Below are 92,392 nucleotides of genomic sequence, written 5' to 3' on the forward strand. Positions count from 1 at the left end.
GGGGCTCAGTCCAGCAATCGTTCCGGGTTGGCGTCCAGCTTGGCCAGGGCATCGCGCGTGGCGCGCAGCGTGAGCCCTTCCTCGTCCTGGGCCACCAGCAAGCCAGCCTGCAGGTACGCCGCCAGGCGGCGCAACTGGATCAGGTAACTGCTGCCATCCACCGCAGCAAACAGGTGCAACTGCTTGCGCTGGCTTTGCCAGGCGTACTGCACCTGGGCCGATGCGCCGTTGTGGTCCAGTGTGTACCAGGTGCCTGGCTGCAGATCCTGCGCCCAGGCCACCATGGCATCGTCCACCGGAGCACCGTTGTCAGCAATCACGTGGATGGACGAGGCGTCGATGCCCAGCATCATCTCGATGTTGTCCGCATTGAGCGGCATGTCACCCAGCGTGGCGTCACTGATGAAGTCTTCGAGGTTGGCCAGGCGTTTGGCCATGGCATCGATGTGCGCCTGGGGAATAGACGCCGTCTTGGACAAAAAGGCGTCGGCCAGGGTGTCTGTCAACACTTTGACCTGCGCATCCTGCGCCGCGCCGTTCACGCCCAGCAGGGTCAGCCCTTGGCGCAGGCGTTGCAGCAGCGCGGGCAGGTTCTGGATGACCTGGGCCCGGTCGCTGCGATTGGGTTTGGCGCTGGCGGCCCAGACGAGATCTGCTGCCGTGCGCTTGAAGGTCACGGTGTCGGCATGTTGAGGGCCATCCCGCACGGCCGACAGCGCCAGCACCTCGGCCCAGGTCTTGAACAGGAACTCGCGGATCTCGTCGCGCACCGGCATGTCGCGCAACATGGTGCGCAGCTCGATGGTGTACTGGATCGCCAGCGTTTCCCGTTGCTCGACCTGCTGGGCGACGCTCACCAGGCGCGAAGTGACCTGCTTTTCGGTCAGGAACTTGGCCAGGAATTTCTCGAACTCGTCATAAACGAGCTGAAAGACGCGGCGTCCGGTCTCTGGGTACTGCTCAATCACCTGCACCACACGGCGAATCTCGGCTTCCAACGCGCTGCCATTGATGCTGGTCGCGTCAAAACCGAGTACGCAGGCACCCATGCGGTCGATCAGCTTGCGGGCGGGATGGTCGAGATTGCTGAAAAATTCGGGCTCAGCCAAGGCCACACGCAGTACCGGCACCTGCAGCCGGGCAAACCACACCCGCACGGCGGGCGGTATCCGATCCTCTGCGAGGATGCTCTGGAACATCAATGCCACCACCTCGATGATGGCCTTCTCGCCCGAGGTGGTCGCTTTCTTCTTGAGTTCGGTGGAGCGCTCCCGCACGGCGCCCACCAACTGGACCACGGCTGCAGGGCTGTAGTCCTCCATCAGCGTGGCCACGCCGCTGTAGTAGGTGTCCGCATGCACGCGGTGCGCCGTGAGTGCATGGGCCAGCGCGGCCGAAGCGGGGGGCGCATTCACCATGTCAAAGCCGGTGGCGGGCTGCGTGAGCAGCCGCCGCAACTGCCCCATCACACCCTGCGCACGCTGGCGTGCCCGGGCGAGCGGCGTCATGCCCGTGGCAAAGGCCGTGGGCATTCCGTGTTGTGGCCGGGGGTAGCCGCCATGTCCGGGGGGCGGCATCTGTGTGCCCGGTGGCCCCATCGGCCGAGCCCCAGCGGGCATACCGGGAGGCTGCTGCACTCCTCCGCGCGCGGCCATCATGGCCTGGCGGGTCTGCGCCAGGGCCTGCGAAGCCAGGCCCCCGGAACCCGAATCGCCCCCGCCACTGCCCGTGGCGGTGCCCCCCTGCGTGCGGCGCACCTTGGATTTGAGATCGACCTGCGGCGTGATGCCCTGCTCTACGTAGAACACGTTGACCGCCTGGTAGTGCTTCTGAAGCAGGTTGGCCAGCTCGCGCTGCAGGGGGTCCACCACGGTTTGCAGGTCCGTGCGGGGTAGACCTGCCTCCACCCATTGTTCCACCAGCAACAGGCATACCGTGTCGGGTCGCAGGATGTCGCTACTGTCCAGCTCCTGCCCCTCCAGCGACTGGGTGCGCTGGCGCAAGGTGTCGAACTGATGGCTGACCTGCTCGTTCACCGTCAACGCCATGCGCGAGGCGAGGATCTTGTTCTCGACCACATCGTCACTGAGCAGCTCGAACTGACTGAGCCCACCACCACCAGCCGCCAGCTGGCCACGTGTAGAGCTGACGTGGGGAGCCAGCGCCTCTTGCCAGGCCTTGCCGGCGCGCTCCGTCCATGCGGAATGTTTTTGCTGGTACTGCAGCCACGCATCCCGGCGCGACTGCATCTCGCGGGCTGTGCCCGTCTGGTTCATCAACGCGGTGAGGAAGTCCTGGACGGTCTTGTCAAGGTCCACCAACCCTCCACAGATCCCCTCTACAAACCGCTGGCGCGCCTGGCGGGCCAGGCGGCGTTGCGGAACAGAAGGGGGCGTGGTGTGCATGAACAGATATTAGCGGGTCAGACGGTAGCTCCGGCATGGGGATCGTTGGGATCCCCCTCCTTTTTGGCGGGCTTGACGAGGTCCTCGCGCTTGACGCCCAGCCACATGGCAATAGCCGCCGCCACGAACACCGAGGAGTAGATACCGAACAGGATACCGATGGTCAGCGCCAATGCAAAGTAGTGCAAGCTCGGGCCGCCAAAGAAGAACATCGACAGCACCATCGCCTCGGTGGAGGCGTGGGTGATGATGGTTCGACTCATCGTGCTGGTGATGGCGTGGTCGATCACCTCGTGCGTGGTCATCTTGCGGTACTTGCGGAAGGCCTCGCGGATCCGGTCGAAGATCACGACCGATTCGTTCACCGAGTAACCCAACACGGCGAGCACGCCAGCGAGCACCGACAGCGAGAACTCCCACTGGAAGAACGCAAAGAAGCCCAGGATGATCACCACGTCGTGCAGGTTGGCAATGATTGCAGCGACGCCGAATTTCCACTCAAAGCGGAAGGCCAGGTAGATCACGATGCCCACGACCACCATGGCCAGCGCCATCAGGCCGCCGTGCACGAGTTCCTCGCCCACCTGCGGACCTACAAATTCGGTGCGACGCAAGGTCACTGCGGGGTCTGCAGCCTTCAAGGCGCCCAGCACCTGCTCGCTCTGCTGTGCGGACGTCACGCCCTTTTGCACGGGCAGGCGAATCATCACGTCACGCGAGGTGCCGAAATTCTGCACCTGCACGTCGGGGTAGCCCAGTGCGGCCACGGTGTCGCGGACCTTGGCCAGTTCGGCGGGCTGGCTGTAGGCCACTTCCATCACGGTGCCGCCCGTGAACTCCACCGACAGGTGCAGCCCACGCGTAAGCAGGAAGAACACCGCCAGAGCGAAAGTGATGAAGGAGATCGCGTTGAAGACCAACGCGTGCTTCATGAAAGGGATGTCTTTGCGGATACGGAAGAATTCCATGGTCTTCCTCCTTTAGTTCGTCTTGGCCACAGCACTATCGGACTCAGGCTTCCACACCTGACCGATGGCCACGCTCTTGAGCTTCTTCTTGCGGCCGTACCACAGGTTCACCAGGCCACGCGAGAAGAACACGGCCGAGAACATGCTGGTCAGGATGCCGATGCAGTGCACCACAGCAAAGCCACGCACCGGGCCGGAGCCAAACGCCAGCAGCGCCAAGCCCGCGATCAAGGTGGTGACGTTCGAGTCCAGGATGGTGGCCCAGGCACGCTCATACCCCGCGTGGATGGCCGCCTGGGGCGACACACCCTCGCGCAGCTCTTCGCGGATGCGCTCGTTGATCAGCACGTTGGAGTCAATCGCCACCCCCAGCGCCAGCGCCATGGCAGCAATGCCGGGCAGCGTGAGCGTGGCCTGCAGCATGGACAAAATGGCCAGCAGCAGCAGCACGTTCACCGCCAGCGAGACGGTGGAGAAAATGCCGAACAGTGCGTAGTAGATGCACATGAACACCGCAATGGCCACCATGCCCCACACCACGCTGTGGATACCGCGCTCGATGTTGTCGGCGCCCAGGCTGGGGCCGATGGTGTATTCCTCGATGATTTCCATGGGCGCGGCCAGCGAGCCAGCGCGCAGCAGCAGGGCGGTGTCGTTGGCCTCGGCCGTGGTCATGCGGCCCGAGATCTGCACGCGGCCGCCACCGATTTCGGAACGGATGACAGGGGCCGTGACGACCTCGCCCTTGCCCTTTTCAAACAGCACGATGGCCATGCGCTTGCCCACGTTCTCGCGCGTGATGTCCTTGAAGATGCGGGAGCCCTTGGCGTCCAGCGTGAGGTTGACAGTGGGTTCCTGTGTCTGGCCGTCAAAGCCAGGCTGCGCATCGGTCAGGTTTTCGCCGGTCAGGATGACCTGCTTCTTGACGATGACGGGCTGGCCGTTGCGTTCCAGGTAGCGCTCGGAGCCGAACGGCACGGGGCCGCGGCCTGTCTCTGCCGAACGGGCTTCGGTGCCCTCGTCCACCATGCGCACTTCCAGCGTGGCAGTGCGGCCCAGGATGTCCTTGGCTTTGGCGGTGTCCTGCACGCCGGGCAGCTGCACCACGATGCGGTCCAGACCCTGCTGCTGGATCACGGGCTCGGCCACGCCCAGCTCGTTGATCCGGTTGTGCAGCGTGACCATGTTCTGCTTGAGCGCCTGCTCCTGCACGCGGCGTGTGGCTTCGGGCTTGATCGAAGCGCGCAGCTTGAACTCAGTGCCTTCTGGCGTGGTGGTGACCTGGAGATCGGCGAACTGGTCGGCGATCAGGTTGCGCGCGGCCGTGGCCGTGGCTTCATCGCGCACCTTGATGTCGATGGACTGGCCGTCGCGGCTGATGCCGCCATGGCGGATGTTCTTGTCGCGCAGTGCCGTGCGGATGTCACCCGCATAGGACTCGGACTTCTTGGTCAGCGCCGCCTGCATGTCTACCTGCAGCATGAAGTGCACGCCACCGCGCAGGTCCAGCCCCAGGTACATCGGATTGGCGTGCAGGGCTTTGAGCCACAGCGGCGAACGCGACACGAGGTTGAGGGCCACGATGTAGGAAGGGTCGTTGGCGTCAGGCACCAGCGCCTTCTGGATGGCGTCCTTGGCCTTGAGCTGGGTGTCGGGCGTGTCGAAACGCGCGCGCACCGAGTTGCCCTCCAGCGCCACAAAATCAGGTGTCACACCGGCGGCCTTGAGGGCTTCTTCCACCCGCTGCTGCACGGCGGTATCCACCTTGATGGTGGCCTTAGCCGACGACACCTGCACTGCAGGCGCCTCGCCAAAGAAATTGGGCAGGGTGTACAAGGCCCCCACCAGCAGCACGATCACCAGGATCGCGTACTTCCAGACCGGATAACGGTTCATGATCGCGCTCTCACCTCAGTTGTGCAGGCGCCCTACGCGCCAGCGCCCCCTGACACCGCGCCCGGACGGGCCGGGGCGCGCAGCGCCTCAGGGGGATGTTCATGGATTACTTGACGGAGCCCTTGGGCAGCACCTGCACCACAGCGCTGCGCTGCATTTGCACTTCCACGCCACTGGCGATCTCGATGTGCAGAAACCCTTCGGACAGGCGCGTCACCTTGCCCACGATGCCACCGGCGGTAGCCACTTCATCGCCCTTGGCGATGGCGTCGATCATGGCGCGGTGTTCTTTCTGGCGCTTCATCTGGGGGCGGATCATGACGAAGTACAGCACCACAAACATGAGCACCAGGGGCAGCATGCCGGTCAGAGAGGACATGATGTCACCGCCGCCAGCGGCTGCGGCAGGTGCGGTTTGGGCGAAAGCGGAAGAAATAAACACGGACTGGACTCCACAACGGATGGTCAAAATTCACACAACCCGCCCACACCACGCGCCAAAGCGCCTGCGGGGGCAGAACAGGGCATTGTATGCGGCGCCTTGAGCGCCGCCCAAGGGGGAAGACCCAAGCGCGCAGCGGGTGTTTGCCACCTGCGGGCCCCACAAGGGCCTGCCAGCGGAAATACAGGCCAAAAACGGGTGATGCGCTAGGGATTCATGCCTCGATAGCTACACTATTAATAGCAAAAGCCCGCACAGAGGCGGGCTTTTGTGGGAGACACTGACGGCAGAAGGACCTATCAGGCGACCTGACGCTGGACCGGGGCGCCCGTGCGCCACTGGGCCATCAGGCCGTCCCACTTGGGACGCGCCGCCTTCAGGTGCCGTTCCTTCACGTGGCCGTAACCACGGATCTCTTCGGGAATGCGGGCAATTTCCACCGCCAAGGCCAGGTTGTCAGCGTTCAGGCGGGCCAGCAGCTCGTCGACGCAGGCGCGGTATTCGACGATCAGTGCACGCTCCATGCGGCGCTCCTCGGTCTTGCCGAAGATGTCCAGTGCCGTGCCGCGCAGGCCTTTCATCTTGGCCAGCACGCCGAAGGCGCTGCGCATCCAAGGGCCAAACGGCTGCTTCACCAGCTCACCCTTGTCGTTCTTCTTGGCGGTCAGGGGCGGTGCCAGGTGGTGCACCAGCTTGTAATCGCCTTCGAACATGTTCGCGATCTTGTCCGTGAAGGCCTTGTCGGTGTGCAGGCGCGCCACTTCGTACTCGTCCTTGTAGGCCATTAGCTTGAACAGGTAGCGGGCCACCGCCTCAGACAGGCGGGTGCCGCTGCCCAGTTTTGCTTCCGCCGCCTTCACTTTCTCGACGAAGGCCTGGTACTCGGAAGCGTAAGCGGCGTTCTGATAACCCGTCAGGAACTCCACGCGCTTGGCCACCATCTCGGCCAGCGACGGCTTCTTGACGAACTGGATCACTTGCGCGGCCTGGAACAGCGCCTGCACCGCCGCCAGGTCGTGCGCGCAGCGGCGGCCCCATTCAAACGCTGCCTTGTTGTTGTCCACCTGCACGCCGTTCAATTCCATGGCGCGCATCAGCGATGCGTAGGTGAGTGGCACGCGGCCCTTTTGCCAGGCGTAGCCCAGCATCAGCGGGTTGGTGTAGATGCTGTCGCCCAGCAGCTGGGTGGCCACTTGCTCGGCGTCAAAGCTGCCCACACCTGCCGCGCCCACGGCGGTGGCAATGGCGGCGTCGCAGTTGCCACCCGGGAACTGCCAATCCGGGTTGTTCACAAACGCCGCCGTGGGCGTACTGTGGGTGTTGAGCGCCACAAAGGTGCGGCCGGGCTGCATGACAGCCAGGGTGTACTTGTGCGCGGCCACGATGGAGTCGCAACCGATCACCAGGTCGGCCTTGGCGGTATCAACCTTGGTGGTGTAGATGGCGTCGGGGCGATTGGCGATCTGGATGTGGCTCCAGGTAGCTCCGCCCTTTTGCGCTAGGCCGCCGGCGTCCTGCGTGATCACGCCCTTGCCGTCCAGATGCGCGGCCATGCCCAGCAGCGAGCCGATGGTGATCACGCCCGTGCCGCCCACGCCACCCACTACGATGCCCCAGGCCGTTTCGGCCACGGGCAGCACAGGCTCAGGAATGGAGGGCAGCGCCGACAGGTCGCCCTTCTTCTCCTTCTTGGGCTTCTTGAGCTGGCCACCTTCCACCGTCACAAAGCTCGGGCAGAAGCCGTTGACGCAGGAGTAGTCCTTGTTGCAGGTGCTCTGATTGATGCGGCGCTTGCGGCCGAACTCGGTCTCCACGGGCTCCACGCTCAGGCAGTTCGACTTCGTCGAGCAGTCGCCGCAGCCCTCGCACACCAGGTCGTTGATGACCACGGTCTTGTCAGGGGTGGCCAGCTTGCCGCGCTTGCGACGGCGGCGCTTTTCGGTGGCGCAGGTCTGGTCGTAAATGATGGCCGTGCAGCCCTTGATCTCGCGGAACTGGCGCTGGATGGTGTCCAGCTCGTCGCGGTGGTGCACCGTCACGCCATCGGCCAGGGCCACACCGTCGTATTTGTGCGGCTCGTCCGTCACGATCACGAGCTTGGCCACACCTTCGGCCTTGAGGCTGTTCATGATCTGCAGCACCGAGTGGCCCTCGGGCCGCTCGCCCACCTGCTGGCCGCCGGTCATGGCCACGGCATCGTTGTAGAGCACCTTGTAGGTGATGTTCACACCCGCCGCAATGCTTTGGCGAATGGCCAGCAGTCCGCTGTGGAAGTAGGTGCCGTCGCCCAGGTTGGCAAAGATGTGCGCGTCCGTGGTGAAGGGCTGCTGGCCCACCCAGGTCACGCCCTCGCCGCCCATTTGCGTGAAGGTGCTGGTGCGGCGGTCGGGCATCCAGTTGACCATGTAGTGGCAGCCAATGCCGGCGACGGCGCGGGAGCCTTCGGGCACGCGGGTGCTGGTGTTGTGCGGGCAGCCGCTGCAGAACCACGGAGCGCGTTCGCCCGTGTCCACCTTCAGCTCCGTCATGGCGCGTTCGCTGGCCTCGATGATGGCAAGGCGTGCCTCCATGCGGGCCACGATGTCAGAGGGCACCCCCAGCTTCTTGAGGCGCTTGGCAATTGCCTTGGCGATGATGGCGGGCGTGAGGTCGGCCTTGGCGCGCAGCAGCCAGTTCTGGCTGGGGTTGGGCATACTCCATTCGCCGCCGGTGGCGTCGCCCTCGGGCTCGTCGAACTTGCCCAGCACGTTGGGACGCACATCGGGGCGCCAGTTGTACAGCTCCTCCTTGAGCTGGTATTCGATGACCTGGCGCTTTTCTTCCACCACCAGAATCTCTTGCAGGCCCTGGGCAAAGTCACGCGTGATGGTGGCTTCGAGCGGCCACACCACGTTGACCTTGTGTACGCGGATGCCGAGCTGGCGGCAAGTATCGTCGTCGAGCCCCAGGTCCACCAGTGCCTGGCGCGTGTCGTTGTAGGCCTTGCCGCTGGCGATGATGCCGAAGCGGTCTTGTTTGCCTTCGATGACGTTGTAGTTGAGCTTGTTGGCGCGGATGTACGCCAGGGCCGCGTACCACTTGTAATCCATGAGGCGCGCCTCCTGCTCCAACGGCGCATCAGGCCAGCGGATGTGCAGGCCGCCGGGCGGCATCACGAAGTCCTCGGGCATCACGATCTTCACTCGGTCCGGGTCGACGTTGATGCTGCTGGACGACTCCACCACCTCCTGGATGGTCTTCATGCCCGACCACACACCCGAGAAGCGGCTCATTGCAAAGGCGTGCAGGCCCATGTCCAGAATCTCTTGCACGCTGCTCGGGAAGAACACCGGCGTGCCGCAGGCCTTGAAGATGTGGTCGCTCTGGTGCGCGGCCGTGCTGCTCTTGCTGATGTGGTCGTCGCCCGCAATCGCGATCACGCCGCCGTGCTTGGCGGTGCCCGCCATGTTGGCGTGCTTGAACACGTCCGAGCAGCGGTCCACGCCCGGGCCCTTGCCATACCAGATGCCGAAGACGCCATCGAACTTTTTGCTTTGCGGGTATAGGTCCAGCTGCTGCGTGCCCCACACGGCCGTGGCGCCCAGTTCTTCGTTCACACCGGGCTGAAAGACGATGTTGTTGGCCGCCAGGTGCTTCTTGGCGGCCCACAGCGCCTGGTCGTACGTGCCCAGGGGCGAGCCCCGGTAGCCACTGATGAAGCCCGCCGTATTGAGCCCCGCCGCCGCATCGCGCTGGCGCTGCAGCATGGGCAGGCGCACGAGGGCCTGCACGCCGCTCATGAAGGCGCGGCCCTCGCCCAAGGTGTATTTGTCATCCAGAGTGACCGTCTCTAGCGCTTTGCGGATGGACTCGGGCAGGGGGGCGTTCATGGCTATGTCTCCAATGGCTTTTGTGGGTCCGCGCCTTGTGGGCACGCTGGGGCAGCACCATGCGGCCCGTTTAGGGCCACGGCACTAATGTGCAGGTAAGTGTATGTCTGCGCCGCTGATATGTCTTTGCGTTCTGTGCCGTGTTTAGGCTATTCTGAGAAAGGATCTTTCTCTTTTCGACCACTTTGTGAACACTCTTGACAAATTCGATATCGCCATCCTCAACGAGCTGCAGGCTGACGCCCGACTGACAAATGCCGAGCTGGCCCAGCGGGTAGGCCTGTCGGCCGCACCCTGCTGGCGCCGCGTGCGGGCGCTGGAGGAGCAAGGCTTCATCAAGGGCTACCGCGCAGAGATCGACCGGCACAAGATCGGCCTCGGGGTACTGGCCTTCGTGCGGCTGGATGCGGACCGCAGCACGGGCAACCTCACGCGCAAGATGGAGGAAGCCATCCGACAGATTCCGGAAGTGGTGTCGTGCCACTACATCAGCGGCACCGGCACCTTCGAGCTGCAGGTGGTGGCGCGGGATCTGGACAGCTTCTCGCAGTTTGCGCGTGACGTGCTGCTGAACCTGCCCAACGTGAAAGACATGCACACCAGCTTCTCGCTGGGTGAGGTGAAGGCCAGCGGGGCGCTGCCGCTGACACACCTCACACGCACACGGGCTTGAAGGCGCGCCGCCCTGGCTCTGCTGGCTCCAAAAGGCAGGGCAGATTGGGGCCACGCCTCATTTCATGAGCGCCTCAGCGCGGCCACAGCGCCCAAAGGCGCAAGTTCTGCTTGAGCCGGCCCGCAATGTCACCCGCCTCTGGCCCCCAACCCGTGAAATAGTCCGCGCGCACTGCACCGAGGATGGCGCTGCCCGTGTCCTGTGCGAGCACCAGGCGGTTGAGCTGCACCTGCGGGCCGGACGAAGCCAGCCACACGGGTGTGCCGTAGGGAATGCTCTGCCGGTCCACTGCAATCGATCGGCCCGGCGTCAGGGGCACGCCCTGCGCACCACGCGGGCCAAACCCGGCGTCCAGCGGGCTCAAAGGCTCTTCGCGGAAGAACACATAGCGCGGGTTGCTCCACAACAGCTCATTGGTGCGCTGGGGGTTCGCGGCCACCCAGGCGCGGATGCCCGGCCAGGTCGCATCGCGCGTCAGGCCCTGGTCCAGCAGCCAGCGGCCCACGCTCTGGTAGGGCTGGTCATTGGTGCCTGCGTAGGCCACCCGCACCAGCGAGACCGAGCCATCCGGCTCGGTGATGCGCAGACGGCCTGACCCCTGGATGTGCAACACCATGGACTCGATGGGATCACGCAGCCACGCAATGGCCCGACCCGCGAGCGCGGCCTGGGCCTCCGGCAGGGTGTCAATCTGCTGGCGGGTGTACCAGGGCTTGCGCGCCCCGAGGCTGGCGGGTACCCGATAGATTGGCACTGTGAAACCATTGCCGGGCTGGCGTGCCGCGTCCATCATGGGTTCATAGTAGGCCGTCAGCAGGCCATCGGCGTTGCCGTCAGTGGCCTCGACGCGGTAGGGCTGCAAGCGTGCGATGAGCCAGGCACGCTGCTCATCGGCCGTGGCAATGCTCAGCTGCCGTACCTCGCTGCACAGCGCAGTGAAGGGCGGCTGGGGCCGCTCGCAGCTCTTGATCCACGCGTTCCAGGCTTCGTGCAGCGCGTCTTCGGTAAAGCCCGGCAGCTCGGCCCAGCGCACGGGAATCCAGCGGCTTTTGGGCTGCGCCATGGGCGATGGCAGCGGGCCGGTGTCGCCCGGCAGCACCACCGCACTGGGCGGCAGCGGCGCAGGAGTGCCCCCAGGGCGTGCGGGGACTGGGGCAGGGGGCGTGGAGCAGGCGGCCAGCGTTCCTACAATCAGCGCGGTCAACGCAACGCGCAGGAGTGTCAATTTCATGGGGCTGATTTTGCTTGAAGCGCTGCTGGCGCTGGTGGTACTGGTGGCTATCGTGTGGTGGACCATGTTCTCGGGCCGCAAGGGAGGAGAACTGAAGGCCCCACCGCCCGCCGACAGCGACAAGCATCCGCCATCGCCTTGAACGGGCAGTGAGTTGCGCCCCAGGGACGGCCCTGTCCTACAACCGATGGGCCAGCGCGCCGATGGCACCGCTTCATCGCGGGCCCCACGATGGCGTGAGCTGGGTGATGCCACTGCATGGGACGCGATAACGCTCCGACAGCGCGGCGGGTGCAAGGCCCGCCCACCCAGCGCCACCGCTTTTCAAGGAGCACACACATGCGCACACACATTCAAATTCTCGGCGCTGCCGCCGCCATCGTTCTGGTCACCGGATGCGCCAGCATGGATGACACCCAGCGCCGTACAGCCACCGGAGCTGGCATTGGGGCGCTGGCAGGCGCGGTCATCGGCTCCGCGACCGGCGGCAGCGCCGGGACCGGCGCCGTGGTGGGGGCCGGTGTCGGGGCACTGGGCACCTACATCTGGTCGCAAAACATGGAGCGCCAGAAGCGCGAGATGGAACAAGCCACCCAGGGCACCGGTATCGCCGTGACCCAAACGGCTGACAACCAGCTCAAGCTCAATATCCCCAGCGACATCTCGTTTGCCGTAGGCCGCTCGGACATCCAGCCCAACTTCGCGCCGGTCCTGGACCAGTTTGCCGCAGGCCTGCGCAACAACCCGAACACTGACGTACGCATCGTGGGGCACACCGACAGCACAGGCAGCGATGCCACCAACAACCCCCTGTCGATGGACCGCGCCGCAAGCACCCGCAGCTACCTGACAGCGCGCGGTGTGGATGGCCGCCGCATCGTGATCGAAGGCATGGGCGAGCGTTACCCCATCGCTACCAACGATACCGCCGAGGGCCGTGCGCGCAACCGGCGGGTCGAGATTTTTGTGGGCGAACGACCGCGGGGCTGATCGCCCGGACTGCGAACTCCCCGCCAGAAGGTGGGCTCAGTTACCCGTGCGCAGCAGGTTGGCCAACTCCACAGCGGACTTGACCTGCATCTTGTCGAACACCCGTGAGCGGTGAACCTCGACCGTGCGCACGCTGATGTCGAGCTGGTCAGCGATGAGCTTGTTGGGAAGACCGGCCACCACCAGGTCCATCACATCACGCTCCCGCTCGGTCAGTTCGCTCAGCCGCACCTGCAAGTCACTGCGTTCGCGCACCTGGGCCAGCCGCTCGGCCGATTGGGCGAGTGCCTGCTCGATGCGGTCCACCAGCGCGTTGTCGGAAAACGGCTTCTCGCAAAAATCAAAGGCCCCCCGCTTGACGGTGTCCACGGCGGTGGGCACGTCCGCATGGCCAGTGAGAAAGATCACCGGCATGGTGGCCAGGTCGCCCCGCGCGGCCAACACGTCAAACAGTGCCAGCCCGCTCATGCCAGGCATACGCACATCCAGCAGCAGGCAACAGGGCTGGCGTTGGGGGGGGCGCTTTTGCAGCATGGCATCGAAGGCTTCGGCCGAATCAAAGGACTCGCTGGGCAGCCTGCGCGAGCGCAGCAGCCAGGCCAGCGCCTCGCGCACGCTGGCGTCATCGTCCACGATGTACACGGTGGCGTTGGTGATGGGCTCCATAGATCAGTTCAGTTGTCCATTGCAATGTCAGTCACGCGCAGACGATGAAAGCGCCAAAGCCCCAGCGCTGGCCGCCGTAACTGCCTCAGGGGGTGGTTCCATTGTTCACGGGCAGCGTGAAGGTGAATACCGTACCACGGGGCTCATTCGGCGCAAATCCGAGAAAACCGCCGTGTTGTTCGATGACGGTGCGGCACATGCTCAACCCCAAGCCCATGCCCTCCGGGCGGGTGGTGAAAAACGGGGTGAACAGTTTTTCTGCGACCTCGGGGGGAATCCCGGTTCCCACATCGGTCACAGCAAATTCAATCCAGCCGTTATGCGGGTTGGAGGCAGCACGCCGCACCCGGATATCCAGCACGCGATTGCGCACGCCGGGATCATCCATCGCCTGCATGGCATTGCGCGCCAGGTTCAGCAACACCTGCTCCACCATCGTACGGTCACACAGCGCGGGCGCCAGGCTCTGCTCCACCGATGTGTTGACGCGCACACCCAGTTTGCGGGCCTGCAGGCTCACCAGCGGCAGGATGGCATCGAGCAATTGCTGCGCATGCACTGCCTCACGGGCTTGGTCGCGGCGCCGGACGAAGTCGTGAACACTTTTGATCACTCGGCCCGCTCGCTCGGCCTGGCGGGCAATCTGGCGCATGGCCATGCGCACATCCTCCAGCGCGTCGGGCTCGGGGACAGACGCACTGGCGGGAGTGGCATGTTCCAGCAGGTTGATGGAACCATTGGCGTAGCTGGAGATGGCGGCCAGCGGCTGGTTGAGTTCATGGCTGAGCAACGAAGCCATCTCGCCCACCGTGGCCAGCCGCGCAGTGGCCTGCAGCCGCTCCTGCGAGGCGCGGGACAGCTCCTCCACCCGGCGCTGTTCGCTGATGTCCAGGAACGCGCTCATCCAGCCGGTGTGCTGGCCTTGGGCATTGATGAGCGGGGCCTCGATGATCAGTACGGGAAACCGCGTGCCGTCCTTGCGCATGAACTCGGACTCAAACCCCTCGCGCGGCGGCATGGTGCCGGCAAAACGGATGGCCTGGCGCTGGCGGTATTCCTCCACACGCTCGGGGGGCCAATAGGGTGCCGACATGCTCAGGCCCAGCAGCTCCTGCGGGCTGAAGCCCACCATCTCGCAGAAGGCCGGGTTGACGTAGGTGATGCGCCCCTCCAGGTCGCGCGCGCGAAGCCCGGTCACCAGCGAGTCCTCCATCGCCTTGCGAAAGGCCAGCGCATCGGCCAGGTCACGCTCGGCACGCAGGCGGCGGCGGTTGTCGCGCACCAGCACTACCATCACCGTCACCAGCGCAATCGACATGGCCGTGACCAGGGCCGTCAACACATTGGGGAACAGGCTGGGTGCACTGTGCCAGCTGTCCATGCGCAGCACCAATGTACTGCCTGGCAAGTCCAGCAGATGCTGCGCCGAGAACATGCGCGACCCCCGTCGCGCCGCTCCCAGCACCGCCAGCCGGGTGCCGTCGGCCTCTGTGAAGGAGGCTTCCTGGCTGCGCGTGAGGTTGTGCCCCACCAGATTGGCCAGGATGTCCTGCAGCGCATACGTCGCGACCAGATACCCCATGGTGCGTCCGCTGGCAGACAACGGAACACACAGCTCCATCATCTCCGAGCCCAGGCCGTCACCATGGGGCTGAAAGTAGCTGCTGGAATACGCTGGCCCCCCCAGGCGACGCGCGTTGGCACAGGCGATAGTGAGGTCCGACTGGCCACTGTCGCGCAGCCGCATGTCCCAGGCCACCGGGCGGTAGGGTGACTGCACGTGGGTGCGCATGCGCAGATTCGCATCGCGCAGCTCAATGCGCACGAGCTCGCGCCGGTTACGCAGCAGGTCAGACGCCTCGACCTCCCAGGCCAGATGGCTCGGGTTGTCGCTGGGGAGTGCCTGCAGGCTTTGCAGGTTGTGCGTCAGCGCGGTGCGGATGTCCGAGACTGCATCGGCGGTGTCCCGCTCCAGACGGGTCTGCACCTGGCTGGCTTCATAGCGCCCGGCAAGCCACACCATGGTGGCAAGCATGGACACCACGAGCAGTACCAGCGCCGTCCATAACGACCAGCGACGCCAGGCTCCGCGCCAGCGCTGCAGCAGGGTGCGTTTGACGGGCGTTGGCTTCACAGGACGCGGTGGGTCAATGCTGGCAGCTGAGCGCGCACGGCACTCAGGCGCTGCGCGTCCAGCTCGCCGGCTACCACGCCAGCGCCTTGATCGCGCTGCGCGATGATGCTGCCCCAGGGGTCCACCAGCATGCTGTGGCCCCAGGTGTGGCGGCCGTTGGCGTGCACACCGCCTTGGGCAGGGGCGAGTACATAGGCCAGGTTTTCCACCGCGCGGGCACGCAGCAACACTTCCCAGTGCGCCTGACCCGTGGTGTGCGTGAAGGCGCTGGGCACCAGCAGCAGGTCCGCACCTGCGCGGGCATGCGCGCGGTACAACTCCGGAAAGCGCAGGTCGTAACACACGGACAACCCCACCCGCCAGCGCTGACCGCTGCGCGCTTGCAGATCAAACTGCACCGGGGTGTCACCGGCGTCGATGACACGGCCTTCGTCGTAATGTTCAGCGCCGTTGCTGAAGCGAAAGAGATGGATCTTGTCGTAGCGCGCCACACAGGCACCCGTCGGGTCGAAGACCAGCGTCGTGTTGCGCACACGGTCCGGCGTACCCGTGGCCATCGGCAGCGTGCCGCCCACGATCCACATCTCAAGCGCGCGGGCGATATCGGCCAGAAACTGCTGGATCACGCCGGAACCAGCGGTCTCGCGCAAGGCGAGCTTGTCAGTGTCCTTGTGCCCCATCAGGCAAAAATACTCCGGCAGCACCGCCAACTCAGCGCCGCCCTGCGCAGCCTGTTCCAGCAGCTGGCGCGCAACGCGCAGGTTATCGTCCAGCGCGATGCCAGACACCATCTGGATGGCGGCGACTTTCATGAAGGTTCTCCAGTCTTGGGGGGTGGGTTGGCCCGGGGCGTCGCCTCGGTGGCAGGGCTCGATTCGCGCCCGCGGCGGGCCACGCGCACCACCCGCGGGTCGGCCCAGGTGCCGTCGATGCGGAATTCCTGCGTGGCAGCCTCGATGAGCGGACCGCGCAAAAACACCTGTGCCAAAAAGCTGCCCAGGCCAATCACCGGGTTGATGGCCGTGGCCACAAGCGACGCCGTCATGGCGTTGATCTCTGGCACCACCACCACACGCAGGTCCTGCGTCTCCTGGTCGATGTTGGCGCTGCCTTCCATCAGTACGGCCGCATTGACGCCCTTCATCTGCAGGTTGTTGGTGGTGGCCACACCGCGCTCGATGCGTACATCACCGCGCACAAAATCAAACGCAAAACCTTCACTGAACACATCGCGAAAATCCAGTGTCAAGCGGCGCGGCAATGATTGCAGACTGAGCACGCCCAGCAGCTTGGCCAGACCAGGATCAGCCTTCAGAAACTGGCCGGATTCGACATTCAGGTTGATCTGCCCGGTCATGCTGCGGTAATCGGGGCTGAAGGGAGCGCCAATCCAGCCCACCTGCCCTTCCATGCGGCCCTTGCCGCGCCGCACCACGTTGGCCATGCCCAGGCGGGCCAGCAGATCGCCCGAGTCGCGGATATCGAGCTTGAAGCTGAGCACGGTGCGCCGCTCGGCCGAACGGGGGCCTGCAGAGGCCGCATTGAGCACCGCCCAGTTGCCGTTGGCAGTGAAAGCTGCTTCGGGCGCCGTGATATTGAACTTGGACAGGCGCCATTCGCGCTGCACCCCCTCGCCGCCCCGGTTCTGGGCCTCCATCTCCACCCGTCCCAGCCGCTTGCCACGCAGCTCGAAATCCTCCACGACGATGTCCAGCGCAGGCAGGTTGCCCGGTTGCTCGTTGAGCAGTTCTTCGACCTGGGTCACGTCGCTTTGCGGCATGTTCACACGCGACAGCCGGGCAAACAAACGGCCGTTGCTGAAGTCGGGCGATCCGGGCTGGCGGTACTCCAGGTAGCCATTGAGTTCGGTGGCATCGAGGTTGGCACGCCAGGTGGAGCCGTCGCGCAGCGCACCTGCCACCACGTTGTGCAGCGTGCGGCCTTGCAACGTGAGCTCGCGCGCGCGCAGCGCCAGGGTGGTGGGCAGATAGTCCTGTGCCACGGCCTGCCCGGCAGGCGTGGTCGCCACTGCGGCACCCCGGGGGGCGGGCTCGGCGGCAGTGGCCCGGGTGAGCACCTCATCCCAGGCGTCCACATCCAGCTTGCCCTGGTTGATGTTGGCAGCCACGCCTTGCGCAGGCATCGGGGCGGACTCGCCGTTGCTCAGACCCACACCGATGGCGCCGCGCAGCACGCGCGGCTGGGGGCCGCTCAGGTCGCGCAGGTAGGTGGCGAAGCCAAGTGATCCCAGGTCCAGCACGATCTGATCCCGCAACGGGGGGGCACTGCTCCCGTTGCCGTTGCTGCTCGCCAAGCCCACCAGTGATTCGCGCGCCACCTGGTTGTCAAAGCGCAGGGGCAGGCTGCTGTCCGCCGTCTTGCCCAGCGGGGGCGGCAAGGCCAAGGCCAGGCCCTGCAGGCTGGTGTTGACCTGCAGCTCGGGCACCCCGCGGCGAAACGACAGGGCCAGCGTGTACGGTGCGCTGCCGGTGGCACGCCGCGCCAGTTGCGACAACATGCCCAGCTGCGGGGTTTGCTGCAGACCTTCGGCCGTGGCGGTGCCCTGCGCGCGGATCTGCACCGCCGACTCGGTGGCCGGGGCATTGGCCGCCAGCGCACGCATGCCGCCTTCCAGCCGCACGGGGCCGCCCAGCGCCTGGGCCTGCACATTGGACAGCGAAAACCCGGTCTCGCTGAACTGCACGGCGCCCCGAACGCGGGTGAGCGCCGGGGTGTCGGGGGTGATGCGCAGCTCATTGCCAGCCAACGTGACGCTGCCCTGCACCTTGGATTTGTTGATGTCGCTGATGGGCAAGCTCAGTCGCAACTGAAAGTCGGCATTGCCCGTGCCGCTGGCCTGCTCCAGTGCATTGCCCGTCATACGGCCCAGCGGTGATGTGGTCATGAGCGTGAGCAGCTCTGCCAGCGGGCCGCGTGCATCGGCGCTCACGCCCACCACGGTGTGCGCCAGGTCTGGAATGCGGGCATCGACCTTGGACAGCCGCAGGCCCTTGCTGCCTGCAAAGCCGCCGCTGGCGCCGCGCACCTGCATGGACGAACGCTCAAAAATCAGCTCGCCGCCGAGGTCAGTCAACGCAGGCCAGGGCAGGGTGCCTGCAGGCTGCAGCGCAGTAGGAACGTAGGCATAGGTCACGTCCTTGACGCGCGCCGCAATGCGGAATTCGCCCTGCTTGGGATCATTGAAGGGCAGGTCGTGCAGATCGCCCTTGACGCGGAACTGCACATTGCTGGCGCTGCCGGCGACCACCGCGTCGCGCACATAGTGACGCGAATCGGCAGGAATGGACAGGGGCAGGTAGCGGTGCACCCGGGTGCCGTCGGCACGGTGCAGCGTGCCGGTGAGGTCCAGCACCCCCGGAAAGCGCGACCGGTGGGGCGCCTTGGATGCGTCGCTGGTGTGCCAGGTGGCACGGGCATCGCCCTGCGCATCGGCGTTGGCGAACTGCACATCATTGGCCTGCACGGCAATACGGCTGCCATCCAGCTGCCAGCGCACGTCGGCACTGAGCCGGTCCAGCGGCAGGACGGGTTCCTCGAACACCCCTGGCAGCACCAGCGCACCTGACGCCATGGTCAGTGCCGCCTTGCCCCCTGCCTGGTTCATGTCGATGTCCACATTGGCGCCACGCAGACCCAGGTGGGCGGGGGCCGAGCCATCCGTGGCACCCGCCAGTGCCAGCCCCTGGATACGCCCCTTGACCTGGTACTGCTGCAACGCATCCAGAGGTCCCTTCCAGGTGGCCTGGATCTCTTCCACCAGCCCTTGGGGCGTGTAAGAGCGCAAGGCGTCGTGGGCGACCGTCCCCAGCGGAAGGCGGCTGGCCACCTGCGCCAGGGCCGCCAGGTCCAGCCGGTCAGCCCGCAACTCGCCTTGCGCCGGGGCCTTGCCGTTGGCATCGGTGTGCACCAGCCGCAAGTTGCCGCCGGGCCAGGTCAGACCGTCATCGGTCTGGAACTGCAGCGCCTGCGTCGAGAACTCAAAGCCGCCGGTGAGCCTCCGCCCCCCCAGCCGGCCCTGGATGGAAGGAAGAACCAGCGGGCGCAGATCGGCGGCCAGCGTGGTGTTCACATCGGCCAGCGCCAGGTCGGCCGTGCCCCCCACCACTTGGCCGCTGCGCACATCTGCCCAGACCCGCAACGCGCCCCGGCCCTGGGCCACCTCGATGCCCACATCGGCGTGGTGCCGCAGATGCGACACATCGACCCGCGTGAAGTGCGCAAACACCTGACCGTTCCAGTGCTTCCAGTTGCCATCGCGGGCGCGCAGCAGCGGCGCGCGAAACAAACCCACCAGGCTGAAACGGTCCCCCCATTCCGGCGGCGGCGTGGCATCCACCCGGAGGATGTGGCGCCAGTTGCCGTTGCGCAAAACCAGGTCCACCTTTTCCAGCGCCAGCTCGGGGGCGCCGCGCTGCTCATCGGTCCAACGCACCGTGCCGTCCTTGATGTAGACCTCGCCCTGCGAGAACAACCAGTCGGCCGCCGCGCTGCTGTCGCCCTGGTTCTGGGCAAACTCCAGCCCCGCCACATAGATGCGTCCGTCACTCGCCCGGCGCACATCCAGGTCGGGGCCTTCGATGTAAAGCTGCTCGAACCCCCACTGCAGCAACGAACGGGGTGACAGCGCCACCACCACCCGGGGCAGGCGCAACGCAGTGCGGCCCGAGGCATCCAGCAGCGCGACATCAGACAGCTCGATGGACGGGATCAGCCCCTCGGTGCGGGCCACGATGGCGCCGATCTGCACGGGAACCCCCAATACCCGTGCGGCCTGCGCCTGCAACTGTGGGCGGAAATCACCGATTCGCGGCACAATCCAGCCATGAAGAGCCCCCCATGCGATGGTCAGCAACAGCCAGAAGGCGAGCAACAAGCCCAGCGACCACCGTGCAAAACCTGCGACTATTTTCAGCAGGCGTGAGGGGTGCGAGGTGGGATCGATCATGGTGAGATGGAAAGTGGCAGGAATTATGACCCGCAGCCCTGGCGTGGGTTCACTCGTGACCCGAGTGCCCAGTGAGCTTTTGTATGCCGTCGGGCCCGCAGACCAGCACCCCGCTTACCGTCCAACATCCGGCTGTGGCTGCCATGCATCCTTCTCTGTCTGACCCCCGCTGCCACCAGCCCCTGCCCGAGGGCCCTCTGGCCGAGCATTCCCGCTTCTACCAGCGCCTGCACCGCCGCTACGCCAACGACCTGCCCCTGCTGCCCCCGGGCGTCCCGGTGTTGGCGACCATGGAGCAGGCCTACGACGCTCTGTGCGCGCGTGGCTGCGACACCGGGACCGCGCTGCGGGTGCTGCGCCAGCTGGTCATGGAGCGGCTGATCCAGCTGGACTGCGAAGCGCAGACACCGCTGGCCGACATCACCCGGGCCGTGACCGAACTGGCCGAGCTGGCCCTGGACCGCGCCTGCCAGCAGGCCCGCCGCGAGCTAGACGAACGCCATGGCGCACCGCGCGGCCCACAGGGCCAGCCCGTGCAGCTGTGGATCATTGGCATGGGCAAACTGGGCGCCCGGGAGCTCAATGTCTCGAGCGACATCGACCTCATCTATGTGTATGAGCACGATGGCGAAACCGCCGGCATGCCCGATGGCCGTGGCCGCATCTCCAACCACGAATACTTTGCGCGCGCCGTCAAGGCCATCTACAGCCTGGTGGGCGACACCACCGAGCATGGCTTTGTCTTCCGGGTGGACCTGGCCCTGCGGCCCAACGGCAACTCGGGCCCCGCATCGGTGTCCCTGGCCGCGCTGGAGGAATACCTGCAGGTGCAGGGCCGCGAATGGGAGCGTTTTGCCTGGCTCAAAAGCCGCGTGGTGGCCCCCCGCGAGTGCATCGGCCGCCCCGAGGTGCAAGCCCTGCGCGGCGTGGTGCTGCCGTTTGTGTTTCGCCGTTACCTGGACTACAGCGTGTTCGATGCGCTGCGCTCGCTGCACAGCCAGATCCGGGACCATGCGTCCAAACGCAGCGCCGGGCACCCCGAGCGTGCCAACGACGTCAAGCTCTCGCGCGGCGGCATCCGCGAGATCGAATTCACCGTACAGCTGCTGCAGGTGGTGCGCGGCGGGCAGTTCCCCGAGCTGCGCCGCCGCCCCACGCTCGATGCGCTGCAGCGCCTGGCCCATGCGGGCCTGATGCCGCAGGAAACCGCCGACGCGCTGGCCCGGGCCTATGTGTTCCTGCGACGTGTGGAGCACCGCATCCAGTACCTGGACGACCAGCAGACCCACGTGCTGCCCACACGCGACGATGACCTGGCCTGGATCGCCAGCACCCTGGGCTACAAGGACTGCTGCGCCTTCCTGCACGAGCTGGACGCACACCGCGAGCTGGTTGCCCAGGAGTTCGACACCCTGCTGGGTGGCAACGGCAAAAAACAATGCAGTGGCGGTGGCTGTGGTGGCCCCCGGGCGGCGGCACCGCCGCCTCCAGAGCTGGAAGGCCTGCTGGAGCAACTGCCACCGGGCTTTCGCGAGCGTGTGGCTGAGTGGCGCAACCACCCACGCGTGGCCGGACTCCGTGACGAGGCGCGGGCCCGCCTGTTCCGCCTGGTGCAGCGCACGGCCCAGTGGCTCAAGGAAGGACGCGTCACCGAAGAGGCCACCGTGCGCCTGGCCAACTGGCTGGAGCCGCTGCTGCGGCGCGAAAGCTACCTGGCGCTGCTGCTGGAGCGGCCCTCGGTGCACGAGCAGCTGCTGCACCTGCTGGGCGCAGCCAAGTGGCCCGCGCGTTACCTGCTGCAGCACCCCGGTGTGATCGACGAGCTGGTGGGCGATGCACTGTTGTCCGAACGTTTTGTGGTGGCCGACTTTGAACGCGAGCTGGGCATGCGCCTGGCGTCGCTGCGCTCTACCGGCGAGGACGACGACGAAACCCTGCTCAACCTGCTGCGCCGTGCGCAACATGCCGAAACCTTCCGCACCCTGGCGCGCGATGTGGAGCGCCGCATCACCGTCGAGCAGGTGGCCGACGACCTGAGCGCGCTGGCCGACAGCGTGCTGCGCATCACCAGCCAGTGGTGCTGGAGCCGCCTCAAGAACCGCCACCGCGACGAGCCCCAGTTCGCCATCATTGGCTACGGCAAGTTGGGCGGCAAGGAGCTGGGCTACGGCAGCGATCTGGACATCGTCTTTGTATTTGATGACGATGACGAACGCGCCCCCGAGGTGTACGCGGCCTTTGTGCGCAAGCTCATCAACTGGCTCACCGTCAAGACGGGCGAGGGCGACCTGTATGAGATCGACACGGCCCTGCGGCCCAACGGCAACTCGGGCCTGCTGGTGACGAGCTTCGAGGCCTACGCCAACTACCAGCAGCAACGCGGCAGCAACACCGCCTGGACCTGGGAGCATCAGGCCATGACACGTGCGCGGTTCGTGATGGGCAGCGAGGCCTTGCGCGAGCGCTTTGACGCTGTGCGCGAGGCCGTCATCACCTCTGCCCGCGACCCGCTGGCGTTGAGGGGCGAGATCGTGACCATGCGCGAGCGGGTGCGCTCAGCCCACCCCACGCCCGCCGGTCGCTTCGACGTGAAGCACAGCCCGGGCGGCATGGTGGACGCCGAATTTGCCGTGCAGTACCTGGTGCTCTCGCAGTCTGCCGCCCACCCCGAATTGCGTGGCAACCTGGGCAACATTGCACTGCTGCAGCGGGCCGAGCAAGTGGGCCTGCTGCCCCCAGGCGTGGGCCACGCAGCCGCCGACGCCTACCGCGAACTGCGCCGGGTACAGCACGTGGCGCGGCTGGACGAGGCGCCCACCCAGGTCACGCCACCCGCACTGCAGGCCGAACGCGATGCCGTGCTGGCGCTGTGGTCGGCGGTCTTCGGCTCCGCCGCCCCATCGGCCTGATCGGCCGGGCGCACTGCGCAAGGGAAGGCCGACTTCTGGAGGGGTCGCCTTTCCCCTCCCCGCCATATATTGGGAGGGTGCAAAACCTCCATCCCATCTGCCCGTCCCTCGCTGCAACCAACAGGTCATCCCTGGCAGAAACACGGCCGAAACACCCGCGATATTTTTTGAAACAAAAATTTAATCAATCGTTTGATTAAATAGTGCTGTAATCCGGCTCCATGCCAGATTCAGCCCCCAAGCCCCCCCGGTCTTCCATGCCCCCCCCACCGCCCACGGAAGGCGCACAGGCCCGCGCGCGGCTGCTACACGCCGCCTTGCGCCTCTTTGCCGAAAACGGCTTTGCCAAGGCGTCCATCCGCGACATTGCCCAGGTGGCGGGTGTCAACCCGGCCTCCATCAGCTACTACTTTGGCGACAAGAACGGGCTGTACCGCGCGGCGTTCACCGAACCCATGGGCAGCCCCATCGCCGTGGATGCCTGGCCGGACACCTTGCCTGCGTTCATCGAGCTGCTGATCCAGAGCTTCATGCAGCCCCTGCACGAAGGTGATCTGGTCGAGCTGTGCATGCGCCTGCACTTTCGCGAAATGCTGGACCCCACCGGGCTGTGGCAGCAGGAGCTGGAGTGCGAGATCAAGCCCGCCCACGCCGCGCTCGTCGGCCTGCTGTGCAAGGAGTTCGGCCTGAAAACTGCCGATGACGATGTGCACCGCCTGGCCATGGCCATCACCGCCCTGGCGCTGCAGTACTACGTGGGCCGCGACGTGGTGCAGGCGGTGCGCCCCGGCCTCACCGCCACGCCGCGGGGGCTGGCCGCCACCACATCGCGGCTGGTGGACTTTGCCCAGTTCATGGTGGACGGGGAACGCCGGCGCCGCGCTACGGCCCGAGCGGCCGCCCCCGCCAAAAAAACCTCCTCTCCCCGTACCCCAGAGTGACTTGCACATGCGACTGATCTCACACAAACCCCTGTGGCTGGCGCTGGTCCTGCCACTGGTGGCCTGCTCCACCACCGCACCACCTGCGCAGGTATCGGCACCCGCACCTGCGGCCTGGAACGCACCCCTGCCGCACCAGGGCTCCCTCACGGGCATGGCCCGCTGGTGGACCCAGCTGCAAGACCCGCTGCTGGTCGAGCTGATCGACGCCGCCCAGGCCGTGAGCCCGGGCATCGCGCAGGCCCAGTCGCGCATTGCGCAGGCCCGCGCCACGCAGGTGGGCAGCCGGGCGGCGTTGCTGCCTTCACTCGACGCACAGGCCAGCGCCAGCCGGGGCTTCAATGACCAGCTGGCGCGCGTGGCGACCACCTCGCAGGCGGGGCTGCAGGCCAGCTGGGAGCTGGACCTGTTTGGCGCCAACCGCGCCGCCAAAACCGCTGCCGATGAGCGGCTGGCCGGCGCGCAGGCCCTGTGGCACGAGGCGCGCGTGAGCGTGGCAGCCGAGGTGGCGCAGCAGACCAGCAGCATCCGCACCTGCCTGGCCCAGCAACAGGTGGCCGAGCGCGATGCGCAGTCCCGTAGCGAAACGTCCCGCCTGTCGCAGCTGAGTGAACGTGCGGGCTTTACTGCGCCCGCCACGGCCGCACTGGCACGCGCCAGCGCCGCCGAGGCCCAGGCCCGCGCCTCACAGCAACGCATGCAATGCGATGTAGAGGTCAAGGCCCTGGTGGCGCTCACCGGCCGGGAAGAACCCACGCTGCGCGCCCGGCTGGCCCAGCCGGTGGCTGCGGCCCCGGACGCTTTGTTCACCATTGACGCACTGCCCGCCCAGGTGCTGACCCAGCGCCCCGACGTGTACAACGCCGAGCGCGAAGTGGCTGCCGCCAGTGCGGACGTCGCCAGCGCCCAGGCCCAGCGCTACCCACGTCTGACCCTCAGCGGCAGTGTGGGTGCGGCCCAGGTGCGCACGGGGGGCGTGACCACCGACCTGAACACCTGGACCATCGGCCCGCTGGCGCTCAGCGTGCCGATCTTTGACGGGGGCCGCCGCGCCGCGCAGACCGATGCGGCGCAGGCCCGCTACGACGAGGCCGCGTCGCAGTACCGCGCCAAGGTGCGCCAGGCCGTGAGCGAGGTCGAGCAAGCCCTGGTGCGCCTGCAAAGCACGGCCGAGCGCAGTGCCAGCGCGCGCACTGCCGCCGAGGGCTACCGCGCATCGTTCGACGCGACCGAGGCGCGCTGGCGTGGTGGCCTGGCCAGTCTGGTGGAGCTGGAAGATGCCCGGCGCACAGCACTGGCCGCCGAGAACGCGCTGGTCGCGCTGCAGCACGAACGCCAGACCGCCTGGATTGCGCTGTACCGCGCCGCCGGTGGTGGATGGAAGCTATGAGACACCCCCCTGAGGCGCTTTGCGCCTCGGTGCGTCCGCCGGAGGCGGCCGCTCTTCACCGCCGTCCAAGCCTGCGCAGGCAGGCTCGGAGCCGCGGCGCTCAGCCCCCGCTCTCGCATTGCTGCGCAATCCGGGCAGGGGGACGCAGCCCTCGCTGCGGGGCGGCCCTTGCTGGGCTGCCCTCGTCTGCGCATCGCCAGTTTCGAGCGCAGTGGGCCACGCCCAACACCATGCACAGCTGATATGAACTCCCCAGGACAGATGCACATGCAACACTCCTCTTTCTCCTTCAAGTTTTCCCCCACCGCCTTCGCCGTGATCGCCGCCTGCGTTCTGGCCACGGGCGGTGCGCTGGTTTTCTCGGGCGCATCGCGTGCCGCCGATGAACCCAAGGCGGGCCAGCCCCGGCCTGCGCTCACCGTCAGCACGGCGCAGCCGCAGCGCATGCCAGTGCCGCTGCGCCTGGCGGCCAACGGCAACATCGCCGCGTGGCAAGAGGCGAGCATTGGGGCCGAGAGCAACGGCCTGCGCCTGACCGAGGTGCGTGTGAACGTGGGCGATGTGGTCAAGGCCGGGCAGGTGCTGGCCACCTTCTCGGCCGACACGGTGCTGGCCGATGTGGCCCAGAGCCGCGCCAGCCTGCTCGAAGCCCAGGCCAATGCGGCCGAGGCCGCCGCCAATGCCGACCGCGCCCGCTCGTTGCAAGCCACGGGCGCACTCAGCCAGCAGCAGATCCAGCAGTTCACCACGGCTGAGCAAACCGCCCAGGCCCGCGTGGAAGCGTCCAAGGCCGCGCTGAACGCGCAGCAGCTGCGCCTCAAATACACGCAGGTGGTGGCGCCTGACAGCGGCGTGATCTCGGCCCGCACGGCCACCGTGGGCGCGGTGGTGGGTGCCGGCACGGAGCTGTTCCGCATGGTGCGCAAGGGCCGGCTGGAGTGGCGCGCCGAGGTCACGTCCACCGAGCTGCGGCGCATCCAGCCCGGGGCCAAGGTCAGCGTTACGGCTGCCAGCGGCGCCGCGGCCGAGGGCACCGTGCGCATGGTCGCGCCCACGGTGGACCCGCAAACGCGCAATGCGCTGGTCTACGTGGACCTGCCCGCCAACACCGACTTCCGCGCCGGGATGTTTGCGCGGGGCGAGTTCGCACTGGGCAGCAGCGACGCACTCACCGTGCCACAAGAGGCGCTGGTGGTGCGCGACGGGTTCTCGTACGTGTTTGTGGTGGGCGGAGACCAGCGCGTGCAGATGCGCAAGGTCCAGACCGGCCGCCGCGTGGCCGACCGGGTCGAGGTGCTGTCGGGCCTGGACGCTGGAGCCTCCGTCGCCGTGCGCGGTGCGGGCTTTTTGAACGATGGCGACCTGGTGCGCGTGGCGGCCCCTGCGGCGGCGCCAGCGGTTGGCAAGCAGTCCTCCAGCCAGCATTTCATGCAAAAAGTGCCTGTAGCGCTAGTGGATCATGCGCAAACAGCTATCAATTGAGGAGCATTCCAGATGAATGTATCCACCTGGTCCATCAAGAACCCCATCCAGGCGCTGATGCTGTTTGTGCTGCTGACCTTCGGCGGCCTGCTGTCCTTCAACGCCATGAAGGTGCAGAACTTTCCCGACATCGACCTGCCCACGATCTCCGTGACCGTGGCGCTGCCGGGCGCCTCGCCCGCGCAGCTGGAGAACGACGTGGCGCGCAAGATCGAGAACAGCATCGCCACGCTGCAGGGGCTCAAGCACATCTACACCAAGGTGCAGGACGGCGGCGCCACCATCACCGCCGAGTTCCGGCTGGAAAAGCCCACGCAGGAGGCGCTGGACGACGTGCGCTCCGCCGTGGCCCGTGTGCGCGGCGACCTGCCGGGCGACGTGCGTGACCCTATCGTGACCAAGATGGACCTGGCCGCGCAGCCCGTGCTAGCCTTCACCATCGCGTCGGCCCGCATGGACGACGAGGCGCTGTCCTGGTTTGTGGACGACGCTGTGGCCAAGAAGCTGCTCACCGTGCGCGGCGTGGGCGCCGTCAACCGCGTGGGCGGTGTGCAGCGTGAGGTGCATGTGTTGCTGGACCCGGTCAAGCTGCAGGCGTTGAACGCCACGGCGGCCGATGTCTCGCGCCAGCTGCGGCTGGTGCAGACGGAGAGTGCAGGCGGCCGCACCGACCTGGGTGGCAGCGAACAGCCCGTGCGCACGCTGGCCACGGTGCAGTCGGCGCAGGAGCTCGCAGGGCTCACGCTGGCGCTGTCCGACGGCCGCCATGTGCGGCTTGATCAGGTGGCCACGGTGACAGACACCATTGCCGAGCCGCGCGCGCTGGCCCTGCTCAACGGCAAGCCGGTGGTGGGCTTTGAAGTGGCCCGCAGCAAGGGCGCGAGCGAGGTGGAAGTGGGCGCGGCTGTGCAGGCAGCCCTCAAGGAAATGCGCGCACAGCACCCCGATCTGGAGATCACCGAGGCCTTCAACTTCGTGCAGCCCGTGCAGGAGGAATACGACGGCTCCATGCACCTGCTGTACGAAGGTGCACTGCTGGCCGTGCTGGTGGTGTGGCTCTTCCTGCGCGACTGGCGCGCCACCTTCGTGTCGGCCGTGGCGCTGCCGCTGTCGGTGATCCCGGCGTTCATCGGCATGTACTGGCTGGGCTTCTCGATCAACGTGATCACGCTGCTGGCGCTGTCGCTGGTGGTGGGCATCCTGGTGGACGACGCCATCGTAGAAGTCGAGAACATCGTGCGCCACCTGCGCATGGGCAAGACGCCCTACCAGGCGGCCATGGAGGCGGCCGACGAAATTGGCCTGGCCGTGGTGGCCACCACTTTCACGCTGATCGCGGTGTTTTTGCCCACCGCGTTCATGAGCGGCATTGCGGGCAAGTTCTTCAAGCAGTTTGGCTGGACGGCGTCGCTCGCGGTGTTTGCCAGCCTGGTGGTGGCGCGCCTGCTCACGCCCATGATGGCGGCCTACATCCTCAAGCCCATCGTGGGCGACCACAAGGACCCGCGCTGGATGACGGTGTACCTGCGCTGGGCCGCGTGGTGCATCAAACACCGGTGGATGACCTTCATTGCCACGGCGGCCTTTTTCATCGGCTCGCTGGCGCTGATCCCGCTGCTGCCCACCGGCTTCATCCCGCCGGACGACAACTCGCAGACCCAGGTGTACCTGGAGCTGCCACCCGGCGCCACGCTGGCGCAGACGCGGGCCGTGGCCGAAGACGCGCGACAGCGCATCGCCAAGGTGGAGCATGTGCAAAGTGTGTACACCACCATCGGCGGCGGCTCGGCCGGCACTGACCCCTTCATGGGGGGCGCCTCCGCCGAAACCCGCAAGGCCACGCTCACCATCCTGCTGGCCGAGCGCGGGGACCGGCCACGCAAGCAGGGCATCGAGAACAACATTCGCAAGGCCCTGGAAACCCTGCCCGGCGTGCGCAGCAAGGTGGGCCTGGGCGGCTCGGGCGAGAAGTACGTGCTGGTGCTCACGGGCGACGACCCGCAGGCGCTGACCACAGCGGCGCTGGCAGTCGAGAAGGACCTGCGCACCATCCCGGGCCTGGGCAGCATCTCGTCCACCGCCAGCCTCGTGCGCTCCGAGATCGCCGTGCGCCCCGACTTTGCCCGCGCCGCCGACCTGGGCGTGACCAGCAGCGCCATTGCAGAGACCCTGCGCATTGCCACCGTGGGCGACTACGACGTGTCGCTGCCCAAGCTCAACCTGTCAGCACGCCAGGTGCCCATCGTGGTCAAGCTGCAGGACGACGCGCGCAAGGACCTGTCGCTGCTGGAGCGCCTGCCCGTGCCCGGCGCCAAGGGCCCGGTGATGCTGGGCCAGGTGGCCACGCTGGAGTTCAGCGGCGGCCCGGCCGTGGTGGACCGCTACGACCGCGCGCGCAATGTCAATTTTGAGATCGAGCTGTCGGGCCAGCCGCTGGGCGACGTGACCAAGGCGGTCGAAGCGCTGCCCTCCATCCAGAACCTGCCAGCCGGCGTGCGCCAGATCACCATTGGCGATGCCGAGATGATGGGCGAGCTGTTTGCCAGCTTTGGCCTGGCCATGCTCACCGGCGTGCTGTGCATCTACATTGTGCTGGTGCTGCTGTTCAAGGACTTCCTGCACCCGGTGACCATCCTGGCGGCGCTGCCGCTGTCGCTGGGTGGCGCGTTTGTGGGGCTGCTGATTGCGCAGAAGAGCTTCTCGATGCCCTCGCTCATCGGGCTGATCATGCTCATGGGCATTGCCACCAAGAACTCCATCCTGCTGGTGGAATACGCCATCCTGGCGCGGCGCGAGCATGGCATGACGCGCTTTGAGGCGCTGATCGACGCCTGCCACAAGCGTGCACGGCCCATCATCATGACCACGCTGGCCATGGGTGCAGGCATGCTGCCCATCGCCATCGGCCTGGGTGCTGCGGACGCGAGCTTTCGCTCGCCGATGGCGGTGGCGGTGATTGGCGGACTCATCACCTCTACGCTGCTGAGCCTCTTGGTGATTCCGGCGGTGTTTACTGGGGTGGACGACCTGGGCCAGGGGTTCGGCCGGCTGGCCCGCCGCCTGCGCGGGGTGCGCCATGCCCCGGGCGCACCGGCGGCCCCCACAGCCACAGCCACAGCGCAACCAGCACCTCCCTCTGCCCCCTGACGCCGAGTCTTGGCGCCGCCCGCCGGCGTGAGCCCAAAAAGCAGGGCAATCACGGGGGTCGCGCGGGCTTTGGCGGGAGGTAGCCGTCGGATAATGCAACGCGCACCATGAACCTCGTCAGCCTCAACATCGAATCCATCCAGCTGGGCCATCCCCTGCCTTTTGTGCTGCGGGGGGCCGACGGCGTGTTGCTGGCGCAAAAGGGCTATGTGATCCGCACCCGCGACGAACTGGCCAAGCTGGTCGAACGCGGGCGCGAGCTGTGTGTGGACACCGACGAATCCGGCGGCAGCCACCGCGCCTACCTGGCGCAGCTGCAGCGCATGCTGATCGCCGACACCAACCTGGGCGAGATCGCCGCCATGAAGATGACGGCCGGCGAGCAGGCCGCCGCAGCGGCCGCTGCGCGTGCGGGCAAAACCCTACCCGACTGGCCCGAGCTGCAGTTGCGCGCCACGCAGCTGCTGCGCGCCCCGTCGCCCAGCGACTTTGGCGGTCGGTTTCAGGCCCTGCACGACGAGCTGGTGCGCCATTGCGAACAGACGCCCGACGCCACGCTGCTGGCACTGATCTATCTCTCGGCCCAGGAAACGCGCATGTACAGCGCCACGCATTCCATGCTGGTCAGCTGCGTGTGCATGGTGGTGGCCCGCGAGATGCTGCGCTGGCCCAGCGGCCGGGTGCAGCAATTGGGGCACGCAGCGCTGAGCATGAACATCGCCATGACAGAGCTGCAGGACCAGTTGGTGCTGCAGACCCAGCCCCTCACCGCGACCCAGATTGCCGCCGTGGAAGACCACGCGGCGCGGTCCGAGGCGCTGCTGCGCCATCTGGGCGTGGCCGACCCGGTGTGGCTGGAGGCCGTGCGCTGCCACCACCACCGCACGCCCGGGCCCCTGGCCAAAAAGACCGAAGCCCAGCAAATGGCCCGCCTGCTGCAGCGCGCCGACATTTTTGGCGCCCGCCTGGCCCCCCGCGCCGCGCGGCTGCCCATGCCTGTCACTGCCGCCATGCAGGCCAGTTACTACGACGAAGAACACCAGGTGGACGAGGCCGGCGCCGCCCTCGTCAAGACCCTGGGCGTCTATCCCCCCGGTGCCTTTGTGCGCCTGGCCAGCCGTGAAGTGGGCGTGGTCATCCGCCGGGGCACCACCGCCACCACCCCCCGCGTGGCCGTGGTGACCAACCGCGACGGCATGGCCACGGGCGAGCCCATTCCCCGCGATACGGGCATGCCGCCCTGGAAGGTCACCGGTGTGGTGGCTTTCAAGGACGTGCGGGTCAACCTGTCGCTGGACCGCCTGCTGCAGATGATCTGACGCCTTGGAGGGCGCTGCGAGCCCCCCGGTTCCACGCGCCGCCGCTGTCTGCGGCGGGCCACAGCTCCCCCTCATACCTGCATGAGGCGTTGCCCATGCGTGGCTCCTGCCGCCCGTCACTGGGGCTGAAGCTGTATCCACTCCTTTCCCTACCGCGCCATGGGCCAGCGCCGGTGGTACTGCGCGGCCGCTTTTTGGCCCCCGCGTCCCGCTTCCTTCCGAAATCTGAATCCAAACGCGTGCGCGCCACGTAAACCATTCAGTACAAATAAAAACTCATGTGGACAAAAAATGATGAAATGGTTAAATTGGCTGCACTCACTGCCCAAAGTCCTATGAACCGCCTTACAAGACTCCTCTCGACAGCCACCGCGCTGGCGGCCTGGTTGCTGCTGGCGCCCGCCGCCCAAGCGGCCGATGCGCCTGCAGCGTGCCCGGCCACGCTGCAGCACACCTTTCCGCGCCTGCAGGACGAAAAGCCGCAGTCGCTTTGCCAGTACAGCGGAAAAGTGGTTCTGGTAGTCAACACGGCCAGCTTCTGTGGCTTTACCGGCCAGTACAAGGGGCTCGAAGAGCTGTATGCCCGCTACAAGGACAAGGGGCTGGTGGTGCTGGGCTTCCCGTCCAACGACTTTGCCCAGGAAAAAGGCAGCAACAAGGAAATCGCCGACTTCTGCGAAAACACATTCGGGGTGAAATTTCCCATGTTTGCCAAAAGCAGCGTGAAGGGCCCCGAAGCCTCGCCGCTGTACCAGCAACTGGCGCAGCTGTCGGGCACGGCGCCCCGCTGGAACTTCCACAAATACCTGCTGGGCCGCGACGGCAAGCTGGTGGACAACTACTCCAGCCTGACCGGGCCGGACAACAAGGGCCTGGTGCGTGCCATCGAACAGCAGCTCGCCATGCCCACACCCCGGTGAGCGCAATGACTTCTTTACATTTCTTGAAAAAAAATACAGGCGCCCTCTGGAACTTCGCCGGAGCGGCCTCACTCTATCCATTGCGCAAGACGATTGCGCAGCGTACAGTTTTAATGTTGCGAAGCCTTTCGGGCCCCCGGGTTCCGACTGACCTCCTGGAGCGCTTCTCCTCCCTCCCTCTCTTATTCGTTTCGGGACGCTTCGCAACCTTTTTATTCCGTGCACCGGCCAGAGGGAGCCGGTCATGAAAATCGCCATCATCGGCTCCGGCATCTCCGGGCTCTCCGTCGCGCACCAGCTGCGCGGCCAGGCGGACATCACGCTGTTTGAGGCGGGCGACTACTTCGGCGGCCACACCCACACCGTCGATGTCACCCTGCCCGATGCGTCAGGCGCCCCGGTCACCCACGGCGTGGACACCGGCTTTCTGGTGTTCAACGAGCGCACCTACCCCCACCTGATCCGCCTGTTGGCCGAGCTGGGCGTGGAGACGGCCAAATCCGACATGTCGTTTTCGGTGCAGGTGCCCGCAGCCCTCGGCGGTGGCCGCGCGCTGGAATGGAGCGGCACCAACCTCAGCACTGTGTTTGCCCAGCGTTCCAACCTGGTCAACCCGCGTTTTCTGGGCATGCTGCGCGACCTGCTGCGCTTCAACCAACTGTGCACGCGCATTGCCGACAAGCAGGCCGAGGCAGCGCTGATGCAGCCCCTGGGCGACTTCTTGCGCGAGCACCGCTTTGGCGACGCCTTCCGTGACTGGTACTTCCTGCCCATGCTGGGCTGCATCTGGAGCTGCCCCACCGACCAGATGCTGAAGTTCCCCGTGGCCACCATGATCCGGTTCTGCCACAACCACGGCCTGATCCAGGTGAGCAACCGCCCCCAGTGGTGGACGGTGTCTGGCGGTGCGCGCCACTACGTGGACAAGATCGTGGCGGGCATTGCCGACAAGCGCCTGAACACCCCCGTGCGCCGCATCGAGCGCGATGCCGCCGGCGTGCGCGTGGTGACTGCAGGCCACACCGAACATTTTGATCAGGTGGTGCTGGCCACCCATTCGGACCAGTCGCTCGCGCTGCTGGCCCAGCCTTCAACGCAGGAGCGCGCCGTGCTCGGCACCATCCGCTACCAGGCCAACCGCGCCGTGTTGCACACCGATACGTCCGTGCTGCCGGCGCGCCGCGCCGCCTGGGCCGCGTGGAACTACGAACGTGCGCCGCAACGCAGCCGCGAGTCGGCCCGCGTGTGCCTGCACTACCTCATCAACCAGCTGCAGCCCGTGCCCTTTGCACAGCCCGTGGTGGTGTCGCTCAACCCGGTGCGCGACATAGCGCCCGAACACGTGATCGGCAGCTACGACTACGCCCACCCCGTGTTTGACATGGCCGCTATCCGCGCGCAGCAGCAGGTGGGCAAGCTGCAAGGGCAGCAGCACACCTGGTTCTGCGGCGCCTGGACGGGCTACGGCTTCCACGAAGACGGCCTCAAATCGGGCCTAGCCGTGGCCGAGCAATTGCTGGCCGCCCTGCCGGCCCCCCTGGCGGAGGCTGCGTGAGCCAAGCGCCGGCCCCCACCGCAGCGCCCCTGATCGGCTTCGGCCAGGTGCGCCACACGCGGCTGCGGCCCCGGCGGCATGCGTTCGCCTACCCCACGTTTTTCCTCATGCTGCCCATGCGCAGCCTGAGCGGCACGCACACACCGCTGGCGGTGAACCGCAGCGGCGCCATCAGCTTCCATGACGTGGACCACGGCGACGGCCGCAGCGCCGCGCAGGGCGGGGCGCTGGCCTGGCTGGACGAGTTGCTGCGCACCGAAGGCATCACCGACGCCACAGGTGAGGTGTGGCTGCACTGCTACCCCCGTGTGCTGGGCTACACCTTCAAACCCGTGAGCTTCTGGTATTGCCACCGCGCCGATGGCCACCTGCGCGCCATCGTGGTGGAAGTGAACAACACCTTTGGCGAGCGCCACTGCTACCTGCTGGATGCGCCGCAGTACGGCGTGGAACAGCAGGCACGCAAGGTGTTCCACGTGTCGCCGTTCTGCGAGGTGAGCGGCGGTTATCGCTTTCGTTTCATGCGCACCGAGGCTGGTGCACAGGACGCAGGCCGCACCGTGGTGCGCATCGACCACGACGACGACATCGGCCCGCTCATCCAGACCAGCGTGAGCGGCACCCTGCAGACCATCACCCCACAGACCCTGCGCCAGGCGCTTTGGGGCTACCCCGCCATGACACTGGCCATCATTGCCCGCATCCACTGGCACGCGCTGCAGCTGTGGCTCAAGCGCGTGCGTTTCCATCGCAAGCCCGAGGCGCCTGCCTCCATCGTGACCCGTTGATCTCCATGTCGTTCCAGCCCCGCGAGACCGCCGCTATGAACTCCACCACCGCCACCCGCTCCGACCGCAACGCGCAGGCCCTGCCCGCAGGCACGCCGGCAGCCGCCCGCACCGCGCTCAGGCTGCTGCAGCGCCTGCAGCACGGCCACCTCACGGTGCAGTTGCCTGACGGCACCCTGCAGCACTTCGGGCACGGCAATGGCCCGTCGGCGGCGATCACGCTCAAGAACTGGAATGTCTGCAGCGCAGCGCTCAAGTCGGGCGACATCGGCTTTGCCGAGAGCTACATCGCGGGCGACTGGACCACCCCACACCTGACCGATCTGCTCAAGCTCTTCATCGCCAACCGCCAGCAGGTGGAAGGCGTGATCTACGGCACCTGGGCCGGCCGCCTGCTGTACCGCATCAAGCACCTGCTCAACCGCAACACCCGCGCCAACAGCCAGAAGAACATCCACGCCCACTATGACCTGGGCAACGCGTTCTACGAACTCTGGCTGGACGATACGATGAACTACTCGTCCGCCTGGTTCGAGGGCGATGCAGGCGGCGACATGCGCGCTGCCCAGCACGCCAAGGTGCGGCGCGCGTTGCGCATGGCCGGTGTGCAGCCAAATTCCCGGGTGCTGGAGATCGGCTGTGGCTGGGGCGCGCTGGCCGAGATGGCGACCGTCGAATTCGGCGCCCACCTGACGGGCGTGACACTCTCCACCGAGCAGCTCGCCTTCGCGCAAAAGCGCATGGCGCAGCAAGGGGTGGCCGAGCACGCCGACCTGCGCCTGCAGGACTACCGCGACATCCAGGACGGCCCGTACGACGCCATCTGCTCCATCGAGATGGTCGAGGCCGTGGGCCGCGAATACTGGCCCACCTACTTCCAGTCGGTGAACCGCTTGCTCAAGCCCGGCGGCCGGGCCTGCATCCAGAGCATCGTCATCGACGACAGCCTGTTCGAGCGCTACATCAGCTCCACGGATTTCATCCAGCAGTACATCTTCCCGGGTGGCTGCCTGCCGTGTCCGCGCGAGTTCCGCCGCGAAGCCGAGGCGGCGGGCCTGCGCGTGGTCGACGAGTTTGCGTTTGGCCAGGACTACGCCGAAACCCTCAAGCGGTGGCGCGAGCGCTTCCTCGCGCAGCGCACGCAGATCCTGCAGCTGGGGTTTGACGAGCGCTTCATGCACATCTGGGAGTTCTACCTGGCGTATTGCGAGGCGGCGTTTGCGATGAGCAACATCGACCTGGTGCAGTACACCCTGGCCAAGGACTGATGACTGCTATGAAAAATATAGCTATCACCACAATATTCACTAGCGCATTGATGGCTTTTGGCCCTCAAACCGCGCTGGCGCAGGTTGCAGAGGCCAGCGCAGCCGCCGCAGCCCCGCTGTCGGGGGCCCGCCTGGTGGGCCAGGGCGTGCTGCGGTTTCTGGGGTTTGAGATCTACCGTGCGCGGCTGTGGGTGCAGCCCGGCTTTGATGCCGACAACTACGCCGCCCACCCCCTGGCGCTGGAGCTGACTTACCACCGCGATTTTTCGGCCGACGCCATCGCCAAGCGCTCCATCGAAGAGATGCGCCGCGTGGGCAGCTTCACGCCGCAGCAGGCCGCGCGCTGGCAGCAGGCACTGACCGCCGCGCTGCCGGATGTGAAGGCTGGCGACCGGCTGCTGGGCCTGTACCAGCCCGGCACGGGCGCCGTGTTCAAGATGGGCGGGCGTGTGGTGGGCGAAGTGCCTGACGCCGAGTTCTCGCGCCTGTTCTTCGGCATCTGGCTGTCGCCGCAGACCTCCGAACCCGGACTGCGGCAAGAGCTGATCGCGGCCACCCGCACTGCGGGACAAGGGCAGCAATGACCTCCACCACGCCCATGCGCGCCAGCCAAGGCCTGGCCTATGGGCTGCTGGGCCTGCCGCTGGCTTTTGTGGCGCTGCCGCTGTATGTGCTGTTGCCCAACCACTACGCCCGCGAGTTCGGCATGCCACTGGCCACGCTGGGCTCGGTGCTGCTGGCGGCGCGGCTGTTCGACGCGGTGTCCGACCCGCTGCTGGGGCGTCTGTCCGACTACTTGTTCAGCCGCTCGGTGCGCGCCGTGCTGGCGGTGGGCGCGGTGTCGGCCGTGGTGCTGGCACTGGGGCTGACCAGCCTGTTCTTTCCATGGGTGCGTGGGGCGGATGCACTGATTGCCTGGGCGCTGGTGGCACTGCTTATCACCTACACGGCCTATAGCCAGCTGGGCATTGCGCACCAGTCCTGGGGCGCACGGCTGGGCGGCGACGAGCTGCAGCGCGGCCGCATCGTGGCCTGGCGTGAGGGCGCCGCGCTGGTGGGCGTGGTGCTGGCTTCGGTGCTGCCCGCGCTGCTGGGCCTGCCGGTGATGCTCAGTGTGTTTGCCCTCACCCTGCTGCTGGGCTGGTGGGCGTGGACCAGAGCCCCGCGCCCCGCAGACCATGCTGAGGCCGTGGCAGGCGTGTACCGACCGGCACAGCGCGCCAGCCTGTGGCGGCCCTGGGGACGGGCTGCCTTTCGCCGCCTGCTGGCCGTGTTCATGCTCAACGGCATCGCCAGTGCCATCCCGGCCACGCTGGTGCTGTTCTTCATTCAAGACCGCCTGCAGGCCCCGCCGGCGCAGGAGCCCATGTTCCTCGCGGCCTATTTTGTCTGTGCGGCGCTGTCCATTCCGCTGTGGCTGCGTGCCGTGGCGCGCTGGGGCCTGGCGCGCACCTGGCTGGCGGGCATGCTGCTGGCGATTGCCGTGTTTGTGTGGACGGCGTTTCTGGGCGCGGGTGATGTGTTGCCGTTCATGGTGGTCTGCGCGCTGTCGGGTGTGGCCCTGGGCACGGACCTGGCCCTGCCCAGCGCCCTGCTGGCGGGCGTGATCGCGGCCGAGGGCGACAGCGGCCGGCACGAGGGCGCGTACTTCGGCTGGTGGAACTTTGCCACCAAGCTCAACCTGGCCCTGGCAGCAGGCCTGGCGCTGCCCCTGCTGGGCTGGCTGGGCTACACGCCGGGCACGCGCAGCGATGACGGCCTGCAGACACTGGGCCTGGCCTACGCCGTGCTGCCCTGCGCGCTCAAGCTGGCGGCAGCGGCAGCGCTGTACGTCCTTTTTCTCCGGCACCCACGCGGTGCGGCGATGGCTGGAACCTGACACCCATACCCCCAAGGCACAACCCATGATGCAAAGACGCCTCCTCCTCTCCGCCGCTGTGGCTGCGCCCGTAGTGCTGTCCGGCTGCGCCAGCCAGAACCTGGATGGCTACGCCACCGAGAAACCGGTGCTGGACCTGGCCCAGTATTTCAACGGCAAGATCGACGCCTACGGCATCTTCCAGGACCGCAGCGGCCAGATCGTCAAACGCTTCACCGTGGTGATGGACTGCAGCTGGAAAGGCAACGAGGGCGTGCTGGATGAAGCCTTCACCTACTCCGACGGCACCACGCAGCGCCGCATCTGGCGGCTGACGAAGCATGCCGACGGCCGTTACACCGGCACCGCCGACGATGTGGTGGGCACGGCCAACGGCCAGACGCGCGGCAACGCCTTCCGCTGGAACTACACGCTGGCCCTGCCGGTGGATGGCAAGGTCTACAACGTGGACCTGGACGACTGGATGTACCTCATCGACGACCGGGTGATGCTCAACCGCGCCACCATGACCAAGTTCGGCGTGCGCCTGGGCGAGATCACGCTGTCCTTCACCAAACGCGCACCATGAGCCTCAACCCTCCCTTGCGCGACTGGCAGGGCCGCCGTGCCTGGCTCATCGGGGCCAGCAGTGGCATTGGCCGGGCCACCGCAGCCGCGCTGCATGCGCGCGGTGCGCAGGTCATCGTGTCGGCGCGCAGCGGTGATGCACTGAACGCCTTTGTTGTGCAGCACCCCGGCAGCACGGCGCTGGCTTTTGACACCGCAGAACCGGCACAGGTGCAGGCCGCCGCAGCGCAGGTGCTCGCGGGAGGAGCGCCCGACCTGGTGTGCTACTGCGCGGGCTACTACCGCGACATGCGCGCCACCGACTTCGATCTGGCCGTGATGCTGCGCCACGAGCAGATCAACTACAACGGCGTGCTGCACGTGCTGGCCGCCATGTTGCCCGCCATGCTGGCCGCAGCGCAGGCCGGGCAGCCAGGTCACGTGAGCCTGATCAGCAGCGTGGCAGGCTTTCGCGGCCTGCCCAAGAGCCTGGCCTATGGGCCCACCAAGGCGGCCCTCATCAACCTGGCCGAGGCGCTGTACTTGGACCTGCACGACCTGGGCATGGGCGTGAGCGTGATCAACCCTGGTTTTGTGGCCACGCCGCTCACGGCGGGCAACGACTTCACCATGCCGGCCCTCATCTCACCCGAAGCAGCAGCGGCGGCCATCGTGCAGGGCTGGGAGCGGGGGCATTTCGACATCCACTTCCCCAAGCGTTTCACACGCGTGATGAAGCTGCTGCGGCTGTTGCCGTACCGTTGGTACTTCCCCGCCGTTCGCCGCTTCACAGGCCTTTGACTTTTGCGATGCAGCCCCCGAACACATCCCCATCCACCGAAGAAGCCGTCACGCGCGTTGTCGCATTCTTTGAAAACCTCTCGCCTGCCGACATAGCGGCCATTGGCCATTTCTACGCACCACAGGCGCGCTTCAAGGACCCCTTCAACGAGGTGCAGGGCGTGCCTGCCATCCAGGCCATTTTTGCCCACATGTTCGAGGCGCTGGAGCAGCCGCGTTTTGTGGTCACCGGCCGGGTGGTGCAGGGCACGCAGTGCTTCTTGACCTGGGACTTCCTGTTCGCGTTCAAGGACTTTCACAAGGGCGTGACGCAGACGGTGCGTGGTGCCTCGCACCTGGTGCTGGACGAACAGGGTCTGGTGACGCTGCACCGCGACTACTGGGATGCGGCCGAAGAGCTGTACGAAAAGCTGCCCGTGGTGGGCGCACTGATGCGCTGGCTCAAAAAGCGCGCCAACAGCTAGGGATCCGCTGCACGCATCGAGCGGTAAGTGGGCGCTGTGGATCGGAATGGTCTGCTAGGCGCAAAACGCAGCATCAGCTGTCGCTATTGCGAAGTGTTGCAACACCGCAGGCTGCCCGAGACCGCAGATGCTCACGGCGCGGCGATTCGTGCACAGGGTCCCCGGGGCCCGCTCACCCTCTTCACCCCACTGCCCGGATGCGCGAATGCCCGGGCAAGGGCACTGCGCGTTGCAACACGCCTTCGGCCAGCCACAGCGCACTGTTCCACGCCCGTTGCGCCACATAGGGCAGAGGCAGCTGCTGGTAGTCGTCGTTGAAGACCTCAAAGCTGTAATCGCCCTGGTAGCCCATGCCGTCCAGCGTGCGTACCAGTTCGGCCAGCGCCTTGCTGTGCACGCCTTCGCCAGGGAACACGCGAAAGTGCCGCGCGGTCTCGATGCGCTCTTGCACTGTGCGCGTTTCCTGCCACATGAAGTCGGACAGCTGCACGAGGTAGATCTTGGCGGGGTCCACGTCCTCCAGCGCCGCGAGCGGCGTGCTGGTGGCGAACTGGTGGTACGAATCAATGGCCAGCCCGAGGTTGGGGCAATCGGCCTGTTCCACGGCGGCCCAGGCCTGGTGCACCTCGTTGATGTGGCGGCCCCAGGAGAGGCCCTCAAACGCCACGCGGATGCCATGGGGCAGCGCCAGCAGGGCCAGCTTGCGCAGGTCGCGCGCAATCGCATCGGCGTCAGACGTGGCGTGCGAAGACGTGGAGCTGCATGCCAGCAGCACGGGCGCGCCCAGGTCACGCGCCATCAGGATCATCTGCTTGGCGATGTCCACCTTGTAGCTGTGCAGGTGGCCGGACAAGCCTTCAAAATCGCGCAGCACCTGGAAGCCCGTCACCCGCAAGCCGCTGCTGCGCACGGCGTGCACGGCGGCCTCGATGCCCTCGGGGTGGCCCACGATGTCGCGCGCGGCCAGCATGATCTGGCCAAATCCGGCGGCCTTGACGGCGGCGAGCTTGGCCTCCAGCGGGCCGGCCAGGCTGATGGTGTCCATGCCAAAGTCGGCGACGTTGCGTTGCATGGTGGATGTGCGCATGGGGCAGTCTCCAGGCTCAGCGTGCGTCCAGCACCAGTTCGAAGCTGGGAGCGCCGGCATCTGCGCGGGTGAGGGCGCCGCGCGTGCCCGTGTGCACGCCGGTGGGGGACTCGACGAAGTCCACGCCGCGCTCGCGCAGCGCTTGCACTGTGGCCAGCACGTCGGGCGCGCCAAAGGCCACGCGTTGCAGCAACTCTTCGGGGTCGGCTTCCAGCGCATCGACCAGCGGTTCGATGAGCTGCCAGTGCAGCGTGCCACAGGGGCTGGCCAGGATGCGGCCATGGGTGAGCACGCCAAACGACTGGTCCGGTGCCAGCTCGGCGAAGCCAAACAGCTCCCTGTAGAAGTGGATCCAGTCCTCGGCACGGCCCAGGCCGATGTACTGCACCACGCCAAACAGGTGCAGGCCCTGCAGCGCGGGCGGCCGCTGGTTGACGGTGGGGATGGGCACAAAGTCCACGTCGTAGATGGAGAACTCCTTCCAGCGGTCGACAAAGTAGATGCGGCTGGCACCCACCCCGTGGATGGCGGGGATGTTCAGCTCCATCACCTCGACCTCGGTGTGCACGGCCCAGGCGCCCAGTTCCAGCACCCGGCGGTAGGCCGCGGCCGCATTGCCCACGCGAAAAGCAATGGCGGCGAGCACCGGCGCTTCGGTGAGCGCGGGCGGGGCGTGCACGCCGGTGAGCTCGTTGTCCTGGTGGGCGTTGACGATGATGTTCATGTCGCCCTGGCGGTACAGCAGCACCTCGCGCGAGCGGTGGCGTGCCACAGGCTGAAAGCCCATGCGCTCCAGCGCCTGGCCCAGGGCCTGCGGACGGCTGGTGGCGTATTCGATGAACTCCACGCCCTGCAGGCCCAGGGGGTTGGGCAGTTCGCCCAGCGTTTCGCGGGCGGCCATCATCGGGGTGCTCATGGTGTCGGCTCCTTGGGGGTTGCGGCGGGCAGTGGCATCAGCGCGTGCTGACCAGGCGGCGGAAATGCGCATCCATGCGCGCCGCATCGGGCGCCTCGCCGGTGAACAGTTCGAACGCGCCCACGGCCTGGCCCACAGCCATGCCACCGCCGTCGGATACCCGGCAGCCCAGCGCGCGTGCGGCCTGTACCAGGGCGGTGTCGAGCGGGAAATACACCACTTCGGACACCCACATCGGGGGCCGCAGCAGGGCCACATCGAGTGGCAGGCCGGGCAGTTTGTCCATGCCCGTGGGCGTGGCGTGGATCAGGCCTGTGGCCTGCGCCATGGCCGATTGGATGTCGGAGGCTTCGGCCCGGGCGCCGTACAGCGCATTCACATCGGCTGCCAGTTGAGCCGCACGCTCGGGCTGCGCATCGACGATGTTCAGGTGCTCGGCGCCCAGCCGCAGCACGGCGTGTGCAATCGCAGCGCCTGCACCGCCCGCGCCGAGCAGCACCACGCGGCGCAGGTCGGCGCCAGGCAGTGCGCGGGTAAAGCCCCAAGCCCAGCCCGATCCGTCGGTGTTGTGGCCCACGAGTTTTCCGCCCTGGATGACCACGGTGTTCACGGCGCCCATGGCGCGCGCTTCTTCGGACAGGCTGTCGAGGTGCGGAATCACCGCCTGCTTGCAGGGGTAGGTCACGTTGCAGCCCGCGTAGCCCATGATGCGCGCCGCCGACAACAGCGTGGGCAGATGCTCCGCCGAGGAAGCAGAGCGGTCCAGGTCGATGAGCTGGTAGTGCAGGCGCATGCCGTGATGGCGCGCTTCTTCTTCGTGCAGCGCGGGCGACAGCGATTTCTGGATACCGGCACCGATCAGTCCGATCAGCACCTTGCGGGGGCTTGTGGATGGCATGGCGGACGTGGGTGTGGTGACCGGGGGATCAAGCAGCTGGGTGCTCATGGGGCGGGCGGGATACGGGGTGAATGCACGGCCGGGTGTGGCGAGGCTACTGGCGGCCGTGCGGGGTGGGCAGCGTGGGGCTTACTTGCCGCCGCGCAGCTTGGCCAGCGTGGCGTAGACCTCTTTCACCGTCTCTGCGCCCACTTTTTCGCTGTGCTTTTCGACCACGGGTTTCACCTTGGCGCGCAGCTTGTCCAGCTCGGCAGGCGAGAACTCGGACACCTGCATGCCGGCCTTCTTGAGGTCTTCCAGCGCCACATTGGCCTGCACGCGCGACACACCGCGCTGGAAGGTGGTGGCTTCGGCCATGGCGTCGGTCAACGCTTTCTGGTCAGCAGGGTTCAGACTGTCCCAGAACTTCTTGCTCACGATCACGGCCTGGGGGTTGTACATGTGGCGCGTCACGGTCAGGTACTTCTGCACCTCCGCAAACTTGGACGACAGGATGGTGGAGAACGGGTTCTCCTGGCCGTCCACGGCCTTCTGCTCCATGGCCGTGTACAGCTCGGGGAAGGGCATGGGCACGGCATTGGCGCCCAGCGCGTTGAACATGTCGATGTAGATGGGCGACTGGATCACGCGGATCTTGAGGCCTGCAATGTCTTCAGCCTTGGTGATGGGGCGCTTGCTGTTGGTGAGGTTGCGAAAGCCCAGCTCCCAATAACCCAGGCCCACCAGGTTCTTGGCCTGCAGCTTGTCGAGCAGCTTCTTGCCGAAGGGGCCGTCCGTCACGGCGTCAGCCTCTTGGGGCGTAGCGAACAGGAAGGGGAAGTCGTAGATGCCGAATTCCTTGGCCTGGGCCGACAGAATGCCCGCGTTGAGCACCGTCATCTCCACCGTGCCACCTTGCAGCGCCGACACGGTCTGCAGGTCGCCGCCCAGCGTGCCGCCGGGGAAGAGCTTGACGGCAATGCGGCCGTTGGTCTTGGCCGCCACCAGGTCGGCAAACTTTTGCGCGCCCTGGGCCTGCGGGTGGTCCTTCTGGTTCTGGAAGGCGAACTTGATGGTGCGCTCCTGCGCGTGCGCAGCGGGCAGCAGCGATGCGGCGACGAGGGCCGTGGCGAGCAGGGTCTTGAGCAGCTTCATGGGATGGTCTCCTTGGTTTTTTGGCAGGCAGAAACGGTAGGCGCGGGAGGGAGGGTCAGCCCCCCAGCAGGCGCAAGGGCACGAGAACAATGGACGGGAACAGCACCAGCAGGAACATGACGATGAACTGCGCCACCATGAACGGCATGACGCCCCGGGTGACTTGCGACATGGAAATGCGGCCCACCCCGGCCACCACGTTGAGCACGGTGCCCACGGGCGGCGTGATGAGGCCAATGGCGTTGTTGATGATGAACAGCACGCCGAAGTACACCGGGTCAATGCCCGCGGCCTTCACCACCGGCATCAGCACGGGCGTGAGGATGAGGATGGTCGGCGTCATGTCCATCGCGGTGCCCACCACCATGACCAGCACCATGATGGCGATCAGCAGCAGCGTCTGGTTGCCCATGAAAGGCTCCAGCATGCCGATGACAGCGGACGGAAGATCGGCCACGGTGATGAGCCAGGCCGACACCATGGCTGCAGCGACCAGAAACATCACCACGGCGCTGGTGCGTGCGGAGGTCTGAAAGATCTCCACCAGCTGACGCAGGGTCAGCTCACGGTACACGACCATCGCGACAAACAACGAGTAGACGGCGGCCACCACAGCGGCCTCGGTGGGTGTGAACACCCCCATGCGCAGACCCACCAGGATGATGATGGGCAGGCCCAGGGCCCAGACGGCTTCGCGCAACGCCAGCAGCAGCTCGGCGCGCGTTGCGCGCTTCGGCGGCGCCACGTTCTCGCGCCGCACCAGCCACCACCACGTCACAGCCAGCGAGAGCCCCAGCAGCACACCGGGAACAATGCCCGCCAGGAACAGCTTGCTGATGGACACGTTGGCGGCTACGCCAAAGATCACAAAGCCGATCGAGGGCGGTATCACTGGCGCGATGATCCCGGCAGAGGCAATCAAGCCCGCCGAACGCTCCTTGTTGTGCCCCGCAGCCACCATCATGGGCAGCAGCAGCGACGCCAAGGCCGCCGCGTCCGCCACGGCCGAGCCCGACACTGCCGCCAGGATCACGGCCGCCATGATGGCCACGTAGCCCAGGCCACCGGGGACATGGCCTACCACGGTGAGCGCCAGCTTCACGATGCGCTTGGACAGCCCGCCCACATTCATGATCTCGCCCGCCAGCATGAAGAACGGCACGGCCAGCAGCGGGAAGCTGTCCGCGCCGTTGATCACGTTCTGTGCCAGGATCTGCGCGTCGAACAGGTCGAGATGCCACATCAGCGCCACACCGCAGATCAGCAGCGCGTAAGCGATGGGGACACCGATCGCCATGGCAAGCAGCAGGGAGCCCAGGAAGATGGTGACGGTCATGGTGCGCGTTCCAGTGCAAAAGAGGGATCAGTGGCGTGTGCCCGCCGAGGGAGGGGTGGCACTGGCGTCTTCCGTGCGGTGTTGCAGTGCCGCGAGTTCTTCACTTTCCTGCACCATGACCAGCTCATGCTCGCCCAGCGGCACAAAGAGCGTGCGCAGCAGATCGCGGACCAGAATGGCAATGGCTGATGCGCCCATGAGCACGCCGCTGGCATAGAAGATGCCTACGGACGCCCCGGTCACCGGCGCTTCGGTGTCGGCATTGATCAGCATCTGGGCCCAGCTGCCTTTGAGCAGCAGCCAGGAGACATACAGCATCGAGATCTGAGCGAGAACCAGGCAGATCTTCTTGCCCGCAGCGGGCAGGCGAGACACCAAGACATCGGTGCCCAGGTGCCCATGCTCTCGCAAAGCCACCACGGCCCCCATGAAGGTCAGCCACACAAACAGCCATCGCGACAGCTCTTCGGACACCGTGATGCCCGAGTTCACCGTGTAGCGCAGCACCACGTTGCCGAACACCAGCACCACCATGATTGCCAGACACAGACCGGAAAGCATGTCGAGTGCGCGTGTGTATCGCCCGAGCCAGCGGTCGGCCAGTGCAAGCATGGTGTCTCCAGTCGTTATCAGTTAGTGGATTTAATTTTGTACGAACTGGTTAGTATTTGATCTAGGTGCAAACCCTGCTCGCGAACAGCGATAGGGCAGTGCTGGGTGGCGCGGCGTGGGGCCGCGATGGATGGGTCAACCACGCCCGGCGAAGAGCGTCCTCCGGCTCATGGCCCTAAAGAACAGCGGGGTGCCAGGCGCGCAGCGCGCCGGGGGGATTCGATTCAGGGCCGCAGAAAGCGCACGATCATTTCAATGATCGATTCACGGCGTTGCGCCGTGGCGGCAGGCGTATCCAGCGAGCGCTTGAAGATCGCGCCAAAGGTGTGGCGGTTGGCCACGTTGAAAAAGCACAGCGCCGAAATCGACATGTGCAGATCGACAGGGTCCACATCCGGACGAAAAACCCCCGCTGCCACGCCACGCTGGTACACGTCGCGCACGGCATGGATGACTGGGATATTCAGTTCCTGGATCGTGGCGGATTGGGTGATGTACTCGCCCCGGTGCATGTTCTCGTTCATGACCAGGCGGATGAAGTCGGGATTGGCAAGCTGGTAGTCCACCGTGAAACCGACCAGGGTGCGCAGTGCCTGCTCGGGCGCCAGGTCTTCGAGGTGCAGCTCGGACTCAATGCGCCGGATGCGGCGGTAGGCGTCTTCCAGCACCGCCACATACAGACCTTCCTTGCTACCAAAGTAGTAGTAGATCATGCGCTTGCTGGTGCTGGTCAGTGCCGCGATCTCGTCGATGCGGGCTCCGGCCAGGCCCTTGTCGGCAAACTCTGCCGTGGCCACCTGCAGGATGTTGGCCATGGTGCGGTCTGGGTCGTTCACGCGCACCCGATCGGCGCCCGGCGTGGCAGCGGCCTCGCGCGCGGCGCGCTGGCGGGTCGCCCTGATACCAGCGGTGGGGGGTGGGTTTTGAACCATTTCGTTCATACGCCCGGGAGCATACGGCAAGCAGGGGACCGGACTGCACAAAGACCCGCTGCACTCTGCGGGAGGACGGACTCGCCGGAGCCTTTCAGCAGCCGAGCGACGGGGTCAGGCAGGCTTGGTGTCCGCGAAACTCGGGCGCTGCATCAGCTTGTCGAACAGCTTGCCCAGGTTGGGGTACTCGCTGCGCCAGGCGATCTCGGGAAAGCGGAACTCCAGCCAACCCAGGGCGCAACCCACGGCGATGTCCGACAGGCTCAGGTGGATGCCGCTGCAATAGGGCTTGTCGCCCAGACCCTGGCTCATGGACTTGAGGCCATCGTTCACCTTGAGCAGTTGGCGGTCGATCCAGGCCTGGCTGCGTTCGCTGTCCTTGCGGTGAACCCAGGTGGCTTCCAGGCGGGCCAGGATGCCGGCATCCATCACGCCGTCGGCCAGGGCCTCCCAGGTTTTGACTTCGGCGCGCTCGCGGCCCTGGGAAGGGATGAGCTTGCCCACGGGCGACAGGGTGTCAAGGTATTCGACGATGACACGCGAATCAAACACAGCCTCGCCGCCTTCCATCACCAGACAGGGCACCTTGCCCAGGGGGTTGGATGCGGAGATATGGGTGTCGTCTGCCCAGACGTTTTCTTGCACGAACTGGTAGTCGAGCTTTTTCTCAGCCATCACGATACGTACCTTGCGCACGTAGGGGCTGGCGGTGGCTCCGATCAATTTCATGGTGTGTCTTCCAGTGCGCGGGGAATGCTGAACAATTCGGGTTTGATTCTATCGACAGCGACCCGGCATGAGGCCGACTGATGCGCCGCCCCCACAAACCCCGCCGACCCGCCCCGCCTACAATCGTGCGCCATGAGCCTGTCCACCATCACCGCCCTGTCGCCGCTTGACGGCCGTTACGCCCCCAAACTTGCAGCCCTTCGCCCGATCATGAGCGAGCACGGCTACATGCACCGCCGCGTGCAAGTGGAAGTGGCGTGGTTCATTGCCTTGTCGGATGCAGGGTTTGCAGAGTTCAAGCCCCTCACCACCGGAGCGCGCGCTTACTTGCTGGGCCTGGTCAAGAACTTCTCCGAGGCAGATGCTGCAGCCATCAAGGAGATCGAGAAGACCACCAACCACGACGTGAAGGCGGTCGAATACTGGATCAAGAGCAAGTTCGAGGCACGCCCCGAGCTGGAAAAAGCCTCCGAGTTCGTGCACTTTGCCTGCACCAGCGAAGACATCAACAACACCAGCCACGCCCTGCAGCTGCGCTCGGGTCGCGATCAGGTGGTGCTGCCAGGGCTGGACCGCATCGTGCTCAAGCTGCGCGAAATGGCCCACGCCTTTGCCGAAGTGCCCATGCTCAGCCGCACCCACGGCCAGACGGCCAGCCCCACCACCGTGGGCAAGGAAATGGCCAATGTGGTGATGCGCCTGCAAACCGCCTGCGACCGCATCGCCAGCGTCAAGATCATGGGCAAGATGAACGGCGCCGTGGGCAACTACAACGCCCACCTGTCTGCCTGGCCCGACTTTGACTGGGAAGCCTTCAGCAAGAAGGTCATCGAGACCCCCGAGCCACTGGGCCTGGGACTGACCTTCCAGCCCTACAGCATCCAGATCGAGCCACACGACTACATGGCCGAGCTGTTCGATGCCGTGGCGCGCGCCAACACCATCCTCATCGATCTCTCGCGCGACATCTGGGGCTATGTGAGCCTGGGCTACTTCAAGCAGCGCCTCAAAGCTGGCGAGATCGGCTCCAGCACCATGCCGCACAAAGTCAACCCCATCGACTTCGAGAACGCCGAAGGCAACCTGGGCCTGGCCAACGCGCTGCTCAAGCACCTGTCCGAAAAGCTGCCCATCAGCCGCTGGCAGCGTGACCTGACCGACAGCACCGTGCTGCGCAACATGGGCGTGGCCCTGGGCTACGCCACGCTGGCCTATGCCTCGTTGCTCACGGGCCTGAACAAGCTCGAAATCAACGAAGAAGCCCTGGCCGAAGACCTGGACGCGTCCTGGGAAGTGCTGGCTGAACCCATCCAGACGGTGATGCGCCGCTTTGGAGTGCAGGGCGCCTACGAAAAGCTCAAGGAAGTGACCCGGGGCAAGACCGTGACGGCCGAAGCGCTGCACGGGTTGATCCATTCGCTGGAAATTCCTCAGGCCGAAAAGGACCGACTGCTGGCGATGACGCCCGGCAGTTATGTGGGCAAGGCGGCCGAGCTGGCGCGTCGCGTATAAAAATGATAGCTGCCTGCGCTGATAGCACGGGCTTTTTAAACCTCTAGAGCTGCCAAAGCAAGTAAATACTTGCGCTGGCAGCTCTTGTTTTTGATACACCCCATGGCCATCAAATCCACCATTTTCAAGGCGAACCTGCAAATCGCCGACATCGACCACGGCTACTACGCCGACCATGCGCTCACCCTGGCACGCCACCCCAGCGAAACCGACGAGCGCATGATGGTGCGGCTGGCGGCCCTGGCCATTCAGGCGCACCAGCTCAATGACCTGTGCAATGGCGACGCCACACTCGCGTTCGGCGCAGGGCTGTCGGACCCGGATGACCCAGATGCATCGCTGACGGACTTTACCGGCCGCAAACGCGTGTGGATCGAAGTAGGGCAGCCGGAAGACAAGCCGCTGACGAAAGCCTGCAGCAAGGCTGACTCGGTAATCGTGTACTGCTTCAACCACGCGGCCGAGATCTGGTGGAAGGGCATTGAAACCAAGCTTTCGCGGCTGGACAAGCTGCAGGTCTGGCGCATTCCGACCGAGGCGTCGCAAGCGCTGGCGCAGCTGGCCGAGCGCAGCATGCAGCTGCAGGCCACAGTGCAGGAAGGATCCATCACCCTCAGCAGCACACAAGGCAGCGTGCATGTGGAGCCTGTACGCTGGAAGTGAGGGCGTTTTTGGGCAAAGTTCCTGGTAGCGCTAGAGGAATATGCCTTACTAGCTATCAAACATATAGCAAACCACCCAATACCGTCAGTCGCGCGGCATGAACGCTCCGCAATTCCAGCACTGTTCAAAACCGCCTTCTACCCACTCGCCACAGAGACAGGCCCAGTGGCGCTGCGGCAGGTTGTGTAACTCTTGCAGCAAGGCTTGTGCACGCGCAGCGTGCTCTTCGTGGTCCAGCCAGATCTCGGGCAGGCACTGATCGGGTGGCAGGTGTCCGGCGGCAGCGCCCAGGTACTGGCGCTGCACAGAGGCCGTCATGCCCGCTTCGCACAGCAGATCCGCCCACAGGGTGGCGATGGCGATGTTCGGAGCTTGGGTCAGGCGCAGCATGGCGCCACCTTAGCGGTTTGCCGGGCGTGCGTACAGCCCATCGCCCATCAACCTACCCCGCCGTTGGCGCCCCTGGCGCGGTCACGCCCTCTGCCGCGCGCTCGGCGTATCGGTTGAAACGCCAGGCCGAGTGCTCCAGCGTGATACGGCGCCACACCTCCCGCTTTTCCGCCGGAGTGAACGAGGGCCAGAATTGAACCTCGTCGAAAGTGCGCCCGCAGCCCTTGCACAGGTCGTCGCCTTGGCTGGTGGAGCAAATGGCGATGCAAGGTGTGTCGGGCGTCGTGTCGTACCAGGCCTGCCATGCCGCCATGGCTGCGGAAGGCAGGCTGTCCTCGTCGATCTCTGTGGTGTGCCCGTAGACCATCAGCGCATAGACCTCCACCAGGGCCCGGACCTCAGGCGCTAGACCCAACCCATCGGGTGATGCGGGCGCACGGTGCCGCCAGTGATTGATGGCAGCTTCGATGTCGGTGATGTGGATGGCAGCCATGAAAGGGGGGCAAGGGACGCGCAAGCGCAGGGGCACAAGAGGGGCTGGATGATAGCGGCCCGCCACAAGGGATGCTGGCAGTGGTGGTATCCGCCGTATTTCCCCGGGCGAGGCAGCACGCCCAGCCCCGCCCCGCCCCGGCGTGTACGCAGTAACCACAACACCCCGGCCCTTGCGCTGCCTCGCCGGTAATGTTCCAATCGCGGTCTCGAAGGGGAGTAGCTCCCGCCTTGCCAGCCAGCCCACCGCCATCCGGGTTTGAGCGGCACAAGGCATCGGATTTGTCGTCAATACGAAGCTTTGCTTCCGGCAATCCGGGTTCACGCACAACCAGCTTGTGTAGAACTGAGCAAGACCTTTGATGGGCCCTCCGTGGGCTGATCAAGGCCGCCCCTTCGCTTGCCATGTCTCCCCTGTCTGGGGCAAGCCTTCCTTGACCAGGTCACCGTAAGCCCCTATCCCTGCGGGGGACTCGGCGCTACAGTGGCGCCAGGATCCTCGTTTCGCGCCACTGACATTGAGGAATTTATGGACTTTTTGGCTTCGCCCGAATTCTGGCTCGCACTCGGCCAGATCATCATCATCGACATCCTGCTGGGTGGTGACAACGCCGTGGTCATTGCCCTGGCCTGCCGCAAACTGCCCCCCGCACAGCGCACCAAGGGCATCATCTGGGGCACCGCAGGCGCCATCGTGCTGCGCGTGATCCTGATCGCCTTTGCGATGACCTTGCTGGCGCTGCCCTTCCTCAAGTTCGTGGGTGCGCTGCTTCTGGTGTGGATCGGTGTGAAGCTGCTGGCTCCCGATGAAGAGGGCCATGGCGACGTGCAAGGCAGCGACAAGCTACTGGCTGCCATCAAGACCATCATCGTGGCCGACCTGGTCATGAGCGTGGACAACGTGATCGCCATTGCCGGCGCGGCCCAGAACGCGGGCGACCATTCGTTCCTGCTGGTGGTGCTGGGTCTGCTGATCTCTATCCCGATCATTGTCTGGGGGAGTCAGCTGGTCATCAAGCTCATGGAGCGGTTTCCCCTCATCATCACGCTGGGTGGCATGCTGCTGGGCTGGATTGCCGGCGGCATGCTGGTCACCGACCCAGCCCTCGCCAACCCTGACAAGTGGCAGTGGATGCTCAAGATGCCCGTCGATAGCGTGAGCGGCGAAGTCACCGATGTCGTGAAGTACGGGGCCAGTGTGGCCGGTGCGCTGCTGGTTTTGCTGGCTGGGAAGATCATCCTGGCTCGCCGTGCCAGTGCCGGCTCGGCACCGGCCGGGCACTGACCGCTTCACGCGGATTGCATTGCATCTGAGGCGGCGCAGGGGGCCATACCGCTCCCCTGTGGCCAGCCTCACACCTGGAGGTGGGTATGGACAGAGTCATCGTGTATGTGGACGACGCAGCGTACGCACAACAAGTGCTGGCACCCCTGTGTGGGCGCCCAGCCAGCGCACACACCCATTGGGTGCTGGTAGCGTGTGCGCCACGCATGACCCACCGTGTCAGCAAATGGGTGAGCCACAGCACCCGCGAGAACTGGCGTACCAAGTGGGCGGACAAGCTGTTCGCACAAATTGTTCCGACACTGCATACCCCCTCGGGGGCTGTAACCACCGTGGTGGCCAAGGGCCCGTTGGCCGAGCTCACGGCTCAGCTTCAGGCAGATGCCGGCGGCATGGTGACAGCACCCGTGGTGGACGCGCGTCGGCCCAAGTCCGAGCCTGTGCAGCCCGCTGGCCGCGTGGACGGGCGCTGGTCGTCACTGTCGGGCACGCTAGGCAGCGTGCTCACCGGCTTTGGTGTGCTGTGGGTGCTGGCGCTCGAATAGGCCGGTAGGTGTGTGGGCCGGCAAGCCACATCCAGCGATTGCAGTACAGCAGGCCAGTGCTATTCTCCGGCCATGCGACTTCTTTTGAAATGGCTGCTCAGCGCTGCATCGCTGCTGTTTGTGGCTTACATCTACAGCGGTGTGGAGGTGAAAAGCTTCACCTCGGCGCTGATCGCGGCCTTCGTGATCGGCCTGTTCAATGTGGTTCTGCGACCGGTGCTGGTCGTACTCACGTTACCCGTCACCATCGTTACGGTCGGGCTGTTTCTTTTCGTCATCAACGCACTCATGTTCTGGGCAGCGGCCAGCGTGCTGGACGGCTTCCACGTCGCCGGTTTTGGGGCTGCGCTGCTGGGCTCGCTGATCTACTCAGTGCTGGGCCTGGTCATCGAATCAGCGCTCGGCGGCCTGTTCGCGAAGAAGTGACTCCATCGCACGCAGGCGCGTGTCGATGATGGAGGCCTCAATATGGTCCACCGCCGCACCGCCTCGGCGAGCCATATCCTGGCCGGCCTTGAACCGGTCTACAGCGGCGGCATAGTCATAGCGCGCAGCCTGCGCTTCTGCCTCCGCACGAATCGCCCTGAGCGCCTGGCCTTGAGCTTGCCAGGTGGACGCCAGTAGTTGCCACACAGTCGCATCCTTGGGGTGGGTTGCCACCCAGGTTTGCAAGGCTTGCGTGGCGTCCGCAGGTCGGTTGGCGCGCAGCAGGGCTTGGGTAAGCAGCAAAAGTTCTGGCCTGCGTGCGTTGTTGCCATCTGGAATGGACGGCAGGGCCGCAGATGCATCGCCAGCTGCCAATTCGATCTCTGCCACCAACAGGCGTGCGAGGCGATGCGCAGCGGCGTCCTGCCGCACCAAATCGTCCAGTTGGCGCGCGATCAGACGCGCATTTGCCGCATCACGCAACTGGCTGCTTGCCAACGCCGCCGCATACAGCGCGCCGGCCCGTCGCGGCAGTGGCTGCGACTGAAACCCAGAGCCCTTGGGCTCCGCGATCCACTGGCGCAAGGTATCCACTCCGGGGTTAGACAGCACACGCGCCCGCGCAGCCACCATGGCATGTTCGCTGGAAGCCTGCATTGCGGCGCCCGGTGCAGACGCTGCACCCGGAGGGATGCGCGACTGCATGTCTGCCATACGCTCCGTGGTCAGCGGGTGGCTGCGCAAATAAGGCCAGGACCCATTGTCATTGAGTCGATTGGCTTGCTGCAGCTTTTCAAACATGCTCACAAACCCTTGGGGCGCAAAACCTGCGGGGGCCATCAGCCCGTAGCCAATGCGGTCCGCCTCACGCTCCATGTCCCGCGAGAAATTGAGCTGATTCTGAATGGCCAAGGCTTGGCCTCCCACGACCAGGGCCTGCGTGGCGCCCGGGTTCTTGCTGGCGGCAAGTGCACCCAGCACCATGGCCCCCAGCAGCAAGGGCGTCTGCTTGCTCTGCTGCGTGATCAGTCGCGAGATGTGACGCTGGGTCACATGGCTCAGCTCGTGCGCCAGTACCGAGGCCAGTTCATCGCGCGTGGCTACCACACCGATGAGCCCCAGATGCACCCCCAGGTACCCACCCGGCAAAGCGAAAGCATTCACCGTGCGATCGCGTCCCAGCAGGATTTCCCAGGCAAAGCGTTCGTCAAGCTCGGCACTGAGTTCACCGCGTGACTTGGCTGCGTACAGGAGAGGCTGCCAGATCCCCTGTACATAATCGACCACGACGGGGTCATCGATGTAGTCCGGGTCGCGGTATAACTCGCGGATGATGCGATCACCAAGGCGACGCTCGGCGCTAGTGGTGAGGTCGCTGGTGTCGCCGAGCGTGGGTAGCCCGTTCTGGGCGAGAGCTGAAGCTGAAGTCACCGCGACAGCAAATAGAACTACCGCTCGGCTCCCATACAAGAAGCAAACTTTGATTGCAAGCTCTAGCAACTGGGGTCCCCTGGGCTTAAATTTCATCTGGTGCCGACGTGACAGGTACGGCCGTATGATGCGACGGCTTAGAAATTGTTTCGCATTCGCATGCGTCAATCGCGGCTCTGCCCCCTACACAATGACATTCAAGACCTTGGATACTGCTCACATTTCTGGCCTCACCCATTTCGATGCCAAAGGCCAAGCTCATATGGTTGACGTGGGCGCAAAAACAGCAACCCATCGCATCGCAGTAGCTACCGGCCGCATCGAGATGCGGCCAGAGACCTTGGCACTGATTGAATCGGGAACCGCTAAAAAAGGCGATGTGCTAGGCATCGCTCGCGTCGCGGGCATCATGGCAGCCAAAAAAACGAGCGAGCTCATTCCCCTCTGCCACCCATTGGCGCTAACGCGGGTCTCCATCGAATTTGACACCGCATGCGCTCACCAAACCGGCGCAACAGGTGTTTTTTGTTCAGCTACCGTTGCAACAGTGGGCCCTACCGGTGTCGAAATGGAGGCCCTCACAGCCGTCCAAATTGCACTACTTACTATCTACGACATGTGCAAGGCGGTGGACCGGAGAATGTCCATTCACGATGTGTCTGTCGTTGAGAAGCACGGAGGGAACTCAGGGAGTTTTGTAAAGTAAGCTGCTTAGGCGGTCTTCTCCAACCAGGAACATATAAAAACTCAAGAGCCCTCTCTTAGCCCACGCTAATTAAATTTAGGCCAAGTGACCTGTGCCATTGATGTATAAGTGACCGCAAGCGCCTGCCACTGCGCTCGTAATTCGTCTGCTGCACGGGGCTTTACTCCATTTGATCGCAACATCACGATCAGCCAATATTCAGCTTCATGAGGCTGATTTGCCAATGCGTACATCGATGCCAGCTTAAATTGCCCCACAAGGCTCGGTGTCAGCTTTGACACCCGAATTGCTCGTGCTATGTCCGCTTCGCTGTGCTCGCTTACTGGATCAACTCTACCTAGCCAAAGCAAATCCTCCAGATGGCTGAGAACCAAGGGTGAGGGCGACGCGTTTTCATCAGGCTTCGCAAGCTTTTGGTGCTCAAAGCGGAGGGCGAAGAAACTTTTCTCAATCGGAAGGTAGTCACGTGCAGTGATAAAACACCCTAGGAATGCTGCTCCCAGCATCACGAACAGAGGCCAGTGGGGCGTTCGAAAGAGTACCTTGAATCCCAAAGACACATTGAGCGCCCCAACAATCAACCCCAATGGCAATAAAAAGTAAGCGTAATACAGTGGAAACTCTAACATCCCATGGATGCCAAGTGCTAACACAAAGAGAAGCATCCACAACTGGTCCCGTGTTCGCAGTCTTAACAAGGCGACCACAAACCAAAACACCAGAACTGTGCATATCGCCAAGCCAATCGGAATGCCCATAAAAACCAGCAAATCCAAAAAAAGATTGTGGGCGTGCCTCAAGCTTCCGTATGTAGGCACCTGGTAGGGATCCGCGGGGAACTGCGTCAAGCTGGTCTGCATCCAGCCATAGCCGAACCAAGGCTGGTGCTTTAAGGAATCCAATACACCTACCCAAATATCAAGCCGTATTTCCCCTCCCATGAGCCCACGCACTTCTTGGGGCGGGCGTCCAAGCAAGATATTGACATGGGGCAGGGCGAAAACGCAGAGCACAAATATGACGACCCAGCAGAAGGCCGCACTGACGAAGACCCACTTCACGCCGAGTCGCTTGCGCCAAAATAGTATTACTGCCGTCGCGCAAGAAATTACCACCCAACTGGTGCGCGACTCTGTCAGCGCCAAACCAATGGCCAGCAGTGCGGCCAAGATCCACGCCGCCTTGCCTGGAAGGCGCTGCTGCTCGTAAAGCCAAGCACAAGCCAGAACTCCGAGACACATCAAGCTGGCGAGTTGGTTCGGCTGTCCGATGTTGGCGTGGAATCTTCCGGCAGGTGCCGGAAGGAACAGCCAAAAAGCATCACCCACATCGACACCCAGCCACTGCTGCAGCTGAATCAACAATGAACCCATGGCACCAATGAGTACCGCCACAAATAAGAACTGAGCACATTGTCCTGGCCTAGAGCGCTCCCAGGCGCCGCCACTGAGCAACGCAATAAAGAGCGCCAAAAGATACAAAGCACTAATCCAGGCAACTCCAGAAGCTTCGATGAGACCTGCTGCGTGCTGAATTCCAACTGCAAGAAGGCACCCAAGGACTACCAACGGCAGCAGGTGCCAACCCAAAAGCCCCTCGCCCCGATGCCGCCAAAGCACTGCAGCGGCTACGAGACCCAGCACTATGCTAGCCCAGGCGTCGGAATAGAAGTCTGCCCATGGCCAATGGTGATTCGGGAGCCACCAGCTAACCGCCAGAGCCATCGCGGCCAGCGTCAGATGCCCGGTGCTTTTGGAAACAGGAGGGATGGTTGTCATGCAGGAAAAAGGAAGTCGCGAAATACAAAGAGGGGGCTATGCCCCCTCCTGTTGAACCAAGCGCTAAATAGATTACTTGCAAGAACCAGGTGCGTATTTCAGTGCTGCACCAGCGCCTTTGCAAATCCACTCGTACACCTGGGTACCTTGACCACCACCTACAGCCGTCAAAGCGTAGGGGGTAGTGCCACTCATGTACGGCGTAAGGGTAATGGTGTCACCAGCCACAAAGTTGGGAGTCTGGCCCAGATTTGATGCGTGCGGAGTCACAGTAATCTGGCCTGTCCCAGCATTCGTAGCGATCGATGCCACCATCTTCGTTGGGCCAGTAGCATCGCAGCCAAACGCATTGGTGCCCGACAGGGTAGCGTCAGGGCGCATGCTCTGGATGGTCTCGCTGATGGTTGTACGGCACTGGGAAGCTGCCAAAACCACTTCGGACATACGTGCTTTGATTGTGTAGTCCTTGTATGCGGGCAACGCCACAGCAGCCAAGATACCGATGATCGCGACCACGATCATCAATTCGATCAGGGTAAAACCCTTTTGCATAGAACGCTTCATGAAGAACTCCTAGGAAAAATTGCAAATGCGCATTGACTATGCAAGTGCCGTGCCTGCTTGAGGGCGGTGAATCGAAGCCCCGCAGAGCCAGGAGGAAACAGGCCCCAGGACAAACAACGGCTCTTTTCAGCACCTACAAGAACATCAAAAATCAAGCGTTACCGATGAATCTTGCTGGAGATTTGCTTGCCTCAAAGATTCTTTGCTGAGCAGGCCAAGTCGAGCACCCGTATGCACCCTTGCCATCTCAGCACACGATCTCTAAACCCCCTCGGAATTACATTTTTGTCAGCCAGTATTGTCACAACCGAGCGCAAGGCGTTCAGACCTGGAACGTCTGCCCTGCGGTTAACCAACGGATGTCATGTTGGCTTTGGAAGATGTTTGTGGTGGAGTCAAACCGCTTGATTTCGTCAATGATCAGTGAGGTCTCCGACGGCTTGGTGTGTGTGACGTAGATGGGGTAGCGGTCACTCGGCGCGATATGGGCCAGTTCCTGCGCTAAAACCTCGGGGGAAAGGTGCAGGCTCCGCCGGGCAAGATCGCTTTCACGGTTGCTGAAGGCTGTTTCAATCACCAAACAAGCCACCTTCAATGTGTTGATGCGATTCCAGAATAGCGGGTTACGCTCTGTATCACCGCTGAACACCCACCAGCCGGTATTGCCTTTCACCGCAAACCCCACAGCGGGAACGGTATGGTGGGCTGGTAGCACCTCCATCTGAACACCTGCGATGTTCAACACGTCACCCGAAACAAAAGCTTGATACTGCAGAAACGGAGATACAGCAGACGGTATCGCGCTGAAATCTGGCCAGATGACGTTGTTGAACACGTGCGTCTGAAGTGCAGCGATAGTCGCAGCCAAGGCGTGCACTTGCACCGGGTAACGGCGCTGTGACGACACTGCGTCGAGCATCAGGGGCAGTGCGGCGATGTGATCCAGGTGGGAATGGGTCAGCAGCACATGGTCAATCTTGGCCATCTCTTCCAGCGTGAGGTCGCCCACACCAGTTCCCGCATCGAGCAAGATGCTGTCACCGATCAAGAACGATGTCGTGCGACAGTCCTTGGCGATAGCGCCGGAGCACCCCAGCACGCGAACCTTCATGTCAAGCCTTCTACTTGGTGTCGAAATTGGTGGCGCTATCCCAATCCGGGTTGAAAGGCAAATTACGCAGGCCTTCGACCCGTGCCGCGTACAACTCGTACAGGATGCTGTGGGGTCTAAGACCTCGCAACTGCCCCATCAGTTTGTCGCATTGTGCCCATTCTTGTGCTGCGTAGGCACGCAGAAAACCCTCCCACACAGCCAGTTCTTCACCGAGATCGGTGGGTAGTTGCCCTCGGGGGGCGAGGGGCTGGTAGATCGGCACGGCCTGCGCCTTGCCCTTGACGCGCACGCGATCCATGGCTTGCCATACGAACTGAGGGGCGAGCTGCATGGCAGATTCGCTCACCACGATCGAAGTACCGTAGTGCTTGGACAGCCCCTCCAGGCGAGAGCCAAGGTTGACCGCATCGCCGATGACCGTATAGCTGCGCCGGATGTCAGAGCCCATGTCACCCACGCACATGACCCCGGTGTTGAGCCCAATGCCCACCCCGATCTCGGGCAAACCGCGCTGGCGATGATTGGCGTTGATTTGCCCAATGGCCTGCGACATTTCCAGGGCCGCAGTCACTGCCAGTTGCGCATGATCAGGCGTGGCTACTGGAGCCCCCCAAAAAGCCATAACACAGTCGCCCATGTATTTGTCAATCGTTCCCCGGTGGCTGCGGATGATGTGGGTGAGCTTGCTGAACACCTCATTCAACAAGCCTTGCAATTGCAGCGGTTCCATCCGTTCAGACATTGCGGTGAAGCCGCGCATGTCGCAGAACATCACCGTCAGCTCCCGGTTGGTGGCCTGCATGCTGTAGTGCTCAGGCTGCTTGACCATCTCGGCCACCAGCTCTGGCGGCACATAGGCGCTAAACAGCGCTGCGAGCTCGCGCTTGGACCGGCTCTCCACAAAGTAGCCATACGCCATGTTGAGGGCAAAGGCCAGCATAGCCATCACCACCGCAGTGGCGAGCGGCAACGCCAGCCCCTGCGCGATGTACATCCACAGATTGAGTCCTACCAGCGCACAAAGCACACCACCACTAAGCAAGACCGCAGACGATGCTGACAAGAGCGGCAAGGCAACTGCCAATAGCAAACCCGCGCACAGCAGCTGCAGCACATCAAAGCCAGCGGCATAGTCCGGCCGAACGATGCTCTTGCCATCCAGGAATGCCGACAACACGTTGGCATGGGTCTCCACCCCTGGGTACGTCCTGCCCACCGGCGTCACACGCAAATCCAGCAAACCAGGTGCTGTCGAGCCTACCAGCACCAATTGGTCCTTGAGTTGACCAGCCGGCAGCAAGCCATCCAGAACGTCCGACGCCGAGATGTACCGAAAGGAACCACCCTTGGCATCGCCCGGCCCACGGTAGGGAATGAGCGTGGCCAACTGCTGGTCCACGGGGAGCGCCAGCGTGCGACCATCTTGGCGCAGCACGATGCTTTGGAGCACATCATGCGTCCCGGACGGCTTGGAATTCACAAAGCCCGGGTGAATCTCTGGCAGACCGATGGCGGTGCGGAACATGGCCAATGCCAGCGATTCGTAATACTGCCCCTGGTACTCTGCCAACAGGGGAAGGGAACGAACAACTCCGTCCTCGTCCGTGATCGAGTTGAAGAAGCCTGCAGCAGGTGCCGCCTGGGTCAGGGACTCAATGTTGCTGCTGTACCCACGCCACGTAGTCGCCCCCAGAGGCAAGCCCCGCAAGCGCTCCACGGGCAGGGCGGGTTCTGGCAACATGCCTTTCGTGATGCCGTCGCGGTCTTCGCCCGAAAGGTAGTAACCCAGCACCACTGGCTGCCCGTGCAGAGACTGCGCAAAAAGAGCGTCATGGTCCAGTGAGGGCGCCAGACGTTCCAGTTGCTCCTTAAAGCCCGGCTGGCTGCGTAAAGGGCCCTGCGCCAGTTGTTGCAGCGTAGAGAGGCCCGAACTTTCATCGGCCTCGGCAAACAGAACGTCAAACCCCACCACGGCCACTTGTTGGCGCTCAAACAGTTCATGCACCAGCGCAGCCATCTTGTCCCTGCGCCAGGGCCATTGCCCCACCCGCCCCAGGCTCTTCTCGTCGATATCGACGATGACGATCCGCTCGTCCAGCGTTCGTGGCATGGTCAACCGCAAGCGGGTGTCGTAGATGATGTTGTCCAGTCGCTCCAACACCTGTAGGTGGAGCACATCGGCTACGTGCAGCAGCGCAAAAACCAGCGGTATCAGCGTGACTGCGATGCGTTGCCAGCGTCGGAGGAACAACTGCGACAAGGACTGCAACATAGGTCCACGCGCAGGAATAGGAGTGTCCAGTTAGCAAGGGCCCGCAGCGATGATGCGAGCCTTTTGCAGAGTGTCAGCTTTGCTCGAACTGCATCTCGGTGCCAGCCAGTTCCAGGCGATCACCGTGCTTCAGGGGAACCGGCGATGCACCAATGGCAGCGCCGTTGAGCAACGGCATGTCCGGTCCTTCGACATGGGCCAAGACAAAACCCTGGTGCCGCTTGGTGATGGAAGCCACAGCCACACCCGGCTTGCCAATCGTGGTGACCACCTTCTGCAGCGACACTTCACGCCCCGCAGCAGCACCGGACATGACCCGAATCACGGCCGAAATCGGGGCTGGCGCGGGCGCGGCCGGAGCGGGCCTGGCAGCGGCGACCGCAGGCGGCACCATTCCGGGCTTGAAGATCATGGTCTTCTCAAAGTTCTGCCCTTCGGCGTCCTGGAGGAACCGAATCTTGTACTTGCCCACTTCCACTGTATCGCCATTGCGCAACTCCTGGCGCTTGACGGCCTTGGCGTTCACATAAGTGCCGTTGGTGCTGCCCAGGTCTTCAATCTCCACATCCTGTCCCACCATATGGAGCACGGCATGCTCACCGCTCACCGCAAGGTTGTCGATCACGATGTCGTTGTAGGGGCGCCGGCCCAGCGTGGTCCGCTCCTTGGTCAGCTGCACTTCCTTGATGACAACGCCGTCGATTGAAACGATCATTCTCGGCATGATCCACTCCTGATGTGATGAATTGTTGTAGTTCGGGCCGTTCAAGAGGCCCCTAGCAATCGGGACATGAGGCCACGCTTCTTGCCCCCAGCGGCAGCCTGCACCAGCAGCACGCTCACGTTATCACGACCGCCGTTGGCGTTGGCGGTGTCAATGAGCAGTGTCGCTTTTTCCTCCAAAGGCATGGGCGCCCGCACAAGCTCCGCCAGATCCGAATCGGACACCATGTCGGTGAGCCCATCGGAACAGAGTAGAAACAGATCATTCGGCGCCACCTGAAACTCGTTGACTTCCATCAGCACATTGGGCTCCACACCCAAGGCCCGAGTCACCAGATTGCGATTGGAAGACATGGCCGCCTGCTGCGCCGTCAGCAGCCCCGCATCGACCTGTTCCTGCAACCAGGAATGGTCGCGCGTGATTTGCTGCAAAGCACCATCACGCAGACGGTAACAGCGCGAATCGCCAATATGCCCCAAGATCAGGCGGCTGCCGTGGAACACTGCAACCACCAGCGTCGTACCCATGCCCGCGTACTGCGGATTGGAGAGAGACGCCCCCAGAATGGCGTGATTGGCGTTTTCCACGCAGATTTCCAGGGCCCGGCGCACGTCCGTGGACTGGGGACTCGCGCCGGCTTGGGCCAACCAGCGGGCCATTTCGGTACGGATGAAGGTGGTTGCCATGCCACTGGCCACTTCGCCCGCGTTGTAGCCGCCCATGCCATCGGCCAATATCGCGACCTGCGCATCGCGGTCAACGGCTACCGCGTCTTCGTTGTTGGAACGCACGCGGCCCTTGTCGGTCCGCGCAGTGAATTCGTAGGTCATGGATGTGGAGGCGTGCGTCATGGGGCGCCCGAAATCGGCGGGGCTGCCGCACCCCGCACAGCGGGGGGCTCCATCACGGTTTCCTGAAAATCCGCCATTTCTTGCCCTGTTGCATCGCGGTCCGCATCATAGACGACTGGTCCAGGGCTGAATCGGGCATCGCCGGTCATGGCCTGCCGCAGATCCGCCGCGAACTGCCGCCCGGTCTGATAACGCGCCTCTGGCCGCTTTTGCAACGACAGCGCCACCACCCTGGCCACCGCGGCTGAGAGTTCGGGGCGCAGTTGGCGCACATCGGGCGCCTCCACGCTCGCGATCTTGTGCATCAGCTCGGTCATGGACGCTCCCCGCAGCGGCAGCGTGCCCGTCAACAACTGGAAGAGGGTGATGCCCAGCGAATAAAGGTCGGAGCGCCCATCGACTTTCTTTCCCGCCAGTTGCTCCGGAGACATGAAGCTGGGTGTTCCCAGAACCAGCCCCGTACGGGTCTTGCTCGAATCCGTGATGCGGGCAATACCGAAGTCCGTCACTTTGACCGCCTCTGTCCCGCCGTCAAACATGATGTTGGCGGGCTTGATATCGCGGTGCACCACATTGTGGGCATGGGCATAGTCCAGCGCATCGGCCACCCTGGCTGCAATGGAGAGCACGGTGGGGACCGGCAGCAGCCGGCCCCGGCCACAGACATGGGTCAGGTCCTGACCCTTGAGGAACTCCATGGCGATATAGGCCAAGTCATGCTCCTCACCGGCATCAAAAATGGTGACGATGTTCGGATGCTGTAATCGGCCTGCAGTTTCGGCCTCTCGGAAAAACCGTGCGCGCGCATCGATCAGGGCGTCACCTTCGAACTCCTGCCCCAAGGCCAGAGTCTTGATGGCTACGACGCGGCCGATCTTCGGATCGCGCCCCAGATACACCACTCCCATGGCGCCTTTGCCAATTTCACGATCAATCTGGTAGCGCCCCAACATGGGCACGCCGACACTCGCATCGCCTGGCAGGCGGGGCGCTGCAGGGCCGGCACCCGGCAAAGAGTCTGTGGCGCCCTGCGGAGCTTGCGCGCCACCTTGTGCCTGAGCCTTGGCACGCTTGTAGCGGCTGCGGGCGTCCTTGTAGTGCCGGTCATGGCGCAGGATATGTTCGTAGACCGTCTGCGCCTTGCCGAAGTGGCGCTTGCGCTCGAAATCCTCCGCCAGATGGTAGAGATTGTCCAGAAGCGCGTCGCTGGCAGGTACCTTGCGCAGGCGCTCAAAGGCCATATCCAGTTGTCCCTGGCCCTGCAGGGCCAAGCCCATCATGCGGTCCGTCTCGGCGGCTTCTGCGGAACGTCCGGAGGCGTCACTCAGTCGACCACGGTGCAAAAGCACCACCACGGTAGTACCAGCCAATACAGCCAGCACTGGCAGCAACAACGGAACCCACAACTCCCCATAGCGCAAAAGGGTCCATTCGGCGATGACAACGGTGAGCGCGAGCGCCGCACCGCCCCCCATCCCGACGGGGCGCGCCAAACGCGGCGCCAACAGCACCAGATACACCCCCCCCAGCGCCAACACCAGCCAAGCGGCCGGAGTAGCCCAGCCTGGCTCTGTCACGCCCAGCCCGAGGCGAATGGATGACAAGGTTTGCGCCAACACCTCCACCGGATAGGCAGCATGCTCCCCCAGCTGCGCCGCTGGGGCGCCCATCTTCTCCGTCATTTCGCCCACCAATACGATCTTGCCCTGCAAGCTACCAGCGGCGACGGTTCCATCGAGCACGCTGGCAGCCGACAGAATAGGGAAGGTGCCCGCTCCATCGCCAGCCACTTGCCAGCGGGGACGCAGCACGGCGCCTGCATTGGTGGCAACGTTCAGCCCTCCGAGCCGCAGCCCCGCAGGCGCATCGACCACGCGGATATCACCCAACCCCAGATGCAGGCTGTGTTGCGCCGCCAGCAACGCCAAGGACGGCACCCCCACGCTGTCGTAGCGAAGAAGCAGTGGAACCTGGCGTACACGCCCATCCAGGTCAGCCTCTGCATACAAGTGCCCCACCCCAGCCGCCACCGCGCCCAACGACGGGATGGGGTGCTGCGCAGATTGCATCGGGGTTGCAGCAGCACCCGGGTCGGGCAACGTGCTGCGACGCACGTACGATGGCAGGGGCGCAGCAGCCCCGCCACTTTCATAACGCGAAGCCAGGAGCACGTTGCCCGCCCGCTGTATGGCGGCTGCCAGAAGCGCATCGCCGTCGAGTACAGCTTCTGCCTCACCCACCACACGGCCGAGCTCGGCCGTCAGTGCGGTTCCCTCAGGCGCAGCGGCAAGGGTTTCGCGGATTTTTCTCAGGTAACCCAAGCCCCTGTCGTTCTGGGGCTGTGTGAGTGGGGGGGTGTAAACAACGGTTTGTGCGCCAGCCGATGACAGGCGATCAACCAGGCGCGCATGGATGTCACGCGACCAGGGCCACGGCCCCAGAGCGGCCATGCTGGCATCGTCGATGCCCACAATCACCACGTCGGCCAACGGGGCGGGGGACGAGGTTCGGATGGCGGCGTCGTAGAGCTTGTGTTCGAGCGACAACGATGCGCCCGTGACCGCGCACAGGCCCGCTACGGCCAGTGCCACCAATCCGCCCCAAAAGCCATCGGTACGCCATCCATCCATCCGCCGCGCCGAGGTTTTTCGTCCCACTTGCTGTTATTCCACTCAGTATTGGGTGGATTTGAAGCAATAACTGCGCCCATGCAGTCCAAGGGCCTCAGGACCGTTGTTAAGAGGAGATTCGGAGCGAATGGGCAGCGGGTGTGGCGTTGCGTGTCGTTCTTGTCACGCAACCCCGGGATGGGACGCCAGCGCCATGCCATTTTTGTCAGTCGCTGGCCTTAAAGAGGGGTTGCACCTCCGTGCAAGCCCCTTGGGCTGCAACCCTCAGGTCGCGGATGCGCTGTTGGATCCCTTGCGCCAGAACTTGCCCACGCCCACCACCAGCGCGGCGCCCAGTGCGGCTGCTACATAGTGCAGCGCAGGGTGCGCCACTGCGTAGTCATGCAAGATGGCATCGCTGGCGATGGTTTCTCCACCCACCCAGCCGATCAGCGCGGCGCCGAGCACCACGATGACAGGGAAACGCTCCATGAGCTTGATCATGAGGGTGCTGCCGAAAATCACCAGCGGGATACTGATGGCCAAGCCCAACACCAGCAGCACCACGTTGCCCTGGGCCGCAGCCGCCACAGCGATCACGTTGTCCAGGCTCATCACCAAGTCGGCGATGAGGATGGTGCGGACGGCGGCCATCAGGCTGCCATAGGTTTTGGACTCGCCCTCGTCCTCCTCGTCGTCGCTGAGCAGCTGAAAGCCGATCCACAGCAGCAGACAACCGCCCACGATCTGCAGGAACGACAGCTCCAGCAGCTTGGCGGCCACAACGGTCAGCAAAATCCGCAAGACCACGGCAGCGCCGGAGCCCCAGAACACGGCTTTCTTTTGCTGATGGGGGGGAAGGGACCGGGCTGCCAGCGCAATTACCACCGCGTTGTCACCCGACAAGATGATGTTGATCCAGACGATCTTCACCAGGCCGATCCAAAAATCGACGCTTTGCAGAAACTCCATGACTGACTCCACTGTTATGAATGCAAGAAGCGCCCGGAACCGGGGTTCCGAGCGCTTCTCTTTTTTGTAGGAGCCGCCAGTCTAGCGGTCTGTGCCGCGCCCCGCGTCCGTAATTGTGCTTACGGACGGGACGGCGACAGTCCGCTTACTTCAGCTGGGCCTTGAGCAGCTTGCCCAGTTCCGAAGGGTTGCGGGTGATGATGAAACCCGACTCTTCCATGATGGCCAGCTTGGCATCGGCCGTGTCGGCGCCGCCAGAGATCAGGGCGCCAGCGTGGCCCATGCGCTTGCCGGGAGGGGCGGTCACGCCAGCGATGAAACCGACGATGGGCTTCTTCATGTTGGCCTTGCACCACTGGGCGGCTTCGGCTTCATCCGGACCACCGATTTCGCCAATCATGATCACGGCGTCGGTATCGGGATCGTCGTTGAAAGCCTTCATCACATCGATGTGCTTGAGGCCGTTGATGGGGTCGCCACCAATGCCCACGGCGCTCGATTGACCCAGACCGACTTCGGTCAACATGGCCACGGCTTCGTACGTCAGGGTGCCCGAGCGGGACACCACGCCGATACGGCCCTTGCGGTGGATGTGACCGGGCATGATGCCGATCTTGATTTCGTCAGGCGTGATCAGGCCAGGGCAGTTGGGGCCCAGCAGCAGCGTCTTCTTGCCACCAGCGGCTTCCTTGGCCTTCATCTTGTTGCGCACCATCAGCATATCCTTGACCGGAATGCCTTCGGTGATGCAGATGGCCATGTCCAGGTCGGCTTCGACAGCTTCCCAGATCGCGTCCGCAGCGCCTGCGGGCGGCACATAGATCACCGACACGGTGGCACCGGTCTGCTGGGCGGCTTCCTTGACGGAGGCGTAGATCGGGATGTTGAAGATCGACTCGCCCGCCTTCTTGGGGTTCACGCCCGCCACGAAGCAGTTCTTGCCGTTCGCGTATTCCTGGCACTTTTCGGTGTGGAACTGGCCAGTCTTGCCCGTGATGCCCTGGGTGATGACCTTGGTGTCTTTGTTGATGTAGATCGACATGTGTGTTCTCCGGGCTTACTTGACGGCAGCAACGATCTTGGTCGCAGCTTCGGCCATGGTGTCTGCGGCAATGATGGGCAGGCCAGACTCGGCCAGCATCTTCTTGCCGAGCTCTTCGTTCGTGCCCTTCATGCGCACGACCAGCGGCACGTTCAGGTTCACGGCCTTGCAAGCTGTGATCACGCCGGTGGCGATGGTGTCGCACTTCATGATGCCACCGAAAATGTTGACCAGAATGCCTTCGACCTTGGGGTTCTTCAGCATGATCTTGAAGGCTTCAGTCACCTTCTCGGGGGTGGCACCGCCGCCCACGTCCAGGAAGTTGGCCGGCTCGCCGCCGAACAGCTTGATGGTGTCCATGGTGGCCATGGCCAGGCCGGCGCCGTTCACCAGGCAGCCGATGTTGCCGTCGAGGCTGATGTAGGCCAGGTCGAACTTGGAGGCTTCCACTTCGGCTGGATCCTCTTCGTCCAGGTCACGGAAGGCCACGATTTCGGGGTGGCGGAACAGCGCGTTGGCGTCGAAGTTGAACTTCGCGTCCAGGGCCATCAGGTTGCCCTTGGAGTCGCAGTTCAGTGGGTTGATTTCCACCAGCGACGCATCGGTTTCCATGTAGCACTTGTAGATCTTGGCGAAGATGTCTACGGCTTGGTCGATGGAAGCGCCGGTCAGGCCGATGGCGGCTGCCACCTTACGGCTCTGCGCTTCGGTGATGCCGGTCAGTGGGTCGATCATCTCGGTGACGATCTTCTCCGGTGTGGAGTGGGCCACTTCCTCGATGTCCATGCCGCCTTCGCTCGAAGCGATCAGGGCGACCTTCTGCGTGGCGCGGTCGGTGACCAGCGAGACGTACAGCTCATTCTTGATGTCGGCGCCGTCTTCGATGTACAGGCGGCGGACCTTCTGGCCCTCAGCGCCGGTCTGGTGGGTGACCAGCTGCATGCCCAGGATTTCGCTGGCGCGTGCTTTCACGTCGTCGATGGTCTTGGCAACCTTCACGCCGCCGCCCTTGCCACGGCCACCGGCGTGGATCTGGGCCTTGACCACCCACACGGGGCCGCCGAGCTTCTGGGCTGCTTCCACGGCTTCTTGCACCGTGAATGCGGGAATGCCACGCGGAACGGGCACACCAAAATTGCGCAAGATTTCCTTGCCTTGGTATTCGTGAATCTTCATGAGGTCTCTCTCAGGGAAGGGTGGTAGTTACCCGTTTACCATGAACAGATGTCTGGCCGCGGGCTTGGGACATGGCAACCCGCGACTGTATCATGCTGCAACGCACCATCCTTGTGCCTGACTTACACCCTGGGTGGGCCTGGCGGCCTTCCCGCCCCCACTTCTATCCGGCAGACGCTGCCACCTTTTTTGCAGGAGCACCCCTATGTCCAAAGTCTTTATTGATGGCGAAGCCGGTACCACGGGCCTGCAGATCCGCGAGCGCCTGCAGGCCATGCCGCAGATCGAACTGGTCAGCATTGCGCCTGAGCTGCGCAAGGACCCGGCCGCCAAGCGCGACCTGATCGCGGGGGTGGATCTGGTGGTGCTGTGCCTGCACGACGACGCTGCGCGCGACACCGTGGCGATGGTGGACGAGATCGAGCGCAGCTCGGGCCGCAAGGTCAAGGTGATCGATGCCAGCACGGCGCACCGCACGGCCGATGGTTGGGTGTACGGGTTTCCGGAACTCGCGCCAGCGCAGACACAAGCGGTGCGCGACGCCGCCCGCGTCTCCAACCCCGGCTGCTACTCCACGGGCGCGATTGCCATGCTGCGCCCGCTGGTCGATGCAGGCCTGATCCCGGCGGACTACCCCCTGAGCCTGCCCTCGGTCTCGGGCTACTCCGGCGGCGGCCGCACCATGATCGAAGCCTACGAGGCGGGCACCGCAGCGCCGTATGAGGCCTATGCGCTGGGCCTGTCGCACAAGCACATCCCCGAAATCTTGCGCTACACCGGGCTCACACGCCGCCCGGTGTTCATCCCTGCGGTGGGCAACTTCCGCCAGGGCATGCTGGTGCAGTTGCCGCTGCACCTGGACCTGCTGCCAGGAGCCCCCAAGGCCAGCGACCTGCACGACGTGCTGGCCAGCCACTACAGCCGCACCAACACGCCAGAACAATGGGTCAGCGTGCTGCCCCCCACCGACGATTTGAAGCTGGCCGCCGACACGCTGACCGACACCAACAAGCTGGAGCTGCGCGTGTTTGCCAACGAGCAGTACCGGCAGGCCGTGGTCATCGCGCGCCTGGACAACCTGGGCAAGGGCGCCAGTGGCGCTGCAGTGCAGAACCTGCAATTGATGCTGGGCGTGTAAACACCTCAGAGCGCATCAGGAAGCGGGACCGATGCCCCGCTTGTTGGCGTTGCGGTCAGCCCTCGTCAGACGCATCGGCGCCCAGCACCGCGCGCCGCGCCACATCGCCTGAGAACCCCCGCACCAGCAAAAACCGCATCTGCTTGGCGCGGGTTTGCGGATCTGCGGCGGGCTCGCCAAACTTGCGGCGCCACACCTCGCGGGCACGCTCCAGTTCGCTGCCCTGCAGCTGGGCCACTGCTTGCTGCACAGCCTCTGCGCCCAGCCCCTTGGACTGCAGCTCCTGCCGGATGCGCGATGCACCCAGACGCACTGCGCGCCGGTGCAACACCGACTCCACCACCCTGGCTTCGCTGATGAAGTCCTTGGCCTGCAGGTCGTCCAGCACAGCCTCCAGGTCTTCGCCCTCTTGCACATGCGGCGCGAGCTTGCGCTGCAGCTCGGCGCGCGAATGCTCCCGCTGGCTCAGTAGCCGCAGCGCACGGCCCTTGAGCGAGAGCGCAGTGAATCCCATGACTGACCAAATGCTATATTTTCAATAGCTACAGACGCATATGATATGAGCGCCTGCAGGCTATTTAGCTTCAAAAACCGGAAATCACTCGTCTGCAGCCGCTGCTGGGGCCTGCAGTGCGCCAGGCAGCAGCGCAATGCCCAGGCCTTCACGCACCTTGTTCTCAATCTCGCGGGCCAGGTCGGGGTTCTCGCGCAAAAACTCACGCGCGTTGTCACGGCCCTGGCCGATCTTTTCGCCGTTGTAGGCGTACCAGGCACCGCTCTTTTCCACGATCTTGGCCGTCACGCCCATGTCGATGATCTCGCCCTCGCGGCTGATGCCTTCACCGAACAGGATGTCGAACTCGGCCGTCTTGAAGGGCGGGCTCACCTTGTTCTTGACCACCTTGACCTTGGTCTCGTTGCCGATGGCTTCGTCGCCCTTCTTGATCGTGCCGGTGCGGCGGATGTCGAGGCGCACCGAGGCGTAGAACTTGAGCGCATTGCCGCCGGTCGTCGTTTCGGGCGAGCCGAACATCACGCCGATCTTCATGCGGATCTGGTTGATGAAGATGACCATGCAGTTGGTCTTCTTGATCGTGGCGGTGAGCTTGCGCAGCGCCTGGCTCATCAGGCGGGCTTGCAGACCGGGCAGGGCGTCGCCCATCTCGCCTTCGATTTCGGCCTTGGGCGTGAGCGCAGCCACCGAGTCCACCACGATCAGGTCCACGGCGCCGGAGCGCACCAGGCTGTCCACGATTTCCAGCGCCTGCTCGCCGGTGTCAGGCTGGCTGATTAGCAGGTCGGACAGCTGCACACCCAGCTTCTGGGCGTACTGCACATCCAGGGCGTGCTCTGCGTCGACAAACGCGCAGGTGCCGCCTTGCTTTTGCATTTCGGCAATCACCTGCAGCGTGAGCGTGGTCTTGCCCGACGATTCCGGGCCATAGATTTCGACCACACGGCCACGGGGCAGGCCGCCCACGCCCAGCGCAATGTCCAGGCCCAGCGAGCCGGTGGAGACGACCTGGATGTCCTCGATCACCTCGCCTTCACCGAGGCGCATGATCGTGCCCTTGCCGAATTGCTTCTCGATCTGGGCGAGCGCGGCGGCCAGAGCCTTGGCCTTTTCCGTGTTCACGGGCAATGCGGGGTTAGTGCCTTTGACTGCGACGTCCATGAGAAACTCCTTGAAAAACAACAGGTTGGATGCTTGCATTGCTCTGCGGTTAATCACAGGCTGGATGCTTGAACAGTAGTTTATGCGAGCAATGAAATCCAGATAAAGCGATTTTTAGTCAGTTTGCCTGACAATATCGAATGCCCGATTTTTCTCCAGCCGCCCCCCTTGCCACGCCCGCCCCGGTGCCTGACGACCGCTGGCGCCAGACCCACCTGGGCCGCCTGATGGGCAGCGCCCTGCGCCGCTTCGACGCGCGGGTACTGCAGCTCATGGCGCGCAATGTGGAGGTGCCGCTGGCGCTGTCCAACCTGGCGGCACGCGACCAGGTGACGGCTGCACACGTGCACATCACCCGGCACCTGGCCTTGCAGGGCGACCGGTTGACCGATCTGGCCCAACGCGCGGGCATGACCAAGCAGGCCATGGCCAACCTGGTGGACCAGTGCGAGGCATGGGGGCTGGTCACGCGCGAGGCCGACCCGCTGGATGCGCGGGCGCGCCGCGTGTGCTTCACGCCCACCGGCCTGGCGTGGCTGCAAGCGTTCCGGGATGCCGTGGCGCAGGCCGAGGCGGAGTTCCGCGACGAAGTGGGCCATGACGTGGCCACCGTGGTGGCCATTGGGCTGGAGGCCTATGCGGGCGGCGATACGGGTGCCTGAGCCCCCATCGGCTCGGCGCACGCCAGCAGCCATTCCCTGAAGCACTGCAGCGCGTGCAGCTGCGTGCGGCCTTCGGGGTAGCAGAACCAGTAGCCCACATCACTCCGGTAACCGCCGCGCAGGTCGGCGTCGGGCAGGGGCTCGCGCACCAGGCCTGCCGTGATTTCATCCTGCACCAGACAGCGCGGCACCAGCGCCAGGCCCATGCCTGCCATCACGGCGCGGATCATGGTCTGGAACTGGTCGAACTGTGGCCCGGCCAGCGGGTCGACGAGGCCCTCCACCCCGTGCGTCTCGCTCCAGCGCAACCACGCCTCGGGCACGGTCACGTGGCGCAGCAGCGTGTAGCGGGCCACATCGCGCGGGGTGTGGATGGGCCAGTCGGCCACCTTGGTGCGGGGGGCGATCAGCGCCACCTCGTTGCCCGTGATGTGATGGGCGTGCGCGCCGGGCCAGTGGCCGTCGCCGAACAGGATGGCGCAGTCCAGCTCGGGGCGGGTGAAGTCGTAGCTGTGCACATAGGGCACAAAGTGCAGCGTGATTTGCGGGTGCTGCTGCTGGAACTGCGGCAGGCGTGGGATGAGCCATTTGGCCGCAAACGTGGGCAGGCTGGACAGGTGCAGCGCCCCCCCACCGTCATCGCTGGTGATCAGCTCCAGCGTGGCGGCCTCCAGCTGCGCCAGCACGCCACGCACCGCCTTTTCGTAGCGCTCGCCGGCGGGGGTGAGCGCCAGGCGCTTGCGGCTGCGTTCGAACAGCGGCACGCCCACCCAGGTCTCCAGTTCCTTGACCTGTTTGCTGACCGCGCTCTGGGTGAGGTGCAGGGCCTCCGCCGCGCGGGACACCCCGCCGAACCGCGTCACCGTGGAAAAAGCCCGCAGCAGGTGAACGGGTGGCGAGAGGCGGCGAAGGGATGACATAGTAAGTAATCAAATCATTCCAAATAGGAATGTTATCAGGCATATCCATTGCTTGGTAGAGCGCATTGAATCCTTTAACCTCAATGCAACCCATAGGAGAAATGCCCATGCAACGCCGTCACCTGCTCTCAGCGCTGGCCGCCGTAACTTTCGCTCCCGGAATGTCTTTGGCACAAGAGGGCAAGCCCCTGCGCATCATCGTTCCGTTCCCGCCCGGGGGCGCCACGGACATCACGGCCCGCAGCCTGCAAGAGTCGCTGGCGCGCATCCTCAAGCAGCCCGTGGTGCTGGAAAACCGGGGCGGCGCAGGCGGCTCCATCGGCATGGCCGAAGTCGCCCGCGCGCCCGCAGACGGCCTCACCCTGGGCGTTGCCACGCTGTCCACCCATGGCGTGAACCCCGCCGTGTACACCAAGCTGCCCTACCACCCGACCAAGGACTTCATCGGCGTGACCGAGATCGTCAAGGCCCCGGGCGTCATCGTGATCAACCCGGCCGTGGTGCCCGTCAAGGACTTTGCGGAGCTGGTGAAGTACCTCAAGGCCAACCCCGGCAAGGTGTCCTACGCCACCCCCGGCAACGGCACCATCGGCCACATGTGGGGCGAGCTGTTCAAGAGCAGCACCGGCACCTCCATGGTGCACATCCCCTACCGTGGTGCAGGCCCGGCCATCAACGACGTGCTGGCGGGCCAGGTGGCGGTGTACTTTGACCAGGTGGCTTCGTCGCTCCCGCACGTCAAATCGGGCAAGCTCAAGGCGCTGGCGGTGTCGTGGCCCGAGCGGCTGGATGTGTTGCCCGATGTGCCCACCTACGCAGAACTGGGCTACAAGCAGGCCAACGAGCCTTCATGGTTTGGCCTGGTGGCCCCTGCGGGCACGCCCCCGGCGGCGGCAGAGCGCATCCAGCAAGCCGTCGCCCAGGCCCTGAAGGAGCCCGCCGTGCGCGAACGCCTGGCGGGACAGGGCCTCTACCCCTCGGGCACCACACCCAAGGAATTCACGGCCCAGATCGCCAGCGAGATCGACAAGATGAAGCGCGTGGCGGCCTACGCCAAGGTGGTGCTCGACTGACCTGATTTCCCCGGGCCCTGGGCCCGGGGACGGCCACAGCTGGGATGGTGAGACAACGCAGGCAAGCCTGCTTCCCGGGCCTGCTCAAGGCCTCAGGGATAACCATAGTCACATCCCGGTCTGGGCGGCTAGGCCAGCCGCCCTCCTTTGCGCACACTCTGCCTATGCATGCAGCCTTGAAACTGATCCACCACCGCTTCCAGCAAGCCCAGCCCGGCGTCACCGGCTCGCCGGGACTTGCCACACAACCTGCCACCGCCACCGTCACTGCGGTGCCCGGCAGCACACCACTGGTGCTCGACTCCCCCCACAGCGGCACCCGGTACCCCGACGACTTTGGTTCCGCCCTCAACCTCGCCACGCTGCGCCGGGCCGAAGACACGCACGTCGAAAAGATCTACGCCTTTGCCCCCGCGCTCGGCGTGGCCTGGGTCGAGGCCCACTTCCCCCGCATCTACCTGGACGCCAACCGCGATACGACCGAGCTGGACACCAGCCTGCTCGATGGCGACTGGCCCGACCCCATCTCCACCGACCCCAAGGTGCTCAGCAAGGTGCGCCTGGGCAAGGGGCTGATCTGGAAGTTCACCGACCAGGGCGAACCCATCTACCAGCGCCAGCTCACTGTGGCCGAGGTGCGTGCGCGCATCGACCGCTGCTGGCGCCCGTACCACGCCGCCGTGGCCCAGGCCATTGACGCCGCCCATGCGCGCCACGGCTACAGCATCCACCTCAACTGCCACTCCATGCCCGCCGTGGCCGGGCGCTTTGCCACCGAGTTTCCGGGGCTGGAGCACGCCGACTTTGTGGTGGGCGACCGCGATGGCACCACGGCCAGCCCGGCGTTGTCGGCACTGATCTGCGAGCACCTGCGCGCGTGCGGCTACAGCGTCGAATACAACCACCCCTACAAGGGCGTGGAGCTGGTGCGCCGCTACGGCCACCCGGCGCAGCACCGCCACAGCATCCAGGTCGAGATCAACCGCAAGCTCTACATGGACGAGCAGACGCTCGCCCAGATGCCCGAGGGCATGGCGCGGCTGCAGGCCGACCTGCAAGCCCTGGTGCACAAGCTGCTGGCGCACGACCCGCGCTAAGCACCCGGCGCGGGCCCGGCGGGCTCAGGCCACCAGCGTGGAGACCCCTTCGTAGAGCAGGCCCATGCTGTCCGCCGTGGCGATGTTGCTGTGGGCCAGGCCCGCGCGCGAACCATCGAGTGCGACCACCGACATGGCCTGAAAGCCCGCGTCCTGGCCGTTGTGCAGCAACCAGCCCGTGCCGTGCGCCGCATGCACCAGCCAACCCAGGCCGTAGCGGCCTGCGGGGGCGTGCCCCAGGTCCTGCAGGCCCTTCACGTAGCTGCGCGGCAAGGGGGTGGCTTCGCCGCGCAATGCCCGCAGATGCCATTGCAGCCACCGTGCGTCCTCCTCCACCGTCAGGCTCACGGCGCCTGCCGGGTCCAGGACCTCCAGCCACACACGTTCCGGCGCCTCGGCCAGCGGCAGGGGCTGCAGCCGCCCGTCCAGGATTTCATGCCCGGCGGGCTGCTGGCTGCCCGCACGCATCGGCTCTCCCACAAAGAGCGAAAGGCCCAGTGGCTGGGCCACGCGCTGGCGCAGCAGATCCGCCCACCCCAAGCCCGTGGCCGCGCGCAGCATGCGGGCCGCCAGCGCATAGCCTGCATTGGAGTAGGCAAAGCCCGGGTCCGCGCCCGTCCCGCGAACGGGCGGCTGGCGCAGCAGCCATTGCAGGAAGAACGCCTCCGCCTCCGCAGGTTGCTGCCAGCGCGCCAGCACCTCGGGGCCCACTGCATTCACGAACAGGTCCACGTCTTCGATGGCTGAAAAACCCATCACCCCGGCGCGATGGTCCAGCAGGTCGCGCAGCGTGATCTGCTGGTAGGCGGGCAAGGCGCTCTGCGCCAGCTCGGGCAGCGTCTGGGCCAGCGTGCTGTCCCAGCGCAGCAGGCCCTGGTCCACCACACTCGCGGCCGCGCATGCCGTCATGGCCTTGGTGTTGGAGCCGATGGCCATCAGGTCGCCGGAGGCCAGGGGCGCATTGCCACCCAGGCGGCGCAGCCCCGCGGCGGCTGTGCGGACCTGGCGCGGGTCCGCCCACCCGGCGGCAGCGCCCACCACACCCTGCTTCACCAGCCCTTGGGCCAGAGTCTGCACCCGCTTGTGGGCTTCGCGGGGGCCGTCGTCGTCGCCCCCACCGCAGGCGGTAAGCACAATGCCCAGCGTGGACAGACCTGCGGCGGCCAGCCAGTGGCGGCGCGAGAGGAGGAGGGCGCTGCGCGCCGTGGAAGGGGTAACAAGGTGGGTAGGGTTCATGGCATCTCGTGAAGTGAAGAAGATGCCGGGATTGTTGAAACGCGAACCTTGGGCGAACCCAAAGATCTGCGCTGGGCGTGGAGCTGCCGGGTGCGGATTGTCAGCCCGCCACCGGCCAGCGCAGCGTGAAGCCTACGCCCCGTCCGTACAGCCCCGGCCCCAGGCGGACCTGCCCGCCCAGGTGGCCGATGGCCTGCTGCGCAATGGTGAGCCCCAGGCCCGATCCGCTGCTGCGCGCGCGTGGCGAGCGCCAGAAACGCTCGAACACCCGGTCCTGCTCACCGGCCGCTATGCCCGGGCCGTCGTCGGCAATCCAGACCACCACGTCGCCGCCCTCCTGCCGCACCCGCAACTGCACCTCGCGCCCCGCGCCCGGGCCGCAGCCGTGCTTGAGCGCGTTGTCCAGCACATTGCCCAGGGCGGACCAGAGCAGCTGTCGGTCAAACGGCAGCTCCAGGGTGTCCGGGCCGTCAAGCGACAGCTCCACGCCCAGGCCCTCGGCCCAGCCCGCGCGCTCTGCCAGGCAGTCCTGCAGCAGCGCCATCAGGTCCTGGGGCGCGGTGGGGTGCTGCGCGGGGGCTTCCTCCAGTGCCGCCAGCGTGAGCAGCTGTTCGCTCAGGTGCGCGGCGCGCTGCACAGCGCGCGTCAGCGCCTCGCTGGCCTGCGCGCGTGCGGGGCCTTCGGGGGCTTGCGCCAGCACATGGGCCTGGGTGGCGATGACGGCCATGGGCGTGCGCAGTTCGTGGGCCGCGTCGTGCACCAGGGCCTTTTCGCGCGCCAGGTGGGCCCGCAGGCGGGCCAGCAGCTGGTCGAACGACTGGGCCAGGCCGTGCAGCTCGCGCTGGGGCGGAAGGTGCTGCAGCGGCCGCAGGTCGTTGGCTGAGCGCGCGGCGATCTGGGCATCCAGCCGCGCCAGCGGGCGCAGCCCCGTGCGCACAGCCAGCCACAGCGGCAGGCCCACCAGCGGCAGCGCCAGCAGCACCGAGGCCGCTAGGTCTTCGCCCATGAAGCCCAGCAGCCGAGCATCGGCCAGGCGGGGCTCGGCCACCACCACGCGCCAGGGGCCCGTGCTTTCCCACGCCACCCAATGGGGTGTGCCGGCCACGTCCATCGCGGCATGGCCCGCATCGCCTGCCAGCACCACCGCGCGCACACCGGCCGTGCTGCTATGCAGAAGCTGGCCTGTGCGGTCCTGCAGCTGCAGCAGCACCGAGGTGCCCTGCAGCAGGTCCACATCGGCGCGCATGGCGTTGAGGGTGTGGGCCATGCCGTGCACCAGCGCGCGGGCCTCGGCGGGTTGCTCCAGCGTGGCCAGCGCCCCTGCCAGCCCCTGCGCGAGCTGGCGCACGCCGGGGTTGGTGTCCATGGCGCGGTAGTGGGTGATGGCCGCCTGGCCCAGCAGCACCAGCCACACCAGCGCCATGGCCGCGAGCAGCGCCAGCAGGGTGCGGCGCATGAGGCTCGGGCCCCACCAGCCGCGTGGGGGCGCGGGGGTTTCGGTAGGTGGTGTCATGGCTGCAGCCGGTAGCCCACGCCACGCACCGTGACCACGCGCTCTGCGCCGATCTTCTTGCGCAGGTTGGAGACATGCACCTCCAGTGTGGCGGCGTCCAGCGCGTCGCCCAGGGGTTCGAGCCGCTGGGCAAGCACGTTCTTGGCCACCACCTTGCCGGGTTCGCGCGCCAGCTCCACCAGCAGCCGGAACTCGCGCGGTGACAGCGCCAGGGGCTCGTCGCCCACCCAGGCCTCGTGCCGCCGGGGCGCCACGCGCAGCGCGCCCAGCGTCCACTCCTCGCTGGCCTGGCGCGCACTGCGCCGCAACACGGCGTGCAAGCGCGACAGCAGCTCGGGCACATCGAAGGGCTTGAGCACGTAGTCGTCGGCACCGCCGTCCAGGCCGTCAAGCCGGTCCTGCAAGGCGGTGCGGGCTGTGATCACGATCACCGGCAGGCTGAGGCCCGCGCGGCGCCAGCGACGCAGCAACGCCATGCCCTGGCCGTCGGGCAGGGTCAGGTCCAGCAGCACGGCGGCGACCTCGTTGGCGTCGGGCAGGGGCGGCGTGGCGGCCACGCTGCGCAGCCATTGCACAGTGAATCCGCCCTGCTGCAGGGCTTGCAGCAGGGCCTGGCCCAGGTCCAGGTCGTCTTCGATGAGCAGGATGTGCATGGCCGCCATTTTCCGTGTCCCAAGCTTGCAGCCAGCCAAAGGCGCCGGGCAGGGAGCTGGCGCCTAAAATCCTCGCACAGGCAGACAATGACGACACAGGCCCGCCCACGGGCCGCACCACCCAAGGAGACAGTCCGCATGCGCATCCTCATTGCCGAAGACGACCAGGTGCTGGCCGATGGCCTGCTGCGCACGCTGCGTGCCTCGGGCGCCGTGGTGGACCATGTCGCCAGCGGCAGCGAGGCCGACGCGGCGCTGATGACCAACAACGAGTTCGACCTGCTCATCCTGGACCTGGGCCTGCCCAAGATGCATGGGCTGGAGGTGCTGAAAAAGCTGCGCGGCCGGGGCTCCGCCCTGCCAGTGCTCATCCTCACCGCCGCAGACAGCGTGGAAGAACGCGTGAAGGGCCTGGACTTTGGCGCCGACGATTACATGGCCAAGCCCTTCAGCCTGCAAGAGCTCGAAGCCCGCGTGCGGGCCCTCACGCGCCGGGGCATGGGCGGCACCAGCAGCGCCATCAAGCACGGCCCGCTGGTGTACGACCAGGCCGGCCGCGTGGCCACCATCGACGGCAAGATGATCGAGCTGTCGGCCCGCGAGCTGGGCCTGCTGGAGGTGCTGCTGCAGCGCGCCGGCCGCCTGGTGAGCAAGGAGCAGCTGGTGGAGCGCCTGTGCGAGTGGGGCGAGGAGGTGAGCAACAACGCCATCGAGGTCTACATCCACCGCCTGCGCAAGAAGATCGAGGGCGGGCCCATCCGCATCGCCACCGTGCGCGGCCTGGGCTACTGCCTTGAGAAGATCCCCAGTTAACTATCAAAACGATAGCTGCTCGTGCATATGAATCTAGCGCTATCGGGTGTTTTGGCTTCTGAACTGCCACGGCGGCCGCTGTGAAGATCTTCCAGCGCGAGCAGCGCTCCCTGTTCGGCGAAATCCTGGACTGGATGCTCACGCCGCTGCTGCTGCTGTGGCCTGTGAGCCTGGCGCTGACCTGGCTGGTGGCGCAGGGCCTGGCCAACAAGCCGTTTGACCGGGCGCTGGAGTACAACGCCCACGCCCTCGCCCAACTGGTGAGCGTGGTGGGCGACAAGGCCCAGTTCAACCTGCCCCAGCCCGCCAGCGAGATCCTGCGCGCCGACGACTCCGACATCGTGTACTACCAGGTCATCGGCCCGGGCGGCGAGTTCCTCTCGGGCGAGCGCGAACTGCCCGAGCCCCCGAGCGACGAGGTGCCCCTGTCGGGCGAGGTGCGGCTGCGCGATGCCGAGATGCGCGGCATCGACATCCGCGTGGCCTACATCTGGGTGCGCCTGCCGCTGAAAGACACGCCGGTGGCGCTGGTCCAGGTCGCCGAGACGCGCGAAAAACGCAGCGTGCTGGCCACCGAAATCATCAAGGGCGTGATGCTGCCGCAGTTCGTCATCCTGCCGCTGGCCGTGCTGCTGGTCTGGCTGGCGCTGGCGCGCGGCATCCAGCCGCTCAACCAGCTGGAGCAGCGCATCCGCGCGCGCAACCCCGACGACCTCTCGCCGCTGGACGACCGCACCGTACCGCTCGAAGTGGCGCCGCTGGTGTCGTCCGTCAACGACCTGCTCACGCGGCTGAACGATTCGCTGGCCACGCAAAAGCGCTTTCTGGCCGATGCAGCCCACCAGCTCAAGACCCCGCTGGCGGGCCTGCGCATGCAAGCCGACCTGGCCCAGCGCGAAGGCACCAGCACCGAAGAGCTCAAGCGCTCGCTGCAGCAGATCGGGCGCTCCAGCATCCGCGCCACTCACACCGTCAACCAACTGCTGGCGCTGGCGCGGGCCGAGGGCAGCGGCGTGGGCATTGCCCGCCAGCCCTGCGACCTGGCGCGCCTGGTGATCGAGGTGGTGCGCGACTCGGTGCCCCGTGCGCTCGACAAGCACATCGACCTGGGCTACGACGGCGCCGAGCCTGGATCGCCGGGCGTGCTGATCGACGGCAACCCCACGCTGCTCAAGGAGCTGGTGCGCAACCTGGTGGACAACGCCATCAACTACACCCCCTCCACGCCCGACAAGCCCGGCGTGGTCACTGCCCGCGTGCTGGCCGACACCTTCGGCCATGTGCTGCTGCTGCAGGTCGAGGACTCCGGCCCCGGCGTGCCCGAGGCCGAGCGCGAGCTGGTGTTCCAGCCGTTCTACCGCGCCCTGGGCAGCGAGGCCGACGGCTCCGGCCTGGGCCTGCCCATCGTGCTCGAGATTGCCAGCAAGCACGATGCCGAGGTCACGCTCGAAGACGCACGCCCTGGCCAGACTCCGCCCGGCGCACGCTTCAGCGTGCGTTTTGCGGCGCGGGACGTGGTGGCGGGCAGCTGACACCGTGGCGGGCCCTGCCGCTGGCGTGGCAGAGGACAAGGCCACCACGCCGCAGGGTTGATGCGCCGGCAACCCGCCACAGCACCGGGCATCCGGCATCATGCGGCCTCGTAGCCTGGCCCGATCTTTTTGCACGGACGCAGCCCCCGCCATGACCTCACCGCCCCGCCGCTTTGCCAACACGCACCCTGACGTGGTGATCGGCAACTTCCCCTGGTACGAAATGGTCTGGCGCTCGCTGCGCGGCGATTTCAAGCCGCGCAGCGAGCCTGCGGGCGGCTACGGGGCCTTTGCCCGGCAGTGGACGCAGCCCGTGGACCCCGCGCGCCTGGCACAGCGCCAGCAGGTGCCCGTGATCACCTGGCTGGGCCATGTCTCCATGCTGCTGCAGGTGGCGGGCCTCAACGTGCTGATCGACCCCACGCTGTGCGATTTTGCGGGCCCCCTGGGCCGCTTTGGTGCCCCGCGCCGTGTGCCTGCGCCCCTGGCGCCCGAGGACCTGCCGCCCATTGACGTGGTGCTGATCTCGCACAACCACTACGACCACCTGTGCTACGGCACCTTGCGCCGCCTGCGCGAAGCGGGCCAGTCGCCCCGCTTCGTGGTACCGCTGGGGCTGGCCGACTGGTTCACACAGCGGGGCATGGGCCCGGTCACCGCGCTGAACTGGTGGGAGCACGCCGACATCGCCCCCGGCGTGCGCGTGGTGTTCACGCCGTCGCAGCACTGGAGCCGCCGCACCCCGTGGGATACGAATGCCTCGCTGTGGGGTGGGTACCTGCTGGAATGGTCGCGCCCGCAGGCGGCTGCGCCCTGGCGCTTTCTGTTCCCGGGCGACACGGGCTACAGCGACGACTTCAAGGCCATCCGCCAGCGCCTGGGGCCGGTGGACTTTCTCGCATTGCCCATCGGCGCCTATCTGCCCCGCGACTTCATGAAGCCCATGCACGTGAACCCCGAGGACGCCGTGCAGCTCATGCTGGACGTGGAAGCCAGGCAGGCCATGGGTGTGCACTGGGGCACGTTCATGCTGACGCAGGAGGCCTTCGACCACCCGCCGTGCGACCTGGCCGCCGCGCTCGCGCAGCGTGGCCTGCCGCTGGACCGCGTCTGGCTCATGCGGCAGGGCGAGACGCGCGCCATACCGCTGCCATAGCGCTGCACCGGGGTTGGCGCAGCAACCGTGCTCACGCCACGCGCTGCACCGACATCAGGGCCATGTACAAAAAGCCCCGGCCCGTGGGCACGCGGTACACGCCCTGGGCGCCCAGCACCTGCGCGGCCACGCCCGACAGCTCCCAGCCATCGGTGGCATCGCCCTTCCACAGCGGCACCGTGAGGTGCAGGAAGCCTTGGGTTTCGCCCCACTCCCGCACCGCAGCGATGCGCGACACCACCGGGGCCTCGTTGTGGAAATTGGCCCAGGCCCACAGCCAGGTGCCGCTGGCCTCCGACACGGAGCCGATGAACTCGATGTCGGCCACCAGACGGAGCGCACCGCCGTCTGAAAAGGTCAAGGTGCCTGCCGCCTGGTCGTAGTCCCAGCGTTCAAAGTGCGAGATGCCGTGGTCCTGCTCCAGCGCGCGCTGCTTGTCCCGCAGCGCACGGTGCCCCTGTGTCACCGCATCGATCCAGGCGGCTTCGGCATCACCGTCCAAGGCCTCCACGCTGCTTGCCATGGCGTCCTGGTAGCAGTGGTGGCACAGGATCTGGAGGTCCAGGCAGTCCGCGTTGTGTTCGTTCCACTCGCCGCCTGTCTTGAGCAGCTCGGTATGGCAGCTGGCACACCAGGCGTCCGGGTAAGGGGTGTCTGGCGACGGCGCATCGCAAAACCAGCGCTGCACCGGGTGGCGGCACAGGTGGCCGCACACGTAGGTGGGCGCGGCCTCTCCGTGCTCGCCGCACTGGATGGATGTCTGCTCTTCGTTCATGGTGAAGGTGCTCAGCCGCAGGTGCGCAGCGTCTTGCCCGCCATGGCCGTGCGCAGCACATCCAGCTGTGCCCGCAGCGAGTCGTTCACGGCGGACAGGCGCAGCGTGAAGCCGGGGGATTCGGCGCGCTCCTGGATCACGCGCGCCGTGCGCACGCCTTTGTTGCCAAGGTTGGCCAGCTCGCGCTCGGCCGCCTCTTTCGACGCAAAGCGGCCCAGCGACAAGCCCAGTTCGAGCGTGCCCCCGGCGCGGTCGTGGTCCACCTTGCGGGCGCGCAGCTCGGCACGTTTGCGGTCCAGTGTTTCCACGTCGTCAAAGCGCCCCATGTAGACCATCCAGCGGCCCGGCACGGGCGTGGGCTCCAGCGTCCAGCTGCCTGAGGGCAAGCCAGCAGCCGCCGTGCGCAGCACTTCGGCCTGACGGTCGTCGAACACGCCGGCCTGCAGGCACTCCGCAGAGTCTGCGGGGGCCGGGGCAGCCGGTGTGGAGGGGGGTGTGGGGGAGTCGTTGGCGGCGGTGGCCTGGGATGGGGAAGTAGAGGTGGGGGCGGGGGGCGCAGCAGAGGAGGTCTTGCTGGGGTTGACCTTCAGGATCTGCAGCGTCTCGGGCCGGATCTGCTGGTTCATGCGCTGGGGCTCGGACTGCTCTTGCGGCGCATAGCCAAACTGGCGCAGCAGCCCTTGAGACCACGCGTAGTAGCCCGCGTTGGCCAGCAGCAGCACAATCACGGCAAGACGGAGCATGGGGCGCGGCCTTTCAAGAACACTCGTATCGGAAGAGGAAACTGTCTCACACCGGTGGCACCGCCGCCGGCCGGACGCTGATTTCAGAACTGGTGATGGCCTGCATGCCACCGGCCGTGTGCACCAGCAGCGCGCCATCATCGCCCACGCCATGCGCGGTGCCGGTGTGGCCGTCGCTCAACGTCACCGCGCGGCCCTGCAGCACATCACGTGCCGCAAAGCGGGGCTGCATGGGCGCAAACCCATAGCCCGCAAACGACTGCAGCATGGCCACTAGCGGCGGCACGATGCGCAGCAGGGCGGTGGGTGCGTCCAGGCCCGGCTCCACCTCCTGCAGGCTGCCGGGGGGCATGCTCATGCCCTCGGGGCTGCGCGGCAGCACGTTGATGCCAATGCCCACCACCACATAGCGCGCGGTGCTGGTGCTGGCCTGCGAAGCCACAGCCTGGGGTGCCACAAAACTGGCCGTCTCCACCAGGATGCCACCCAGCTTGCGGTCGCCCGCAGCGCCACCCAGCCACAGGTCGTTGGGCCACTTGAGCCCCACACGCGCAGGCTGCCCCGCCCCCAGCGCGGGCAGCACGGGCTGCAGGCTTTCGGCCACGCTCACCCCCACGGCGAGCGACAGACCGGACCAGTCCTGAGGGGCCAGCGGCAGTCCCAAGGACATCATGAGAGAAGCCCCCACATCGCTTTGCCACACCCGCCCCAGCCGCCCGCGCCCGGCAGTCTGCTGCTCGGCCACCAGCAAGGTGGGCTCGCACTGGCCGTTGCGCGCACGGCGCATCAATTCGGTGTTGGTGGAGTCGATGGTGGGCAGCACCTCGACGGTAAAGCCCGGTAACAGCGGTGACACCGCTTCCCAGACGGCCTCGGCAGGCCAGCGGATGGGTGCATTCATCGCCGGGCCTTTTTGGCGGCCTTGGCGGAAGGTTTGGACGGCGGCAGCGGCACGGGAGGTGCCCAGCCGCGCTTGGGCGCCAGCAGCGTGCCCCGGCAGTTGGGGCTGCCACACCAGCAGGGGTATTCGGCCTTGAGCTTCGGGGTGTAGCGCTCTTCAATGATCAGGCCGTAGTCGTAGTTCAGCTCTTCGCCCGCCTGGATGTTGCGCAGCGCGGTGATGAAAATGCGGCCGTCCCGCTCGTCGGCATAACAGTTGGGGTTACAGCTGTGGTTGATCCAGCGCGACGAATTGCCACCGAACTTTGCGTCGATCACATGGTCTTCATCCACATGGAAGTAGAACGTGTGGTTGGGCTGCAAGGGGTCGTGCGGGTGCCGGTCCTGCGCCTCCTGCCAGCCAATCACTTCACCCGTGTATTCGACAAGGACTTCGCCCTCTGCAATATCCTGCACGGCAAAAACGCCCTTGCCGTGCACGCCCGAACGCCGGGTCTGGATGCGACGGCCCTGCGCGGGGGTCGGGGTTGCAGGCGGTGCGGTGCGGGGCATGGCAAAAACTCTGTTAACTTGAATATGCACACATGCGCGTGCGCGTGTACGCGTGAGGCAACGAATTGTAGAAGCGACCGGCCGGATGCCGGACAGCCAGACTGGCGAGAAACCAAAAAATGACCAAGACCCTGGTAATTGCAGAGAAACCCTCGGTGGCGCAAGACATCGTGCGCGCGCTGACCCCCGTGGCGGGCAAGTTCGAGAAGCACGAAGACCACTTCGAGAACGACCGCTATGTAGTCACCAGCGCCGTGGGCCACCTGGTGGAGATCCAGGCCCCCGAGCAGTTTGACGTGAAGCGCGGCAAGTGGAGCTTTGCGCACCTGCCTGTGATCCCGCCGTACTTTGACCTGAAGCCCGTGGACAAGACCAAGAGCCGCCTGAACGCGGTGGTCAAGCAGGCCAAGCGCAAGGACGTGACACAGCTCATCAACGCCTGCGACGCGGGCCGCGAGGGAGAGCTGATCTTCCGCCTGATCGAGCAGTACGCCGGGGGCAGCAAGCCCGATGGCAAAGGTCTCGGCAAACCGGTCAAGCGCCTGTGGCTGCAGTCCATGACGCCCCAGGCCATCCGCGACGGCTTTGATGCGCTGCGCACCGAGCAGCAGATGGCGGGCCTGGCCAGCGCGGCCCGCAGCCGCTCCGAGGCCGACTGGCTGGTGGGCATCAATGGCACGCGGGCCATGACGGCGTTCAACTCGCGCGATGGTGGGTTCTTCTTGACCACCGTGGGCCGGGTGCAGACGCCCACGCTGTCGCTGGTGGTGGAGCGCGAGGAAAAGATCCGCAAGTTCATCAGCCGCGACTATTGGGAAATCCACGCCACCTTTGGCGCGGAAGCCGGCGAGTACCCCGCCAAGTGGTTCGACCCCAAGTGGAAGAAGGGCGAGGATGTGGAAATGCGCGCGGACCGCGTGTGGTCCGCCGCCGAGGCACAGTCAATAGCCAACGCCGTGCGCGGCAAGCAGGCCACGGTCACCGAAGAAAGCAAGCCCACCACACAGGCATCGCCCCTGCTGTTCGACCTGACCAGCCTGCAGCGCGAGGCCAACGGCAAGTTCGGCTTTTCGGCCAAGACCACGCTGGCCCTGGCGCAAAGCCTGTACGAGCGCCACAAGGCCCTGACCTACCCACGTACCGACTCGCGCGCGCTACCGGAAGACTATTTGCCGGTGGCCAAGCAGACCTTCGAGATGCTGGCCGACAGCGGCATGCGGCATCTGGCGCCCCACGCGCTCACGGCGCTGAACAACAACTACGTGCGCCCGTCCAAGCGCATCTTCGACAACAGCAAGGTCAGCGATCACTTTGCCATCATCCCCACGCTGCAGGCACCGAGCGGCCTGAGCGAAGCCGAGCAAAAGCTGTACGACCTGGTCGTGCGCCGCTTCATGGCGGTGTTCTTCCCCAGCGCTGAATACACGGTGACCACGCGCATCAGCACCGTGGCCCCGCACAGCTTCAAGACCGAAGGCAAGGTGCTGGTCAAGCCGGGCTGGTTGGCCATCTACGGCAAGGAAGCCGCCGACGAAGTGGAAGGCGGCAAGGATGGCGACAAGGGCCAGAACCTGGTGCCGGTGAAGCCCGGCGAGAGCGTCAACACCCTGGCCGCCGACCCCAAGGGCCTCAAGACCAAGCCCCCCGCCCGCTACTCCGAAGCCACGCTGCTGGGCGCCATGGAAAGCGCGGGCAAGCAGATCGACGACGACGAACTGCGCGAAGCCATGCAGGAAAAAGGCCTGGGCACGCCTGCCACGCGCGCGGCCATCATCGAAGGCCTGCTGACCGAAAAGTACATGCTGCGCGAAGGCCGCGAGATTATCCCCACGGCCAAGGCCTTCCAGCTCATGACGCTGCTGCGCGGGCTGGAGGTGGAAGAACTCTGCCGTGCCGACCTGACCGGCGAGTGGGAGTACAAGCTCTCGCAAATGGAAAAGGGCCAACTGAGCCGCGAAGCCTTCATGGCCGAGATCGCCGCCATGACCGAGCGCATGGTCAAGAAGGCCAAGGAATACGACCGCGACACCATCCCCGGCGACTACGCCACGCTCGAATCGCCCTGCCCCAACTGCGGCGGTGTGGTGAAGGAAAACTACCGCCGCTTTGCCTGTGTGGGCAAGGCGGGCGCGGAGCCTTGTGGATTCAGCTTCGGCAAATCACCCGCAGGCCGCACGTTCGAGACGGCAGAGGCCAACGCCCTGCTGCGGGACAAGAAGATCGGCCCGCTGGAGGGCTTCCGCTCCAAGGCGGGCTGGCCCTTCACGTCCGAGATCGTCATCAAGTACGACGACGAGGCGCACAACTACAAGCTCGAATTCGACTTTGGTGACGACAAGAAGGGCGAAGAGTCCGGCGAGATCGTGGAGTTTGAAGACGCCGCGCTCGGCCCCTGCCCCATCTGCGGATCGGAAGTGCATGAACACGGCAGCAACTATGTGTGCAGCAAGGCCGTGCCTACCGCGGCGCAGCCGACGCCCAGCTGCACCTTCAAGAGCGGCAAGATCATCCTGCAGCAGCCCGTAGAGCGCGAGCAGATGCACAAGCTGCTGGAGACCGGCAAGACCGACCTGCTCGACAAGTTCGTGAGCATGCGCACGCGCCGCAACTTCAAGGCCCACCTGGCGTGGGACAAGGAGGCGGGCAAGGTCAACTTTGAATTCGCGCCCAGCAAGTTCCCACCCCGTCCAGGCGTCGCTTCAAAAACAATAGCAACCAAGACAAAAGCCACTAGCGCTGCCGCCAAAAAAGCCCCTGCAAAGAAGGCCGCAGCCAAAACAACGGCTGCCAAAGCCCCGCGCAAGGCCGCTGCAGGCAAGGCCCCCAGCGCAGCCCTGGCCGCCGTGATCGGCACCGAGCCGGTGGCGCGCCCCGAGGCCGTGAAGAAGATGTGGGAATACATCAAGGCCCACAACCTGCAAGACCCCAAGGACAAGCGCACCATCGTCGCTGACGACAAGCTGCGCGCCGTGTTCGGCAAGGACAGCGCGGGCATGTTTGAGCTGGCGGGCATCCTGGGCAACCACCTGGGCGGCGAATGATGAAGCCGCTGCACACGGAACACACCGCATCGCCCGCACGGTGCGCCCAAGACACTTGGCGCACCGCGCTGGTGGCCTTGGTGATCGCGGGGGCACTGGGGGGTTGCACCACCACAGGCTCCGCGCGCTCCAGTGACCCGGCCAGCCAGCAGCAGCCCCAGGGCGCGAGCGGCGTGACCGTGTTTGGCGATATCGACGTGAACGTGACGCGGGAGCGCACCCGCTGACTGCAAGCTGCCACCGCGCGCAGCCCGTCTTGAACCAGCACGGGGCCGGGCGGATGATGGAACGTGAGCCGCAAGGGAGAGATTGATGGTCGAACCCGCACTGTCGTTGCAGATTGCCACCACGGTGCACCACCGCATCCACACTGTCACGGTGCGCATGGATTCGGTGGGCTGGGTGGTCTCTGGCACCAAGCACCTGGTCACACCGGGCGGGGCGCACCGCTATCCCAGCGGGCGGGTGTTTGTGCTGCCGCGTGGCGCGCAGTGGGAGGTGGTCAACGACCCCGCCCCACAAGGCCGCTATGTGGCGCGACTGCTGTGTTTTGCACCCGAACTGGTGGAGCAGTTTCACCGCCAGTTTGGCCAGTTTGCGGCCGTGCCTGCGGTGCAGGGCTGTGCGGGCCTGGCGGCCGATGCGGCATTTGAAGACAGTTACCGGCGTGCCCTCGCCGCGCTGGAGAGCGATGCCAGCTCGCAGGCGCTGCGCGAACACCGCGCGCTCGAGGTGCTGCTGATGCTGGCCGAGGCAGGCATCGTCTTCGCCCCGCCCGGCGAGCTGGGCTGGGCCGACCGGGTGCGCCGTCTGGTGGGCCCCAGCCCGCAGGCTGACTGGACGGTGGAGCGTATCGCCGCTGCCTTTGCCACCAGCGCCAGCACCCTGCAGCGCCGCCTGGCACAAGAGGGCGAAACCGTAAGCCAGTGCCTGCGCGATGTGCGGCTGGAGACGGGGCTGGTTCTGCTGCAAAGCTCCACGCTGCAAGTGTCCGAAATCGCAGCGCGCTGCGGCTACGAGTCGCACAGCCGCTTCAGCGCGGCCTTCCGCGAGCGTTTTGGCTTTCCGCCCTCGCAACTGAGGCCCTGATTACTTCGGCTGACGCACAGCGCACAGCCTTTGATGCCGCCGGGCCAGTGCGAAGGCGTGGCACACCGCACCATCAAGTCCTTGTTTCACACCGCTACTGCAAGGAGCTTTTTGGATGAGCCACCCACTTTCACGCCCCCGCCGCGCTTTTACCTCCATCGCGGCGCTTGTCACCATCGGCCTGGCATTGGCTGCCCATGCCCAGGCGTTCACGCTCAGCAGCCCCGACTTTGCGGCGGATGGCACCTTGCCCCAGCGTTTCGAGTTCAAGGGATTCGGCTGCGCAGGTGAGAACCAGTCGCCCGCGCTGCGCTGGAACGGTGCGCCTGCAGGCACGCAGAGCTTTGCCGTCACCGCGTATGACCCTGACGCCCCCACAGGCTCGGGCTGGTGGCACTGGTCGGTGGTGAACATCCCCGCCAGCGTCACCGAGCTGCAGCCCGACGCCGGTGCTGCCGGCGGCGCCAAGCTGCCCGCAGGCGCCAGCCATGTGCGCATCGACTACGGCGTGGCCGCCTGGGGCGGGGCGTGCCCGCCCGAGGGGGATCCGCCGCACCGCTACATCTTCGCGGTGCACGCACTCAAGGTGCCACGCCTGGACCTGCCTGCCGACGCCACCGCTGCGCTGGCGGGCTACATGATCAACGCCAACAGCCTGGGCAAGGCCACACTCACCGCGCGCTACGGGCGCCCTGCGGCCCAAGGCAGGCAGCAGTGACGATGTGGGGTGGGGCACTGTGATGTTTTAAGCTTGGTGGTCATCCACCCCACTGCAGGCCCACCCCATGCGCAGCCCCCGCGAACGAGCCCTCTGGTCCCTTCTGGCCGCACTGCTGCTGGCCGCCGCAGCAGCGGCGTGGTGGACCGCCGACCAGTGGCTGCCCCAGGCCGGACCCTGGACCGAACAGGCCTGGAAAAAGATCACCCGCCCCGGGCCCGAATCCCTGCCACCCGACAAGCGCCCCACTACCGCGCAGGCCCGCCCGGCGAAGGCGGGCGCGTCCCAGCCCGTGGCGCCGCAGCCGCGCAAATGCGTGCGGGACGGCCGCACTACCTACACCGACCAGCCCTGCCCCCAGGGCAGCCAGGAGCTGTCGGTGGACGGGGCAGTCACGTCGCTACCGCCTGCGCAGTAAGCGGCTGGCGGCCAGCTGTTGATGGCGTGCAGGCCTGTGGTGGGCATGTCGTTTTTTTCCTAGCCGGCGAGGGGGCTGCACAGATTCAATCGGTGCATTGATTCACTACCCCAGGCCTCTCTCTTTCTTTGGGGGCCTCATGCACCGATGCACCACCACCAACCCCTGCGCGTTTTTCTTGTTCTGCTGGCCGCCCTGGGTCTGGCCATCCCCTGGTACTTCAACACCCTGTACTTTCTGGGCGGTGGCAGCGTGATGCCCGATGTTTTCTGGCGCGATGCCTTTGCCAATGCGCTCACCACCGGCATCACCTGCGATGTGTACCTGGCCGCCGTGGCGTTCTCAGCCTGGGTGGCGGCCGACCGCCGCCTGGGCGCGTGGCGCTGGGCCTGCATCGCGGCCTGCTTTGGTATCGGGCTCGCGTTTGTGATGCCGCTGTACCTGGCTCAACGCCTGCGCAGAGACGCTGATCCCTCCGGCGGCTGACCCAGCTGCGCCTGTGCGCCCACCTGCAGGGGCCAGTGTTCGGTGACCGGGCTGCCGCTGCCCTGCACGAGGGCCTGTAGCGGGTGGCCCGCCAGCCTGCGCACATCACGCGCCATGTGCGACTGGTCGTAGTAGCCCTGGTCCACCGCCAGTTCCACCACCGGGCCGCCGGGCGCGGCCAGTGCGTTGCCCAGCGTGCTGTTCAGCCGTGCAATCACCTGAAACTGCTTGGGCGACATGCCCCAATGCGCCACAAAGCGCCGCTCAAACTGCCGCTGGCTCAGGCCCAGACGCTGGCCTGCGTCTTTTGCATCGTCGCTGGCCGCGTGTAGCAAAGCCAGCGCCTGTTGCCGCCGCGCCTCGCAGGGCGATGGCGGCGCAACCCACTGGCGGATGAAGTCGCACAGCACCTGCAGCCGCGCACCATCGTCCGCGGCTGCCCGCACCGCGTGTTCCACCTCCGCCCACCCAGGGCCCACCAAGTCTGCCAGCGGCCGCACCGTGTTCACCACTCCACGCGCACTGGCAAACAGCGCCGCCGCTGCCGAAGGCTGCAGCACCAGCCCCACGGCCTGCACCGGCCCGCTGTGTTCATACACCGTGGCCGTGGTGCTGGCGCTCATCCAGGCTGACTGCGGCACGGGCGCGCCCCGGCACACCACCTGCCCGGCCAGCCGCACCACCAGCATGCTCGACACCATGGCCGGGAAATGCGATTGCGCCAGCGCCGCCGGGGCATTGACCACCACGGCAGCCATCAGCCAAGGCTGCAAATCGGAGGGGACGGGCACCAAGCGCTGCATACCCACATTCTGCATATCGACGTGGCGCAGGTGGCGGCTTTCGGGGTGGGTGGTCAGCCAGTCAGCCGTCGTACTCGACGTTCTCCAGCCACCCGTGCGACATGCAGCTGCCGCAGTGCCCGACTATCCTTGTTGCTTTCGTATCCCCACCCACCACTCACCCGTGCCAAGCACCATGCAGCAAGAGCAAGCCCCCACCCGGTCCGTCCACCTCGCAGGCGCCACCAACTTCCGCGACCTCGGCGGCTACACCGGCCACGGTGGCCGCCCGGTGAAATGGCGCCGCATCTTCCGCTCTGACCACCTGGCGGGCCTGACGCCCGAGGACCAGGCCCTGCTGGCAGACCTGGGCGTGGCCCGCGCGGTGGACTTTCGCGGCCAGGCCGAAAGCGCCGCGTATGCCTACGCACTGCCCGGCGTGGCCTACCACCCGTTGCACATCGAACCCACCGTGGTGCAGCGCGCGCTGGAGCTGCAGCGCACCGGCCGCCAGCTCACCGCCCAAGACGCCGTGGGCCTGATGCAGGACACCTACCGGGGTTTTGTGCACGACAACGCCCCACGTTTTGCCGAGCTGTTCCGCCTGCTGCTCGCCAGCGATGCACCCACCGTGTTCCATTGCACCGCTGGCAAAGACCGCACCGGCTTTGCCGCCGCCCTCATCCTGCTGACCCTGGGCGTGCCGCGCGATGTGGTCATGCACGACTACCTGCTCACCAACGCGCTCTACCAGCGCCCACCGGGCATGGGCAGCCACGCGCCGGAAGAAGTGCTGCGCGTGCTGTGGCGTGTTCAGGAAGAGTTTCTGGATGCCGCCCTGCACATGGTGAACAACGACTTTGGCGGGCTGCAGGCGTATCTGGTGGACGTGCTGGGTATTGACGCTGCCGCACAGAAAGAATTGGCAGAGTTGTATCTGCAGGCAGAGTAGGGCTCGTGCAAGTCGCAGACAGGCAAGCGGCCACCAATATCTGCACACAAGCGGTTTCCGATGTCACGTTTTGCGGCTGTGCGGCTGTGCGGCGCTCCTAGAATTCGGCCGCCCCAAACGCCTGAACGAGCCCTGACAGGTGTGTTTGTGCGGCTTTGCCACCAAACGAATGTCATACATCTACGACAACCCAGAGTCCTTGGCCAAGCAACCTCTCGTGGGCACGCACCACTGCGTTGCACTTGTTAAGCACTACGCCAGAGCTCCAGCCTCATCGCTCTGGAGAGAAGGGGCCTCTGTGAAAGGCAATATGCTGCTCAAAAAGGGCACTGCCATCGCAACCTTCGTCAACGGAAAGTACCCAAACCAGGGCACTGGCAACCATGCGGCGTTGTATGTGTCTCAGGATGCATCGGGAATCACGGTCGTCGATCAATGGTCCGGCAGCGGCACGATCCGCTTGCGTCGGTTGATGTTTCTCGGAAAGGACAAGACCGGGAAATATGTTGACCCCAGCAACAATGGCGACGCGTTCTCGGTGGTGGAGTAATCGGTATGACGAATAAATTTGGCCTAAGTCTTTCACTGATTGTTTTGAGCGCGAGCGGCGCTGCCATCGCGCA

General features: G+C 65.3%; 81 protein-coding genes. 39 read left to right on the forward strand and 42 right to left on the reverse strand.

Annotated features, from left to right (window positions below):
* Positions 1–5: 5 nt before the first annotated feature.
* The 5 genes from N4G42_RS23320 to N4G42_RS23340 all read right to left on the reverse strand — a co-directional run bounded on the left by N4G42_RS23320 (position 6) and on the right by N4G42_RS23340 (position 9,580).
* Positions 6–2,405, reverse strand: coding sequence for a DUF1631 domain-containing protein (locus N4G42_RS23320; protein WP_260668892.1), 2,400 nt, complete (start codon positions 2,403–2,405; stop codon positions 6–8).
* A 17-nt stretch (positions 2,406–2,422) separates the two neighbouring features.
* On the reverse strand, positions 2,423–3,373 hold the full coding sequence (gene secF, locus N4G42_RS23325; RefSeq protein ID WP_056742880.1) for a protein translocase subunit SecF: 951 nt from the start codon (positions 3,371–3,373) through the stop codon (positions 2,423–2,425).
* A 12-nt stretch (positions 3,374–3,385) separates the two neighbouring features.
* Positions 3,386–5,269 (reverse strand): protein translocase subunit SecD, encoded by a 1,884-nt coding sequence (secD, locus tag N4G42_RS23330; protein ID WP_260668893.1) that lies wholly within the window; start codon positions 5,267–5,269, stop codon positions 3,386–3,388.
* A gap of 106 nt (positions 5,270–5,375) precedes the next feature.
* Positions 5,376–5,711 (reverse strand): preprotein translocase subunit YajC, encoded by a 336-nt coding sequence (gene yajC, locus N4G42_RS23335; protein ID WP_015016243.1) that lies wholly within the window; start codon positions 5,709–5,711, stop codon positions 5,376–5,378.
* A gap of 299 nt (positions 5,712–6,010) precedes the next feature.
* Positions 6,011–9,580, reverse strand: coding sequence for an indolepyruvate ferredoxin oxidoreductase family protein (locus tag N4G42_RS23340; RefSeq protein ID WP_260668894.1), 3,570 nt, complete (start codon positions 9,578–9,580; stop codon positions 6,011–6,013).
* A gap of 187 nt (positions 9,581–9,767) precedes the next feature.
* Here N4G42_RS23340 and N4G42_RS23345 point away from each other — a divergent pair, with 187 nt between their 5' ends.
* Positions 9,768–10,253 (forward strand): Lrp/AsnC family transcriptional regulator, encoded by a 486-nt coding sequence (locus N4G42_RS23345; protein ID WP_056067858.1) that lies wholly within the window; start codon positions 9,768–9,770, stop codon positions 10,251–10,253.
* A 73-nt stretch (positions 10,254–10,326) separates the two neighbouring features.
* Here N4G42_RS23345 and N4G42_RS23350 read toward each other — a convergent pair whose 3' ends face one another.
* Positions 10,327–11,550, reverse strand: coding sequence for a murein transglycosylase A (locus tag N4G42_RS23350; protein WP_082522582.1), 1,224 nt, complete (start codon positions 11,548–11,550; stop codon positions 10,327–10,329).
* Between N4G42_RS23350 and N4G42_RS23355 the strand changes: the two genes are divergently transcribed.
* Both N4G42_RS23355 and N4G42_RS23360 read left to right on the forward strand, forming a co-directional pair.
* Positions 11,483–11,626, forward strand: a complete 144-nt coding sequence (locus N4G42_RS23355; RefSeq protein ID WP_199227826.1) for a hypothetical protein — start codon at positions 11,483–11,485, stop codon at positions 11,624–11,626. The genes N4G42_RS23350 and N4G42_RS23355 overlap by 68 nt on opposite strands.
* A 197-nt stretch (positions 11,627–11,823) precedes the next feature.
* A complete protein-coding gene (locus N4G42_RS23360) occupies positions 11,824–12,474 on the forward strand; it encodes an OmpA family protein (RefSeq protein ID WP_056067856.1) in 651 nt (216 codons plus the stop codon).
* Positions 12,475–12,510: 36 nt separating this feature from the next.
* On the opposite strand, the gene N4G42_RS23365 is transcribed toward N4G42_RS23360, so the two are convergent.
* The 4 genes from N4G42_RS23365 to N4G42_RS23380 all read right to left on the reverse strand — a co-directional run bounded on the left by N4G42_RS23365 (position 12,511) and on the right by N4G42_RS23380 (position 20,240).
* Positions 12,511–13,140 carry a response regulator transcription factor gene (locus tag N4G42_RS23365; protein WP_056067854.1) on the reverse strand — a complete coding sequence of 210 codons (630 nt, stop codon included), beginning with the start codon at positions 13,138–13,140 and terminating at the stop codon, positions 12,511–12,513.
* Between the two features lie 85 nt (positions 13,141–13,225).
* On the reverse strand, positions 13,226–15,274 hold the full coding sequence (locus tag N4G42_RS23370; RefSeq protein ID WP_260668895.1) for a two-component system sensor histidine kinase NtrB: 2,049 nt from the start codon (positions 15,272–15,274) through the stop codon (positions 13,226–13,228).
* On the reverse strand, positions 15,271–16,086 hold the full coding sequence (locus N4G42_RS23375) for a carbon-nitrogen hydrolase family protein (RefSeq protein ID WP_260668896.1): 816 nt from the start codon (positions 16,084–16,086) through the stop codon (positions 15,271–15,273). The genes N4G42_RS23370 and N4G42_RS23375 overlap by 4 nt, the downstream gene beginning before the upstream one ends.
* Positions 16,083–20,240 carry a YhdP family protein gene (locus tag N4G42_RS23380; protein ID WP_260668897.1) on the reverse strand — a complete coding sequence of 1,386 codons (4,158 nt, stop codon included), beginning with the start codon at positions 20,238–20,240 and terminating at the stop codon, positions 16,083–16,085. Before N4G42_RS23380 ends, N4G42_RS23375 begins: the two co-directional genes overlap by 4 nt.
* Before the next feature lie 143 nt (positions 20,241–20,383).
* Between N4G42_RS23380 and glnE the strand changes: the two genes are divergently transcribed.
* The 15 genes from glnE to N4G42_RS23455 all read left to right on the forward strand — a co-directional run bounded on the left by glnE (position 20,384) and on the right by N4G42_RS23455 (position 39,649).
* Entirely contained in the window at positions 20,384–23,149 is a 2,766-nt protein-coding gene (glnE, locus tag N4G42_RS23385; RefSeq protein ID WP_146870591.1) for a bifunctional [glutamate--ammonia ligase]-adenylyl-L-tyrosine phosphorylase/[glutamate--ammonia-ligase] adenylyltransferase, read from the forward strand.
* A 257-nt stretch (positions 23,150–23,406) separates the two neighbouring features.
* Positions 23,407–24,090: a CerR family C-terminal domain-containing protein gene (locus N4G42_RS23390; protein ID WP_260668898.1), complete on the forward strand. Its 684-nt coding sequence runs from the start codon at positions 23,407–23,409 to the stop codon at positions 24,088–24,090.
* Positions 24,091–24,097: 7 nt separating this feature from the next.
* Entirely contained in the window at positions 24,098–25,480 is a 1,383-nt protein-coding gene (locus N4G42_RS23395; RefSeq protein WP_260668899.1) for an efflux transporter outer membrane subunit, read from the forward strand.
* 267 nt (positions 25,481–25,747) lie between these two features.
* Positions 25,748–26,962, forward strand: coding sequence for an efflux RND transporter periplasmic adaptor subunit (locus N4G42_RS23400; protein WP_260668900.1), 1,215 nt, complete (start codon positions 25,748–25,750; stop codon positions 26,960–26,962).
* 12 nt (positions 26,963–26,974) lie between these two features.
* A complete protein-coding gene (locus N4G42_RS23405; protein WP_260668901.1) occupies positions 26,975–30,109 on the forward strand; it encodes an efflux RND transporter permease subunit in 3,135 nt (1,044 codons plus the stop codon).
* Between the two features lie 107 nt (positions 30,110–30,216).
* A complete protein-coding gene (locus N4G42_RS23410; protein ID WP_260668902.1) occupies positions 30,217–31,428 on the forward strand; it encodes an HD-GYP domain-containing protein in 1,212 nt (403 codons plus the stop codon).
* Between the two features lie 335 nt (positions 31,429–31,763).
* Positions 31,764–32,348: a glutathione peroxidase gene (locus N4G42_RS23415; RefSeq protein ID WP_233584136.1), complete on the forward strand. Its 585-nt coding sequence runs from the start codon at positions 31,764–31,766 to the stop codon at positions 32,346–32,348.
* Between the two features lie 244 nt (positions 32,349–32,592).
* A complete protein-coding gene (locus N4G42_RS23420; RefSeq protein WP_260668903.1) occupies positions 32,593–33,903 on the forward strand; it encodes an NAD(P)/FAD-dependent oxidoreductase in 1,311 nt (436 codons plus the stop codon).
* Positions 33,900–34,691: a DUF1365 domain-containing protein gene (locus tag N4G42_RS23425; protein ID WP_260668904.1), complete on the forward strand. Its 792-nt coding sequence runs from the start codon at positions 33,900–33,902 to the stop codon at positions 34,689–34,691. Before N4G42_RS23420 ends, N4G42_RS23425 begins: the two co-directional genes overlap by 4 nt.
* A 35-nt stretch (positions 34,692–34,726) precedes the next feature.
* Positions 34,727–35,959: an SAM-dependent methyltransferase gene (locus N4G42_RS23430; RefSeq protein ID WP_260668905.1), complete on the forward strand. Its 1,233-nt coding sequence runs from the start codon at positions 34,727–34,729 to the stop codon at positions 35,957–35,959.
* A gap of 50 nt (positions 35,960–36,009) precedes the next feature.
* Complete coding sequence (locus N4G42_RS23435) at positions 36,010–36,543, forward strand: chalcone isomerase family protein (protein WP_260668943.1); 534 nt, start codon at positions 36,010–36,012, stop codon at positions 36,541–36,543.
* Positions 36,540–37,838, forward strand: a complete 1,299-nt coding sequence (locus N4G42_RS23440; protein WP_260668906.1) for an MFS transporter — start codon at positions 36,540–36,542, stop codon at positions 37,836–37,838. Before N4G42_RS23435 ends, N4G42_RS23440 begins: the two co-directional genes overlap by 4 nt.
* 25 nt (positions 37,839–37,863) lie before the next feature.
* Positions 37,864–38,406 (forward strand): DUF3833 domain-containing protein, encoded by a 543-nt coding sequence (locus N4G42_RS23445; RefSeq protein WP_056056565.1) that lies wholly within the window; start codon positions 37,864–37,866, stop codon positions 38,404–38,406.
* Positions 38,403–39,185 carry an SDR family NAD(P)-dependent oxidoreductase gene (locus tag N4G42_RS23450; protein WP_260668907.1) on the forward strand — a complete coding sequence of 261 codons (783 nt, stop codon included), beginning with the start codon at positions 38,403–38,405 and terminating at the stop codon, positions 39,183–39,185. Before N4G42_RS23445 ends, N4G42_RS23450 begins: the two co-directional genes overlap by 4 nt.
* An 8-nt stretch (positions 39,186–39,193) precedes the next feature.
* A complete protein-coding gene (locus N4G42_RS23455; protein WP_116748307.1) occupies positions 39,194–39,649 on the forward strand; it encodes a nuclear transport factor 2 family protein in 456 nt (151 codons plus the stop codon).
* A 181-nt stretch (positions 39,650–39,830) separates the two neighbouring features.
* Here N4G42_RS23455 and N4G42_RS23460 read toward each other — a convergent pair whose 3' ends face one another.
* The 8 genes from N4G42_RS23460 to N4G42_RS23495 all read right to left on the reverse strand — a co-directional run bounded on the left by N4G42_RS23460 (position 39,831) and on the right by N4G42_RS23495 (position 47,293).
* The gene (locus N4G42_RS23460) at positions 39,831–40,736 is read right to left on the reverse strand and encodes a sugar phosphate isomerase/epimerase family protein (RefSeq protein ID WP_056742851.1); all 906 of its coding nucleotides are present in this window, start codon (positions 40,734–40,736) and stop codon (positions 39,831–39,833) included.
* Between the two features lie 16 nt (positions 40,737–40,752).
* Positions 40,753–41,652 (reverse strand): VOC family protein, encoded by a 900-nt coding sequence (locus N4G42_RS23465; RefSeq protein ID WP_056743221.1) that lies wholly within the window; start codon positions 41,650–41,652, stop codon positions 40,753–40,755.
* A 37-nt stretch (positions 41,653–41,689) separates the two neighbouring features.
* The gene (locus tag N4G42_RS23470; protein ID WP_260668908.1) at positions 41,690–42,598 is read right to left on the reverse strand and encodes a shikimate dehydrogenase; all 909 of its coding nucleotides are present in this window, start codon (positions 42,596–42,598) and stop codon (positions 41,690–41,692) included.
* Positions 42,599–42,679: 81 nt separating this feature from the next.
* A complete protein-coding gene (locus N4G42_RS23475; protein WP_099731779.1) occupies positions 42,680–43,684 on the reverse strand; it encodes a TRAP transporter substrate-binding protein in 1,005 nt (334 codons plus the stop codon).
* 55 nt (positions 43,685–43,739) lie between these two features.
* Positions 43,740–45,020 carry a TRAP transporter large permease gene (locus N4G42_RS23480; RefSeq protein ID WP_260668909.1) on the reverse strand — a complete coding sequence of 427 codons (1,281 nt, stop codon included), beginning with the start codon at positions 45,018–45,020 and terminating at the stop codon, positions 43,740–43,742.
* A gap of 27 nt (positions 45,021–45,047) precedes the next feature.
* The gene (locus N4G42_RS23485; protein ID WP_260668910.1) at positions 45,048–45,632 is read right to left on the reverse strand and encodes a TRAP transporter small permease; all 585 of its coding nucleotides are present in this window, start codon (positions 45,630–45,632) and stop codon (positions 45,048–45,050) included.
* A gap of 224 nt (positions 45,633–45,856) precedes the next feature.
* The gene (locus N4G42_RS23490) at positions 45,857–46,573 is read right to left on the reverse strand and encodes a TetR/AcrR family transcriptional regulator (RefSeq protein WP_260668911.1); all 717 of its coding nucleotides are present in this window, start codon (positions 46,571–46,573) and stop codon (positions 45,857–45,859) included.
* 105 nt (positions 46,574–46,678) lie between these two features.
* Positions 46,679–47,293, reverse strand: coding sequence for a glutathione S-transferase N-terminal domain-containing protein (locus N4G42_RS23495; RefSeq protein ID WP_260668912.1), 615 nt, complete (start codon positions 47,291–47,293; stop codon positions 46,679–46,681).
* A gap of 132 nt (positions 47,294–47,425) precedes the next feature.
* On the opposite strand from N4G42_RS23495, the gene purB reads away from it, so the two are divergent.
* A complete protein-coding gene (gene purB, locus N4G42_RS23500; RefSeq protein ID WP_260668913.1) occupies positions 47,426–48,805 on the forward strand; it encodes an adenylosuccinate lyase in 1,380 nt (459 codons plus the stop codon).
* A 102-nt stretch (positions 48,806–48,907) separates the two neighbouring features.
* Positions 48,908–49,468 carry a YaeQ family protein gene (locus N4G42_RS23505; RefSeq protein ID WP_056057564.1) on the forward strand — a complete coding sequence of 187 codons (561 nt, stop codon included), beginning with the start codon at positions 48,908–48,910 and terminating at the stop codon, positions 49,466–49,468.
* 84 nt (positions 49,469–49,552) lie between these two features.
* On the opposite strand, the gene N4G42_RS23510 is transcribed toward N4G42_RS23505, so the two are convergent.
* Positions 49,553–49,858 carry a putative signal transducing protein gene (locus N4G42_RS23510; RefSeq protein ID WP_121941350.1) on the reverse strand — a complete coding sequence of 102 codons (306 nt, stop codon included), beginning with the start codon at positions 49,856–49,858 and terminating at the stop codon, positions 49,553–49,555.
* A 52-nt stretch (positions 49,859–49,910) separates the two neighbouring features.
* The gene (locus N4G42_RS23515) at positions 49,911–50,351 is read right to left on the reverse strand and encodes a DUF3717 domain-containing protein (RefSeq protein WP_260668914.1); all 441 of its coding nucleotides are present in this window, start codon (positions 50,349–50,351) and stop codon (positions 49,911–49,913) included.
* 528 nt (positions 50,352–50,879) lie between these two features.
* Here N4G42_RS23515 and N4G42_RS23520 point away from each other — a divergent pair.
* From N4G42_RS23520 to N4G42_RS23530, 3 genes are all read left to right on the forward strand, one after another.
* The gene (locus tag N4G42_RS23520; protein ID WP_056056589.1) at positions 50,880–51,635 is read left to right on the forward strand and encodes a TerC family protein; all 756 of its coding nucleotides are present in this window, start codon (positions 50,880–50,882) and stop codon (positions 51,633–51,635) included.
* Between the two features lie 86 nt (positions 51,636–51,721).
* Positions 51,722–52,180 carry a hypothetical protein gene (locus N4G42_RS23525; protein WP_056742835.1) on the forward strand — a complete coding sequence of 153 codons (459 nt, stop codon included), beginning with the start codon at positions 51,722–51,724 and terminating at the stop codon, positions 52,178–52,180.
* Positions 52,181–52,252: 72 nt separating this feature from the next.
* Positions 52,253–52,606 (forward strand): phage holin family protein, encoded by a 354-nt coding sequence (locus tag N4G42_RS23530; RefSeq protein ID WP_056056593.1) that lies wholly within the window; start codon positions 52,253–52,255, stop codon positions 52,604–52,606.
* Here N4G42_RS23530 and N4G42_RS23535 read toward each other — a convergent pair.
* A complete protein-coding gene (locus N4G42_RS23535; RefSeq protein ID WP_409557859.1) occupies positions 52,574–54,133 on the reverse strand; it encodes a M48 family metalloprotease in 1,560 nt (519 codons plus the stop codon). The two genes, N4G42_RS23530 and N4G42_RS23535, sit on opposite strands and share 33 nt — an antisense overlap.
* 124 nt (positions 54,134–54,257) lie before the next feature.
* Here N4G42_RS23535 and moaC point away from each other — a divergent pair, with 124 nt between their 5' ends.
* Positions 54,258–54,743: a cyclic pyranopterin monophosphate synthase MoaC gene (gene moaC / locus N4G42_RS23540; protein ID WP_260668944.1), complete on the forward strand. Its 486-nt coding sequence runs from the start codon at positions 54,258–54,260 to the stop codon at positions 54,741–54,743.
* Positions 54,744–54,808: 65 nt separating this feature from the next.
* Here moaC and N4G42_RS23545 read toward each other — a convergent pair whose 3' ends face one another.
* The 10 genes from N4G42_RS23545 to sucC form a co-directional block, all read right to left on the reverse strand.
* Positions 54,809–56,521: a PglL family O-oligosaccharyltransferase gene (locus N4G42_RS23545; protein WP_260668916.1), complete on the reverse strand. Its 1,713-nt coding sequence runs from the start codon at positions 56,519–56,521 to the stop codon at positions 54,809–54,811.
* Positions 56,522–56,593: 72 nt separating this feature from the next.
* Positions 56,594–57,085 (reverse strand): pilin, encoded by a 492-nt coding sequence (locus N4G42_RS23550; protein WP_260668917.1) that lies wholly within the window; start codon positions 57,083–57,085, stop codon positions 56,594–56,596.
* A 322-nt stretch (positions 57,086–57,407) separates the two neighbouring features.
* Entirely contained in the window at positions 57,408–58,196 is a 789-nt protein-coding gene (locus tag N4G42_RS23555; RefSeq protein ID WP_260668918.1) for an MBL fold metallo-hydrolase, read from the reverse strand.
* A gap of 10 nt (positions 58,197–58,206) precedes the next feature.
* Positions 58,207–60,471 (reverse strand): CHASE2 domain-containing protein, encoded by a 2,265-nt coding sequence (locus N4G42_RS23560; protein ID WP_260668919.1) that lies wholly within the window; start codon positions 60,469–60,471, stop codon positions 58,207–58,209.
* Positions 60,472–60,544: 73 nt separating this feature from the next.
* Positions 60,545–61,195: an FHA domain-containing protein gene (locus N4G42_RS23565; RefSeq protein ID WP_056056604.1), complete on the reverse strand. Its 651-nt coding sequence runs from the start codon at positions 61,193–61,195 to the stop codon at positions 60,545–60,547.
* 41 nt (positions 61,196–61,236) lie between these two features.
* Complete coding sequence (locus N4G42_RS23570; RefSeq protein WP_116748326.1) at positions 61,237–62,025, reverse strand: Stp1/IreP family PP2C-type Ser/Thr phosphatase; 789 nt, start codon at positions 62,023–62,025, stop codon at positions 61,237–61,239.
* 17 nt (positions 62,026–62,042) lie between these two features.
* Entirely contained in the window at positions 62,043–64,676 is a 2,634-nt protein-coding gene (locus N4G42_RS23575) for a CHASE2 domain-containing serine/threonine-protein kinase (RefSeq protein ID WP_260668920.1), read from the reverse strand.
* Between the two features lie 264 nt (positions 64,677–64,940).
* Complete coding sequence (locus N4G42_RS23580; RefSeq protein ID WP_260668921.1) at positions 64,941–65,627, reverse strand: TerC family protein; 687 nt, start codon at positions 65,625–65,627, stop codon at positions 64,941–64,943.
* A gap of 145 nt (positions 65,628–65,772) precedes the next feature.
* Positions 65,773–66,669, reverse strand: a complete 897-nt coding sequence (gene sucD / locus N4G42_RS23585) for a succinate--CoA ligase subunit alpha (protein ID WP_056056609.1) — start codon at positions 66,667–66,669, stop codon at positions 65,773–65,775.
* Positions 66,670–66,684: 15 nt separating this feature from the next.
* On the reverse strand, positions 66,685–67,845 hold the full coding sequence (gene sucC / locus N4G42_RS23590) for an ADP-forming succinate--CoA ligase subunit beta (protein WP_146870567.1): 1,161 nt from the start codon (positions 67,843–67,845) through the stop codon (positions 66,685–66,687).
* A gap of 205 nt (positions 67,846–68,050) precedes the next feature.
* Between sucC and argC the strand changes: the two genes are divergently transcribed.
* On the forward strand, positions 68,051–68,983 hold the full coding sequence (gene argC / locus N4G42_RS23595) for an N-acetyl-gamma-glutamyl-phosphate reductase (protein ID WP_260668922.1): 933 nt from the start codon (positions 68,051–68,053) through the stop codon (positions 68,981–68,983).
* Between the two features lie 55 nt (positions 68,984–69,038).
* Here argC and recX read toward each other — a convergent pair whose 3' ends face one another.
* Complete coding sequence (recX, locus tag N4G42_RS23600) at positions 69,039–69,497, reverse strand: recombination regulator RecX (RefSeq protein WP_260668923.1); 459 nt, start codon at positions 69,495–69,497, stop codon at positions 69,039–69,041.
* 84 nt (positions 69,498–69,581) lie between these two features.
* A complete protein-coding gene (recA, locus tag N4G42_RS23605) occupies positions 69,582–70,658 on the reverse strand; it encodes a recombinase RecA (protein ID WP_056057577.1) in 1,077 nt (358 codons plus the stop codon).
* A 140-nt stretch (positions 70,659–70,798) separates the two neighbouring features.
* Between recA and N4G42_RS23610 the strand changes: the two genes are divergently transcribed.
* The gene (locus N4G42_RS23610) at positions 70,799–71,320 is read left to right on the forward strand and encodes a MarR family winged helix-turn-helix transcriptional regulator (protein ID WP_260668924.1); all 522 of its coding nucleotides are present in this window, start codon (positions 70,799–70,801) and stop codon (positions 71,318–71,320) included.
* Here N4G42_RS23610 and N4G42_RS23615 read toward each other — a convergent pair.
* A complete protein-coding gene (locus tag N4G42_RS23615) occupies positions 71,293–72,240 on the reverse strand; it encodes a LysR substrate-binding domain-containing protein (RefSeq protein WP_260668925.1) in 948 nt (315 codons plus the stop codon). The genes N4G42_RS23610 and N4G42_RS23615 overlap by 28 nt on opposite strands.
* A 107-nt stretch (positions 72,241–72,347) precedes the next feature.
* Between N4G42_RS23615 and N4G42_RS23620 the strand changes: the two genes are divergently transcribed.
* Both N4G42_RS23620 and N4G42_RS23625 read left to right on the forward strand, forming a co-directional pair.
* Positions 72,348–73,313 (forward strand): tripartite tricarboxylate transporter substrate binding protein BugE, encoded by a 966-nt coding sequence (locus N4G42_RS23620; protein ID WP_260668926.1) that lies wholly within the window; start codon positions 72,348–72,350, stop codon positions 73,311–73,313.
* Between the two features lie 164 nt (positions 73,314–73,477).
* Positions 73,478–74,410: an N-formylglutamate amidohydrolase gene (locus tag N4G42_RS23625; protein WP_260668927.1), complete on the forward strand. Its 933-nt coding sequence runs from the start codon at positions 73,478–73,480 to the stop codon at positions 74,408–74,410.
* A gap of 24 nt (positions 74,411–74,434) precedes the next feature.
* Here the strand turns inward: N4G42_RS23625 and N4G42_RS23630 are convergent, their stop codons facing one another.
* From N4G42_RS23630 to N4G42_RS23640, 3 genes are all read right to left on the reverse strand, one after another.
* A complete protein-coding gene (locus N4G42_RS23630) occupies positions 74,435–75,646 on the reverse strand; it encodes a serine hydrolase domain-containing protein (RefSeq protein ID WP_260668928.1) in 1,212 nt (403 codons plus the stop codon).
* Between the two features lie 100 nt (positions 75,647–75,746).
* Positions 75,747–77,159: a sensor histidine kinase gene (locus N4G42_RS23635; protein WP_260668929.1), complete on the reverse strand. Its 1,413-nt coding sequence runs from the start codon at positions 77,157–77,159 to the stop codon at positions 75,747–75,749.
* Positions 77,156–77,812, reverse strand: a complete 657-nt coding sequence (locus tag N4G42_RS23640; protein ID WP_260668930.1) for a response regulator — start codon at positions 77,810–77,812, stop codon at positions 77,156–77,158. The genes N4G42_RS23635 and N4G42_RS23640 overlap by 4 nt, the downstream gene beginning before the upstream one ends.
* A 138-nt stretch (positions 77,813–77,950) precedes the next feature.
* Between N4G42_RS23640 and N4G42_RS23645 the strand changes: the two genes are divergently transcribed.
* The 3 genes from N4G42_RS23645 to N4G42_RS23655 all read left to right on the forward strand — a co-directional run bounded on the left by N4G42_RS23645 (position 77,951) and on the right by N4G42_RS23655 (position 81,313).
* Positions 77,951–78,625 carry a response regulator transcription factor gene (locus tag N4G42_RS23645; protein WP_015016303.1) on the forward strand — a complete coding sequence of 225 codons (675 nt, stop codon included), beginning with the start codon at positions 77,951–77,953 and terminating at the stop codon, positions 78,623–78,625.
* Between the two features lie 80 nt (positions 78,626–78,705).
* Positions 78,706–80,157: a sensor histidine kinase gene (locus N4G42_RS23650; protein WP_015016304.1), complete on the forward strand. Its 1,452-nt coding sequence runs from the start codon at positions 78,706–78,708 to the stop codon at positions 80,155–80,157.
* A gap of 151 nt (positions 80,158–80,308) precedes the next feature.
* On the forward strand, positions 80,309–81,313 hold the full coding sequence (locus tag N4G42_RS23655) for an MBL fold metallo-hydrolase (RefSeq protein ID WP_260668931.1): 1,005 nt from the start codon (positions 80,309–80,311) through the stop codon (positions 81,311–81,313).
* Positions 81,314–81,344: 31 nt separating this feature from the next.
* Here N4G42_RS23655 and N4G42_RS23660 read toward each other — a convergent pair whose 3' ends face one another.
* Genes N4G42_RS23660 through N4G42_RS23675 form a run of 4 tightly spaced genes read right to left on the reverse strand, consistent with a single transcriptional unit; the run spans position 81,345 to position 84,283 of the window.
* On the reverse strand, positions 81,345–82,088 hold the full coding sequence (locus N4G42_RS23660; RefSeq protein WP_260668932.1) for a DUF6882 domain-containing protein: 744 nt from the start codon (positions 82,086–82,088) through the stop codon (positions 81,345–81,347).
* A gap of 11 nt (positions 82,089–82,099) precedes the next feature.
* Complete coding sequence (locus N4G42_RS23665; RefSeq protein ID WP_260668933.1) at positions 82,100–82,831, reverse strand: SPOR domain-containing protein; 732 nt, start codon at positions 82,829–82,831, stop codon at positions 82,100–82,102.
* A 46-nt stretch (positions 82,832–82,877) separates the two neighbouring features.
* Complete coding sequence (locus N4G42_RS23670) at positions 82,878–83,732, reverse strand: biotin--[acetyl-CoA-carboxylase] ligase (RefSeq protein ID WP_056056634.1); 855 nt, start codon at positions 83,730–83,732, stop codon at positions 82,878–82,880.
* Positions 83,729–84,283, reverse strand: coding sequence for an SET domain-containing protein (locus N4G42_RS23675; protein ID WP_108500224.1), 555 nt, complete (start codon positions 84,281–84,283; stop codon positions 83,729–83,731). Before N4G42_RS23675 ends, N4G42_RS23670 begins: the two co-directional genes overlap by 4 nt.
* 119 nt (positions 84,284–84,402) lie before the next feature.
* Here N4G42_RS23675 and N4G42_RS23680 point away from each other — a divergent pair, with 119 nt between their 5' ends.
* The 6 genes from N4G42_RS23680 to N4G42_RS23705 all read left to right on the forward strand — a co-directional run bounded on the left by N4G42_RS23680 (position 84,403) and on the right by N4G42_RS23705 (position 90,035).
* On the forward strand, positions 84,403–87,324 hold the full coding sequence (locus N4G42_RS23680) for a DNA topoisomerase III (RefSeq protein ID WP_260668934.1): 2,922 nt from the start codon (positions 84,403–84,405) through the stop codon (positions 87,322–87,324).
* Complete coding sequence (locus N4G42_RS23685) at positions 87,324–87,551, forward strand: hypothetical protein (protein WP_260668935.1); 228 nt, start codon at positions 87,324–87,326, stop codon at positions 87,549–87,551. Before N4G42_RS23680 ends, N4G42_RS23685 begins: the two co-directional genes overlap by 1 nt.
* Positions 87,552–87,636: 85 nt before the next feature.
* Positions 87,637–88,413: a helix-turn-helix transcriptional regulator gene (locus N4G42_RS23690; RefSeq protein ID WP_116748341.1), complete on the forward strand. Its 777-nt coding sequence runs from the start codon at positions 87,637–87,639 to the stop codon at positions 88,411–88,413.
* Positions 88,414–88,528: 115 nt separating this feature from the next.
* On the forward strand, positions 88,529–89,131 hold the full coding sequence (locus tag N4G42_RS23695; protein ID WP_260668936.1) for a YbhB/YbcL family Raf kinase inhibitor-like protein: 603 nt from the start codon (positions 88,529–88,531) through the stop codon (positions 89,129–89,131).
* Between the two features lie 67 nt (positions 89,132–89,198).
* Positions 89,199–89,549 carry a DUF4124 domain-containing protein gene (locus tag N4G42_RS23700; protein ID WP_260668937.1) on the forward strand — a complete coding sequence of 117 codons (351 nt, stop codon included), beginning with the start codon at positions 89,199–89,201 and terminating at the stop codon, positions 89,547–89,549.
* Positions 89,550–89,696: 147 nt separating this feature from the next.
* Entirely contained in the window at positions 89,697–90,035 is a 339-nt protein-coding gene (locus tag N4G42_RS23705) for a DUF2834 domain-containing protein (RefSeq protein WP_056742774.1), read from the forward strand.
* On the opposite strand, the gene N4G42_RS23710 is transcribed toward N4G42_RS23705, so the two are convergent.
* Positions 89,996–90,838 (reverse strand): helix-turn-helix domain-containing protein, encoded by an 843-nt coding sequence (locus N4G42_RS23710; RefSeq protein WP_260668938.1) that lies wholly within the window; start codon positions 90,836–90,838, stop codon positions 89,996–89,998. The genes N4G42_RS23705 and N4G42_RS23710 overlap by 40 nt on opposite strands.
* Positions 90,839–91,013: 175 nt before the next feature.
* On the opposite strand from N4G42_RS23710, the gene N4G42_RS23715 reads away from it, so the two are divergent.
* Positions 91,014–91,769, forward strand: a complete 756-nt coding sequence (locus N4G42_RS23715) for a tyrosine-protein phosphatase (protein ID WP_260668939.1) — start codon at positions 91,014–91,016, stop codon at positions 91,767–91,769.
* 169 nt (positions 91,770–91,938) lie between these two features.
* On the forward strand, positions 91,939–92,319 hold the full coding sequence (locus tag N4G42_RS23720; RefSeq protein ID WP_146191169.1) for a BPSL0067 family protein: 381 nt from the start codon (positions 91,939–91,941) through the stop codon (positions 92,317–92,319).
* Positions 92,320–92,392 lie beyond the last annotated feature (73 nt).

The organism is Acidovorax sp. K2F (assembly GCF_025246485.1).
In the GTDB taxonomy this organism is placed as follows: domain Bacteria; phylum Pseudomonadota; class Gammaproteobacteria; order Burkholderiales; family Burkholderiaceae_C; genus Acidovorax; species Acidovorax delafieldii.

Coding starts and splice junctions, on each gene's coding strand:
- N4G42_RS23575 (WP_260668920.1), bottom strand. CDS start 64,676: ATGGATGGATGGCGTACCGATGGCTTTTGGGGCGGATTGGTGGCACTG.
- N4G42_RS23520 (WP_056056589.1), top strand. CDS start 50,880: ATGGACTTTTTGGCTTCGCCCGAATTCTGGCTCGCACTCGGCCAGATC.
- N4G42_RS23320 (WP_260668892.1), bottom strand. CDS start 2,405: ATGCACACCACGCCCCCTTCTGTTCCGCAACGCCGCCTGGCCCGCCAG.
- N4G42_RS23455 (WP_116748307.1), top strand. CDS start 39,194: ATGCAGCCCCCGAACACATCCCCATCCACCGAAGAAGCCGTCACGCGC.
- N4G42_RS23355 (WP_199227826.1), top strand. CDS start 11,483: ATGGGGCTGATTTTGCTTGAAGCGCTGCTGGCGCTGGTGGTACTGGTG.
- N4G42_RS23635 (WP_260668929.1), bottom strand. CDS start 77,159: ATGACACCACCTACCGAAACCCCCGCGCCCCCACGCGGCTGGTGGGGC.
- N4G42_RS23720 (WP_146191169.1), top strand. CDS start 91,939: ATGTCATACATCTACGACAACCCAGAGTCCTTGGCCAAGCAACCTCTC.
- N4G42_RS23405 (WP_260668901.1), top strand. CDS start 26,975: ATGAATGTATCCACCTGGTCCATCAAGAACCCCATCCAGGCGCTGATG.
- N4G42_RS23485 (WP_260668910.1), bottom strand. CDS start 45,632: ATGCTTGCACTGGCCGACCGCTGGCTCGGGCGATACACACGCGCACTC.
- argC (WP_260668922.1), top strand. CDS start 68,051: ATGTCCAAAGTCTTTATTGATGGCGAAGCCGGTACCACGGGCCTGCAG.
- N4G42_RS23400 (WP_260668900.1), top strand. CDS start 25,748: ATGCAACACTCCTCTTTCTCCTTCAAGTTTTCCCCCACCGCCTTCGCC.
- sucC (WP_146870567.1), bottom strand. CDS start 67,845: ATGAAGATTCACGAATACCAAGGCAAGGAAATCTTGCGCAATTTTGGT.
- recA (WP_056057577.1), bottom strand. CDS start 70,658: ATGGACGTCGCAGTCAAAGGCACTAACCCCGCATTGCCCGTGAACACG.
- N4G42_RS23470 (WP_260668908.1), bottom strand. CDS start 42,598: ATGAGCACCCAGCTGCTTGATCCCCCGGTCACCACACCCACGTCCGCC.
- N4G42_RS23475 (WP_099731779.1), bottom strand. CDS start 43,684: ATGAAGCTGCTCAAGACCCTGCTCGCCACGGCCCTCGTCGCCGCATCG.
- N4G42_RS23645 (WP_015016303.1), top strand. CDS start 77,951: ATGCGCATCCTCATTGCCGAAGACGACCAGGTGCTGGCCGATGGCCTG.
- N4G42_RS23555 (WP_260668918.1), bottom strand. CDS start 58,196: ATGAAGGTTCGCGTGCTGGGGTGCTCCGGCGCTATCGCCAAGGACTGT.
- N4G42_RS23570 (WP_116748326.1), bottom strand. CDS start 62,025: ATGACCTACGAATTCACTGCGCGGACCGACAAGGGCCGCGTGCGTTCC.
- N4G42_RS23380 (WP_260668897.1), bottom strand. CDS start 20,240: ATGATCGATCCCACCTCGCACCCCTCACGCCTGCTGAAAATAGTCGCA.
- recX (WP_260668923.1), bottom strand. CDS start 69,497: ATGGGATTCACTGCGCTCTCGCTCAAGGGCCGTGCGCTGCGGCTACTG.
- N4G42_RS23660 (WP_260668932.1), bottom strand. CDS start 82,088: ATGAACGAAGAGCAGACATCCATCCAGTGCGGCGAGCACGGAGAGGCC.
- N4G42_RS23410 (WP_260668902.1), top strand. CDS start 30,217: ATGAACCTCGTCAGCCTCAACATCGAATCCATCCAGCTGGGCCATCCC.
- N4G42_RS23655 (WP_260668931.1), top strand. CDS start 80,309: ATGACCTCACCGCCCCGCCGCTTTGCCAACACGCACCCTGACGTGGTG.
- N4G42_RS23565 (WP_056056604.1), bottom strand. CDS start 61,195: ATGCCGAGAATGATCGTTTCAATCGACGGCGTTGTCATCAAGGAAGTG.
- N4G42_RS23340 (WP_260668894.1), bottom strand. CDS start 9,580: ATGAACGCCCCCCTGCCCGAGTCCATCCGCAAAGCGCTAGAGACGGTC.
- N4G42_RS23580 (WP_260668921.1), bottom strand. CDS start 65,627: ATGGAGTTTCTGCAAAGCGTCGATTTTTGGATCGGCCTGGTGAAGATC.
- N4G42_RS23360 (WP_056067856.1), top strand. CDS start 11,824: ATGCGCACACACATTCAAATTCTCGGCGCTGCCGCCGCCATCGTTCTG.
- glnE (WP_146870591.1), top strand. CDS start 20,384: ATGCATCCTTCTCTGTCTGACCCCCGCTGCCACCAGCCCCTGCCCGAG.
- N4G42_RS23480 (WP_260668909.1), bottom strand. CDS start 45,020: ATGACCGTCACCATCTTCCTGGGCTCCCTGCTGCTTGCCATGGCGATC.
- N4G42_RS23440 (WP_260668906.1), top strand. CDS start 36,540: ATGACCTCCACCACGCCCATGCGCGCCAGCCAAGGCCTGGCCTATGGG.
- secF (WP_056742880.1), bottom strand. CDS start 3,373: ATGGAATTCTTCCGTATCCGCAAAGACATCCCTTTCATGAAGCACGCG.
- N4G42_RS23375 (WP_260668896.1), bottom strand. CDS start 16,086: ATGAAAGTCGCCGCCATCCAGATGGTGTCTGGCATCGCGCTGGACGAT.
- N4G42_RS23435 (WP_260668943.1), top strand. CDS start 36,010: ATGGCTTTTGGCCCTCAAACCGCGCTGGCGCAGGTTGCAGAGGCCAGC.
- secD (WP_260668893.1), bottom strand. CDS start 5,269: ATGAACCGTTATCCGGTCTGGAAGTACGCGATCCTGGTGATCGTGCTG.
- N4G42_RS23535 (WP_409557859.1), bottom strand. CDS start 54,133: ATGAAATTTAAGCCCAGGGGACCCCAGTTGCTAGAGCTTGCAATCAAA.
- N4G42_RS23715 (WP_260668939.1), top strand. CDS start 91,014: ATGCAGCAAGAGCAAGCCCCCACCCGGTCCGTCCACCTCGCAGGCGCC.
- N4G42_RS23450 (WP_260668907.1), top strand. CDS start 38,403: ATGAGCCTCAACCCTCCCTTGCGCGACTGGCAGGGCCGCCGTGCCTGG.
- N4G42_RS23515 (WP_260668914.1), bottom strand. CDS start 50,351: ATGGCTGCCATCCACATCACCGACATCGAAGCTGCCATCAATCACTGG.
- N4G42_RS23610 (WP_260668924.1), top strand. CDS start 70,799: ATGCCCGATTTTTCTCCAGCCGCCCCCCTTGCCACGCCCGCCCCGGTG.
- N4G42_RS23445 (WP_056056565.1), top strand. CDS start 37,864: ATGATGCAAAGACGCCTCCTCCTCTCCGCCGCTGTGGCTGCGCCCGTA.
- N4G42_RS23465 (WP_056743221.1), bottom strand. CDS start 41,652: ATGAGCACCCCGATGATGGCCGCCCGCGAAACGCTGGGCGAACTGCCC.
- N4G42_RS23640 (WP_260668930.1), bottom strand. CDS start 77,812: ATGCACATCCTGCTCATCGAAGACGACCTGGACCTGGGCCAGGCCCTG.
- N4G42_RS23510 (WP_121941350.1), bottom strand. CDS start 49,858: ATGCTGCGCCTGACCCAAGCTCCGAACATCGCCATCGCCACCCTGTGG.
- N4G42_RS23690 (WP_116748341.1), top strand. CDS start 87,637: ATGGTCGAACCCGCACTGTCGTTGCAGATTGCCACCACGGTGCACCAC.
- N4G42_RS23710 (WP_260668938.1), bottom strand. CDS start 90,838: ATGCAGCGCTTGGTGCCCGTCCCCTCCGATTTGCAGCCTTGGCTGATG.
- N4G42_RS23670 (WP_056056634.1), bottom strand. CDS start 83,732: ATGAATGCACCCATCCGCTGGCCTGCCGAGGCCGTCTGGGAAGCGGTG.
- sucD (WP_056056609.1), bottom strand. CDS start 66,669: ATGTCGATCTACATCAACAAAGACACCAAGGTCATCACCCAGGGCATC.
- N4G42_RS23415 (WP_233584136.1), top strand. CDS start 31,764: ATGAACCGCCTTACAAGACTCCTCTCGACAGCCACCGCGCTGGCGGCC.
- N4G42_RS23490 (WP_260668911.1), bottom strand. CDS start 46,573: ATGAACGAAATGGTTCAAAACCCACCCCCCACCGCTGGTATCAGGGCG.
- N4G42_RS23560 (WP_260668919.1), bottom strand. CDS start 60,471: ATGTTGCAGTCCTTGTCGCAGTTGTTCCTCCGACGCTGGCAACGCATC.
- N4G42_RS23550 (WP_260668917.1), bottom strand. CDS start 57,085: ATGAAGCGTTCTATGCAAAAGGGTTTTACCCTGATCGAATTGATGATC.
- N4G42_RS23700 (WP_260668937.1), top strand. CDS start 89,199: ATGCGCAGCCCCCGCGAACGAGCCCTCTGGTCCCTTCTGGCCGCACTG.
- N4G42_RS23545 (WP_260668916.1), bottom strand. CDS start 56,521: ATGACAACCATCCCTCCTGTTTCCAAAAGCACCGGGCATCTGACGCTG.
- N4G42_RS23525 (WP_056742835.1), top strand. CDS start 51,722: ATGGACAGAGTCATCGTGTATGTGGACGACGCAGCGTACGCACAACAA.
- N4G42_RS23420 (WP_260668903.1), top strand. CDS start 32,593: ATGAAAATCGCCATCATCGGCTCCGGCATCTCCGGGCTCTCCGTCGCG.
- N4G42_RS23350 (WP_082522582.1), bottom strand. CDS start 11,550: ATGGTCCACCACACGATAGCCACCAGTACCACCAGCGCCAGCAGCGCT.
- N4G42_RS23665 (WP_260668933.1), bottom strand. CDS start 82,831: ATGCTCCGTCTTGCCGTGATTGTGCTGCTGCTGGCCAACGCGGGCTAC.
- N4G42_RS23695 (WP_260668936.1), top strand. CDS start 88,529: ATGAGCCACCCACTTTCACGCCCCCGCCGCGCTTTTACCTCCATCGCG.
- N4G42_RS23390 (WP_260668898.1), top strand. CDS start 23,407: ATGCCCCCCCCACCGCCCACGGAAGGCGCACAGGCCCGCGCGCGGCTG.
- N4G42_RS23460 (WP_056742851.1), bottom strand. CDS start 40,736: ATGCGCACATCCACCATGCAACGCAACGTCGCCGACTTTGGCATGGAC.
- N4G42_RS23620 (WP_260668926.1), top strand. CDS start 72,348: ATGCAACGCCGTCACCTGCTCTCAGCGCTGGCCGCCGTAACTTTCGCT.
- N4G42_RS23395 (WP_260668899.1), top strand. CDS start 24,098: ATGCGACTGATCTCACACAAACCCCTGTGGCTGGCGCTGGTCCTGCCA.
- N4G42_RS23505 (WP_056057564.1), top strand. CDS start 48,908: ATGGCCATCAAATCCACCATTTTCAAGGCGAACCTGCAAATCGCCGAC.
- N4G42_RS23365 (WP_056067854.1), bottom strand. CDS start 13,140: ATGGAGCCCATCACCAACGCCACCGTGTACATCGTGGACGATGACGCC.
- N4G42_RS23530 (WP_056056593.1), top strand. CDS start 52,253: ATGCGACTTCTTTTGAAATGGCTGCTCAGCGCTGCATCGCTGCTGTTT.
- N4G42_RS23495 (WP_260668912.1), bottom strand. CDS start 47,293: ATGAAATTGATCGGAGCCACCGCCAGCCCCTACGTGCGCAAGGTACGT.
- N4G42_RS23430 (WP_260668905.1), top strand. CDS start 34,727: ATGAACTCCACCACCGCCACCCGCTCCGACCGCAACGCGCAGGCCCTG.
- purB (WP_260668913.1), top strand. CDS start 47,426: ATGAGCCTGTCCACCATCACCGCCCTGTCGCCGCTTGACGGCCGTTAC.
- N4G42_RS23680 (WP_260668934.1), top strand. CDS start 84,403: ATGACCAAGACCCTGGTAATTGCAGAGAAACCCTCGGTGGCGCAAGAC.
- N4G42_RS23705 (WP_056742774.1), top strand. CDS start 89,697: ATGCACCACCACCAACCCCTGCGCGTTTTTCTTGTTCTGCTGGCCGCC.
- N4G42_RS23685 (WP_260668935.1), top strand. CDS start 87,324: ATGAAGCCGCTGCACACGGAACACACCGCATCGCCCGCACGGTGCGCC.
- N4G42_RS23675 (WP_108500224.1), bottom strand. CDS start 84,283: ATGCCCCGCACCGCACCGCCTGCAACCCCGACCCCCGCGCAGGGCCGT.
- N4G42_RS23630 (WP_260668928.1), bottom strand. CDS start 75,646: ATGAACCCTACCCACCTTGTTACCCCTTCCACGGCGCGCAGCGCCCTC.
- N4G42_RS23625 (WP_260668927.1), top strand. CDS start 73,478: ATGCATGCAGCCTTGAAACTGATCCACCACCGCTTCCAGCAAGCCCAG.
- N4G42_RS23615 (WP_260668925.1), bottom strand. CDS start 72,240: ATGTCATCCCTTCGCCGCCTCTCGCCACCCGTTCACCTGCTGCGGGCT.